The 114,710-nt window shown below is 67.1% G+C and carries 96 protein-coding genes and 5 tRNA genes (2 of these 101 running past the window's edge); 69 read left to right on the forward strand and 32 right to left on the reverse strand.

All coding sequences use genetic code 11. The features are described from left to right. The 3 genes in view from recO to acpS are tightly spaced (at most 10 nt apart) and all read left to right on the forward strand, a layout consistent with a single transcriptional unit that may run on beyond the window. Positions 1 to 38: the 3' portion of a DNA repair protein RecO gene (gene recO, locus AC5LXX_RS05540; protein WP_124456013.1), read on the forward strand. Its footprint begins 799 nt before the window's first position; the window shows 38 of its 837 coding nt (coding positions 800-837); the start codon falls outside the window, past its left edge; the stop codon is at positions 36 to 38. After that, a complete protein-coding gene (pdxJ, locus tag AC5LXX_RS05545; protein ID WP_493410742.1) occupies positions 35 to 811 on the forward strand; it encodes a pyridoxine 5'-phosphate synthase in 777 nt (258 codons plus the stop codon). Before recO ends, pdxJ begins: the two co-directional genes overlap by 4 nt. A 10-nt stretch (positions 812 to 821) precedes the next feature. Continuing rightward, positions 822 to 1,256, forward strand: a complete 435-nt coding sequence (gene acpS, locus AC5LXX_RS05550) for a holo-ACP synthase (protein WP_174390353.1) — start codon at positions 822 to 824, stop codon at positions 1,254 to 1,256. A 33-nt stretch (positions 1,257 to 1,289) separates the two neighbouring features. Here acpS and AC5LXX_RS05555 read toward each other — a convergent pair whose 3' ends face one another. Beyond that, positions 1,290 to 2,342 carry an RNA-guided endonuclease InsQ/TnpB family protein gene (locus tag AC5LXX_RS05555; RefSeq protein WP_493410743.1) on the reverse strand — a complete coding sequence of 351 codons (1,053 nt, stop codon included), beginning with the start codon at positions 2,340 to 2,342 and terminating at the stop codon, positions 1,290 to 1,292. Positions 2,343 to 2,434: 92 nt separating this feature from the next. On the opposite strand from AC5LXX_RS05555, the gene nagZ reads away from it, so the two are divergent. Beyond that, positions 2,435 to 3,463, forward strand: coding sequence for a beta-N-acetylhexosaminidase (nagZ, locus tag AC5LXX_RS05560; protein WP_322083858.1), 1,029 nt, complete (start codon positions 2,435 to 2,437; stop codon positions 3,461 to 3,463). Between the two features lie 171 nt (positions 3,464 to 3,634). On the opposite strand, the gene AC5LXX_RS05565 is transcribed toward nagZ, so the two are convergent. The 3 genes from AC5LXX_RS05565 to earP all read right to left on the reverse strand — a co-directional run bounded on the left by AC5LXX_RS05565 (position 3,635) and on the right by earP (position 7,168). Further along, on the reverse strand, positions 3,635 to 5,020 hold the full coding sequence (locus AC5LXX_RS05565) for a sigma-54-dependent transcriptional regulator (protein ID WP_124456010.1): 1,386 nt from the start codon (positions 5,018 to 5,020) through the stop codon (positions 3,635 to 3,637). 268 nt (positions 5,021 to 5,288) lie between these two features. Beyond that, positions 5,289 to 5,846: an elongation factor P gene (gene efp / locus AC5LXX_RS05570; protein WP_124456009.1), complete on the reverse strand. Its 558-nt coding sequence runs from the start codon at positions 5,844 to 5,846 to the stop codon at positions 5,289 to 5,291. A 128-nt stretch (positions 5,847 to 5,974) separates the two neighbouring features. Next, on the reverse strand, positions 5,975 to 7,168 hold the full coding sequence (gene earP, locus AC5LXX_RS05575; protein ID WP_493410744.1) for an elongation factor P maturation arginine rhamnosyltransferase EarP: 1,194 nt from the start codon (positions 7,166 to 7,168) through the stop codon (positions 5,975 to 5,977). 76 nt (positions 7,169 to 7,244) lie between these two features. Between earP and uvrC the strand changes: the two genes are divergently transcribed. The 6 genes from uvrC to AC5LXX_RS05605 all read left to right on the forward strand — a co-directional run bounded on the left by uvrC (position 7,245) and on the right by AC5LXX_RS05605 (position 10,640). Beyond that, positions 7,245 to 9,293 carry an excinuclease ABC subunit UvrC gene (gene uvrC / locus AC5LXX_RS05580; RefSeq protein ID WP_493410745.1) on the forward strand — a complete coding sequence of 683 codons (2,049 nt, stop codon included), beginning with the start codon at positions 7,245 to 7,247 and terminating at the stop codon, positions 9,291 to 9,293. A gap of 108 nt (positions 9,294 to 9,401) precedes the next feature. Then, positions 9,402 to 9,989, forward strand: a complete 588-nt coding sequence (gene pgsA / locus AC5LXX_RS05585; protein ID WP_493410746.1) for a CDP-diacylglycerol--glycerol-3-phosphate 3-phosphatidyltransferase — start codon at positions 9,402 to 9,404, stop codon at positions 9,987 to 9,989. A gap of 146 nt (positions 9,990 to 10,135) precedes the next feature. Next, a tRNA-Gly gene (locus AC5LXX_RS05590) sits at positions 10,136 to 10,211 on the forward strand. 52 nt (positions 10,212 to 10,263) lie between these two features. Further along, positions 10,264 to 10,339, forward strand: a tRNA-Gly gene (locus AC5LXX_RS05595). 52 nt (positions 10,340 to 10,391) lie between these two features. Beyond that, positions 10,392 to 10,467, forward strand: a tRNA-Gly gene (locus tag AC5LXX_RS05600). 99 nt (positions 10,468 to 10,566) lie between these two features. After that, positions 10,567 to 10,640 (forward strand) — tRNA-Cys (locus AC5LXX_RS05605). Positions 10,641 to 10,727: 87 nt separating this feature from the next. Here the strand turns inward: AC5LXX_RS05605 and AC5LXX_RS05610 are convergent. Further along, positions 10,728 to 11,276, reverse strand: a complete 549-nt coding sequence (locus AC5LXX_RS05610) for a GNAT family N-acetyltransferase (RefSeq protein ID WP_493410747.1) — start codon at positions 11,274 to 11,276, stop codon at positions 10,728 to 10,730. A 46-nt stretch (positions 11,277 to 11,322) separates the two neighbouring features. Further along, positions 11,323 to 11,946, reverse strand: coding sequence for a helix-turn-helix domain-containing protein (locus tag AC5LXX_RS05615; protein ID WP_493410748.1), 624 nt, complete (start codon positions 11,944 to 11,946; stop codon positions 11,323 to 11,325). 148 nt (positions 11,947 to 12,094) lie between these two features. Here AC5LXX_RS05615 and AC5LXX_RS05620 point away from each other — a divergent pair, with 148 nt between their 5' ends. Beyond that, positions 12,095 to 12,331 carry a ParD-like family protein gene (locus AC5LXX_RS05620; RefSeq protein WP_493411085.1) on the forward strand — a complete coding sequence of 79 codons (237 nt, stop codon included), beginning with the start codon at positions 12,095 to 12,097 and terminating at the stop codon, positions 12,329 to 12,331. After that, on the forward strand, positions 12,331 to 13,137 hold the full coding sequence (gene map / locus AC5LXX_RS05625) for a type I methionyl aminopeptidase (RefSeq protein WP_124456004.1): 807 nt from the start codon (positions 12,331 to 12,333) through the stop codon (positions 13,135 to 13,137). The genes AC5LXX_RS05620 and map overlap by 1 nt, the downstream gene beginning before the upstream one ends. A 94-nt stretch (positions 13,138 to 13,231) precedes the next feature. Here map and AC5LXX_RS05630 read toward each other — a convergent pair whose 3' ends face one another. Further along, on the reverse strand, positions 13,232 to 13,735 hold the full coding sequence (locus AC5LXX_RS05630) for a GAF domain-containing protein (RefSeq protein WP_493402649.1): 504 nt from the start codon (positions 13,733 to 13,735) through the stop codon (positions 13,232 to 13,234). 79 nt (positions 13,736 to 13,814) lie between these two features. Next, positions 13,815 to 14,732 (reverse strand): LysR family transcriptional regulator, encoded by a 918-nt coding sequence (locus tag AC5LXX_RS05635; RefSeq protein ID WP_493410749.1) that lies wholly within the window; start codon positions 14,730 to 14,732, stop codon positions 13,815 to 13,817. Positions 14,733 to 14,842: 110 nt separating this feature from the next. On the opposite strand from AC5LXX_RS05635, the gene AC5LXX_RS05640 reads away from it, so the two are divergent. Together AC5LXX_RS05640 and AC5LXX_RS05645 are read left to right on the forward strand one after the other, a co-directional pair. Then, positions 14,843 to 15,709: a pirin family protein gene (locus AC5LXX_RS05640; protein ID WP_124456001.1), complete on the forward strand. Its 867-nt coding sequence runs from the start codon at positions 14,843 to 14,845 to the stop codon at positions 15,707 to 15,709. 144 nt (positions 15,710 to 15,853) lie between these two features. Beyond that, complete coding sequence (locus AC5LXX_RS05645) at positions 15,854 to 16,339, forward strand: GNAT family N-acetyltransferase (protein WP_021163094.1); 486 nt, start codon at positions 15,854 to 15,856, stop codon at positions 16,337 to 16,339. 17 nt (positions 16,340 to 16,356) lie between these two features. On the opposite strand, the gene AC5LXX_RS05650 is transcribed toward AC5LXX_RS05645, so the two are convergent. Genes AC5LXX_RS05650 through AC5LXX_RS05660 form a run of 3 tightly spaced genes read right to left on the reverse strand, consistent with a single transcriptional unit; the run spans position 16,357 to position 18,354 of the window. Next, on the reverse strand, positions 16,357 to 17,226 hold the full coding sequence (locus tag AC5LXX_RS05650; protein ID WP_493410750.1) for a cytochrome c oxidase assembly protein: 870 nt from the start codon (positions 17,224 to 17,226) through the stop codon (positions 16,357 to 16,359). Between the two features lie 10 nt (positions 17,227 to 17,236). Continuing rightward, positions 17,237 to 17,683, reverse strand: coding sequence for a copper chaperone PCu(A)C (locus AC5LXX_RS05655; protein WP_124455998.1), 447 nt, complete (start codon positions 17,681 to 17,683; stop codon positions 17,237 to 17,239). An 8-nt stretch (positions 17,684 to 17,691) separates the two neighbouring features. Further along, a complete protein-coding gene (locus tag AC5LXX_RS05660; protein WP_493410751.1) occupies positions 17,692 to 18,354 on the reverse strand; it encodes an SCO family protein in 663 nt (220 codons plus the stop codon). 234 nt (positions 18,355 to 18,588) lie between these two features. Here AC5LXX_RS05660 and otsB point away from each other — a divergent pair, with 234 nt between their 5' ends. Both otsB and otsA read left to right on the forward strand, forming a co-directional pair. Further along, positions 18,589 to 19,341: a trehalose-phosphatase gene (otsB, locus tag AC5LXX_RS05665; RefSeq protein ID WP_124455996.1), complete on the forward strand. Its 753-nt coding sequence runs from the start codon at positions 18,589 to 18,591 to the stop codon at positions 19,339 to 19,341. Next, positions 19,338 to 20,726 carry an alpha,alpha-trehalose-phosphate synthase (UDP-forming) gene (otsA, locus tag AC5LXX_RS05670; protein ID WP_493410752.1) on the forward strand — a complete coding sequence of 463 codons (1,389 nt, stop codon included), beginning with the start codon at positions 19,338 to 19,340 and terminating at the stop codon, positions 20,724 to 20,726. The genes otsB and otsA overlap by 4 nt, the downstream gene beginning before the upstream one ends. Before the next feature lie 78 nt (positions 20,727 to 20,804). Here the strand turns inward: otsA and AC5LXX_RS05675 are convergent, their stop codons facing one another. Continuing rightward, a complete protein-coding gene (locus tag AC5LXX_RS05675) occupies positions 20,805 to 22,637 on the reverse strand; it encodes an ABC transporter ATP-binding protein (protein WP_124455994.1) in 1,833 nt (610 codons plus the stop codon). A gap of 566 nt (positions 22,638 to 23,203) precedes the next feature. Here AC5LXX_RS05675 and AC5LXX_RS05680 point away from each other — a divergent pair. After that, positions 23,204 to 24,268, forward strand: a complete 1,065-nt coding sequence (locus tag AC5LXX_RS05680) for a glycosyltransferase family 4 protein (RefSeq protein WP_124455992.1) — start codon at positions 23,204 to 23,206, stop codon at positions 24,266 to 24,268. A 238-nt stretch (positions 24,269 to 24,506) separates the two neighbouring features. Next, positions 24,507 to 25,316, forward strand: a complete 810-nt coding sequence (locus AC5LXX_RS05685; RefSeq protein ID WP_493410753.1) for a hypothetical protein — start codon at positions 24,507 to 24,509, stop codon at positions 25,314 to 25,316. Positions 25,317 to 25,396: 80 nt separating this feature from the next. Here AC5LXX_RS05685 and gudD read toward each other — a convergent pair whose 3' ends face one another. After that, a complete protein-coding gene (gene gudD, locus AC5LXX_RS05690) occupies positions 25,397 to 26,749 on the reverse strand; it encodes a glucarate dehydratase (RefSeq protein WP_493410754.1) in 1,353 nt (450 codons plus the stop codon). A 359-nt stretch (positions 26,750 to 27,108) separates the two neighbouring features. Between gudD and AC5LXX_RS05695 the strand changes: the two genes are divergently transcribed. Next, on the forward strand, positions 27,109 to 27,858 hold the full coding sequence (locus AC5LXX_RS05695; RefSeq protein ID WP_124455989.1) for a FadR/GntR family transcriptional regulator: 750 nt from the start codon (positions 27,109 to 27,111) through the stop codon (positions 27,856 to 27,858). 137 nt (positions 27,859 to 27,995) lie between these two features. Here the strand turns inward: AC5LXX_RS05695 and AC5LXX_RS05700 are convergent, their stop codons facing one another. The 3 genes from AC5LXX_RS05700 to pdxY form a co-directional block, all read right to left on the reverse strand. Beyond that, the gene (locus tag AC5LXX_RS05700) at positions 27,996 to 29,144 is read right to left on the reverse strand and encodes a branched-chain amino acid ABC transporter substrate-binding protein (protein ID WP_493410755.1); all 1,149 of its coding nucleotides are present in this window, start codon (positions 29,142 to 29,144) and stop codon (positions 27,996 to 27,998) included. A gap of 373 nt (positions 29,145 to 29,517) precedes the next feature. Continuing rightward, positions 29,518 to 31,662 (reverse strand): phosphocholine-specific phospholipase C, encoded by a 2,145-nt coding sequence (locus tag AC5LXX_RS05705; protein WP_493410756.1) that lies wholly within the window; start codon positions 31,660 to 31,662, stop codon positions 29,518 to 29,520. Between the two features lie 272 nt (positions 31,663 to 31,934). Further along, positions 31,935 to 32,795 (reverse strand): pyridoxal kinase PdxY, encoded by an 861-nt coding sequence (gene pdxY / locus AC5LXX_RS05710; protein ID WP_124456542.1) that lies wholly within the window; start codon positions 32,793 to 32,795, stop codon positions 31,935 to 31,937. A gap of 174 nt (positions 32,796 to 32,969) precedes the next feature. On the opposite strand from pdxY, the gene AC5LXX_RS05715 reads away from it, so the two are divergent. After that, positions 32,970 to 34,031, forward strand: a complete 1,062-nt coding sequence (locus AC5LXX_RS05715; RefSeq protein ID WP_493410757.1) for an alpha/beta fold hydrolase — start codon at positions 32,970 to 32,972, stop codon at positions 34,029 to 34,031. A 36-nt stretch (positions 34,032 to 34,067) separates the two neighbouring features. Here the strand turns inward: AC5LXX_RS05715 and AC5LXX_RS05720 are convergent, their stop codons facing one another. Beyond that, entirely contained in the window at positions 34,068 to 34,214 is a 147-nt protein-coding gene (locus AC5LXX_RS05720) for a hypothetical protein (protein ID WP_185658282.1), read from the reverse strand. Here AC5LXX_RS05720 and AC5LXX_RS05725 point away from each other — a divergent pair. The 18 genes from AC5LXX_RS05725 to AC5LXX_RS05810 all read left to right on the forward strand — a co-directional run bounded on the left by AC5LXX_RS05725 (position 34,188) and on the right by AC5LXX_RS05810 (position 54,015). Continuing rightward, positions 34,188 to 34,287: transfer RNA gene (locus AC5LXX_RS05725), tRNA-OTHER, on the forward strand. The genes AC5LXX_RS05720 and AC5LXX_RS05725 overlap by 27 nt on opposite strands. After that, positions 34,251 to 35,195: a hypothetical protein gene (locus AC5LXX_RS05730; protein WP_493410758.1), complete on the forward strand. Its 945-nt coding sequence runs from the start codon at positions 34,251 to 34,253 to the stop codon at positions 35,193 to 35,195. The genes AC5LXX_RS05725 and AC5LXX_RS05730 overlap by 37 nt, the downstream gene beginning before the upstream one ends. A gap of 512 nt (positions 35,196 to 35,707) precedes the next feature. After that, the gene (hpnI, locus tag AC5LXX_RS05735; RefSeq protein WP_493410759.1) at positions 35,708 to 36,883 is read left to right on the forward strand and encodes a bacteriohopanetetrol glucosamine biosynthesis glycosyltransferase HpnI; all 1,176 of its coding nucleotides are present in this window, start codon (positions 35,708 to 35,710) and stop codon (positions 36,881 to 36,883) included. A 155-nt stretch (positions 36,884 to 37,038) separates the two neighbouring features. After that, positions 37,039 to 38,460 (forward strand): hopanoid biosynthesis associated radical SAM protein HpnJ, encoded by a 1,422-nt coding sequence (gene hpnJ / locus AC5LXX_RS05740; RefSeq protein ID WP_493410760.1) that lies wholly within the window; start codon positions 37,039 to 37,041, stop codon positions 38,458 to 38,460. A 3-nt stretch (positions 38,461 to 38,463) separates the two neighbouring features. After that, the gene (gene hpnK, locus AC5LXX_RS05745) at positions 38,464 to 39,348 is read left to right on the forward strand and encodes a hopanoid biosynthesis-associated protein HpnK (protein ID WP_493410761.1); all 885 of its coding nucleotides are present in this window, start codon (positions 38,464 to 38,466) and stop codon (positions 39,346 to 39,348) included. Further along, positions 39,345 to 40,382 carry a lysylphosphatidylglycerol synthase domain-containing protein gene (locus AC5LXX_RS05750; protein WP_493410762.1) on the forward strand — a complete coding sequence of 346 codons (1,038 nt, stop codon included), beginning with the start codon at positions 39,345 to 39,347 and terminating at the stop codon, positions 40,380 to 40,382. The genes hpnK and AC5LXX_RS05750 overlap by 4 nt, the downstream gene beginning before the upstream one ends. Before the next feature lie 87 nt (positions 40,383 to 40,469). After that, complete coding sequence (locus AC5LXX_RS05755) at positions 40,470 to 41,024, forward strand: hypothetical protein (protein WP_322083846.1); 555 nt, start codon at positions 40,470 to 40,472, stop codon at positions 41,022 to 41,024. A gap of 366 nt (positions 41,025 to 41,390) precedes the next feature. Next, positions 41,391 to 42,080 (forward strand): ABC transporter permease, encoded by a 690-nt coding sequence (locus AC5LXX_RS05760; protein ID WP_047900223.1) that lies wholly within the window; start codon positions 41,391 to 41,393, stop codon positions 42,078 to 42,080. Continuing rightward, positions 42,077 to 42,790 carry an ABC transporter permease gene (locus AC5LXX_RS05765; protein WP_124456534.1) on the forward strand — a complete coding sequence of 238 codons (714 nt, stop codon included), beginning with the start codon at positions 42,077 to 42,079 and terminating at the stop codon, positions 42,788 to 42,790. The genes AC5LXX_RS05760 and AC5LXX_RS05765 overlap by 4 nt, the downstream gene beginning before the upstream one ends. Positions 42,791 to 42,810: 20 nt before the next feature. Beyond that, positions 42,811 to 43,605, forward strand: a complete 795-nt coding sequence (locus AC5LXX_RS05770; protein WP_176046878.1) for an ABC transporter ATP-binding protein — start codon at positions 42,811 to 42,813, stop codon at positions 43,603 to 43,605. Positions 43,606 to 43,627: 22 nt separating this feature from the next. After that, positions 43,628 to 44,668 (forward strand): GlxA family transcriptional regulator, encoded by a 1,041-nt coding sequence (locus AC5LXX_RS05775; protein WP_493410763.1) that lies wholly within the window; start codon positions 43,628 to 43,630, stop codon positions 44,666 to 44,668. A gap of 1,038 nt (positions 44,669 to 45,706) precedes the next feature. Beyond that, positions 45,707 to 46,939 carry an aspartate aminotransferase family protein gene (locus tag AC5LXX_RS05780; RefSeq protein ID WP_493410764.1) on the forward strand — a complete coding sequence of 411 codons (1,233 nt, stop codon included), beginning with the start codon at positions 45,707 to 45,709 and terminating at the stop codon, positions 46,937 to 46,939. A gap of 30 nt (positions 46,940 to 46,969) precedes the next feature. After that, on the forward strand, positions 46,970 to 48,022 hold the full coding sequence (gene aruF / locus AC5LXX_RS05785; RefSeq protein WP_493410765.1) for an arginine/ornithine succinyltransferase subunit alpha: 1,053 nt from the start codon (positions 46,970 to 46,972) through the stop codon (positions 48,020 to 48,022). Beyond that, a complete protein-coding gene (gene astA, locus AC5LXX_RS05790; protein ID WP_493402670.1) occupies positions 48,019 to 49,050 on the forward strand; it encodes an arginine N-succinyltransferase in 1,032 nt (343 codons plus the stop codon). Before aruF ends, astA begins: the two co-directional genes overlap by 4 nt. Before the next feature lie 7 nt (positions 49,051 to 49,057). Then, positions 49,058 to 50,521, forward strand: coding sequence for a succinylglutamate-semialdehyde dehydrogenase (astD, locus tag AC5LXX_RS05795; RefSeq protein WP_493410766.1), 1,464 nt, complete (start codon positions 49,058 to 49,060; stop codon positions 50,519 to 50,521). A 14-nt stretch (positions 50,522 to 50,535) separates the two neighbouring features. Next, complete coding sequence (astB, locus tag AC5LXX_RS05800) at positions 50,536 to 51,876, forward strand: N-succinylarginine dihydrolase (RefSeq protein ID WP_493410767.1); 1,341 nt, start codon at positions 50,536 to 50,538, stop codon at positions 51,874 to 51,876. A gap of 7 nt (positions 51,877 to 51,883) precedes the next feature. Beyond that, positions 51,884 to 52,942 (forward strand): succinylglutamate desuccinylase, encoded by a 1,059-nt coding sequence (astE, locus tag AC5LXX_RS05805; protein ID WP_493411086.1) that lies wholly within the window; start codon positions 51,884 to 51,886, stop codon positions 52,940 to 52,942. 278 nt (positions 52,943 to 53,220) lie between these two features. Next, positions 53,221 to 54,015: an ABC transporter substrate-binding protein gene (locus tag AC5LXX_RS05810; protein WP_493402673.1), complete on the forward strand. Its 795-nt coding sequence runs from the start codon at positions 53,221 to 53,223 to the stop codon at positions 54,013 to 54,015. 118 nt (positions 54,016 to 54,133) lie between these two features. Here AC5LXX_RS05810 and AC5LXX_RS05815 read toward each other — a convergent pair whose 3' ends face one another. Further along, entirely contained in the window at positions 54,134 to 55,624 is a 1,491-nt protein-coding gene (locus AC5LXX_RS05815) for an HDOD domain-containing protein (RefSeq protein WP_493410768.1), read from the reverse strand. Positions 55,625 to 55,651: 27 nt separating this feature from the next. Beyond that, positions 55,652 to 57,394, reverse strand: a complete 1,743-nt coding sequence (gene cdpA, locus AC5LXX_RS05820; protein WP_493411087.1) for a cyclic di-GMP phosphodiesterase CdpA — start codon at positions 57,392 to 57,394, stop codon at positions 55,652 to 55,654. Between the two features lie 278 nt (positions 57,395 to 57,672). On the opposite strand from cdpA, the gene AC5LXX_RS05825 reads away from it, so the two are divergent. Further along, complete coding sequence (locus AC5LXX_RS05825; protein WP_493402675.1) at positions 57,673 to 58,221, forward strand: peroxiredoxin; 549 nt, start codon at positions 57,673 to 57,675, stop codon at positions 58,219 to 58,221. An 89-nt stretch (positions 58,222 to 58,310) separates the two neighbouring features. Here the strand turns inward: AC5LXX_RS05825 and AC5LXX_RS05830 are convergent, their stop codons facing one another. Continuing rightward, complete coding sequence (locus AC5LXX_RS05830; RefSeq protein WP_493410769.1) at positions 58,311 to 58,940, reverse strand: SDR family oxidoreductase; 630 nt, start codon at positions 58,938 to 58,940, stop codon at positions 58,311 to 58,313. Positions 58,941 to 59,209: 269 nt separating this feature from the next. Between AC5LXX_RS05830 and AC5LXX_RS05835 the strand changes: the two genes are divergently transcribed. Further along, a complete protein-coding gene (locus AC5LXX_RS05835) occupies positions 59,210 to 60,649 on the forward strand; it encodes an NYN domain-containing protein (RefSeq protein ID WP_493410770.1) in 1,440 nt (479 codons plus the stop codon). An 82-nt stretch (positions 60,650 to 60,731) separates the two neighbouring features. On the opposite strand, the gene AC5LXX_RS05840 is transcribed toward AC5LXX_RS05835, so the two are convergent. The 5 genes from AC5LXX_RS05840 to AC5LXX_RS05860 form a co-directional block, all read right to left on the reverse strand. Continuing rightward, on the reverse strand, positions 60,732 to 61,115 hold the full coding sequence (locus tag AC5LXX_RS05840) for a VOC family protein (RefSeq protein WP_493410771.1): 384 nt from the start codon (positions 61,113 to 61,115) through the stop codon (positions 60,732 to 60,734). A gap of 161 nt (positions 61,116 to 61,276) precedes the next feature. Further along, positions 61,277 to 64,585: an efflux RND transporter permease subunit gene (locus AC5LXX_RS05845; protein ID WP_493410772.1), complete on the reverse strand. Its 3,309-nt coding sequence runs from the start codon at positions 64,583 to 64,585 to the stop codon at positions 61,277 to 61,279. Between the two features lie 3 nt (positions 64,586 to 64,588). Then, on the reverse strand, positions 64,589 to 67,708 hold the full coding sequence (locus AC5LXX_RS05850) for an MdtB/MuxB family multidrug efflux RND transporter permease subunit (RefSeq protein WP_493410773.1): 3,120 nt from the start codon (positions 67,706 to 67,708) through the stop codon (positions 64,589 to 64,591). Between the two features lie 15 nt (positions 67,709 to 67,723). Beyond that, the gene (locus AC5LXX_RS05855) at positions 67,724 to 69,103 is read right to left on the reverse strand and encodes an MdtA/MuxA family multidrug efflux RND transporter periplasmic adaptor subunit (protein WP_493410774.1); all 1,380 of its coding nucleotides are present in this window, start codon (positions 69,101 to 69,103) and stop codon (positions 67,724 to 67,726) included. Positions 69,104 to 69,356: 253 nt separating this feature from the next. Next, positions 69,357 to 70,181: an IclR family transcriptional regulator gene (locus AC5LXX_RS05860; protein WP_322083835.1), complete on the reverse strand. Its 825-nt coding sequence runs from the start codon at positions 70,179 to 70,181 to the stop codon at positions 69,357 to 69,359. 765 nt (positions 70,182 to 70,946) lie between these two features. On the opposite strand from AC5LXX_RS05860, the gene AC5LXX_RS05865 reads away from it, so the two are divergent. The 11 genes from AC5LXX_RS05865 (at position 70,947) to AC5LXX_RS05915 (ending at position 91,217) form a co-directional block, all read left to right on the forward strand. After that, a complete protein-coding gene (locus AC5LXX_RS05865) occupies positions 70,947 to 72,530 on the forward strand; it encodes a multicopper oxidase domain-containing protein (protein ID WP_124456514.1) in 1,584 nt (527 codons plus the stop codon). 67 nt (positions 72,531 to 72,597) lie between these two features. Then, positions 72,598 to 74,247, forward strand: a complete 1,650-nt coding sequence (locus AC5LXX_RS05870; RefSeq protein ID WP_124456513.1) for a multicopper oxidase domain-containing protein — start codon at positions 72,598 to 72,600, stop codon at positions 74,245 to 74,247. A gap of 17 nt (positions 74,248 to 74,264) precedes the next feature. After that, complete coding sequence (locus AC5LXX_RS05875) at positions 74,265 to 83,012, forward strand: choice-of-anchor Q domain-containing protein (RefSeq protein WP_493410775.1); 8,748 nt, start codon at positions 74,265 to 74,267, stop codon at positions 83,010 to 83,012. Beyond that, on the forward strand, positions 83,009 to 83,512 hold the full coding sequence (locus tag AC5LXX_RS05880) for a hypothetical protein (protein WP_493410776.1): 504 nt from the start codon (positions 83,009 to 83,011) through the stop codon (positions 83,510 to 83,512). Before AC5LXX_RS05875 ends, AC5LXX_RS05880 begins: the two co-directional genes overlap by 4 nt. A gap of 63 nt (positions 83,513 to 83,575) precedes the next feature. Then, on the forward strand, positions 83,576 to 84,415 hold the full coding sequence (locus tag AC5LXX_RS05885) for a LolA-like protein (protein WP_124456510.1): 840 nt from the start codon (positions 83,576 to 83,578) through the stop codon (positions 84,413 to 84,415). Between the two features lie 5 nt (positions 84,416 to 84,420). Continuing rightward, complete coding sequence (locus AC5LXX_RS05890; protein WP_493410777.1) at positions 84,421 to 85,251, forward strand: LolA-like protein; 831 nt, start codon at positions 84,421 to 84,423, stop codon at positions 85,249 to 85,251. Then, entirely contained in the window at positions 85,248 to 86,936 is a 1,689-nt protein-coding gene (locus tag AC5LXX_RS05895; protein WP_493410778.1) for a c-type cytochrome, read from the forward strand. The genes AC5LXX_RS05890 and AC5LXX_RS05895 overlap by 4 nt, the downstream gene beginning before the upstream one ends. A 159-nt stretch (positions 86,937 to 87,095) precedes the next feature. Beyond that, the gene (locus AC5LXX_RS05900) at positions 87,096 to 88,481 is read left to right on the forward strand and encodes a cytochrome C (protein ID WP_185658280.1); all 1,386 of its coding nucleotides are present in this window, start codon (positions 87,096 to 87,098) and stop codon (positions 88,479 to 88,481) included. Between the two features lie 42 nt (positions 88,482 to 88,523). After that, positions 88,524 to 89,195, forward strand: coding sequence for a c-type cytochrome (locus AC5LXX_RS05905; protein ID WP_493410779.1), 672 nt, complete (start codon positions 88,524 to 88,526; stop codon positions 89,193 to 89,195). 179 nt (positions 89,196 to 89,374) lie between these two features. Then, entirely contained in the window at positions 89,375 to 90,577 is a 1,203-nt protein-coding gene (ccsB, locus tag AC5LXX_RS05910) for a c-type cytochrome biogenesis protein CcsB (protein WP_493411088.1), read from the forward strand. 130 nt (positions 90,578 to 90,707) lie between these two features. Continuing rightward, positions 90,708 to 91,217 (forward strand): DUF1269 domain-containing protein, encoded by a 510-nt coding sequence (locus AC5LXX_RS05915; protein ID WP_493410780.1) that lies wholly within the window; start codon positions 90,708 to 90,710, stop codon positions 91,215 to 91,217. 63 nt (positions 91,218 to 91,280) lie between these two features. Here AC5LXX_RS05915 and AC5LXX_RS05920 read toward each other — a convergent pair whose 3' ends face one another. Beyond that, positions 91,281 to 91,904 carry a lytic transglycosylase domain-containing protein gene (locus AC5LXX_RS05920; protein ID WP_124454133.1) on the reverse strand — a complete coding sequence of 208 codons (624 nt, stop codon included), beginning with the start codon at positions 91,902 to 91,904 and terminating at the stop codon, positions 91,281 to 91,283. A 523-nt stretch (positions 91,905 to 92,427) separates the two neighbouring features. Between AC5LXX_RS05920 and AC5LXX_RS05925 the strand changes: the two genes are divergently transcribed. Next, positions 92,428 to 93,207 (forward strand): response regulator, encoded by a 780-nt coding sequence (locus AC5LXX_RS05925; protein WP_493410781.1) that lies wholly within the window; start codon positions 92,428 to 92,430, stop codon positions 93,205 to 93,207. A gap of 12 nt (positions 93,208 to 93,219) precedes the next feature. Here the strand turns inward: AC5LXX_RS05925 and AC5LXX_RS05930 are convergent, their stop codons facing one another. Then, the gene (locus tag AC5LXX_RS05930; protein ID WP_322084356.1) at positions 93,220 to 94,338 is read right to left on the reverse strand and encodes a PAS domain-containing sensor histidine kinase; all 1,119 of its coding nucleotides are present in this window, start codon (positions 94,336 to 94,338) and stop codon (positions 93,220 to 93,222) included. Between the two features lie 637 nt (positions 94,339 to 94,975). On the opposite strand from AC5LXX_RS05930, the gene AC5LXX_RS05935 reads away from it, so the two are divergent. The 13 genes from AC5LXX_RS05935 to AC5LXX_RS05995 all read left to right on the forward strand — a co-directional run bounded on the left by AC5LXX_RS05935 (position 94,976) and on the right by AC5LXX_RS05995 (position 106,580). Then, entirely contained in the window at positions 94,976 to 95,623 is a 648-nt protein-coding gene (locus AC5LXX_RS05935) for an SCO family protein (RefSeq protein ID WP_493411089.1), read from the forward strand. A 249-nt stretch (positions 95,624 to 95,872) separates the two neighbouring features. Next, positions 95,873 to 96,547, forward strand: coding sequence for a response regulator (locus AC5LXX_RS05940; protein ID WP_493410782.1), 675 nt, complete (start codon positions 95,873 to 95,875; stop codon positions 96,545 to 96,547). 151 nt (positions 96,548 to 96,698) lie between these two features. Further along, on the forward strand, positions 96,699 to 97,181 hold the full coding sequence (gene gspG / locus AC5LXX_RS05945) for a type II secretion system major pseudopilin GspG (RefSeq protein ID WP_493406564.1): 483 nt from the start codon (positions 96,699 to 96,701) through the stop codon (positions 97,179 to 97,181). 48 nt (positions 97,182 to 97,229) lie between these two features. Next, positions 97,230 to 98,432 (forward strand): type II secretion system F family protein, encoded by a 1,203-nt coding sequence (locus tag AC5LXX_RS05950; RefSeq protein ID WP_493410783.1) that lies wholly within the window; start codon positions 97,230 to 97,232, stop codon positions 98,430 to 98,432. A gap of 18 nt (positions 98,433 to 98,450) precedes the next feature. Continuing rightward, the gene (locus tag AC5LXX_RS05955) at positions 98,451 to 100,169 is read left to right on the forward strand and encodes a GspE/PulE family protein (RefSeq protein WP_493410784.1); all 1,719 of its coding nucleotides are present in this window, start codon (positions 98,451 to 98,453) and stop codon (positions 100,167 to 100,169) included. Then, on the forward strand, positions 100,150 to 101,028 hold the full coding sequence (locus tag AC5LXX_RS05960) for a hypothetical protein (RefSeq protein ID WP_493410785.1): 879 nt from the start codon (positions 100,150 to 100,152) through the stop codon (positions 101,026 to 101,028). The genes AC5LXX_RS05955 and AC5LXX_RS05960 overlap by 20 nt, the downstream gene beginning before the upstream one ends. Next, positions 101,025 to 101,555 (forward strand): hypothetical protein, encoded by a 531-nt coding sequence (locus tag AC5LXX_RS05965; RefSeq protein WP_493410786.1) that lies wholly within the window; start codon positions 101,025 to 101,027, stop codon positions 101,553 to 101,555. The genes AC5LXX_RS05960 and AC5LXX_RS05965 overlap by 4 nt, the downstream gene beginning before the upstream one ends. Further along, positions 101,552 to 102,118 (forward strand): hypothetical protein, encoded by a 567-nt coding sequence (locus tag AC5LXX_RS05970; protein ID WP_493410787.1) that lies wholly within the window; start codon positions 101,552 to 101,554, stop codon positions 102,116 to 102,118. The genes AC5LXX_RS05965 and AC5LXX_RS05970 overlap by 4 nt, the downstream gene beginning before the upstream one ends. Next, a complete protein-coding gene (locus AC5LXX_RS05975) occupies positions 102,115 to 102,720 on the forward strand; it encodes a hypothetical protein (RefSeq protein ID WP_493410788.1) in 606 nt (201 codons plus the stop codon). Before AC5LXX_RS05970 ends, AC5LXX_RS05975 begins: the two co-directional genes overlap by 4 nt. Then, positions 102,721 to 105,009 (forward strand): secretin GspD/PilQ domain-containing protein, encoded by a 2,289-nt coding sequence (locus AC5LXX_RS05980; protein WP_493410789.1) that lies wholly within the window; start codon positions 102,721 to 102,723, stop codon positions 105,007 to 105,009. A 3-nt stretch (positions 105,010 to 105,012) separates the two neighbouring features. After that, positions 105,013 to 105,555 carry a type II secretion system protein gene (locus tag AC5LXX_RS05985; RefSeq protein ID WP_493410790.1) on the forward strand — a complete coding sequence of 181 codons (543 nt, stop codon included), beginning with the start codon at positions 105,013 to 105,015 and terminating at the stop codon, positions 105,553 to 105,555. A gap of 9 nt (positions 105,556 to 105,564) precedes the next feature. Then, positions 105,565 to 105,975: a type IV pilin protein gene (locus tag AC5LXX_RS05990; RefSeq protein WP_493410791.1), complete on the forward strand. Its 411-nt coding sequence runs from the start codon at positions 105,565 to 105,567 to the stop codon at positions 105,973 to 105,975. Next, positions 105,972 to 106,580, forward strand: a complete 609-nt coding sequence (locus tag AC5LXX_RS05995; protein ID WP_493410792.1) for a type II secretion system protein — start codon at positions 105,972 to 105,974, stop codon at positions 106,578 to 106,580. Before AC5LXX_RS05990 ends, AC5LXX_RS05995 begins: the two co-directional genes overlap by 4 nt. Positions 106,581 to 106,709: 129 nt before the next feature. Here AC5LXX_RS05995 and AC5LXX_RS06000 read toward each other — a convergent pair whose 3' ends face one another. From AC5LXX_RS06000 to AC5LXX_RS06010, 3 genes are all read right to left on the reverse strand, one after another. Then, positions 106,710 to 108,674 carry a PhoX family protein gene (locus tag AC5LXX_RS06000; RefSeq protein ID WP_493410793.1) on the reverse strand — a complete coding sequence of 655 codons (1,965 nt, stop codon included), beginning with the start codon at positions 108,672 to 108,674 and terminating at the stop codon, positions 106,710 to 106,712. Between the two features lie 166 nt (positions 108,675 to 108,840). Then, positions 108,841 to 110,034, reverse strand: a complete 1,194-nt coding sequence (locus AC5LXX_RS06005; RefSeq protein WP_493410794.1) for an ammonium transporter — start codon at positions 110,032 to 110,034, stop codon at positions 108,841 to 108,843. A 262-nt stretch (positions 110,035 to 110,296) separates the two neighbouring features. After that, entirely contained in the window at positions 110,297 to 110,632 is a 336-nt protein-coding gene (locus AC5LXX_RS06010; RefSeq protein ID WP_493410795.1) for a hypothetical protein, read from the reverse strand. 197 nt (positions 110,633 to 110,829) lie between these two features. Between AC5LXX_RS06010 and AC5LXX_RS06015 the strand changes: the two genes are divergently transcribed. From AC5LXX_RS06015 to AC5LXX_RS06030, 4 genes are all read left to right on the forward strand, one after another. After that, positions 110,830 to 111,258, forward strand: coding sequence for a BCAL1086 family glycoprotein (locus AC5LXX_RS06015; RefSeq protein ID WP_322084346.1), 429 nt, complete (start codon positions 110,830 to 110,832; stop codon positions 111,256 to 111,258). A 90-nt stretch (positions 111,259 to 111,348) separates the two neighbouring features. Continuing rightward, entirely contained in the window at positions 111,349 to 111,807 is a 459-nt protein-coding gene (locus tag AC5LXX_RS06020; RefSeq protein WP_124454098.1) for an Rrf2 family transcriptional regulator, read from the forward strand. 131 nt (positions 111,808 to 111,938) lie between these two features. Beyond that, positions 111,939 to 112,580 carry an NAD(P)-dependent oxidoreductase gene (locus AC5LXX_RS06025; RefSeq protein WP_493410796.1) on the forward strand — a complete coding sequence of 214 codons (642 nt, stop codon included), beginning with the start codon at positions 111,939 to 111,941 and terminating at the stop codon, positions 112,578 to 112,580. Between the two features lie 251 nt (positions 112,581 to 112,831). Then, positions 112,832 to 113,302, forward strand: coding sequence for an Lrp/AsnC family transcriptional regulator (locus tag AC5LXX_RS06030; protein WP_006484401.1), 471 nt, complete (start codon positions 112,832 to 112,834; stop codon positions 113,300 to 113,302). Positions 113,303 to 113,308: 6 nt separating this feature from the next. Here AC5LXX_RS06030 and AC5LXX_RS06035 read toward each other — a convergent pair whose 3' ends face one another. Continuing rightward, positions 113,309 to 114,082: an ABC transporter ATP-binding protein gene (locus AC5LXX_RS06035; protein WP_493410797.1), complete on the reverse strand. Its 774-nt coding sequence runs from the start codon at positions 114,080 to 114,082 to the stop codon at positions 113,309 to 113,311. Positions 114,083 to 114,086: 4 nt separating this feature from the next. Further along, a protein-coding gene (locus tag AC5LXX_RS06040) for an ABC transporter permease (protein WP_493410798.1) crosses the window boundary here: on the reverse strand, positions 114,087 to 114,710 show its end. It continues 1,065 nt past the right edge of the window; 624 of the gene's 1,689 nt are visible here — the last part of the coding sequence; its start codon lies beyond the right edge, outside the window; the stop codon is at positions 114,087 to 114,089.

The following is a 114,710-nucleotide window of genomic DNA, read 5'->3' on the forward strand; positions in this document are numbered from 1 at the left end:
CCACGCGTCAGATCCTGATCGACCTGCAAAACCTATGAGCTTCTTCCTGACAACGCCCACCGCCATCGACCTCGGCGTGAACATCGACCACGTCGCGACGCTGCGCAATGTGCGCGGCACGACCTATCCCGATCCGATCCGTGCGGCGCTCGCCGCCGAAGAGGCCGGTGCGGATGCGATCACGCTGCACCTGCGCGAGGATCGTCGCCACATCGTCGACGCGGACGTGCGCAAGCTGCGCCCGTTGCTGAAGACGCGCATGAACCTCGAATGCGCGGTGACGGCCGAGATGCTCGACATCGCATGCGAGGTGCGTCCGCACGACGCGTGCCTCGTGCCGGAGAAGCGCGAGGAACTGACGACCGAAGGCGGTCTCGACGTCGCCGGCCACTTCGAGGCCGTGCGTGCGGCGTGCAAGCAGCTGGCCGACGTCGGCGTGCGCGTGTCGCTGTTCATCGATCCGGACGAGACGCAGATCCGCGCCGCGCACGAAGCGGGCGCGCCGGTGATCGAGCTGCACACGGGCCGCTACGCCGAAGCGCACGACGAAGCCGAACAGCAGCGCGAGTACGAGCGCATCGTCGCGGGCGTGCAGGCCGGTTCGCAGCTTGGCCTGAAGGTCAATGCGGGGCACGGGCTGCATTACACGAACGTGCAGCAGATCGCCGCGATCGACGGCATCGTCGAGCTGAACATCGGCCACGCGATCGTCGCGCACGCGATCTTCGCGGGCTGGGACAACGCGGTGCGCGAGATGAAGGCGATCATGGTCGCCGCCCGCGTCGCCGCGCTGCACGGCGCCGCGCGCTGAAGGTACCGGCATGGCGATCTACGGCATCGGCACCGACATCGCCCAGGTGAGCCGCGTCGCGGCCGTGCTCGAACGCACGGGCGGCCGGTTTGCCGAGAAGGTGCTGGGTCCCGACGAGCTGCGCGTGTTCCATGCGCGCCGCGCCCGCTCCGAGGCGCGCGGCATCGCGTTTCTCGCGACGCGCTTCTCCGCGAAGGAAGCGTTCTCGAAGGCGATCGGGCTCGGCATGCACTGGCCGATGACGTGGCGCGCACTGCAGACGCTCAACCATCCGAGCGGCGAGCCGTATGTGGTCGCGTCGGGCGAGTTGGCCGACTGGCTGGCCGCGCGCGGCATCACGGCGCGCGTGACGGTCAGCGACGAACGCGACTATGCGGTGTCGTTCGTGGTCGCCGAAACGGACGCCGCGCCTGCCCCTGCACCTGTTTCCCGAACCTCCTCCTGACGGAATTCCCGATTCGTTGACGTCATCCACCGCCTAAAGGCGGAGGATTCCCACACCTGGCGATGCACGTCCGCATCGGAGAATGTTCTGCGCAGCGTTGATATCTCGATCATGCTCGACACCACAGTCACTGCAGGCCCATTCTCTTACTCGCAGTCCCGCGATACCTTTCGGCCGCGTCGTGCTGTCTTTCGATCCGCACGACGAACAGGACTGGGTCGAACCGCATTCGTCCACTTCCTCGAACGTGGCCCCGTGCGCGATCGCTTTGTAGCGGAGCTTGTTTCGGAAGGACGACCAGGACGCGTCGTAGACGCTCTTCGCCATCCTGGTTCTGGCGAGCTTCGCGGCCGACACGTTGCCGACCGCGATGTAATCGAAACGCCGCACCAGATCGAACGCGAGCTTGTGTTGGAAATCGCCACGCGCATTCGCGACCTTGGCGTGCAGCTTCGCGATATGCCGCTTGTGCTTTCGCGCCCGTTGCGCTTTCGCCAGCTTTTCCGCCGCTCGTCGACCGAATTGGTCATTGGGCAGCTTCTCGCCAGTCGAAAGTGTGGCGAAGTCTTTCAAGCCGAGATCGATGCCGACACCGGAACGGATAGGTCGGGCCTGCACATCGGGCATCTCGATCACGATGTTGAGAAACCAGTTGCCGCGCGCATCCTGCGCAAAGTTGGTCCCGTCCTTGATCTTGCCTTCGGGAAGCGGGCGGCTGTTGAACACGCGGAAGGTGTTGCCGGCGAAACGAAACGCGTCGCCCTCGCGCTTCAAGTCACGCCCCTTCAGCGGCACCCAGCCCAGCGATTTCCTGCCTCGATAGCGCAGGTAGGGCCGACGGTGCTGACTGCGCGACTTCGCATATTGCTCGCACGTTGCGTTAATCGTGCCGGAGTGGATGTCGAGTTCCTTGCTGCTACCGGTCGTCAGCACGTTCAGATCGAATCCCGTCGGCCACTTCTTGTTCCACTTCAGCGCGTGCTTCTGCGTATCGTTGCAGAAGTTCCAGACGTAGTTCACCGCGCGGCGCTGCTTGTTCAGCAGTCCGTTGAGCGACTTCACGCGGTAGCGGTAGACAAGAATCATGCCGGTGATCCTAACCCGTGGAAGAAGCTGCCTGTCAACAGCACGCCTTTCCTTCCCGCCATCAATGGCGGAGTTTCTCGGAGCAAATTCTGATGAAAACGACCCCCGGCCCGGTCATGCTCGACGTCGTCGGCACGGCCCTGTCGCGCGACGATGCGCGGCGCCTTGCGCATCCGAATACCGGCGGCGTGATCCTGTTCGCGCGGCACTTCCAGAATCGCGCGCAGCTGACCGCGCTGACCGATTCGATCCGCGCGGTGCGCGAAGACATCCTGATCGCCGTCGATCATGAAGGCGGGCGCGTGCAGCGGTTCCGCACGGACGGCTTCACGGTGCTGCCCGCGATGCGCCGCCTCGGCGAGCTGTGGGATCGCGACGTGCTGCTCGCGACGAAGGTCGCGACCGCCGTCGGCTACATCCTGGCGGCCGAATTGCGCGCCTGCGGGATCGACATGAGCTTCACTCCCGTGCTCGACCTCGACTACGGGCACTCGAAAGTGATAGGCGATCGCGCGTTCCATCGCGACGCGCGCGTCGTCACGCTGCTCGCGAAGAGCCTGAACCACGGGCTGTCGCTCGCCGGCATGGCGAACTGCGGCAAGCATTTCCCGGGGCATGGTTTCGCGGAAGCCGATTCGCACGTCGCACTGCCGACCGACGACCGCACGCTCGACGCGATCCTCAAGCAGGACGTCGCGCCGTACGACTGGCTCGGCCTGTCGCTGTCCGCGGTGATTCCCGCGCACGTGATCTATACGCAGGTCGACAAGCGGCCGGCCGGATTCTCGCGCGTGTGGCTGCAGGACATCCTGCGCGGCAAGCTCGGCTTCGCGGGCGCGATCTTCAGCGATGACCTGTCGATGGAGGCCGCCCGCGAAGGCGGCACGCTCACGCAGGCAGCCGACGCCGCGCTCGCCGCCGGTTGCGACATGGTGCTCGTCTGCAACCAGCCGGAGGCGGCCGAGGTCGTGCTGAACGGGCTGAAGGCGCAGCAGTCGGCCGAGTCGGCGCGGCGCATCAAGCGGATGCGTGCACGCGGCAAGGCGCTCAAGTGGGACAAGCTGATCGCGCAGCCCGAGTATCTGCAGGCGCAGGCGCTGCTGAAAAGCGCACTGGCGTAAGCGGGAAGGGCATGGCGCGGTGCGCGTCATGCCGCGCACCAAAACAAGAAGCCGCGCAATCGCGCGGCTTTTTCATGGGTTGCGACAAGGGCGAAGCGGGCAGTCGGCGCGGTGGGTCATTACGCAACTAACGGTCAAAGCCGACCAACGCCCGCATTCGCGGGCGCCCGCTCAGTTCACCTTCATCCGCTGCAGCTTGTTGTACAGCGTCTTCGGGCTGATGCCGAGCAGCGTGGCCGCACGATGACGCGTGCCGCCTACCGCGTCGAGCGTTGCACGGATCAGCAGGTCCTCGACGTCGGACAGCGGCGTGCCGACCTTGATCTGCACGCTGCTGCCGTTCAGCGCAGCGCCGGCGGAGAAGCTCGGCTCGCCTGCGCGCAGCGTCTCGATGAAATCGCCGGACGCGTCGTACGCGAAGCGCACGCGCTCCTGCAGTTCGCGCACGTTGCCGGGCCATTCGTAGGACAGGCATTCGCGCACGAAGCCCGGCGCCGCGCGCTTGTCGGTCGTGCTGCGGCCGGTGGCGCGCGCTTCGCGGTTCAGTTCGTCGATCTGCGCGTCCGCGATCGCGAGTGCGTCGCCGTCGCGCTCGCGCAGCGGCGGCATCGTGATCGACGCCGCATCGAGGCGCAACCACAGATCCTCGCGCAGCGTGCCGTTCGCGACCGCTTCGCGCGCCGGGCGGCGCGTCGTTGCGATCAGCCGGAAATCGCTCGTGATCGAGCTCGTGCCGCCGATCCGCATGAAGTTCTGCGAATCGAGCGCATGCAGCAGTGCTTCCTGCAGCACGAGCGGCAGCGCGGTGATCTCGTCGAGGAACAGCGTGCCGCCGCCGGCCTGTTCGAACAGGCCCGATTCGCGGCGCTCGGCGCCGTCGAATGCGCCGCGCTCGTGGCCGAACAGCACGCTGTCGAGCGACGCACCGTGCCGGCCGGCCTGCGCGATCGTCCGGCAGTCGAACGACACGAACGGCCCCTTGCGGCGCCGGCTCAGGTCGTGCAGCGTGCGCGCAGCCAGCTTCTTGCCGGTTCCGGCTTCGCCGGAGAACAGCACGGCGGTTTCGGTGCGCGCGTTGTGCTCGATCATGTCGTACACGTGCTGCATCGCGTCGCTGCGGCCGACCAGTGCGCCGAAGCGGCCGAGATGGCGCAGCGACGCACGCAGCGACTGCACTTCGTCGATCAGTTCGTACGGGCGCGGGATCCGCGCGAGCAGGCTGCGCAGGCGCGGGATGTTGATCGGCTTCAGCAGGTAGTCCCAGATGCCGTGACGCAGGCCCTCGATGGCGCTCTCGACCGTTGCGTTGCCCGTCAGCACGATGACGGGCAACGAGCCGTTCGGCTGTTGCTGCGGCAGGTGCTGGAGCAGGTCGAAGCCGCTGCCGTCCGGCAGGTTCAGGTCGACGAGGACGACATCGGGAATCGAGCGGCCGAGCGCCGTGCGCGCTTCGGCGAGCGACGTGGCCGTGTCGACCGAGAAGCCGTCTGCGGCGAGCAGCGCGGTGAGGCCGGAGAGACTGTTGGGATCGTCTTCGACAATCAGGGCGTGTGGCATGGTGGACGCGAGTCGAGTCAAGAGAGGCGGGCTGTCGGCTTTCGGAGCCGCAGCCGCATGTCAGATTAAAAACTGATTTTATGCCCCGCCGAACGCGTAACGCGCATTATTTCTCCGGCGCTATAAAACAGTTACCGATGATACAAATTGAATATCTTTATCGGTGGATTTTGTGCTTCTTGTGCCTCTGGCTCGCACCCGCTGTTGGCGCCAGACAAACAAAAAGCGCCCCGAAGGGCGCTTTGTTCGATGCGGCTATCGCTGACGATTACGCGCGGCTACGGTATTCGTTCGTACGCGTATCGATTTCGATCTTGTCGCCGGTGTTGCAGAACAGCGGCACTTGCAGTTCGAAGCCCGTTGCGAGCTTGGCGTTCTTCAGCACCTTGCCCGACGACGTGTCGCCCTTGACGGCCGGTTCCGTGTAGGTGATTTCGCGAACGAGGACCGTCGGCAGTTCGACCGAGATCGCCTTCTCGTTGTAGAACACGACTTCGCAAGCCATGCCGTCTTCGAGGTAGTTCAGCGCTTCGCCCATCATTTCGGCTTCGACTTCGAACTGGTTGTAGTCGGCGTCCATGAACACGTACATCGGATCGGCGAAGTACGAGTACGTCACTTCCTTGCGGTCGAGCACGACGACGTCGAACTTGTCGTCGGCCTTGTAGACCGATTCCTGACCTGCGTTCGTCAGCAGGTTCTTCATCTTCATCTTGACGACGGCGGAGTTACGGCCCGACTTGTTGTATTCGGCCTTGGCGATGACCCAGGCGTCGTTGCCGATCTGCACGACGTTGCCTACGCGGAGTTCCTGTGCGGTTTTCATAAAAAACTGTCCTGATCAAATCAAATAAATAGGTGCCTGAGCGTTGCACAACGGCTGACGGCGCAAGCAGACGCGTTCCGTTGGGCGCCAAAAGCGAGCGCTTGCGTGGTCGGCCGTCGGATAACCGCTTATTTTAACTGAGATTTTGCGTATTCCGCCAGCTTTCCGGCGAGATCGCCGACGGCCGCGAGCGCATCGGCCCAGCGGGCCGCATTCGCGTCCAGCGCGGCGCGGTGTTGCCAGAAATCGGCCCAGTCGGGCGTGCCGGCGCCGTTCCACGCATGCCAGAACCGCTCGAGCGCGGCGCGCGGCGCGTCGGCGAGGCCGGCCGACAGGTGCGCGAGCGCGGCGTCGAGCTTCGGCAGGTGCACGTCGTCGGCCTGCGGGTAGATGTGCCACACGAACGGCTTGCGCGCCCACTGCGCGCGGACGAACGAATCCTCGCCGCGCACGAAATTGATGTCGGCTGCCCACAGCAGTGGATCGTAGTCGGCCTGCGGGACGAATGCGAGCCCGTGGGCGACCAGGTTGCCGGCGCGTGCATGGGCGCCTGCCGCGAACGACTCGACCCCGAAAAAGCGCGCGACGGCCGGCGACAGGCGGCCGGCCGGCACGAGCGCGACGACCGGCGACGGGCCGTCACGCCATTGCGCGAGCAGCGCGTCGATGGCCGGATTCTCGTACGCGAACAGGCTGACGACCGTCGTGCCGGGCGCCGGCGGCGCGCCGCCGGTCACGCGCTGCCACCACGCGGCGCGCGCCGCGGTGTCGGTTTCGAAGGCCGTCCGGCGCGCGTCGAGGTCGTGCTCCTTCGGCACGCCGCCCGTGCTGGCCGACAGGCCCGGGAAGAAGAACGTCTTCAGCAGCGGGTAGCGCGGATGAGGCGACGGCCGCAGATGGAAATCGGCGACCCAGTCCTCGGCGCTCAGGTATTCGAGGTTGATCCACACGGGGCGGCGCTCGCGGCGCGCCATCGCCGCGAGATACGCGCCGGGCAGCTCGCACGCGAACGCCTCGATCACGACGTCGGCGATCTCCAGCGAATCGCCGACTTCCGCATGCCAGTGCTCGATCACGATCGTGTCGACCGTCTGCCGCCCGGCGTCGGGGTCGACCGCGGGCAGCAGGCGGGCGAACGTGCGCAGGTCGTCGACGAACAGCCGAACCTGCCAGCCGTGCTCGTGTGCGAGCTGGCGCGCGACGCGCCAGCACACGCCGATGTCGCCGAAATTGTCGATGACGGTGCAGAAGAGATCGCAGGCGATCGGTTCGCCCGGCGCGAGCGGCGCGGCGGGGAGTGGGGCAGCGGTGGTGCGTGGCATCGAAGCGGGCCGGTGAATGCTCTAAACTGGCGATTCTAATGGACCCGTTCCGCGTTACAAGGCGCCCGGATCACGCATGACAGCCCCAGAAGCCTCCGATACCCCGTTCGAACCGAAGAAGATCCTCGCGCAGTTGCCGCACATGCCCGGCGTCTATCGTTATTACGACGCGGCGGGCGCCGTGCTGTACGTCGGCAAGGCGCGCGACCTGAAGAAGCGCGTATCGAGCTATTTCACGAAGACCCAGCTGTCGCCGCGCATCGCGATGATGGTCACGCGCATCGCGCGCATCGAGACGACCGTCACGCGCTCGGAAGCCGAGGCGCTGCTGCTCGAGAACAACCTGATCAAGGCGCTCGCGCCGCGCTACAACATCCTGTTTCGCGACGACAAGTCGTACCCGTACCTGAAGCTCACCGCGCACCGCTTTCCGCGGATGGCCTACTACCGCGGGTCGGTCGACAAGCAGAACCAGTATTTCGGGCCGTTCCCGAGCGCGTGGGCCGTGCGCGAGAGCATCCAGATCCTGCAGCGCGTGTTCCAGTTGCGGACCTGCGAGGATTCGGTCTTCAACAACCGCACGCGGCCGTGCCTGCTGCACCAGATCGGGCGCTGCACGGCGCCGTGCGTCGGCGCGATCTCCGGCGAGGATTACGCGGTCGACGTGTCGAACGCCGCGCGGTTCCTGCTCGGCCGGCAGTCCGAAGTGATGAAGGAGCTCGAGCAGAAGATGCACGCGTTCGCGGCCGAGCTGAAATTCGAGCAGGCGGCGGCCGTGCGCAACCAGATGAGTTCGCTCGCGACGGTGCTGCACCAGCAGGCGATCGAGGTCGGCAGCGACAGCGACGTCGACATTCTCGCCGTCGTCGCGCAGGGCGGGCGCGTGTGCGTGAATCTCGCGATGGTGCGCGGCGGCCGGCATCTCGGCGACAAGGCGTATTTCCCGACGCACGTCGAAAGCGCGCTGACGCTGGCCGAAGGCGGTCTGGGCGACGAGGCTGAAGCGTCGGAAGCGGCCGATGCAACCGGCGCGACCGTCGCGGCGGTGCCCGACCAGCCCGCGGAAGAAGCCGGCAGCGTGCGAGGCGGCGCGGCGGCGGCGGCGTCGGTCGAGGCCGAGGTGCTCGACGCGTTCATCGCGCAGCACTATCTCGGCAACCGCGTGCCGCCGGTGCTCGTCGTCAGCCACGCGCCCGCGAGCCGCGACCTGCTCGAACTGCTGTCGGAACAGGCCGGCCACAAGGTGTCGCTGGTGCGGCAGCCGCAGGGGCAGCGGCGTGCGTGGCTGTCGATGGCCGAACAGAATGCGCAGATCGCGCTCATGCGGCTGCTGTCCGAACAGGGCTCGCAGCAGGCGCGTACACGCGCGCTGGCGGAAACGCTCAGCTACGACTGCGACGACCTCGCGACGCTGCGGATCGAATGCTTCGACATCAGCCACACGATGGGCGAGGCGACGCAGGCGTCGTGCGTCGTCTACCACCATCACAAGATGCAGTCGGGCGAGTACCGCCGCTACAACATCACGGGCATCACGCCGGGCGACGATTACGCGGCGATGCGGCAGGTGCTCACGCGCCGCTACGAGAAGATGGTCGAGCAGGCCGCACAGGCGGCCGCAGTGGACGAAGCGGCCGGTATCGACGGCGAGTCGACGCGCCAGGCCGAGGCGTCGAGCCTGCTGCCGAACATCGTGCTGATCGACGGCGGCAAGGGTCAGGTCGAAATCGCGCGCCAGGTGTTCACCGAGCTGGGGCTCGACACGTCGATGCTGGTCGGCGTCGCGAAAGGCGAGGGGCGCAAGGTCGGCCTCGAGACGCTCGTGTTCGCGGACGGCCGCGCGCCGCTCGAGCTCGGCAAGGAGAGCGCCGCGCTGATGCTCGTCGCGCAGATCCGCGACGAGGCGCACCGCTTCGCGATCACCGGCATGCGGGCGAAGCGGGCGAAGGCGCGCCAGACGTCGCGGCTCGAGGAGCTCGAAGGCGTCGGCGCGAAGCGCCGGCAGCGGCTGCTCGCGCGGTTCGGCGGATTGCGCGGCGTGGTGGCCGCGAGCGTCGAGGAGCTCGCGAGCGTCGAAGGCATCTCGCACGCACTCGCCGAACAGATCTACAGGCAGCTTCACTGAGCTTCACTGACATGGCCGTGCGGCCGGCTGCCGTGAGCGCTTTGTCGCGTTCTTGTGGCAGGCCGGTCGACACGGCACAATTGCGAATCCTTTACTGTCCCGCATGCCATGCCGTTCAATTTCCCGATTTTCCTGACGTGGGTACGGATCGTGCTGATTCCGCTCGTCGTCGGCGTGTTCTATCTGCCGGACACGGTGATGGGCGTCGCGCACCGCAATCTCGCGGCGGCGGCGATCTTCATCCTCGCGGCGCTGACCGACTGGTTCGACGGCTATCTCGCACGCAAGTGGAACCAGACGTCGTCGTTCGGCGCGTTTCTCGATCCGGTGGCGGACAAGCTGATGGTGACGGCCGCGCTGCTGATCCTCGTGCAGATTTCGCGGGTCGACGCGGCAATCGCGCTCGTGATCGTCGGTCGCGAGATCGCGATTTCAGCACTCCGTGAGTGGATGGCGCAGATCGGTGCGTCGAAGAGCGTCGCGGTGAACCAGCTCGGCAAGTTCAAGACCGCGTGCCAGATGGTCGCGATCCCGATGCTGCTGTTCTACGGGCCGCTGCCGCTCGGCGTCGTGACGATCGACACGCGCGTGTGGGGCGAGTGGCTGATGTATCTCGCGGCGGTGCTGACGATCTGGTCGATGCTGTACTACATGAAGCTCGCATGGCCGCAGATTCGTGAGCGCGGTGGTGCGTGAGGGGGGCGTCTCGCGATCGGTCGACGCGGTTTTTGTAAAAAGGGCTGGAAAAGCCCTTGACACACGAATGTGCCTTCGACATAATCTCGCTTCTCCGCTGCACGACGAAGTAAGTGTGTGACGGGGAAGCAGCAGCGCAGCAATACGCGGGAGTAGCTCAGTTGGTAGAGCGCAACCTTGCCAAGGTTGAGGTCGCGAGTTCGAGACTCGTCTCCCGCTCCAGATTTTTCTGGCAGCGTGTTGGTCGGCAAAGCGCTGCAGATGCAGGACACATGCGGGAGTAGCTCAGTTGGTAGAGCGCAACCTTGCCAAGGTTGAGGTCGCGAGTTCGAGACTCGTCTCCCGCTCCAGATTTTTTCTGGCAGCGTGTTGGTCGGCGAAGCGCTGCAGATGCAGGACAATGCGGGAGTAGCTCAGTTGGTAGAGCGCAACCTTGCCAAGGTTGAGGTCGCGAGTTCGAGACTCGTCTCCCGCTCCAAGTAATGGGGAAGCCAAGCTTCCCTTTTTATTTGATGGACCTCCGGTCCTCGAATAAGAATCTGTCACTTGCCTCACGGCATCAGGACAGTCCGCTTTTGGCGCGATAGCAAAGCGGTTATGCAGCGGCCTGCAAAGCCGTTTAGGCCGGTTCGACTCCGGCTCGCGCCTCCAGAAAAAGCCCCGCTTCGGCGGGGCTTTTCTTTTTTTGCGTCGCTTTGCAAGCCGCCGTGCATCGCGCATGCGACGGCCTCCGCTCGATCAGCCATCCACCGGCTGCGCCGGCGTCTCGAGCGTCAACTGATAGAACGCCGCATCGAGCCAGCGGCCGAACTTGAATCCCGCCTCCGTGATCGTGCCCGCGTGCACGAATCCCAGTTTCGTATGCAGTGCGATGCTCCCGGCATTGGTCGCGTCGATGCAGCCGACCAGCACGTGCACCTGCGCGTCGCGCGCACGCCGGACGACTTCGCGCAGCAGCAGCTCGCCGAGCCCGCGGCCGCGCTGGTCGCTGCGTACATAGACGCTGTGTTCGACCGTGTACTTGAACGCGGGGAACGCGCGGAACGTGCCCCAGCTCGCGAAACCGAGCAGCGTGCCCGCTTCGTCGACGGCGCCGACGATCGGAAACCCGCCCGCGCGCTTCGTCGCGAACCACGTGACCATCGCTTCCGGCGGACGCGGCCGGTAGTCGTACAGCGCGGTCGAGTTCGCGATCGCGTCGTTCAGGATAGCGAGGATGGCCGCTGCGTGCTCGGCCTCGCTGCAATCGATCAGGCGCACGTCGTCGTGCTGTTTCGGGGAATTCATACGGGTTCCTGGTGATATTGAACGGGGCATGCGCACGACGCGTGCATTACGCGCTCCGCACGCCGGCAGCGGCGGACGCATCGCAGATCACGACGACATAGCGTGCGGGATGCGGTGACGGATTGCTGAAGATCAGCGGCTGGTCGAGCCGCATGGCCAGGCAGTCGCCTTCGTGAAGTTCGTGAAGCGCATCGCCGAACGTGACGTCGACGCGGCCGCTGACGACCCACACCTGCTGATGCAGTGCGCTTTCGCGCCCACCGCTGTCGTACGCGACGCGCGCACCCGACGGGAAATCGACTTCGACGAGCTGGATCGGCGACGGCCAGCCGGCCGGGGAGAGGTTGCGCCGCACATAGCCGGACGCCGGATCGCGCCACTCGGCCTGGTGCGCGCGCCGGGACAGCGGCTGCGCGGGCGTGTCGGCCTGGTCGCCGCCGAACAGCCCGGCCAGCGATACGCCAAGGCCGGCCGCGAGCTTGTCGAGCACGACGGCCGTCGGGCTGGCCGATGCGCGTTCGATGAGCGAGATCATCGAACGGCTGACGCCGGAACGCGCGGCCAGCGCATCGAGCGTGTAGCCTCGAACGGTGCGCAGGTCGCGCACGCGCCGCGCGATGCGCTCGTTGATGCCGGTGTCGTCGGCCGCGATGATCGTTGATTCTTTCATGATGGATTTATTTTCCAGCAAACTGGAATTTGATGTCAACGGCATTCGAGGCGGCTGGCCGAAGGGGAGGCGGGACGCGGACGGCTTGCCCGACCGGCGCACGCGACGTAATATACGAAATAGCTACGTTTCGTTTAATTGGGGATATATGGGCATCATCAAGATTTCCGAGCACATGCATGAACGGCTGCGCTCGACGAGCACGGCGCTGAGCCGTTCGATCAACGCGCAGGCCGAACACTGGCTGCGCGTCGGGATGCTGGCGGAACTCAACCCGGCGCTGTCCTACGGCGACATCTGCAAGATGTTGATCGAGGCCGAGGCGCGGGGCGGCGACGTGGGGCCGGCGGATCCGGTCGCGCAGCACATCGAGCAGGTGGCGTAATGGCGAGGCGAGACATCCCGATCCGCGGCGCCGCGGAAATCGCCAAGTCGCGCGAAGCCGCGAAGCTCGCGTCGCAGGTGCTGACGATGATCACCGAGCACGTGAAGCCGGGCGTGACCACCGACGAACTGGACGCGCGCTGCCGCGAATACATCGTCGACGAACTCGGCGCGATCCCCGCGAACATCGGCTACCACGGCTATCCGAAGACGCTGTGCACGTCGGTCAACCACGTGGTCTGTCACGGCATACCGACGTCGCGGCCGATGCGCGACGGCGACATCGTGAACCTCGACATCGCGGTGATCAAGGACGGCTGGTTCGGCGACACGAGCCGCATGTATTTCGTCGGCGAACCGAACGAACTCGCGCGGCGCCTCGTCGCGGCGACCTACGAGGCGATGCACGCGGGCATCCGCGCGGTGCGTCCGGGCGCGACGCTCGGCGACGTCGGCTATGCGATCCAGCAGGTCGCGCATCGCGAAGGGTTCAGCGTGGTGCGCGAGTATTGCGGGCACGGCATCGGCGACGTCTATCACGACGAGCCGCAGGTGCTGCACTACGGCCGGCCGGGTACCGGCGTGCCGCTGCGGCCGGGGATGATCTTCACGATCGAGCCGATGCTCAACGCGGGCAAGCGCGACACGCGCGTGCTGGCCGACGGCTGGACGGTCGTCACGAAGGACCATTCGCTGTCCGCGCAATGGGAGCACATGGTCGTGGTGACGGAAACGGGCTTCGAGGTGCTGACCGAGGACGCGAAGCCGCAGGCGTTCGCGGCGCTGTCGGGCACGCACGCGGCCTGACGCCAGCAGCCGCCGCACACGGCGGCGCAGCGCTGCAATGAAACGGGCCCCTTCGCGGGGCCCGTGTCGTTTGCTGCGACCGGTGCGGGGAGGCTCAGCCGCGCGCCTTCTGCCACGCGTGTTCGACGAACACGCGGCACAGCGCTTCCATGCCTTTGCGGTCCTCGTCGTCGAAGCGCGCGGCGACCGGGCTGTCGACGTCCCACACGCCGATCAGCGTGCCGTCGCCGGCCACCAGCGGGACGACGATCTCCGATTCCGAGGCCGCGTCGCACGCGATATGGCCGGGGAATTCATGCACGTCGCGCACGACCTGCGTCTCGCGTGTCCGCGCGGCCGTGCCGCATACGCCCTTGCCGAGCGCGATGCGCACGCAGGCGGGCTTGCCCTGGAACGGGCCGACGACGAGCTCGGTGCCGTCGAAGAAGTAGAAACCGGCCCAGTTGAGGCGGTCGAGCGAGTGATAGACGAGCGCGGAGAAATTCGCCGCGTTTGCCGTCAGGTCGCGTTCCGACTCGACGAGCGCGCGCGCCTGCTCGACGAGCGTCGCGTATTGATCGGCCTTGGTGGCGTTGGGGTCGTTGGACAGCGTGAACATGGCGGGAAAGCGATAAGGGTTGTGAAAATGCGCGTGGCGCGTACCGCAGTCTACGGCACGCGCGCGCGCTCTGCAGGGCTCAGTCGGGTTCGAGTTCGGCAAACCGCTCCGCCAGGAAGTCGAGCAGCGCGCGTACCGCAGGCAGCAACCCCCGGCGCGACGCGAACACCGCGTGCACGATCTCGCGGCGCGGCGCCCAGTCCGGCAGCACGGTGACCAGTTCGCCGCGCGCGACCTCGTCGCGCACCATCATCGTCGGCAACTGCACGACGCCGACACCCGCGACGGCCGCCGCGCGCAGCGCGAGCATGCCGCCCGTCACGAAGCGCGGCTGGTGATGGATTTCCGCGTGCGCGCCGTCGGGCCCGCGCAGCCGCCACACGTGGGTGGACTGCGGCACGCCGTGATCGAGGCTCGGCAGGCGCGTGAGATCGGCGGGAACTGCCGGCGCGCCGTGCTCGCGCAGCAGTGCAGGGCTCGCGACGAGGCACTGGCCGCGCTCGGCCAGCATGCGCAGCGCGAGATCGCTGTCTTCGAGCGGCGGCGGGCGCACGCGGATCGCGACGTCGATCCCTTCGCCGACCACGTCGACACGCCGGTTGGTCGCTTCCAGATGAATTTCGACACGCGGGCACGCGGCCATGAACGCGGCGATCATCGTACCGACCAGCGAATCGAGCAGCACGATCGGGCAGCTGACGCGCACGATGCCGCGCGGCTCCTCGTGCAGCAGCGCGATCGCCTCGTCGGCCGCGTCGGCCTCGACGAGCATCGCGCGGCAGTGCGCGTAGTAGGTCTGGCCGACGTCGGTGACCGTGAAACGGCGCGTCGAACGCTGGATCAGCCGCATTCCGAGCCGCGCCTCGAGCAGCGCGATGCGGCGGCTGAGCTTCGATTTCGGCATGTCCAGCGCACGCCCCGCCGGTGCGAAGCCGCCATGTTCGACGACCTGCACGAAGTAGTAGAGATCGTTCAGATCCCGTGCTTTATCGTTCATGAAATAGAACGCTGAGTGCGATTTCGGCAGTCTACCGGATCGATCGTTCCACCTCTATATTGCTACTCATGGATGCGAAACACGTGTTTCGCCGCAATTCGGAGAAGGCAATGAAGAAGATCCAGGGTGTGTACAGTGCGCCGCGCGGCCATTGGGTCGGCGACGGTTTCCCGGTGCGTTCGATGTTCAGCTACCAGTCTCACGGCACGCACCTGAGCCCGTTCCTGCTGCTCGATTACGCAGGCCCCGCGACGTTCGAGCCGGCGACGGCGCCGCGCGGTGTCGGCCAGCATCCGCACCGCGGGTTCGAAACGGTGACGATCGTCTATGACGGCGAAGTCGCGCATCGCGACTCGACCGGCGCAGGCGGCGTGATCGGCCCGGGCGACGTGCAGTGGATGACGGCCGCGAGCGGGATCCTCCATGAGGAATTCCACTCGGAAGCGTTCACGAAGCGCGGCGGTGCGCTCGAGATGGTCCAGCTGTGGGTGAACCTGCCCGCCGCCGACAAGATGGGTGCGCCCGGCTATCAGACGCTGCTGAACGCGGACATTCCCGTGGTCGAGCTGCCGGAGGGGGCAGGGCGTGCGCGGATCATCGCCGGTGAACTCGACGGGCGACGCGGCCCGGCTCGCACGCACACGCCGATCGACGTGTGGGACGTGCGGCTCGTGGCAGGCGGTCATGCGCGGTTCCCGGTCGCCGAAGGGCGCACGCTCGCGGTGGTCGTGCTGAGCGGCACCGTGCAGGTGAACGGCGAGACGGTCGCTCGCGAAGCGCAGTTCGTGCAACTCGGTCGCGACGGCAGCGATGTCGAGATCGAGGCAAACGGCGACGCGAAGCTGCTGATCCTGAGCGGCGAGCCGATCGACGAGCCGGTCGTCGGCTACGGGCCGTTCGTGATGAACTCGCAAGCGGAGATCCGTACCGCGATCGAGGACTTCAACGGTGGCCGCTTCGGCCAGATGCCGGCATGAAGGTCATGACGGCATGACGAACAGGCCCCGCGCCATGCGGGGCCTTTTTTTCGTTCGCGAGCGAGCGGTCGCGCACGATGTGCGCTTGGAGGCATAATCGACGATTGTCGCGCGCCGGCCGGCGCGCCTGAATCAGGGCCGTACATGAACGCATCCGCCGCATCCCCGAGCGCCGCCGATCTCGACTGGCGCTGGAAATCCTTCGACGCGCTGACGGCGCGCGAAGTCTATTCGATCCTCGAGGCGCGCAGCGCCGTGTTCGTCGTCGAGCAGAACTGCGTGTATCGCGACATCGACGACGCCGACCAGGCCGCGTGGCACCTCGCCGCATTCGACCCGGCGGGCCGCCTGGCCGGCTATCTGCGCGTGCTGCTGCCCGATGCGCAAAACACCGACGTGCGGATCGGCCGCGTGCTGACGACCGCCGCATTTCGTGGCGCGGGCCTCGGCAACGGGCTGCTGTCGCGCGCGCTCGAGCATATCCGCGCGCAGTGGCCGGATACGCCGGTGAGCCTGCATGCGCAGGCTCACTTGCAGCGTTTCTACGGGGCATTCGGCTTCACGCCGAGTTCGGACGTGCACGACGAGGACGGCATCCCGCACGTGTGGATGAGCAGCGCGCGCGCGTGATGCGCGACGCGCCGCGGTCAGTGCGCGGCGCGCGGCACCGGCGGCTTGTCCGCGTGCCGCACCGCGCGTTCGCCGATCAGGCGGCCGCGCGCGGAGAGCCGCAGCCAGTGCCGCAGCGCGATCAGCGCGCCGATCACGCTCATCATCGAGCCCGGAATCCACAGCAGCAGCCCGCCGATCTGCTGATCGCGCAGCGGGCTCAGCCACGTGAACGCGCGGCCGCAGATCGAGTAGATCGGATACAGCTCGTGCGGCGTGAAGAAGATCAGCGCGCCGAGCGCGATCTGCGGCGGAATCGCCGCGACGACGATCAGGATCCGGCGGCCGGGCGACAGCCGCGCGGGCGGCGCGGGCCGCGGGTCGACCACGAGCCACCAGAACAGCAGCCCGTCGATCACCATGCTCCAGTTCATCACGCGATAGAGGCGCCAGTCGAGCATCGCGATGAAGTGGATCGGCGACAGCAGCCAGAAATAGATCAGCCCGACGAACAGCACGACCGCGACGACCGGATGGAACACCACGTCGAGCGTCGCGCGCACGGGCGCCCACGCGAGCGCGGGGCGCACGAAGCGCTGCCGCCAGCTGAACGGGATGCCCGCACGGATCGCCGCGCCCGGATACGACAGCGCGATGAAGAACGGCCCGAGGTGGTGCAGCACGAGGTGCTGCGCGCGGTGCAGGAAGAACTCGTGCTCGAAGAAATAGTCGAGCCGCGTATGCAGCGCGATATAGAGCGCCGTCAGCCCGAACCAGAACGAGAACTGCCGCAGCGGCGTCACCTTCGCCTTCTTCGCGCCGCGCGCGAACAGCACCGCCGCCGTCAGCACCGCGATGACGACCGTCGGCGACGGTTCCCACGGATCGAGCCAGTACAGGAGGTTCATCGCGCGCGGCTTACTTCGTCTGGGCCGGCGACTTCACGGCGAACGGCGCGTCGACCGTTTCGCCGTCGGAGAATTTCAGGCGCAGGTGCACGGTGTCGCCCGGCTTGATCGCGTGCTTCGGCTCCTCGAGCATGAAGTGATAGCTGCCCGGCGCGATGTCGACCTTGCCGCGTGCGGGGATCGTCAGCTTGTCGACCATTTCCATCTTCTGCGTCGAGCCGTTCGACACGGTCTGGTGCAGCATCGCCATCCCGTAGTCGGGACTGTCGACGTCGACGAGATCGACGGGCTTGTCGCCAGTGTTCACGAGCGTCACGTAGCCGCCCGCCGGCAGCTTGTTCGGCAGCCAGCGCACCCATGCGCCCTGCGCGGTGATCGCACCGGCGGCATACGCTTGGGCGCCGGCGCACAGCGCGGCGAGGAGGGCGAACGTCTTGAGGGTCGTCTTCGTCTTCATGTCGGAATTCAGGTCGTGGAGGCAGTGTCGATGATCCGGCGCACATCGGCGGCGATGGCGTCGGGCGAATCGCGATCGGTCGCGAGCAGGCGCGCGCGTCCGGTTGCGTCGAAGATGTAGACGGCCGAGCTGTGCGTGACTTCGTAGCCGCCGGACGGATCGCGTTTTTCCATCTGGTACGCGACGCGATAGCGTTTCGCGAGCGATTCGATCTGGCCGTCGGTGCCGGTCAGCCCGCGCGCGTGCGCGGCGTCGAACGCGGCGACGTACGACTGCATCAGCTGCGGCGTGTCGCGCGCGGGATCGACCGACACGAACAGGATGCGCACGTCGTTGGCCTGCGGGCCGAGCTTGCCGAGCACGTCCATCAGCCGCGCCATCGTTTCGGGGCAGACATCGGGACAGTGCGTGTAGCCGAAGTAGACGAGCGCGACGCGGCCGTGGAACGCATCGGCGTCGACGGGGCGGCCGTCGCCGCCCGTGAGCGTGAACGACAGGTCGGGCAGGTGGCCGGTGACGTTGGTCAGGTTCCAGCGCGGCTCGTCGTGCGTGCACGCGGCGAGCGCCACGGCGGCGGAGAAGGCCGCAGCCGTGCGGATGAGGCGGGAGAGGCGAGACGGCATCCTGGGGCTCGATCGGACTAAATGGGTGGCCGGCCGGCGCGATGCCATGCGTCGCGCGGCAGGCGGTTGCGACTGTAGCGCAATTCGCGCGCCCGCGTCCTTTCGAAACCCGTACGGGCTGGGCGAGCGGGGCAATATGTCGCAGTTGACGCAGGCGGCGGCGCGAGGCTGGCGACGCACCGGTTTCGCCCATCTCGGTGCGCAGGCGCGGTAAGATGCGCACAAACCCATTCGCGCAGTGGCGGCCTGCGTTTGCCGGCCGGCCCTCAGACTATCGAATCGATGCAATCCGTTCCGGCTTCCCTGTCCCTGACCGATACCGCGTTCTTCTTCGACTTCGACGGCACGCTCGTCGAACTCGCGCCGACTCCCGACAGCATTCACGTTCCGCCGTCGCTGCTGACGCTGCTCGACGAGCTGCGCCGCCGCACGCACGGCGCGGTCGCGGTCGTGTCCGGGCGCGGCATCGACAACCTCGACACGTTCCTGAAGATGCCCGACCTGCCGATCGCGGGCCTGCACGGCGCGGAGCGCCGCGATGCGAACGGCGACACGCAGCGCATCGGCTTCAACGACGAACGTCTGCTGCGCATCGAGCGCGAGCTGGCGGGCGTCGTCGACCGCCATCCGGGCATGCTGCTCGAAATCAAGGGCGCGGCCGTCGCGCTGCACTTCCGCAATGCGCCCGAGCGCGAGGCGGCGGCGCGCGAAGCGGCCGAGCGTCTCGTGGCCGACTATGCCGATGCGTACGTGCTGCAGCCCGGCAAGATGGTGTTCGAGATCAAGCCGAAGGGCGTCGACAAGGGGCGCGCACTGGCCGCGTTCCTCGACGAACCACCGTTCGCGGGGCGCGTGCCGCTGTTCGCGGGCGACGACCTGACCGACGAGAAGGGCTTCGCGGTGGTCAACGCGCGCGGCGGCCTGTCGATCAAGGTCGGCGCCGGCGAGACGTCGGCCCGCATGCGGCTCGATTCGGTCGACGCGCTGCACGAGCAGATCGCGCGCTGGCTCGGCGCGGGGCAGCCGCACGCATGAGCCGGCTCATCATCGTTTCAAACCGCGTCGCACCGATTTCGGAAGGCGAACCGGCGGCGGGCGGCCTGGCGATCGGGGTCTATGACGCATTGAAGGAGACGGGCGGCATGTGGTTCGGCTGGAGCGGCGAGGTCGTCGCGTCCGGCGCGCCGCAGCCGCAGATCCACGTCGAGGAGCGCGGGCCCGTGACGTTCGCGACCGTCGGGCTGGCGCGCCGCGATTACGACCAGTACTACCGTGGCTTCTCGAACGCGACGCTGTGGCCCGCGTTCCATTACCGCGCGGACCTGATCCAGTACGACCGCCACGAATTCGACGGCTACCGCCGCGTCAACGTGTGGCTCGCGCAGCAGCTCGTGCCGCTGCTGCAGGACGACGACGTGATCTGGGTGCACGACTATCACCTGATCCCGTTCGCGCGCGCGCTGCGCGATGCCGGCGTGAAGAACCGGATCGGCTTCTTCCTGCACATCCCGTTTCCGGCCGCGCAGGTGCTCGTCAACGTGCCGCCGCACCGCGAACTCGTCGAGTCGCTGTGCGCGTTCGACCTGCTCGGCTTCCAGACCGAACCCGACTTGCGCGCATTCTGCGACTACGTCGAATTCGAAGCGGGCGGCGAGGTCGAGCGCGACGGGCACAACACGGTGCGCGTGCGTGCATTCGGCCAGACGCTGCGTGCGGCCGCCTATCCGATCGGCGTATATCCGGACGAGATCGCATCGCTCGCGCAGGCCGGTGAGCAGGGCAAGGCCGTGCGCACGCTCGCGACGTCGCTGCGCGGGCGGCAGCTGATCATGAGCGTCGACCGGCTCGATTATTCGAAGGGGCTCGTCGAGCGTTTCCGTGCATTCGAGAAGCTGCTCGAGCACCAGGCGTCGATCCGCAACCGCGTGTCGTTCCTGCAGATCGCACCGTCGACGCGCGCGGACCTGCGCGCGTACCAGGACATCCGGCTGCAGCTCGAAGCGGAGTCGGGGCGCATCAACGGGCGCTACGCGGAGCTCGACTGGGCGCCGATCCTCTACATTCACCGCCAGTACGACCGCCAGGTGCTGGCCGCGCTGTACCGGCTCGCGCGCGTGGGCTTCGTGACGCCGCTGCGTGACGGGATGAACCTCGTCGCGAAGGAATACGTGTCCGCGCAGAATCCGGACGATCCGGGCGTGCTGGTGCTGTCGCGTTTCGCGGGCGCTGCACGCGAGCTGACGGGCGCACTGATCGTCAATCCGATCGACATCGACGGGATGGCCGATGCGCTGTCGCAGGCGCTGACGATGCCGCTCGCCGAGCGGCGCGCGCGCTACGCGGACATGATCGCGCAACTGCGCGAGAACAACGTGTCGGTGTGGCGCGACAACTTCCTGCGCGATTTGCAGCACGCCTGACCGGCTGCTTCCGGCGCAATGAAAAAGCCGCAGTGCGTGACGCACTGCGGCTTTTTTGTCGGCTGTATGCGGGCGGCGTCAGGCCACGCGCTCGCCGGTCGGCGTGTTGCCGTCGGGGGCGGCGTGATGGCGGCCGTGCTGTTTCGCGAGCAGGTCGCGGTACAGGCCGGGGCGGTTGCGCAGCACGTCGGGCGGGCCGTCGTCGATCACCTTGCCGTTGCTCATCACGATGATCCGGTCGAAGTTGCGCAGCGTCGACAGGCGGTGCGCGATCGCGATCACCGTGCGGCCGACCATCAGGCGGTCGAGCGCGCTCTGGATGGCTTCCTCGGACGCGCTGTCGAGTGCCGACGTCGCTTCGTCGAGCAGCAGGATCGGCGCATCCTTCAGGATCGCGCGCGCGATCGCGATGCGCTGGCGCTGGCCGCCCGACAGCTTGACGCCGCGGTCGCCGACGATCGTGTCATAACCTTCCGGCATCGCCTCGATGAACTCCGCGCAGCGCGCGTCGCGCGCGGCGGCGAGCACTTCGTCGCGGGTCGCCTCGGGGCGGCCGTACGCGATGTTGTCGTAGATCGTCCGGTGCAGCAGCGAGATGTCCTGAGGCACGAGCGCGATCGCATGGCGCAGGCTGTCCTGCGTGATCGTCTTCACGTCCTGGCCGTCGACCTTCACGACGCCGTCCTGCGTGTCGTAGAAGCGCTGCAGCAGCGCGAGCACGGTCGACTTGCCGGCGCCCGACTTGCCGATCAGGCCGACGCGCTGGCCCGGTTCGATATGGAGGTCGAAGTGGTCGAGGATCGCGCGGCGGTGCGGGTACGCGAACGTCACGCGCTCGAAGTCGACGCGGCCGCCGGTGGCCGTCAGCGGCTGCGCGTCGGAGCGGTCCGGCATCCCGTGCGGCTCGAGCAGCGTCTTCACGGCCTCGGACAGGCGCGCGACGTGCTGCGTGACGTCGACGAGCGCGACCGCGAGGTCGCGCGTGCCGTGCAGGATCGTGAAGCCGAGCGAGCTGACGAGCACGATGTCGCCCGACGTCGCGCGGCCCTGGTCCCACAGCCACAGCGCCCAGCCGAGCAGGCCGGCCGACAGCATCGCGGTGATCACCGCGTGCAGCAGGCGCAGCTTTTCGAGATAAAGCAGGCTTTGCTGGCGTGCGTCCATCTCGGCCTTGACCGTCGCGCCGAAGCGCTTCTGTTCGCGCAGCGTCATGCCGAACGCACGCACGAGCCCCATGTTGCCGATCACGTCGACGAGCTCGCCGTCGACCGCCGCGGCCTTCGCCGCGAACGCATGGTGACGGGCCGAGCCGCGCCCGGCGAGCTTGAACAGGATGACGGACAGCACGGCCGAACAGCCGAGCAGGCCGGCGGCCATCAGCGGATTGACGACGATGATCATCAGGATCGCGCCCATCACCGCGATGCACGGCGGCAGCACGTTCCACGCCATCGTGTTCTCGGACGTGTAGACCGCGTTCGACGTGGCCGTGATGCGGCTCGCGAGCGTGCCCGGCTGCTTCTCCGAGTAATACGTCGGCGAATGGCCGATCAGGTACTGGAACAGGTCGCGCCGCAGGTCGCCGGTCACTGCGACGAACGTGTGCGCGGCGACCCAGCCGCCGACGCGCCACAGCAGGTTGTCGGCCGCGATCAGCCCGACGAGCAGCGCGAACGCGCTCCATAGCGGGCCCGGGTGATGGCGCCCGGTCGCGAGTACGTCGATCAGGTGCTTGATCGCATACTGCGAGCCGAGCGCGCAGCCGACGGCGGCCAGCACGCTGCAGAGCACGATGAGGTGCGCGGCGGGATGGAGGCGGATGTAGCGGAACAGGAACGCGATCGGCCGGTGCGCGTAGCTCGACAGCTTCGCGTTGTGGGCGTTGCGCTGGGCAGGGGTGAGAGATTCCAAAATATGCGTGCGGTGATTCGGTGATTGAGCGTGGCGGCTGGATCGCATGCCGACGTTCGCCCGGACTGAATAATCCGGCATTGTAAACAAGGCCGTGCGTCGCGCTGCGCGAATCTTGCCTTGGCCAGGGGCTCGCGATCGATTTTGAGATAAAATCCGGCATCCCGTCCTGCCTCGTGTGCAGGAATCACGCTGCCGGCAGCCTCGGGTTAACAGGGATCGCCAAAACGGCCTTCCACTCTAGAACGGACACCCAAGTCCGCGGGTTGCAAAGTGTTGCACCTTTGTAACAAAGTAAAGTGTTTGAAATGTTGTGCGCCGTATCGGGATTAACCCTAGATAATCGGCTCCGGGTTCGATTCCAGGTTTTTTTACGAACCCCTGTCAACGGGTCTTCGTTTCAAACGTTCTATGCCTGTCGCGTCGCCGACGCTCCTTGAGCAGCGCGGGTTCGACGCCCCCGGCAGGCTGATTCGTCCGATTTTCGGATGAAATGCATCCAGCCCGGACCGCCGGCAGGTTGCCGACCCATACCTGGTTTTTAGCCGATTTTTTAGGAGTTACGCATGCGAATCGCCCAAATCGCTCCGTTGCACGAAGCGGTGCCCCCGAAACTGTACGGTGGTACCGAGCGAGTGGTGTCCTATCTCACCGAAGCGCTTGTCGAGATGGGGCATGACGTGACGCTCTTCGCGAGCGGCGATTCGCAAACTTCCGCGAAGCTCGAAGCATGCTGGCCGCAGGCGCTGCGCCTCGACCCGACGATCCGCGACGTGATGGCCCCGCACATGCTGCTCCTCGAGCAGGTGCGCCGCCGCGCGGAAGAGTTCGATGTCCTGCACTGCCACATCGACTACTACCCGTTCTCGCTGTTCTCGCGCCAGCCGGTCCCGCATCTGACGACGATGCACGGCCGTCTCGACCTGCCGGAACTGCAGCCGATCTTCAATGCATTCAGCGACGTGCCGGTCGTGTCGATCTCCGACAACCAGCGCATCCCGCTGCCGCAGGCGAACTGGCTGTCGACCGTGTACCACGGCCTGCCGGAAAACCTGCTGACGCCGATCCCGAACGTGAAGCCGAGCTACCTGGCGTTCCTGGGCCGCATCTCGCCGGAGAAGCGCGTCGACACGGCGATCCGCATCGCCGAACAGGCCGGCCTGCCGATCAAGATCGCCGCGAAGCTCGACAAGGCTGACCGCGCGTACTACGAAGAGAAGATCAAGCCGCTGTTCGCGCTGCCGCACGTCGAGTACATCGGCGAAATCAGCGAGTCGGAAAAGACCGAATTCCTCGGCAACGCGCACGCGCTGCTGTTCCCGATCGACTGGCCGGAGCCCTTCGGCCTGGTGATGATCGAGGCGATGGCATGCGGCACGCCGGTGATCGCGTTCAAGCGCGGTTCGGTGCCGGAAGTGATCGACAACGGCGTGTCGGGCTTCGTCGTCGAAGACGAACTGTCGGCCGTCGCGGCGCTCAAGCGCCTCGATACGCTGCCGCGCGAGAAGGTTCGCGCCGCGTTCGAAGCACGTTTCTCGTCGAAGGTGATGGCGCAGAACTACGTGAAGGGCTACGAGGAACTGCTGCGCCAGAAGCACCGTACGGTGCTCCGCGAAGTCAACGCAGGCTGATTCGCCGGCCGCTGCCGCGCTGCGGCGCGCGGCCGTCATCGACGCCCCGTCCGGGTTTTCCGGCGGGGCGTTGTCACATCCGCGGCGCGGATGTGTTGTATTCTCGCCGCGCCCGGCGCCGCGAACGGCCCCCGAAGCGGCCCGGCACGCCATCCGGCCGTCTGTCCAGACGGTAATGTCCCTATAATGGCCGTGCCGTGAAATCCGGCCCTGTACGAATATCAAGAGGAGAGCAGTCTTGGCGAGAACGAAAACCACGCGCGCAGCGCCGGCCCCCGGCGCCGGTGTGATCTTCGCGTTGCGCGCGATCGGTCTCGTGCTGCTCGCGCGCTGGCTGTTCTCGATGTCGCAGATGGGCTATCGCTCGTCGCTGTCCGCGATGGTGTCGTCGCCGTGGGCGTTCGTCTACCTCGTGCTGATCTTCCTGCTGCTCGCGCTGCCGGGCGCCGTCGCGCGTGCCGAGCGGCCGTTCCATCCGCTGCCGCAGTGGCTGCGCCAGGCGCTGCGCGTCTTCGCGCTGATCGGCTTCCTGTTCGCGGTCTGGTCGATCGGCATGTTCGCGTGGGTGGCCGGCTGGCGCCACGCGCTGCATGCGGTGACGGCGACCAACGGCTGGCTCGTCGCCGCGCCGGCGCTTTACGCGGCAATCGTCTGGATCTGCCGCCCGCGGCCGCTGTGGCGCACCAACGTGGCCGCTCGCCGCTTCGCGGTCGGCCGGTACGCAATTTCACTCGACGTGCTGACGCGCACCGCGATCGTCTGGATGGAAAGCCGCAAGGTCGGCCAGTACGACGCGCGCGAGCTGTCGGTGCGCTGGCCGGGCCGCAAGGCTGCCGCGCCGAGCGAGCAGGGCGCGGCGGACGCGCAGCCGGCAGTCGTGCCGCCGCGTCGCGGCAGCCTGTTCAATCGGCCGAAGGTCGAGCTGCTGTGGGATTCGCCAGCGGCCGTCGGCCATAACCGGCAGATCGTGATGCGCGCGCCGCTCGCGACCGAAGGCGACCGCGTCGCGGTGCTCGCGCTCGACGCGGCGCTCAAGCAGATCGTCTGACAGGGCCCGCGCACCGGGCGCGGGCGACAAGGGCCGGCCGCCGGTAACCGGGCGACCCCGCCGCCCGGTTCGCCAAGTGCTCAGCGCACGAGGCAGGGGCGCTTGTTGTTGAACGTCCACCCCGGAATCAGATACTGCATGGCCGCCGCATCGTCGCGGGCGCCGAGGCCGTGCTGCTTGTACAGCTCGTGCGCGACCGCGACCGCATCCATGTCGATGTCGACGCCGAGACCCGGCCGCTTCGGCACTTCCACCAGCCCGTTCTCGATCGTCAGCGGCTCGCGCGTCAGCCGTTCGCCGTCCTGCCAGATCCAGTGCGTGTCGATCGCGGTGACCTGGCCGGGCGCGGCGGCCGCGACATGCGTGAACATCGCGAGCGACACGTCGAAGTGGTTGTTCGAATGCGAACCCCACGTGAGACCCCAGTCGCGGCACATCTGCGCGACGCGCACCGAACCCTGCATCGTCCAGAAGTGCGGGTCGGCGAGCGGGATGTCGACGGCCTGCAGCTGCACCGCGTGACCCATCTGCCGCCAGTCGGTCGCGATCATGTTGGTCGCCGTCGGCAGCCCCGTCGCGCGGCGGAATTCGGCCATCACCTCGCGGCCCGAGTAACCGTTCTCCGCGCCGCACGGATCTTCCGCGTACGCGAGCACGTGATGCTGATCGCGGCACAGCCGCACGGCTTCGTCGAGCGACCAGGCGCCGTTCGGGTCGAGCGTCACGCGTGCGTCGGGGAAGCGTTCGGCGAGCGCCGTCACGGCCTCGATCTCGCTTGCGCCTTCGAACACGCCGCCCTTCAGCTTGAAGTCGTTGAAGCCGTAGCGCGCATGCGCCGCCTCGGCGAGCCGCACGACGGCCTCGGGCGTCAGCGCGGCTTCGTCGCGCACGCGGGTCCAATCGTCGCTCGCACCGCTGCCGTCGCGATACGCGAGCGCGGTCTTCGTGCGGTCGCCAATGTAGAACAGGTAGCCGAGCATTTCGACGCGGTCGCGTTGCTGGCCTTCGCCGAGCAGCGCGGCGACCGGCACGCCGAGGTGCTGGCCGAGCAGGTCGAGCAGCGCGGCCTCGAGCGCGGTGACCGCGTGGATCGTCGTGCGCAGGTCGAAGGTCTGCAGCCCGCGGCCGCTCGCGTCGCGGTCGGCGAAGGTGCGCCGCACGTCGTTGAGCACCGCATGGTAGTTGCCGACCGGCTGGCCGACGACGAGTGCGCGCGCGTCCTCGAGCGTGCGGCGGATGCTTTCGCCGCCCGGCACCTCACCGACGCCGGTCCGGCCCGCGCTGTCCTTCAGGATCACGAGGTTGCGGGTGAAGAACGGACCGTGCGCGCCGCTCAGGTTGAGCAGCATGCTGTCGTGGCCGGCGACCGGAATCGCTTGCAGGTCGACGATGCGCGGCGTGTCGTGGGAAGGCGAGGCAGTGACGGCGTTCATGGGCGGCGATGGCAGAAGAGTGGGCAATGCCGTGCGGCAAAAGCTTTGCCGCGCGCGGCGGGAGGTGCGATCATTCGACAACCGACGTGCGCGGCGCGCAAGGCCCGCAGGTCGACAGCAACCCGGAACGGGGTGGGCGCGACAACGAGACCAGCAGCGCGCAGAACGCGAACGCTGGCTGATCGTCAGGCATGGGACCGGGCGGCGCTGGAATGCCGGCTCGAGTCGACAGGAGATCCGTGCATCGATCATCAGTCGTCGGATGACTTGTGACGCAGTATAATGAATCATCGGCTTTCGCTCAAACCCCGCGTAAACCCTCGGCTCACATTACGATCATTCAAAAAGGAACCGGCCTCATGTCCGTGCCCACGCTTCCCGCAGCGCCGCGCCGTCGCGCACGCAGCCTCGCACAAGATGTCGTCGACGCGCTGACCGCGCAGATCGAAAACGGCACGCTGCGTCCCGGCGACAAGCTGCCGACCGAAACCGAAGTCATGGCGGCGCAGGGCGTAAGCCGCACGGTCGTGCGCGAGGCGATCTCGAGGATGCAGGCGAGCGGCCTCGTCGAGACGCGCCACGGCATCGGCAGCTTCGTGCTGGAGCCGTCGCGCCGCCAGGCGCTCGGCATCGACCCCGCGACGATCACGACGCTGCGCGACGTGCTCGCGGTGCTGGAACTGCGCATCAGCCTCGAGAGCGAGTGCGCGAGCCTGGCCGCGCAGCGCGCGAACGATACCGACCTCGCGGCGCTGCGGCGCGCGCTCGACGCGATCGCGACGGGGGCGGGCGGCGGCCGCGACACCGCGCAGCTCGACTTCCAGTTCCACCTGCAGATCGCGCAGTCGACCGGCAACCGCTATTTCGTCGACATCATGACGCAGCTCGGCACGTCGATCATCCCGCGCACGCGCGTGAATTCGGCACGCTTTGCCGGCGACGACCTCGAGCGCTACGTGGGCCGGCTGAACCACGAGCACGAGGACATCTACGAGGCGATCGCACGCCACGACCCCGAAGCCGCGCGCGCCGCAATGCGCACGCACCTCACGAACAGCCGCGAGCGGCTGCGTCGTGCGCACGAAGCGGCCGAGGCGGAGGCCAGCTGACCGCCGTGCGGCGCGGCCCGCGTTGCCGCGGGCCCGTGCCGAATCGCTTCAATGTCAGTCGTCATACGAGATCGATGTCGCCGCATCGATCTGCGCGGCCAGGCGGCGTATCCGCCGCCGGCCGCCGAACCCGCCGATCAGCCTCCCTTCGTCACGATCGTCTTCCACGCGCCGCTCTTCACCTGGTACAGCGTCGACATCCCGCTCTTCAGCGAACCGTCGTTCGCGAACGAGATGCGGCCGGTCACGCCTTCGAAGTCGATCTTCTTCAGCGCCGGGCGATAGACCTTCGGATCGGTCGAGCCGGCCGCCTGCATCGCCTTGATCGCGGCCCACGCCGCGTCATAGCCGAACTGCGCATACGACAGCACGTCGACGCCGAAGCGCTTCTTGAAGCGCGCCTCGAAATCCTTCCCCTGCGGCAGCTCGTCGAGCGGCTGGCCGTATTCCCATGCCATCGCGCCTTCGGCGGCCGGGCCCGCGATCTTGATGAACTCGTTGTCCTTCACGCCGCCGCCGCCGACGAACTGCGCGTTCAGTCCGAGCTGGCGCATCTGCTTGATGAAGTTCGCGGCGAGCGAATCGAGGCCGCCGAAGAAGATCAGGTCGGGATTCTTGCCCTTCAGGCTCGTGATCTGCGCACGGAAGTCGACCGCCTGGTTGTTGGTGAACTCGCGGCCGATGATATTGCCGCCCGCAGCCTTCACGGCCTTCTCGAATTCGTCGGCCTCGCCCTGGCCGAACGCGGTGCGGTCGTCGATGATCGCGATGCGCTTCGCCTTCGTCACGTCGACCGCGTACTTGCCGGCGTTGCCGGCGTTCTGGCCGTCGGTCGCGATCACCATGAACATGTTCGCGAGCCCGCGCGACGTGAGCGTCGGGTTGGTCGCGGCCGGGTCGATCACCGGAATGCCGGCCTTGTCGTAGACCACCGACGCCGGAATCGTCGTCCCCGAGTTGAAGTGACCGACCACGACCGACACGTTCTGGTCGACCAGCGCCTGCGCGGCCTGCACGCCGATGCGCGGATCGGCCTGGTCGTCCTGCACGACGAGATTGAAGTGGGCCGCCTTGCCGGCGATCTGCACCTTCTGCGCGGCCGCATCGTCGAGCGCGAGCTGGACGCCGTTTTGCAGATCCTTGCCGTAGCCGGCGTTCACGCCCGTGAGCGGCGCGGCGAAACCGACCTTTACGTCGGTTGCATCGGCAGCCTGGGCGGCCTGTTGCGAGAGGAGGGCAAGCGCGGATGCAATGGACACCGACAGCAGGGAATGACGGAATTTCATGTTGTTCCTCTTGTTCGACACCGGCGAGTGGGTACCGCGCGCGTCCGGGCGGGCCGGGCGCGTGCGACGGGCGGGCGGTTCGACCGCTTCTCGGAATCGGGCGGGGAGGTCGGCAGCGTGATCCTCGGAAACATCTCCCGTCAGGCTCTCTACGAAGAGCCCCGATTGCTTCGATATATAGGTCGCCGATATGCGCGGGTCTTGGAAATTTGTCGCGCATTCGATGCGGATTTGCGCATAGCTTCCGCGCGGGCGGGTCCGGCCGGTATCGGGAGTTTCCCGTCGCGAACGGAACGGGCGCAGAGAGGGGGGGAGCGGTGCGGGGCAAAAACGCGGCGCGGCCCGCCGGGGCCGCGCCGCGCGTGGGGCGACGTCAGTCGGACAGTGCGTCCGAGGCGGCTTCGGCGTCGTCGTGCGACGCGTGCGTGCGGATCAGCGGGTCGCTGGTGCTCGGGCGGCCCGTTTCGACGTGGCCCGCGAAGCGGCGCAGGAAGCCGAGCAGCCGGCCGTCGCTGACGGTCAGGTCGTACCAGCCGTGGCTGCCGCGCAGGTCCCAGTAGTCGTCGACGTGCGCGCCCGGCGCGAGGTCGAACGTGCGCGAGCGGCCGTGGCCGTACGCGTTCGTAACCTTGAGCCGCACGGCCTTGTGGCCGCGGTTCATCAGGCGCAGCGTGATGTTGCCGTTCGCGACGTCATAGCCGTAGATCACCTCGGGGTTCACGTTCGCGCTGCCGACGCCGGTCGCGAACGGGCCGCGGAAATGGCAGTAGAAGCCGTTCGGGCCGTACACGTCGAGGTCGTACAGGCCGAGCGATGCCGCCGCACTCCACGTATCGGCGATCCGCTTGCCGGCCTCGACCGTGTACGTCCACGGACCGTCGAGGCGGTTGCGCGACTGGACCTGGAACGCCGCGCCCGCGCGGCCCGTGTTCGCGAAGGTCAGCCGGAACAGGCCGTTCACGGATTCGACGCGGCCGTGCACGAACAGCTCGTACGGCAGCGCGCGCGCCGGACGCAGCCCGGCTTCCTGTTTCGGCAGCTTCTGCAGGGCCGGCGGCACCGGGATGTAGTCGGGATGCCGGTTGCGGTCGGGCGGCGCGTAGCTGCTCGTGTCGGGCAGCGTCGGCCACGCGGCATCGGACGTCGCGAAGTCGAACGCGGCGGTCAGGTCGCCGCATACCGCGCGGCGCCACGGTGACACGTTGGCGGCCGTGACCGGGTATTGCGCGCCGAACCGCGCCTCGATGAATTGCAGCAGCGACGTGTGATCGAAGGTCTGCGAGCAGACCCAGCCGCCCTTGGTCCACGGCGACACGACGAGCATCGGCACGCGCGGCCCGAGCCCGTACGGGCCGGCCATGTGCGATGCGTCGCCGGCGAACACCTCGTTGGTCGTCGCGACCGTCGACAGCCCGTTGTCGCGCGACTGCGGCGCGAACGGCGGCTGCACGTGGTCGAAGAAGCCGTCGTTTTCGTCGTACGTGATGAACAGCGCGGTCTTGCTCCACACCTCCGGATTCGACACGAGCGCCTTCAGCACCTGCTCGATGTACCACGCGCCGTAGTTCGCGGGCCAGTTCGGGTGCTCGGAATACGCTTCCGGCGCGCAGATCCACGACACCTGCGGCAACGTGCCGTTCTTCACGTCCTGCTGCAGCACGTCGAACAGCGTGCCGCCGGCGCTGATGTTGGTGCCGGTGCGCGCCTTGTCGTACAGCGGCGTGCCGGGCAGCGCGGTGCGGTACTGGTTGAAGTAGAGCAGCGCGTTGTCGCCGTAGTTGCCGATGTACGGGTTCTGCGTCCAGCCCCACGAGCCGTTCGCGTCGAGCCCCGTGCCGACGTCCTGGTAGATCTTCCACGACACGCCGGCCTGTTCGAGCACTTCCGGGTAGGTCGTCCAGCCGTAGCCCTTTTCCTCGTTGCCGAGCACCGGGCCGCCGCCCGTGCCGTCGTTGCCGACATAGCCTGTCCACATGTAGTAGCGGTTCGGGTCGGTCGAGCTCGGGATCGCGCAGTGATACGCGTCGCAGATCGTGAACGCATCGGCGAGCTGGTAGTGGAACGGGATGTCGTCGCGCTTCAGGTACGCCATCGTCGTGGTGCCCTTGTTCGGCACCCACTGGTCGTAGCGGCCCTTGTTCCACGCGGCGTGCATGTCCTGCCAGCCGTGCGGCAGGTCCTGCAGGAACTGCAGGCCGAGCTTGTCGGCGCCGGGATGGAACGGCAGCAGTTCGGCCGGGCCGACCGGCTGGTGGAACACCGACTTGCCGTTTGCGAGGCGCAGCGGGCGCGGGTCACCGAAGCCGCGGACACCGCGCATCGTGCCGAAGTAGTGGTCGAACGAACGGTTCTCCTGCATCAGGATCACGATGTGTTCGATGTCACGGATCGTGCCGGTGCGGCGGTTCGCGGGAATCGCGAGCGCATCGCGGATCACGGGCGGAAACAGGTTCAGCGCGGCGGCGCCGGCAGTGCCGGCGGCGACGCGCAGGAAGTCACGACGGTTCGATCGGGTCATGGTCGTTATCGTGCGGTAAAGGGGGGAGCCGATTGGCGGGACCTACAGGAAGGGCGCGCTCCGGGTTGCAGGATGCGGCTGCGCCGGTTCGTGCCGCCGCGAGCATAGCGAGGAATCGGTGTCATTCATGTGAAGTCCGGAAACGTTTGCATGTGCGGCGAAGCGGCAGCGGGACGCAGGGCGTCTGCGGTCATGGAGCGGCAGGGAAAGCAGGGAAAGCAAGACAGCGGGAAAGCAGGACAGCAGGACAGCAGGACAGCGGTACCAGTGCCTCAGGCGTCGGTCACCCACGCGCCGAACCATTCGCTCGGGCGGGCGATCTCGTCCTGCGCGGCGATGAGTTCGAGTTCGTAGCGGCGCGCATCGTAGGTGGCCTTCACGACCGCATGCACGGCCGCGAGCGTGTGTTCGAACGCGGCGCGCACCGAGTCGCCGCGCAGCCGACGTGCGACGAAGATCGCGCTGGTCAGGTCGCCGACGCCGACCGGATGCCGAGGAAACGCGTACAGCGGGCGCTGGCCGATCCACGCTTCGGTTTCGGTGACGGCGAGCATGTTGAACCGGTCGGCCGGACTGTTGCGGTCGTGCAGGTGCTTGACGAGGATGATCTGCGGGCCGCGACGGATCAGCGCGCGGCACGCGTCGACGGCTTCGGCGACGGTTTCGATGCGCCGCCCGACGAGCTTCTGCAGCTCGGTGTGGTTCGGCGACATGCCGTCCGCGAGCGCCGGCACCTCCTGCACGATGAATTCCTCGACGCCGGGCTCGGGCCGGATGCCGCCCGTCTGGCCCATCGCGGGATCGCAGAAGTACCACGCGTCCGGATTCATCGCCTTCACCGAGCGGACGATCTCGACGGCCGCGCGCGCCTGCGGCGGCGACCCGAGGAAGCCGGACAGCACGGCGTCGCAGCGCTTGAGCGCACCGATCGCGGCAATGCCGTCGACGAGCTGTTCCATCTTCGCGGCATCGATCGCGCTGCCGGCCCAATGGCCGTACTGCATGTGATTCGACAGCTGGACGGTGTTGAGCGGCCAGACGTTAACGCCGAGGCGCTGCATCGGGAACACGGCCGCACTGTTGCCGGCATGGCCGTAGATGACGTGCGACTGAATGCTGAGGACGTTTTTCATGGGAAGCGCCTGCACGCGTTTCAGGGTCACGTCACACGATACCCGAGTTCGTCGCACGCGCGGAAGTCGCGCGGCCCCGGAGTGTTGCGCGCCGTCGTCAGCCCGACCGCGTAGAATCGCGGGGCGCGAGGCGGCCCCGCTTGCCCGCGTGCGTCCCCAATCACCGTGATCGCCATGCTTTCGATTTGCAAGATGCTGTCTGTTGTACGCGCTGTCGTGCTCGGCGCGGCTGCCGCCGCCGTGTGCGCGCTGCCTGTCGCGGCCGTCGGCGCGACGCCCGCCGGCAACGACGGGCCCGCGTACGGCCCGCGCCTGGAAGGCTTCACCTATCCGGCGCCCGTGCACCTGTACACGTTCGTGTCGCAGCGCGAAACGCTCGAGATGGCGTTTCTCGACGTGCAGCCTGCGCACCCGAACGGCCGCACCGTCGTGCTGCTGCACGGGAAGAACTTTTGCGCGGCCACCTGGGAGGACACGATCGGTGTGTTGAGCCGTGCCGGCTACCGCGTGATCGCACCGGACCAGATCGGCTTCTGCAAGTCGTCGAAGCCCGAGCGCTATCAGTACACGTTCCAGCAACTCGCGCGCAACACGCATGCGCTGCTCGAATCGATCGGTGTGAAGTCGGCGACGATCGTCGGCCATTCGACCGGCGGGATGCTCGCGATCCGCTATGCGCTGATGTATCCGAAGGCGACCGACCAGCTCGTGCTCGTGAACCCGATCGGCCTCGAGGACTGGAAGGCGCTCGGCGTGCCGCCGCTGTCGGTCGACTACTGGTATGCGCGCGAGCAGAAGACGACGGCCGACGGCATCCGCCGCTATGAGCAGGCCACGTACTACGCGGGCAAGTGGTCGCCGTCGTACGAGCGCTGGGTGCAGATGCTGGCCGGCATGTATCGCGGCGCCGGCCGTGACGCGGTCGCGTGGAATTCCGCGCTGATCTACGACATGATCCTCACGCAGCCGGTGGTCTACGAACTCGGCGCGATCCGCGTGCCGACGCTGCTGATGATCGGCGACAAGGACACGACCGCGATCGGCAAGGACGTTGCACCGCCAGACGTGCACGCGAAGCTCGGTCGCTATCCGGAACTCGCGAAGCGCACGCAGGCGGCGATCCCCGGTGCGCAGCTCGTCGAATTCCCGGCGCTCGGGCACGCGCCGCAGATCCAGGACCCGGACGCGTTCCACAAGGCGCTGCTCGACGGGCTGGACGCCGTGCACCCGCAGTAACGCAGGGCAGGCCGCCGGCGGCGCGCGGCCGTGCCGTCAGCGCGCCTCGTTCGCGAGCTCGTCGCGAATCTGCGCGGTCAGTTCGAACGAGCGCAGCCGCGCGGCGTGATCGTAGATCTGCGCGGTGACGATCAGCTCGTCGGCGCCGGTCTGCGCGATGCGGTCGCGCAGCTTGTCGCGCACCGTGTCGCGCGAGCCGACGGCCGCGAACGACAGCGAATGCGCGACGGTCGCGAGTTCGAGCTCGTTCGCCTCGAGCACGTCGACGGGCGGCGGCAGCTTGCCCGGCGTACCGCGCCGCAAGTTGATGAACTGCTGCTGCAGCGACGTGAACAGGCGCCGTGCCTCGTCGTCGGTATCCGCCGCGAACACGTTGACGCCGACCATCGCGTGCGGCTTGGGCCACGCGGCCGACGGCCGGTACTGCGCGCGATAGATCTCGAGCGCCCGCATCAGGTAGTCCGGCGCGAAGTGCGACGCGAATGCGAACGGCAGCCCGAGCATCGCGGCGAGCTGGGCACTGAACAAACTCGAACCCAGCAGCCACACCGGCACGTCGAGCCCCGCGCCTGGCACCGCACGCACGCGCTGGCCGGGCACCGGCTCCGCGAAATAGCGCTGCAGCTCGGCGACGTCGTCCGGAAACGAGTCGGCGCTGCCGATCAGGTCGCGGCGCAGCGCGCGCGACGTGGTCTGGTCGGTGCCGGGCGCGCGGCCGAGGCCGAGGTCGATGCGCCCCGGATACAGCGAGGCCAGCGTGCCGAACTGCTCGGCGATCACGAGCGGCGCGTGGTTCGGCAGCATGATGCCGCCCGAGCCCACGCGGATCGTCTGCGTCGCGCCCGCGACATGACCGATCACGACGGCGGTGGCCGCGCTCGCGATGCCCGGCATGTTGTGATGCTCGGCCAGCCAGTAGCGCCGGTAGCCCCAGCGTTCCGCGTGCTGGGCGAGATCGACGGTGTTGCGGAACGCCTGGGAGGCGTCGGCGCCGGCCGGAATGGGGGCGAGATCGAGTACGGAAAACGGTGTCATCGGGTGGCCTTCGAATGGGGGAGCGCGGTGATGCGCGTACGCAACAAATGCCAAGGATTTTGCCAAAGGGTTCCGGAACGTGCTGGCGACGCGCCGATACCCATGCGCCTTACAGGGACGCAGGGTTGACTACCTCGATTGTTGCAAAAATCCACCCAATCGCAGATTAATTACCAATCTTTACGGCGATTGGACGTGAATCCGCATCGACCTACAAATTTGCACGAAACGTTTGATTTTCAAGACTGCAATACGCCTGCAAACTGCTTACGCTAATGTGAACGTGGCCGTGCCGATAAGGTTCGTCGACGACTCAGCTTTGCCGGAATTGCACCAGTCCGTTTCGCGTAGTGCCGAGCGCGGGGTGCCGCGGACTGCTAAAATCCGGCGCCTGCCCATGTTGTGCCGATGGTAGCCATTCGAGTCTTCCCGCATCCCGTCCTCCGGGCATTGTGCGGAGAGAAGCCACGCGAAGCCGGGCTTGGCCGTACCCGAACGAAGGGTCGTGCTTCCCCCATTACAGACGCTGCTGGAACAAGGAGTCGGGTCGTGCCCGCGTTCGTCGTAGTCGGAATACCGCATCACGCTCAATCACGCTCGAGCGTTCTCCATGGCGTTCAGGTCGCCGGGAGGCGTTGCGCATGACGCCAACCGCCACGCTGCTCGACTGGTTGCTGATCGCGTTCACGCTGGCCGCGGCCGGCTATGCGCTCGCCGCCGCGTTTGCCCCGCGGCCGCGTACGCCGCGCACCGCTGCGCGCGACGGTTTCGAGCCGGTCAGCGTGCTCAAGCCGCTGTGCGGCGCGGAGCCGCACCTGTACGAAAACCTCGCGACGTTCTGCGAGCAGCGCCATCCGCGCTACGAGGTGCTGTTCGGCGTCGCGTCGCCGGCCGATCCGGCGATCGCCGTCGTCGAGCGGCTGCGCGCCGACTATCCCGAGTGCGACATCACGCTGGTGATCGACGCGCGCGTGCACGGCAAGAACCTGAAGGTCAGCAACCTGATCAATCTCGCCGCACGCGCGAAATACGGCCGCATCGTGATCGCGGACAGCGACATCGCGGTGCAGCCCGACTATCTGGAGCGCGTGACGGCGCCGCTCGCCGACGTGTCGGTCGGTGTCGTCACGTGCCTGTATCATGCGCGCAGCGTCGGCGGGTTCTGGACGCGGATCGGCGCACAGTTCGTCGACGCGTGGTTCGCGCCGTCGGTGCGGATCACGCACCTCGGCCGCTCGAGCCGCTTCGGCTTCGGCGCGACGCTCGCGCTGACGCGCGACACGCTCGATCGGATCGGCGGCTTTTTCGCGCTGAAGGACGAGCTGGCCGACGATTTCTGGCTGGCCGAATTGCCGCGACGCCTCGGGCGGCGCACCGTGCTGTCGGAGGTCGAGGTCGCGACCGACGTGATCGAGCCGTCGTTCGGGCCGCTGTGGCACCGCGAGACGCGCTGGCTGCGCACGATCCGTTCGCTGAACCCGGCCGGCTTCGCGTTCCTGTTCATTACGTTTACGGTGCCGTGGCTCGCGATCGGTGCGGCGCTCGCACTGCGTCTCGACGGCACCTTCGCCGGCACGCTGGCGGGCGGGGCGGCCGTGGTCGGCGCATTCGGGCGGCTCGTGCTGCATGCGCGCGGCGAAGATGGCTGGCGCGCGTTCTGGCGCGACCTGCCGCTCGTCGCGGTGCGCGACACGCTGCTCGCGCTCGAATGGCTCGCGGCCGCGTTCGGCACGCACGTCGTGTGGCGCGGCGCAAGGATGACGGTCGTCGGCGGCAAACGCGCGACGGCTGCAGTGGAAGCAGTGGACGGCCGCTAGGGCCGTCGCTCGAACCCGGCCCGACGGCCGAGACGCGCTGCGCGACGAAGCCGCGCGGCGCGACATGACAGAGAGGCGGGCGCCGGCATGGCGGCCCGCGGTTTTTTGACTGAATCGTTGTGACGAATCGAACTATGCAGGCTACCGGAGCATTCATGAAAACGCTGTTCTTGCAGGCCCCTTCGTATGACGGCTTCGACGGCGGAGCCGGCTCGCGCTATCAGGCGAAGCGCGAAATCCGTTCCTTCTGGTATCCGACGTGGCTCGCGCAGCCGGCCGCGCTCGTGCCGGGCAGCCGCGTCCTCGATGCGCCGGCCGACGGCCTGTCGGTCGAGGAAACGCTGAAGATCGCCAACGACTACGACCTCGTGATCATCCACACGAGCACGCCGTCGTTCCCGACCGACGCGATGTTCGCGCAGGATCTCAAGAAGATGAAGCCGTCGATGCTGGTCGGCATGGTGGGCGCGAAGGTGATGGTCGATCCGCACAACTCGCTCACGGCGAGCGAGGCCATCGACTTCGTGTGCCGCGAGGAATTCGACTACACCTGCAAGGAAATCGCGGAAGGCAAGCCGTTCCCCGAGATCAAGGGCTTGAGCTGGCGCGCGAAGGACGGCTCGATCGAGCACAACGAAGCGCGTCCGATCCTCGAGAACATGGACGAACTGCCGTTCGTCGCGCCCGTCTACAAGCGCGACCTGAAGATCGACAACTACTTCATCGGCTACCTGAACTATCCGTACGTATCGATCTACACGGGCCGCGGCTGCAAGTCGCGCTGCACGTTCTGCCTGTGGCCGCAGACGGTCAGCGGCCATCGCTACCGCACGCGTTCGGTCGAGAACGTGCTCGCGGAAGCGAAGTGGATCCGCGACAACATGCCGGAAGTGAAGGAACTGATGTTCGACGACGACACCTTCACCGACGACCTGCCGCGCGCCGAAGCGATCGCCATCGGCCTGGGCAAGCTCGGCATCACGTGGTCGTGCAACGCGAAGGCCAACGTGCCGTACAAGTCGCTGAAGATCATGAAGGAAAACGGCCTGCGCCTGCTGCTGGTCGGCTTCGAATCCGGCGACGACCAGATCCTCGTGAACATCAAGAAGGGCGTGCGCACCGATTTCGCGCGCCGCTTCAGCGCGGACTGCAAGAAGCTCGGCATCAAGATCCACGGCACCTTCATCCTCGGCCTGCCGGGCGAGACGCAGGAAACCATCAAGAAGACGATCGAGTACGCGAAGGAAATCAATCCGCACACGATCCAGGTCTCGCTCGCCGCGCCGTATCCGGGCACGACGCTCTACAAGCAGGCCGTCGAGAACGGCTGGATGGAAGAGAACAAGACGATCAACCTGGTGAGCAAGGAAGGCGTGCAGCTCGCGGCAATCGGCTATGCGCACCTGTCGCGCGACGAGATCTATCACCATCTCGAGCAGTTCTATCGCCAGTTCTACTTCCGTCCGTCGAAGATCTGGGAAATCGTGCGCGAGATGCTGACGAGCTGGGACATGATGAAGCGCCGCCTACGCGAAGGCGTCGAGTTCTTCCGCTTCCTGCGCGCGCACGAGGCGTAATCCGTGGCGACGCAGCCGGCGGCGCGGGCGCTGATCTTCACCGCGGACGACTTCGGGCTGCACCCGCGCGTCAACGCGGCGGTCGAGCGTGCGCACCGCGACGGCGTGCTGAACGCCGCGAGCCTGATGGTCGGTGCGAGCGCCGCGCAGGATGCGATCGACCGCGCGCGGCGGCTGCCGTCGCTCGCGGTCGGCCTGCACCTGGTGCTCGCGGACGGGCCGGCCACGCTGCCCGCGCATGAGATTCCCGCGCTCGTCGGCGCCGACGGGCGGTTCGGCGACGCGATGGCGAAGGACGGCTGCCGCTTCTTCTTCCTGCCGCACGTTCGCGCGCAGCTGCGCCGCGAGATCCGTGCGCAGTTCGATGCGTTCGCGGCGAGCGGCCTGCCGCTCGACCACGTGAACGCGCACAAGCACTTCCACCTGCATCCGACCGTGCTGTCGATGATCATCGAGATCGGCCGCGACTACGGGCTGCGCGCGGTGCGGTTGCCGTACGAGACGAGCGCGCCCGCGCTGCTCAAGCCGTGGATCGCGCTCGTGCGTGCGCGGCTCGACCGCGCGGGGCTCGCGCACAACGACTACGTCGTCGGGATCGAGCATACGGGCGCGATGGACGAGGCCGTGCTGCTCGACGCGCTCGCGAAGCTGCCGCCGGGCGTCGGCGAGATCTACTGCCATCCGGCCGAGGCCGGCGACGGCCCGATCACGCCGACGATGGCCGGCTACCGTCCGGTCGACGAACTCGATGCGCTGCTGTCGCCGCGCGTCGCGGCCGCGTTGAAGGCGGCGGGCGTCGCGACCGGCGGCTTTGCCGACGTATTCGGCCAGCCTGCGGCACGTCGCGGCGCGCAAGCGTCGCGTGCACCGGGAGCGCAGCCGTCATGAGCAAGTGGATCAAGTGGCTCGGCTGGCCGATCGGCATCGGCATCCTGCTCGCGCTGGGGTTGCACGAAGGCGTCGGCGACGTGTCGCAGATGCTCGCGCGTGCCGGCTATGCGCTGCTGTGGCTCGTGCCGTTCCACGGGCTGCCGCTGCTGCTCGATGCGTACGCATGGCACCTGCTGCTCGACCGGCGCAGTTCGCTGCCGTTCCTGTGGTGGATCGCGACCGTGCGCGAGGCCGTGAACCGGCTGCTGCCCGTGGTCGGGATCGGCGGCGAGATCGTCGGCATCCGGCTCGCGCGCTGGCAGGTGCCCGACGCGAGCCGCGTGACCGCGTCGGTGATCGTCGAGGTGCTCGTGACGATCGTCGTCCAGTATGCGTTCGCGGCGCTCGGCCTCGTGCTGCTGCTCGCGACGACGGACAACATGGGCGGCGGCACGATCGGCCTCGCGCTGCTGCTGACGCTGCCGTTGCCGGTGCTCGGCGTCGTGCTGATGCGGCGCGGCGGCATCTTCCATGCGATCGAGCGTTTCGCGGGCCGCCTGCTCGGCGATTCGCACCGGCTGCTGCAGGGCGTCGACGGACGCCGGCTCGACGCCGACATCGATTCGCTGATGTCGCGCACGGGCCTGCTGTTCAGCGCATTCTTCTGGCAGCTGGCCGGGTATGTGCTCGGCGCGCTCGAGATCTACTGGGCGCTCGCGCTGCTCGGCCATCCGGTGTCGATCGGCGGCGCGATCGCGATCGAGGCGATGACGCAGGCCGTGCGGCATGCGGCGTTCATGGTGCCGGGCGGGCTCGGCGTGCAGGAGGCGACCGTCGTGCTGCTCGCGCAGATGTTCGGCGTCGACCGCGAGACGGCGTTGTCGCTCGCGGTGGTCAAGCGCGGCCGCGAGGTGCTGTTCGGCTGCCTGGCGCTCGGCTCGTGGCAGCTCGCCGAGCTCGTGCGTACGCGCCGCCGCGTCGGCGCGCCGCGTGCGCCGCAGCCGGCGGGCCGCGTGTCCGAAGCCGAAACGGAAACCGAAACGACGCATTGAACACGAGACGGGCCGTGCGCCCGTCTCGCGCTTTTGGCGTTGCGCGGGTATCCTTGCCGCGTGTTTTCTTCACGCGCATTTCTTCCGATGATTTTCCGATTCCGGCTGCTTTCCGTGACGATGCTGGCCGCCGCGCTGGCGCTAACCGGTTGCGACGACCAAGGCCATCTCGACGTGCAACGTATCAGGGACTTCTTCAACGCGATCAAGCCCGCGCCGCTGCTGCTGAAGGGGCTGAAGGTCGGCGAATCCACCGAGGCCGACGTGCGCGGCACGATGGGCAAGCCCGAGACCGTGCGCGAGTTCACCGACGGCTCGAAGCGCTACGAATATCCGCGCGGCCCGATGGGCAACCAGACCTGGTTCGTCGATCTCGATGCGAACGGGCGCTACACAGGCGCGACGCAGGTGCTGACCGCCGAGAATTTCGCGAAGGTGCGCCCGGGGATGAACGAGGACGAGGTGCGGCGCCTGCTCGGCAAGCCCGGCGACGTCGCGCAGTATCCGCTGAAGCCCGAGACGGTCTGGAGCTGGCGCTGGCTCGAGGACGGCGTCAACACCGACGCGTTCTTCAACGTCCATTTCGGCCCGGACGGGCTTGTCTATACGACTTCGCGCTCCGACATCCTGAAGGGGCGCTGACGGTCACGCGCGGCGCTGCTTCAGCCAGTCGCGCAGCGCGGCGCTCAGGCGCGTCTGCCAGCCGGGGCTGTGGCGGGCCAGGATGTGCCTGTTCGGCCCGATGGCCAGTCCGGCGCTATATCGAAAAAGCGACCGGAAAATTGCAAAAAGTCCGCTTCCCTGCGTGTCATCCGACTGTCAGGAAGCGGCTTTTTTCCTTTGGAAACAGCGGAGTAAGGCCGGGGTGTAAATGGCGGGACTGATTGTTGCGATGCAGCAATCGAGCGCAAGGTGATTTGAGGCAATCAATTTCGCTTGCGACTATCCGCGTCAGCCCGGCGCGGGACAGCATACGCGTCGGCATTCATTCCAACTCTGGAGACGCGCGTGTTCCTTTACGGCTTTGGTCCCGTCCTCTGGGCCGGCACCGTGCAGACCATCGAGCTGTCGGTGCTGTCGCTCGCCACTGCGGTGGCGCTGGGGCTGATCGGCGCGGTGGCGAAGCTGTCGCACAACCGGGTGCTGCGAGCGATCGCGACCGGCTATACGACGCTGATCCGCTCGGTGCCCGATCTTGTGCTGATGCTGCTGCTGTTCTACAGCATCCAGATCTGGCTGAACCAGTTCACCGACCTCGTCGGCTGGAACCAGATCGACATCGACCCGTTCGTGGCCGGCGTGCTGACGCTCGGCTTCATCTACGGCGCGTACTTCACCGAGACCTTCCGCGGCGCGTTCCTGTCGGTGCCGCGCGGCCAGCTCGAGGCCGGCGCGGCTTACGGGATGAGCGGCGCGCGCGTGTTCGTGCGGATCATGTTTCCGCAGATGATGCGCTTCGCGCTGCCGGGCATCGGCAACAACTGGCAGGTGCTCGTGAAGGCGACGGCTCTGGTGTCGATCATCGGCCTCGCGGACGTCGTGAAGGCCGCGCAGGACGCCGGCAAGAGCACATTCAACATGTTCTTCTTCATTCTCGTCGCGGCGCTGATCTACCTCGCGATCACGACCGTTTCCAACCTCGTGCTGATCCAGCTCGAGAAACGTTATTCCATGGGCGTGCGGCACGCAGAACTATGATCGAGATCCTCCAGGAATTCGGCAAGGCGTTCCTTTTCTGGGACGGCCAGCGCCTCTCCGGCCTCGCGGTGACGTTGTGGCTGCTCGTGGCGTCGATCTCGCTCGGCTTCGTGTGCGCGGTGCCGCTCGCGGTTGCGCGCGTGTCGCGGAAGAAGTGGGTGTCGATGCCGGTGCGGTTCTACACGTACGTGTTTCGCGGCACGCCGCTCTACGTGCAGCTGCTGCTGATGTACACGGGCATGTACAGCCTCGAGTTCGTGCGGTCGCATTCGCTGCTCGACGCGTTCTTCCGCAGCGGTTTCAACTGCGCGATTCTCGCGTTCGCACTGAACACCTGCGCGTACACGACCGAGATCTTCGCCGGCGCGATCCGGGCGATTCCGCACGGCGAGGTCGAGGCGGCGCGCGCGTACGGGATGTCGCCGTTCACGATGTACCGCCGCGTGATCCTGCCGTCGGCGCTGCGCCGTGCGTTGCCGCTGTACAGCAACGAGGTGATCCTGATGCTGCACGCGACGACCGTGGCGTTCACGGCGACCGTGCCGGACATCCTGAAGGTCGCGCGTGATGCGAATTCCGCGACCTACATGGCGTTCCAGTCGTTCGGAATCGCCGCGCTGATCTATCTTGCGGTATCGTTCGCACTCGTCGCGGCGTTTCGCCGCGCGGAGCGCCACTGGCTCGCGTATCTCGCGGCCGCCCGTCATTGATTCACTTCGAGGAGAGCCAGTTGGCCGAGATCACTCAAACGAACGGTGCCACCAAGCTTGCGGCGCTCGACATCCACAAGCGCTATGGCGACAACGAGGTGCTCAAGGGCGTGTCGTTGAACGCGAAGGCCGGTGACGTCATCAGCATCATCGGTGCGAGCGGCTCGGGCAAGAGCACGTTCCTGCGCTGCATCAACTTCCTCGAGCGGCCGAATGCGGGGCAGATCGTCGTCGACGGCGAGGCCGTGCGTACGAAGGCCGACCGTGCCGGCGCGCTCGAAGTCGCCGATCACAAGCAGTTGCAGCGTATCCGCACGAAGCTCGCGATGGTGTTCCAGCACTTCAATCTGTGGGCGCACATGAACGTGCTCGAGAACGTGATGGAGGCGCCCGTGCACGTGCTCGGCATTTCGAAGAAGGAAGCCGAGGAGCGGGCGCGCGAGTACCTGGAGAAGGTCGGCCTGCCGCCGCGTGTCGAGAAGCAGTATCCGTCGCATTTGTCGGGCGGCCAGCAGCAGCGCGTGGCGATTGCGCGTGCGCTCGCGATGCATCCCGACGTGATGCTGTTCGACGAGCCGACGTCGGCGCTCGACCCGGAGCTGGTGGGCGAAGTGCTGAAGGTGATGCAGAAGCTGGCCGAGGAAGGCCGCACGATGATCGTCGTGACGCACGAGATGGGTTTCGCGCGCAACGTGTCGAATCATGTGATGTTCCTGCATCAGGGGCGGACCGAGGAAGAGGGCGATCCGAAGGAGGTGCTGGTGCGCCCGCAGAGCGAGCGGCTCAAGCAGTTCCTGTCGGGCAGTCTCAAGTAACGCGACGGGACAGGTTTCAGACGTGGTACCGGTGTCTCGTCCCGCAGGCGCCACCCGCACGACGCAGGTGGCGATCGTTGCATTGCCGCCCGTGTCGATGTCGGGTGTGGGTCCGATCGTCGATGCGTTGAACCTGGCGAACGAGATCGATGGGCGGTTGTTGTACCGCTGGCAGGTCTGTTCTTGGGACGGGCGGCCCGTGCCGCTCGCGGGTGGTGCGCAGTGGCATGCCGATGCGGCGTTCAACGATGCGATCGCGTGCGACTGGCTGATCGTCGTGACGGAGCGGTTTCAGCAGTTTGCCGATTACCGGTTGTTTCTCGCGAGTCTCGCGCGGGTGGGGCAGCGGACGCCCGTCGTCACTGGCATTCACCACGGCGTGTGGTGGCTCGCGATGGCCGGGCAGCTGTCCGGGTATCGCGTGAGCGTGAACTGGGAGACGTATCAGCAGTTCGCCGAGCAGTTCGAGCGGTCGATCGTCACGCAGCAGATCTTCGAGATCGATCGCGATCGGGCGACCTGTGCGGGTGGGCAGGCTACCGTGGATTTCATGCTGGCCATGATTGGCCTGGAACATGGGGCGGATCTCGCGGAGCGGATTGCCGATGCGCTCGGCGTTGGCGCTTTGCGCAGCGGCGAAGAACGACAGCGGATTCCCTTTGTCACCGCGCCCGGCGAGCGGCATCCTCGGTTGAATGACGCATTGCTGCTCATGGAAGCCAATGTCGAGGATCCTCTGACTACCGATGAAATCGCCGAGCTGGTCGGCGTTTCACGCCGGCAGTTGGAGCGGCTCTTTCGACAGTATCTCGGGGCGATGCCCTCCAAGTATTACCTCAATCTGCGGTTGCTCAAGGCTCGCACTCAGTTGCAGCGGACCAGCAAGTCTGTCGTTCAAGTTTCTCTCGCCTGTGGGTTTTCTTCTGCTGCGCACTTTTCTAATGCTTATCGGGAAAGGTTTGGGGTCACGCCTCGGGAGGATCGGCGAGCTTGGCTCGAGAAGCAGACGGGTGGCGGCAGTGAACCTCGTGGTGGGGCGCTCGTCGAGCGCGGGAAGGATTGAGGTTTGGTTTTGACTTGGTTTGGTTTGGCGGTCTGCCCGCGGTTGGCGTGAAGCACCTGCAATCGTGTCGGTCTATTAGCGTCGCCCCTCCGCGGGGCAGCGGTCACTTTTCTTTGTCTTGCCAAAGAAAAGTAACCAAAAGAAAGGCGCTCAGATCACGCATGACTTACCGGTGCCATCGCCAACAGAGTGGCCACCATCTAAGTGTCCGCGCCAGTCAGGAACCCGGAGTGGTTCGAGCAATGGTTCTGACATCTCTCGCTACCCCACGGAGTGGTATACCTCCCGCTAGCTCCATCCTCGCTACGCTCGGCTGCAAGGTACTTCAGGGCGGGCGGTTGCGTTCGTGCTTCCTGCATGAGATGTCGACTGCCAGGCACTTTTTCGGCTCTCCACATTTGTGTGACTGGATCGTTTGACGAACAGTGTCTTCGCGAGACGATGTGTTTGCGTCCCCCATTTTTCTCGCGGGCAGAGCAGCGAATTCTCCGTTTATCGAAAGTACGTTGAGGGGTGATATTGGTATTGGTTGGGATGGACCTGTCGTCCGAGCGAAGCGAGGACGGAGCTAGCGGGCGGTATACCGCTCTGTTGTGTAGGCAGTGGTGTCAGAACCATTGCTCGAACCACTCCGGGTTCCTGACTGGCGCGGACACTTAGATGGTGGCCACTCTGTTGGCGATGGCACCGGTAAGTCATGCGTGATCTGAGCGCCTTTCTTTTGGTTACTTTTCTTTGGCAAGACAAAGAAAAGTGACCGCTGCCCCGCGGAGGGGCGACGCTAATAGACCGACACGATTGCAGGTGCTTCGCGATTGCAGGTGCTTCACGATTGCAGGTGCTTCACGCCCCCGGAAGCAAGCCCCAGACAAGCCAGAAAAAGCCCCAAAATACCGACACGGCGTAGCCGCCCCCCGCCCCGGGAGGGCAAAACCCAAACCTTCCGATAGAACCCGTCGCAAATCTGCAAGACGCTTGCGTCGCCCTTACCTAAACTTGATCCTGTTGAACCCTCTTACGAAACCGAAAGGAACGACCATGACGACCTCGACCGTGAACCGCCAGACATTCGACGAAGTGATGGTGCCGGTATTTTCCCCCGCCCCGTTCGTGCCGGATCGCGCAGAGGGCTCCCGCGTGTGGGACACGGCTGGCCGCGAGTACATCGATTTCGCGTGCGGCATCGCAGTAACGTCCCTCGGCCACGGCCACCCGGAACTGCTGAAAGTCCTGGACGAACAAAGCCGCAAGCTCTGGCACATCGGCAACGGCTACACCAACGAACCGGTGCTGCGCCTCGCGAAGCGCCTCGAATCGCTGACCTTCGCCGACCGCGCATTCTTCGCGAACTCGGGCGCGGAAGCGAACGAAGCGGCCCTGAAACTCGCACGCCGCGTCGCGTTCGACCGCCACGGCGCCGATAAAGCAGAAATCATCTCGTTCGTGCAGTCGTTCCACGGCCGCACGTTCTTCACGGTCAGCGTCGGCGGCCAGCCGAAATACTCGGAAGGCTTCGGCCCCGTGCCGGCCGGCATCAAGCACCTGCCGTACAACGACATCGAAGCCGCAAAGGCCGCGATCGGCCCGCAAACCTGTGCCGTGATCGTCGAGCCCGTGCAAGGCGAAGGCGGCGTGATCCCCGCCGATCCGGCCTTCCTGAAGGCACTGCGCGAAGCGTGCGACGCACACGGCGCACTGCTGATTTTCGACGAAGTGCAAACGGGCGTGGGTCGCACGGGCCAGTTCTACGCGTACATGGACACGGGCGTCACGCCGGACATCCTGACGACCGCGAAGGCACTTGGCAACGGCTTCCCGATCGGCGCGATGCTGACGACCAACGAGCTCGCCGCACACTTCAAGGTCGGCGTGCACGGCACGACGTACGGCGGCAACCCGCTCGCATCGGCGATCGCCGACAAGGTCGTCGAACTGATCGGCGACCCGGCACTGCTCGAAGGCGTGCGCGAACGCAGCGTGCGCCTGAAGGGCGCGCTCGAACGCATCAACGCACGCTTCGGCATCTTCAAGGACGTGCGCGGCAAGGGCCTGCTGGTCGGCGCGGAACTCACCACCGCATTCGACGGCCGCGCGAAGGACTTCGTCACGGCCGCCGCCGAGAACGGCCTGATCATGCTGATCGCCGGCCCGAACGTGCTGCGCTTCGTCCCGTCGCTGGTGATCCCGTTCGACCTGCTCGACGAAGGCATGAAGCGCTTCGAGAAGGCAGTCGAACAAGTGCTCGCCGCACAGGAAGCCACCGCGCGCTGATCGGCGCCCCCATCGCAGACAGGAACGACGATGCTATTTGTTCGCCCCGGCAAACTCACGGATCTCGATGCGCTCGCGCACATGGCGCGCACCGCGCAGCCGGTCCTGCACTCGCTGCCGCACGACCGCGCCGCGCTCGAAGCGCGCGTGGCGCTCTCCGAGGATTCGTTTCGCGCGGACGTCGACTTCGCCGGCGAAGAGTTCTACCTCTTCGTGCTCGAGGATTCGTCGACCGGCAAGCTGCTCGGCACGGCAAGCATCGTGGCCGCGGCCGGCTACTCGGAACCGTTCTACGCGTTCCGCAACGACGCACTGATCCACGCGTCGCGCGAACTGCACGTGAACCGCAAGATCCACGCGCTCACGATGTCGCACGAGCTGACCGGCAAGAGCCGGCTCGCGGGTTTCTACGTCGATCCGTCGCTGCGCGGCGACGCGGCCGCGCACCTGATCTCGCGCGCCCGGATGATGTACATCGCCGCGAACCGCCGCCGCTTCACGCCGGAAGTGTTCACGCTGCTGCTCGGCGTGAGCGACGGCACCGGCGCATCGCCGTTCTGGGAAGCAGTGGGGCGCAAGTTCTTCGGCCGCAACTTCACCGACGTCGACATCGCGTCGGGCGGCCGCAGCCGCACGTTCATCGCGGAAGTGATGCCGGCCTATCCGCTCTACGTGCCGCTGCTGCCGGAAGCCGCGCAGCGCGTGCTCGGCGAGCCGAACGAAACGGCCTTGCTCGCGTACGACATCCATCTCGAGGAAGGCTTCGAGCCCGACCGCTTCGTCGACATCTTCGACGCAGGCCCGGTGCTGACCGCGCAGGTCGATCGCACCGCATGCGTGAAGCAGGCGTCGGAGCGTGTCGTGCGCGAGGCCGCGCACCAGCAGGGCGACGTCGCCTACATGGTGTCGACGGGCAGCGGCGAATCGTTCCGCTGCGTGCTGGCCGACCTGCCGGGCGATACGCCCGATGCACCGCTGGCAGGCGACGTGCGCGCGGCGCTCGATGTGAAGGATGGCGATGTCGTGCGCTGCGTGCCGCTGCACCGTCGCGACGATGAAGATTTGAAGGGAGACGCAGCATGATCGTCGTTCGGGTCGTACAAACGGGCGACGTCGACGCGCTCGTGTCGCTCGCGAAGGAAACCGGGCCGGGCCTGACCACGTTCAAGCCCGACCGCGACGCGCTCGCCGCGCGCATCGAACGCTCGCGCCGCACGCTCGACGGGCAGGCCGCGCCGGGCGAAGCCGGCTACTTCTTCGTGATGGAAGATTCGAAGACGGGCGACATCGCGGGCGTGTGCGGGATCGAAACGCAGGTCGGCCTCGAACAGCCGTTCTACAACTACCGCGTGAGCACGGTCGTGCACGCGAGCCAGGAACTCGGCGTGTGGACGCGGATGTCCGCGCTGAACATCTCGCACGACCTGACGGGCTACGCGGAAGTGTGCTCGCTGTTCCTGAGCCCACGCTATCGCACGGGCGGCGTCGGCGGCCTGTTGTCGCGCTCGCGCTTCATGTTCATCGCGCAGTTCCGCGAACGCTTCCCGGAACGCATCTGCGCGGAACTGCGCGGCCACTTCGACGAGGACGGCACGTCGCCGTTCTGGCGCGCAGTCGGTTCGCACTTCTACCAGATCGATTTCAACGCAGCCGATTACCTCAGCTCGCACGGCCGCAAGTCGTTCCTCGCGGAACTGATGCCGCGCTACCCGGTGTACGTCGACCTGCTGCCGCAGGACGCGCAGGACGCGGTCGGCCTCACGCACCGCGACACGCTGCCGGCCCGCAAGATGCTCGAAGCGGAAGGGCTGCGCTACCAGAATCACGTCGACATCTTCGACGCGGGCCCCGTGCTCGAATGCCACGTCAACGACCTGCGCACGGTGCGCGAGAGCGTCGTCGTGCCGGTCGCGATCGGCGTGCCCGATGCACGGGACGACGCCCCGAGGTCGCTCGTGTCGAACACGTCGCTCGGCGATTTCCGCGTCGGCGTCGCGCCGGGCGTGGTCGCGAACGGCTCGTTCGTGCTGTCGGCCGACGACGCCGTCGCGCTCGACGTGAAGGCCGGCGATCCGGTCCGCGTGCTGCCGCTCAAAGTCAAACAGGGATAAACGAATCATGACGGAACTCTTCATCGACGGCGCCTGGGTCGCAGGCTCGGGCCCCGTCTTCGCTTCGCGCAACCCGGGCACCGACGAGATCGCATGGCAGGGCGAAAGCGCGTCGGCGGCCGACGTCGACCGCGCGGTCGCGAGCGCGCGCCGCGCATTCGCCGGCTGGTCGGCGCTCGACTTCGAATCGCGCTGCGCGATCGTCAAGCGCTTCGCCGCGTTGCTCAACGAACGCAAGGAAGCGATCGCGACCGCGATCGGCCGCGAGACGGGCAAGCCGCTGTGGGAAGCACGCACCGAAGTCGCGTCGATGGCCGCGAAGGTCGGCATCTCGATCCAGGCATACCAGGAACGCACCGGCGAGAAGCGCCAGGACATGGCCGACGGCGTCGCGGTGCTGCGCCACCGCCCGCACGGCGTCGTCGCGGTATTCGGCCCGTACAACTTCCCTGGCCACTTGCCGAACGGCCATATCGTGCCCGCGCTGATCGCCGGCAACGCGGTCGTGTTCAAGCCGTCGGAGCTCGCACCGGGCGTCGCGCGCGCGACCGTCGAGGTGTGGAACGAAGCCGGGCTGCCGGCCGGCGTGCTGAACCTCGTGCAGGGCGAGAAGGACACGGGCATCGCGCTCGCGAACCATCGGCAGATCGACGGGCTGTTCTTCACGGGCAGCTCCGATACGGGCACGCTGCTGCACAAGCAGTTCGGCGGCCGTCCGGAAATCGTGCTCGCGCTCGAGATGGGCGGCAACAACCCGCTCGTGATCGGCGAAGTCGAGGACATCGACGCGGCCGTGCATCACACGATCCAGTCGGCGTTCCTGTCAGCCGGCCAGCGCTGCACGTGCGCGCGCCGTATCTTCGTGCCGCAGGGCGCGTTCGGCGACCGCTTCCTCGCACGCTTCGCCGACGTCACGTCGAAGATCACGGCCGACGTGTTCGATGCCGATCCGCAGCCGTTCATGGGCGCGGTGATCTCGGCGCGCGCGGCCGCGAAGCTGGTCGACGCGCAGTCGCGCCTGATCGAGCAGGGCGCGAAGCCGATCATCGCGATGACGCAGCGCGATCCGCGCCTCGGCTTCGTGAATGCCGCGATCGTCGATGTGACGGGCGTCGCGAACCTGCCTGACGAAGAGCACTTCGGCCCGCTCGCGCAGATCGTCCGCTACGCGACGTTCGACGAAGCGATCGAGCGCGCGAACGACACGGCGTTCGGCCTGTCCGCCGGCCTGCTGGCCGACGACGAGAAGGCATGGGAACACTTCCGCCACACGATCCGCGCCGGGATCGTCAACTGGAACCGGCCGACCAACGGTGCGTCGTCCGCCGCGCCGTTCGGCGGCACGGGCCGCTCGGGCAACCATCGCCCGAGCGCGTACTACGCGGCCGACTATTGCGCGTATCCGATGGCGTCGGTGGAAAGCACGCAACTGACTTTGCCCGCGAGCCTGTCGCCGGGCCTGCATTTCTGATCGAGGGAACGACGATGAACGCACAAGAAGCCAATTTCGACGGGCTCGTCGGCCCGACCCACAACTACGCCGGGCTGTCGTTCGGCAACGTGGCGTCGCTCAACAACGAGAAGTCGGCCGCGAACCCGAAGGCCGCCGCGAAACAGGGGCTGCGCAAGATGAAGCAACTCGCGGATCTCGGCTTCGCCCAGGGCGTGCTGCCGCCGCAGGAGCGGCCGTCGCTGCGCCTGTTGCGCGAGCTCGGTTTCTCGGGCAAGGACGCGGACGTGATCGCGAAGGCCGCGAAGCAGGCGCCCGAGCTGCTCGCCGCGGCGAGCTCGGCGTCGGCGATGTGGACCGCGAATGCGGCCACCGTCAGCCCGTCGGCCGACACGAGCGACGGCCGCGTGCACTTCACGCCGGCGAACCTGTGCAGCAAGCTGCATCGCGCGATCGAGCACGAAGCCACGCGCCGCACGCTGTCGACGCTGTTCGCCGATCCCGCGCACTTCGCGGTGCATGAAGCGCTGACGGGCACGCCGGCGCTCGGCGACGAAGGCGCGGCGAACCATACGCGCTTTTGCGCCGAATACGGCAAGCCGGGTATCGAGTTCTTCGTGTACGGCCGCGCGGAATACCGCCGCGGGCCCGAGCCGAAGCGCTTCCCGGCACGCCAGACCTTCGAGGCGAGCCGCGCGGTCGCGCATCGCCACGGTCTTGCCGAAGAAGCGACGGTCTACGCGCAGCAGGACCCGGACGTGATCGACGCGGGCGTGTTCCACAACGACGTGATCTCGGTCGGCAACCGCGACACGCTGTTCACGCACGAGCGCGCGTTCGTCAACAAGCAGGCGATCTACGACACGCTGACCGCCGCGCTCGACGCACGCGGCGCGCGCCTGAACGTGATCGAGGTGCCCGATGCGGCCGTGAGCGTGAACGACGCGGTGACGTCGTACCTGTTCAACAGCCAGCTGCTGTCGCGCGCGGACGGCTCGCAAGTGCTCGTCGTGCCGCAGGAATGCCGCGAGAACGCGAACGTCGCCGCCTATCTCGACCAGCTCGCGGCCGGCAACGGCCCGATTCACGACGTGCTCGTGTTCGACCTGCGCGAAAGCATGAAGAACGGCGGCGGCCCCGCGTGCCTGCGCCTGCGCGTCGTGCTGAACGACGCGGAGCGCGCGGCCGTCACGTCGAACGTGTGGATCAACGACACGCTGTTCGCGTCGCTCGACGCGTGGATCGACAAGCACTACCGCGATCGCCTCGCACCGGAGGACCTCGCCGACCCGGCGCTGCTCGACGAATCGCGCACGGCGCTCGACGAACTCACGCAGATCCTGCGCGTCGGTTCGCTGTATGACTTCCAGCGCTGAGGCACGGATGCCGGCCACCGCGCTGCTCGACGACTTTCTCGCGTTCACGCTGGCCGGCAGCACGCCGGCCGAGCGGGAGGGCACCTGTGCGGGCGGCGCGGTGCGCTGGCAATGGCCCGGCGACGGGCTGCTCGTGCTCGAACCGGCCGCGGCCGACGAGGCGGCACGCGCGAGCGTGCTCGTGTCGGCCGGCGTGCACGGCGACGAGACGGCGCCGATCGAGCTGCTGTCGATGCTCGTGCGCGATCTCGCGTCGGGCGCGCTGCCGCTCGCATGCCGGCTGCTCGTCGCGCTCGGCAACGTGCCGGCGATGCGCGCGGGCGAGCGCTATCTCGACGACGACCTGAACCGCCTGTTCAGCGGTCGTCACACGCAGGTGCCCGCGAGCCGCGAGGCGCCGCGCGCCGTGCAGCTCGAAGCGGCCGCTGCCGCGTTCTTCGCGGCCGCGCCGGCGGGCGGCGCGCGCTGGCACATCGACATGCACACGGCGATCCGCGCATCGGTGTTCGAGCAGTTCGCGCTGCTGCCGCACACCGGCACGCCGCCGACGCGCAAGATGGTCGAATGGCTCGGCGATGCGCGCATCGCGGCCGTGCTGCTGCATACCGCGAAGGGCAATACGTATTCGCATTTCACGGCCGAGCACTGCGGCGCGCTTGCGTGCACGCTCGAACTCGGCAAGGTGCGGCCGTTCGGCCAGAACGACCTGGCGCGCTTCGCGCCGGCCGACCGCGCGGTGCGCAAGCTCGTGTCGGGGGCGTGGGGCGGCCATCCGCCGACCGACGCCGACGCGCAGGGCGATCATCCGCCGCTGCCACGCGTCTTCACGGTGATCGACCAGATCACGAAGCAGAGCGACGCGCTCGAGCTGTTCGTCGCGGCCGACGTCGCGAACTTCACCCCATTCGCACGCGGCACGGTGCTCGCGCAGGACGGCGATTACCGCTACACGGTCACGCACGACGAGGAACGGATCGTGTTCCCGAACCCGACCGTGAAGCCGGGGCTGCGCGCGGGCCTGCTCGTGATCGACACGACGCGCGAGACGATCGCGGCACTCGTCTGACCGATCGGCCCGGCCGCATCGACGTGCGGCCTGCCTTGCATATTTGCGACATCGTCTTGCAAGTTCGACGGCCGGCCCGGCCGGTGTCGTATGCGCGCCGCAGCATCGCGCGGCGGCCGCCGCTTTGCCATATCGGGCCGCGTGGATTGGTACAATCGCGGCCTTGCGGCTGTTGCGCCGCATCACGGCGCGGCAGCTATGTTGTCGCGGTCATCTGACCCTGCAATGATGCATGCGCCCGTAGTTCCGGAACATTCGAGTATCGAGGAGAGCACCTGATGAAGTTGGATTGGCGTAAAGTGGCCGCGCATGCGGTGGTGGCGGCATCGGCCGTGGCGGCAGGCAGCACGTTTGCCGCGGATCTGAAGGAGATCCGGTTCGGTGTCGAGGCCTCGTACGCACCGTTCGAATACAAGACGCCCGACGGCAAGCTGACCGGCTTCGACATCGATATCGGCAACGCGGTGTGCGCGAAGCTGAAGACGAAGTGCGTGTGGGTCGAGAACGACTTCGATGGCCTGATCCCCGCGCTGCAGGCGCGCAAGTTCGACGCGATCAACTCGGACATGACGATCACCGACCAGCGCAAGCACGCGATCGCATTCACCGACCCGATCTACACGATTCCGAACCAGCTGATCGCGAAGCAGGGCAGCGGCCTGCTGCCGACCCCGCAGTCGCTGAAGGGCAAGCGCGTCGGCGTGCTGCAGGGCACGATCCAGGAAGCGTACGCGAAGAAGAAGTGGGCGCCGGCCGGCGTTGAAGTCGTGCCGTACCAGACGCAGGACCTGGCGTATGCCGACCTGAAGTCGGGCCGTCTCGACGCGACGTTCCAGGATTCGGAAGCTGGCTCGAAGGGCTTCCTGACGAAGCCGCAAGGCCAGGGCTTCGCGTTCGCGGGCGGCACCGTCAGCGACACCGAGATCCTCGGCTCGGGCGTCGGCTTCGGCCTGCGCAAGAACGACGCGGCGCTGAAGACCGCGCTCGATCAGGCGCTGAAGGACCTGAAGGCCGACGGCACGATCGACAACCTCGCGAAGAAGTACTTCAGCGTGCCCGTCACGCTCAAGTAAGCGTCTCGTTCGAACGCACGATGTAAAAAACCGGCTGCTGATGCGGCCGGTTTGCATTTGTGGCGCAGAAACGGCGAAAACGACGGAAACGACGGAAACGGCGAAAGCGGGCCGGCCGTCAGCCGTGCTGCGCGGGAAAGAACCGGCCCAGTTCGCTCGCGAGCTCGTTGAGGATGCTCATTTCCTGCTGCGAGATCTTGCGGGCCGGCTGCGCGCCGGCCCAGTCGCCGTACAGCAGCGCGACCGTCGTCGCATCGACGCGCACCGGCAGCAGCACGAATGCGCGCGTGTCGTCGAACACGTCGAGATACCACGCGGGCAGGCGCTTGAGCATCTTCGGTTCCTGCGCCTGCTCGATGAAGATGCCGACCGAATTGGTGATCGCGAGATGAAACACGTCGGGCTCGAAGCGCTCGTCGAAGCGCAGCCGGTAGAGGGCGTCGTCGACGCCGGGACCGAAGCCCAGGCGTGCGGCGAACGTGCCGTCGTCGTGCCGGACGAACGTGACGGTGCGCGTGAACGCGAGGCTCGCGAGCAGGCTTTCCGACGCCAGGGCGAGCACCGGCGTCAGCACGTGCTCGGACGGCAGTGCGCGCAGGTCGGCGAGGCCGGCTTCGAGGCACGCCTCGGGTTCGGCCTGCGCGCGCGCGATCGCATCGGCGTTCGCGCGCAGTTCGTCGATCTCGCGCATCACGGTGTCGCTCGCTTCCTCGTGCGCGAGCCGCTCGGCAATCTCGACGAGCGCGTCGGGTTCCGTATCGAGCGCCAGCGCATAGTGCTGCGCGAGCGCCGTGACGTGCGCGTCGCGCTGCGGGCCGTCGGGCATCGCGAGCGCACTCGCGACGTCGGTCGAACAGCGGCTCACCGCACGCAGCCAGTTCACGCGTTCGATCATGTCCTCGTCGGCGGCGAGTTCGCGGCCGAACGCGTCGACCCGGTTCAAGTGGTGATGATCGTCGGCGATGCCGTCCCGGATCATGTCGGGCAGCCGCCAGCGCGTTGCTGCCTCGAGCCCGATCTCGTCGAAGCCGACGCCGAGCACCTCGATGCAGGCGGCCGATTCGTCGCCGTGCAGCTCGGCCGCATGGCGGCGGATCTTGTCCCATTCGCTGTCGAGATAGCAGACGACGAGCAGCTTGCCGACCTGGCGCATCAGCGTGCAGACGACGGCTTCCTCGCCCGCGCGCAGGTCGGCGCGCTCGGTGAGCTTGCGCGCGACGCAGCCGGACAGCAGCGCACGGTTCAGTTCGAGCTTCGCGTCGATGCGCCGCGGCGTGCTGTGATGGAAATGGTCGACGAGCTTCAGCCCGACGACCAGATGGCCGACGGCGTCCATGCCGAGCACCATCAGCGCGCGGGTCACGGTCGTGATGTTGCCGCCGAACGCCATGTACATCGCGGAGTTCGCGAGCCGCAGCACCTTCTGCGTGAGCGCGAAGTCCGACAGCACGACGCGCACGAGCGCGGTGAAGTCGAGGTCGTCGTTCTTCATCGCAGCCATCGTCGCGCGCAGCGATTCCGACAGCAGCGGGAAATCGCCCCGTTCGTTCATCCGGGCCCACAGCTTGTCCAGCAAGGCCGTGCGGGGCATGTGTTCGGTGATTGACATACGGATCTGTCCGGTTCGCCGCGCGCGTCAGGCGGCGGCGTGCAGGTGCAGCTGATGCGCCGCGAAGCGCCGCGCGAGCTCCTCGGACGGCAGCGCCTGGCAGACGAGCCAGCCCTGGATGTGGTTGCAGCCCATCTCCGTCAGCAGTTCGCGCTGCGCCTCGGTCTCAACGCCTTCGGCGACGAGTTCGAGATCGAGCGTCTGCGCGAGGCCGACCACCGCCGATACGATCGCGCGGTCGTTGCGCGACGTCAGCAGGTTCTCGACGAAACTGCGGTCGATCTTCAGCTTCGCGAGCGGGAAGCGCTGCAGGTAGGCGAGGCTCGAATAGCCGGTGCCGAAATCGTCGATCGCGAAGCGGATGCCGAGATCGGTCAGCTCCTCGAGCAGCACTTTCGCATGCGCGGGATCGTGCATCAGCAGGCTTTCGGTGATTTCGAGCACGATGCGGCGCGGGTCGATGCCCGTCAGCGCGATCGCCTCGCGCACGCTCTGCGTGAAGCGCGGGTCGCGGAACTGCTGCGGCGACACGTTGACGGCGACGTACTGCAGCGCGAGCCCCTGGCTGTCCCACGCGACGAGCTGCATGCACGCGGCCTTGAGCACCCAGTTGCCGAGGTAGTTGATCAGGCCGATCGATTCGGCGAGCGGAATGAAGGTCGCCGGCGGCACGAGCCCGTGCACCGGATGGCGCCAGCGAATCAGCGCCTCGACACCGACCACCGCGCCCGACTGGCTGCGCGTGATCGGCTGGAAATGGAGCGAGAACTCGCCGTTGCGCACGCCGTCGTACAGGTCGGCCTCCAGCTTCAGCCGTTCGGCGTCGGCCGGGTCGTCGACCGGCGCATGGAACGCGAGCGCGTTGCCGCCCGATGCCTTCGCCTGCGCGAGCGCGTGGTCGGCGCGGCGCAGCAGCGGGCTGTGATGCTGCGCGCGATGCGGCGCGGCCCGTTCGTCCGGATACAGCGCGATGCCGATGCTCGCGGACAAGTGCACGGTCTGCCCCTGGTACACGTAGGGCTCGCGCACCGCGGCCTGCAGCCGGCGCGCGAGTGCGTCGGCGGCATGGGTCGCCTGCGCGCGGTCGGATGCGCCGAGCACGACCGCGAACTTGTCGCTCGCGACGCGCGCGAGCTGCTCGTTCGGCGTGACGAGCGCCTTCAGCCGCTGCGCGGTATCGCGCAGCAGCGTGTCGCCCGCGTCGTAGCCGAGCGCGCGGTTGATCCGCTGGTAGTCGTCGAGGTCGAGCAGCAGCAGCGCCGCGCAGGTGCCGCCCTCGTCGGCGGTCTGCTGCGCGCGCATCAGTGCCGGCACGAGCGCGGACAGGTTGTCGAGCCCCGTCATCGGGTCATGGTGCATTTCGTACGTCAGCTTCGCCTCGAGCGCGCGCCACGACGACACGTCGAATGCCGCGATCGCGAAGCCGTCGACACCGTGGTGGCGGCTCTTGAACGCGCGGACCTCGACGTCCAGCGGGTAGGTGAGCGACTTGACGATGCACATCGTCGCCTTCTCGACCTGGCCCGAACGCGAGGCGCGCGCGAGCAGGCCTTCGAGCACCGAGGTATCCTGTTCGGCGATCAGGTCGCGCAGCGTCAGCGTATGCAGGTAGTCGCGGTGGTAGCCGATGAAGCGCAGGCTCGCGTCGGACACGTACAGAAAGCGCAGTTCGCGGTCGACATGGGCGAGGAAGTCCACCGTGCCGACCGTCTGTTCCAGCCAGTTGCGCACGGAGTCGTCGCGGCGCGGCGCGCCGGCGCGCGCGGGCATCAGCGCGCCGCCCGACCAGGCGAAGCGGCGCAGTGTATGCAAGGCACTGCGCCAGGAGCCCTTGCGTGACGTCTGTTTCCTGTTGGCTTCCATGTTTCTCGCTGACGTGAAGGGCTGGAACCGGTTGTCCGCAAGGAATAACGGCAGATTGTGCGGAATCTTTAACGGGCCGGCCGCGGATGGCATTGCCGCTGGTCCGGATCGCATAGCGGGTGTTCGACAGGCGAACGCCGGTGTGGCCTACATTGAGGCTGACTTTATAAGAAATGAGGACGCAGATGAAGCGAAAACTGTTGCTGGGCGCCGTGGCGGCGCTGGTGGCCGGCCATGCGCTGATGGCGCAGGCGGAACTGAAGCCGGGCGCCGCGGCGCCGGATTTCACGACGCAGGCATCGCTGGGCGGCAAGACTTACACGTATTCGCTCGCGGACGCGCTGAAGCAGGGGCCGGTCGTGCTGTATTTCTACCCGGCCGCGTTCACGAAGGGCTGCACGATCGAGGCGCACGCGTTCGCCGATGCGGTCGACCGTTACAAGGCTTACGGCGCGACGGTGATCGGCGTATCGGCCGACAATATCGACACGCTGACGAAGTTCTCGGTGAGCGAGTGCCGGAGCAAGTTCCCGGTCGCGGCCGATCCGGACGCGAAGATCATCCGTGAATACGACGCGAAGCTGCCGGCGCTCGACCGCGCGAATCGCGTGTCGTACGTGATCTCGCCGGAAGGGAAGGTGCTCTACGAATATACGAGCCTGTCGCCCGACAAGCACGTCGAGAACACGCTCGCCGCCGTGAAGGCGTGGGCCGACGCGCATCCGAAGCAGTAAGCGCGCCCTGGACGTCGACGCGGCCCGCCGTGCGGGCAGGCGACACGGGAGCACGCGCGCGCAGCCGGGCGGCGGCGCCCGGCCGGCTGCTACGCGCGCAATGCCTGCTCGATCGGCACGCTGCCGCCGACGAAGCCGACGATCTTGCGCGAGATGCCGAGCTTGATCGCCTCGATCGCGGCCCATGCAACGTCCTGGCGCGACACGGGCGGCGCGGGATCGAGCCATGCGTCGGTCAGCGCGATCTTGCCGACGCCCGGATCGTCGGTGAGCGGGCCCGGGCGCAGGATCACGTAGTCGACGCCCGACGCGGCCACGCGGTCGTCGCCTTCGCGTTTCATCTGCGAATAATGGCGCAGCGCGTCCGGCGCCAGCTCGGGCCGGTAGGCCGACAGCGAGCTGATCACCACGAGCTTTTGCGCGTTGTACGCCAGCGTGTATTCGGCCGCGCGGGCCACCGCGTCGCGGTCGACCTGTTCCTCTTCGGTCGCGCCGTCCGATTCAGCCGAGCCGGCCGCGTAGATCACGTGCGTGATGCCCTGGAATGCGTGCGAGAAATCGTTCGTCAGATCGGCCTCGACGACCCGTGCGCCCGCCAGCGCATAGCCGTGCCGGCGTACGAGCGCCGTGACCTCGAACTCCGGCTGCTTGAGCAGCAGATCCGCGCAGGCGTGGCCCGTTCGGCCGGTCGCGCCAATCAGCAGTACCTTCGTCGTCATGAAACCGCTCCTTGCTCGATGCGTCTTCCGTCCAGATAGGGACGGACGACCGATAACTCAAGTGTAATGTCGATTTGCCCCGGCGGCGGGTGCGTATTGAGGGGCATACCGGCATCGGGCGTACCGGCACCGGGCATACCGGCACCGGGCGTTCGGGCGTTCATTCGTTCACACGGATGCGGGAATGATGCGCCGACCGGCTATCATGTGCGCGATGCTTTTTTTGCCGCACCGTCATACAACGCGTCGGCCCACTGGTTGGAGTACACATGGCAATACCCCTGGACAACGTCAGCATGGCCGTGTTCTGCGACTTCGAGAACGTCGCGCTCGGCGTGCGCGACGCGAAGTACGAGAAATTCGACATCAAGCCCGTGCTGGAGCGCCTGCTGCTGAAGGGCAGCATCGTCGTGAAGAAGGCTTATTGCGACTGGGATCGCTACAAGGGCTTCAAGGCGTCGATGCACGAGGCGAGCTTCGAGCTGATCGAGATTCCGCACGTGCGCCAGTCGGGCAAGAATTCGGCCGATATCCGGCTCGTCGTCGACGCGCTCGACCTCTGCTACACGAAGTCGCACGTCGACACGTTCGTGATCATCAGTGGCGATTCCGACTTTTCGCCGCTCGTGTCGAAGCTGCGCGAGAACGCGAAGAAGGTGATCGGCGTCGGCGTGAAGAAATCGACGTCGGACCTGCTGGTCGCGAACTGCGACGAATTCATCTTCTACGACGACCTGGTGCGCGAGCAGCAGCGCGCGCTCGCGAAGCGCGAACAGCAGCAGCGTGCGGGCAACGGCGGCGCGAAGCGGCCCGACGAGCCGTCGTCGCGCAAGCACGACATGGATGCACGCAAGGCCGAGGCGATCGCGCTGGCGGTCGAGACGTTCGATGCGCTCGCGTCGGAGCGCGACGACGTCGGCAAGATCTGGGCGTCGGTGCTCAAGAGCGCGATCAAGCGCCGCAAGCCGGATTTCAACGAGTCGTACTACGGGTTCCGCGCGTTCGGCAACCTGCTCGACGAAGCGCAGGCGCGCGGCCTGCTCGAAGTGGGGCGTGACGACAAGTCGGGCGCGTTCGTGTCGCGGGCCCGCCAGCCGGCGGCCGTCGAGCATGTCGCGACGGCCGGTGACGGCGGCGCGCACCACGGCACGCGTGCGGCAGAGCCGGCGCGGGCCGGGCGCCATGCGCAACGTCGCGGCCAGCGGGCGGAAGCGGTCGTGCACGAAAACGTGCAGGTCGAGGCGGAAGCGGCGGAGCTGGACGACGTCGCCGACGCCGTGCCGGCTGCACCTGCCGAAACGATCGAAGCGACCGAAGCGACCGAGGCCCACGGCGAAGCGCAGGAAGGCCGCAAGCGGACACGCAAGAGCGCGGCGAAGAAGACCGGCACGAAAAAGGGCGCCGCCGCGAAGCGCGCCGATGCGGCGAAGCACGGCGGCGACAAGCATGCGCAAGGCAAGCCTGACGACGGCGCGCATCGCGACGCGGAGCAGGGCGGCGCACCGCACGTGGCCGTGACGCACGCCGAGCCGGTAGCTGGCGATGTCGGCGGCGAGCTTGCCGCCGCGCAGCCGTCGCATGACGCGGCGCCGGTCGAAGCCCATGCCGAAGCGGCTGCCGAAGCGCCGGCCGCCGCCAGGAAGAAGCCGGCCCGCAAGGCCGCACCGCGCGCGCGTCGTCCGCGCAAGACGACGGCCGCTGCCGAGTAACGGCAGCCGCGCTGGGTGCCGTCCGAAACCGGGCGGCATCCGCGCCGCACCACACGGGCCGGCGCAACGCCGGCCTGCCGCACTAGCCGTTCAGCGCATACGGCCGCGTCATCACTTCGAGGAAGTGGCCGTCCGGATCGTCGAAGTACACGCCGCGGCCGCCGTTGTGGCGGTAGATGTCGCCGGCTTGCCGCTTCGCCGGATCGGCCCAGTGCGCGAGCCCGCGCGCGCGGATGCGTGCCAGCACACGATCGAAGCCGGCTTCGTCGAGCAGGAACGCGTAATGCTGCGACCGGATTTCCCCCGCCTGCTCATAGAAATCGAGCGACACGCCATTGTCGAGCGCGACGACCAGCATCGCGCCGAACGGTGTCGGCGGCGGCAATTCCAGGAGTTCGGTGAGGAAGCGGCTCGACGCGCGCTTGTCGCGGCACCAGACGATCGTATGGTTCAGCTGGACGTTCATGGCGGATTCCCGGCGAAGGGCATCGCGGTGGGCATGGACTCACGATAGCCGATCGCTGCGGCGGTGCAAGCACGAAAAAAGCGGCCGCCCGGTGAACTGCACCCCAAAGGCTGGATCCAGGTCCAGCTTCGCGGGGCAGTTCGCCGGGCGGCCGTTTCCCGTTACTCGCCTGCCACCGCCGGCCCGCCGGTATTCCCGCGGCGGTTGCGGCGCTTCTCGCCCCACACGCGGAACCGGTCCATGTACAGGTAGACGACCGGCGTCGTATAGAGCGTCAGCACCTGCGACACGATCAGGCCGCCGGCGATCGCGATGCCGAGCGGCGCGCGCAGCTCGGCGCCGTCGCCGCTGCCGAACGCGAGCGGCAGCGCGCCCAGGAGCGCCGCCATCGTCGTCATCATGATCGGGCGGAAGCGCAGCAGGCACGCCTCGTGGATCGCGTCGAACGACGACTTCTGGTGGTTGCGCGTCTGGTCGATCGCGAAGTCGACCATCATGATCGCGTTCTTCTTCACGATACCGATCAGCAGGATCACGCCGATCAGCGCGATGATGCTGAACTCGGTCTTGAACAGCAGCAGCGCGAGCAGCGCGCCGACGCCGGCCGACGGCAGCGTCGACAGGATCGTGATCGGGTGGATGTAGCTCTCGTACAGGATCCCGAGCACGATGTAGACGGCCAGCAGCGCGGCGAGGATCAGGATCGGCTGGTCGTTCGTCGACTGCTGGAACGCCTGCGCGGTGCCCTGGAAGCTGCCGACGATCGTCGGCGGGACGCCGACCTGCGCCATCGTCTGGTAGATGATCTGCGTCGCCTGCGACAGCGACACGCCCGGCGGCAGGTTGAACGAGATCGTCGTCGCGACGAATAGCCCCTGGTGGTTGACCGACAGCGGCGTCGTGCTCGGCCCGAACGTCGCGATCGCCGACAGCGGGATCATCGTCGACTTCGACGTCGATACCGATGCACCCGACGACGCGCTCGACTTGCCGCTTGCGGCGATCGCGTTGAGCGCCTGGTTGCGCGCGGAATCCGACGCGATCGCCGCGGCGCTCTGCGTGGCCGTGCCGGCGCTCGACGTGCCGGCCGACGTCGCGACGTAGGTGCCGGCGGCCGCGTTGGTGGTTTGCGAACCGTTCGCGCTGCCGCCCGACGTGCTGATCCACACCTGGTTCAGCATCTCCGGGCTCTGCCAGTATTTCGGCGCGACTTCCATCACGACGTGGTACTGGTTCAGCGGGTTGTAGATCGTCGAGACCTGGCGCTGGCCGAACGCGTCGTACAGCGTGTTGTCGATCTGCGCGGGCTTGATGCCGAACCGCGCGGCCGTCGCGCGGTCGATCGTCACCATCGCCTCGAGGCCGCCTTGCTGCTGGTCGGAGTTCACGTCGGTCAGCTCGGGGCGCTTCTGCAGCGCCTCGGTCAGGATCGGCCCCCACTTGTACAGGTCGGCGCTCGAGTCGCCGAGCAGCGTGAACTGGTACTGCGCGTTGCTTTGCCGGCCGCCGACGCGGATGTCCTGCGCGGCCTGCAGGAACGTGCGCGCGCCCGCCACGTCCGCCAGCGGCGGGCGCAGCTGCTGGATCACCTGGTCGGCCGACAGCTTGCGCTCGGTGCGGTCCTTCAGCGTGACGAACATGAAGCCCGAGTTGGTCTGCGTGCCGCCGGTGAAGCCCGCGACGCTCTTCACGTTCGGGTTGGCCTGCACGATGCGCATCATCTCGGAGAACTTCAGCTTCATCGCCTGGAACGACGTCGACTGGTCGGCCTGGATGCCGCCGATCATCAGCCCGGTGTCCTGCTGCGGGAAGAAGCCTTTCGGCACGACGATGTACAGGTAGACGTTCAGCCCGATCGTGGCGAACAGCGTCAGCAGGATCAAGAGCGGCCGGCGCAGCGCCCACGACAGCGAGCGCTCGTAGCCGCGCTGCATGCGCGAGAAGCCGCGCTCGAGGAAGCGCCCGAAGCGGCCTTCGTTTTGCGGGTCGTGCGACTCGGGCAGCAGGCGCGCGCACATCATCGGCGTGACGGTGAGCGAGACCGCGAGCGACACGGCGATCGCGAGCGACAGCGTCAGCGCGAACTCGCGGAACAGCCGCCCGACGATGCCGCCCATCAGCAGGATCGGCAGGAACACCGCGACGAGCGAGATGCTCATCGACAGCACCGTGAAGCCGACCTCGCGCGCGCCGTCGAACGCGGCTTGCATCCGCGACTTGCCGTTCTCGATATGCCGCGCGATGTTCTCGAGCACGACGATCGCATCGTCGACGACGAAGCCGGTCGCGACGATCAGCGCCATCAGCGACAGGTTGTCGATCGAGAAGCCGAGCAGGTACATCGCGCCGAACGTGCCGATGATCGAGATCGGCACCGCGACGCTCGGGATCAGCGTCGCGCGCCAGTTGCGCAGGAACAGGAACACGACCATCACGACGAGGCTGACCGCGATCAGCAGCGTGTGCTCGGTGTCCTTCAGCGACGCGCGAATGGTGGTCGAGCGGTCGAGCACCGGCGTGACCGTGATGTCGGCCGGCAGCGACGCGGTGAGCTGCGGCAGCGCCGCGCGCACGCGGTCGATCGTCTCGATGATGTTCGCGCCGGGCGAGCGGTAGAGGATCACGAGCACCGCGCGCTTGCCGTTCGACAGACCGAGGTTGCGCAGGTCCTCGACCCCGTCGACGACGTCCGACAGGTCGGACAGCCGCACGGCCGAGCCGTTGCGGTAGGCGACCACGAGGTCGCGGTATTGCGATGCCTGGGACGCCTGGTCGTTCGTATAGAGCTGGAAGCGCTGCGGGCCGAACTCGATCGCGCCCTTCGGCGCGTTGGCGTTCGCGGAAGCCAGCGCCGCGCGCACGTCCTCGAGGCCGATCCCGTAGTGGAACAGCGCCTGGGGTTCGAGCTCGACGCGCACGGCCGGGTTCGCGGAGCCGCTGACCGAGACCTGGCCGATCCCGTCGATCTGCGACAGCGACTGCTGCAGCACCGTCGACGCCGCGTCGTACAGCTTCGCGGGCGACGAAGTCTCCGACGTCAGCGACACGATCATGATCGGCGAATCGGCCGGGTTGACCTTGCGGTAGGTCGGGTTGCTCTTCAGCGCGGCGGGCAGGTCGGCGCGCGCCGCGTTGATCGCGGCCTGCACGTCGCGCGCGGCGCCGTCGATGTCGCGGTTCAGGCCGAACTGCAGGATGATCCGCGCGTTGCCGACCGTGCTCGTCGACGTCATTTCGGACACGTCGGCGATCGAGCCGAGGTGCCGCTCGAGCGGGCTCGTCACGCTGGTCGCGACCGTTTCCGGGCTCGCGCCCGGCAGCGACGCCTGCACCGAGATCGTCGGGAAGTCGACCTGCGGCAGCGGCGACACCGGCAGCTTGATGAACGCGAACAGGCCCGCGAGCGCGACGCCGAGCGCGAGCAGCGTCGTCGCGACGGGGCGGGTGATGAAGGGGCGCGACAGGTTCATCGGTTATGCACCCGTGTGCTTGCCTGTATCGGCGCCCGGCCCGTGGCGTTCGAACCAGCCGCGCACACGGCGCGCGAGCGAGTCGAAGCCGAGGTAGATCACGGGCGTCGTGAACAGCGTCAGCACCTGCGACACGATCAGGCCGCCGGCGATCGCGATCCCGAGCGGCTGGCGCAGCTCGGAACCCGCGCCGGAGCCGACGATCAGCGGCACCGCGCCGAGCAGCGCGGCGAGCGTCGTCATCAGGATCGGCCGGAAGCGCAGCAGGCACGCCTGGTAGATCGCCTCGCGCGGCGGCTTGCCTTCGACGCGTTCGGCCTCGAGCGCGAAGTCGATCATCATGATCGCGTTCTTCTTCACGATGCCGATCAGCAGCACGATGCCGATGATCCCGATGATGTCGAGGTCGTGCCCGGTGATCATCAGCGCGAGCAGCGCGCCGACGCCGGCCGACGGCAGCGTCGACAGGATCGTGATCGGGTGGATGTAGCTCTCGTACAGCACGCCGAGCACGATGTACATCGTGACGATCGCCGCGAGGATCAGGAACAGCTGGTTCGACAGCGATGCCTGGAACGCGAGCGCCGCCCCCTGGAAGCGCGTCTGGAACGACGCGGGCAGGTTGATGTCCTTCTCGGCGGCCTCGATCGCCTTGACGGCTTCGCCGAGCGACGCGCCCGGCGCGAGGTTGAACGAGATCGTCGTCGACGGGAACTGCGACAGGTGCGCGACCAGCAGCGGCGACGGCCGCTCGTGGAACGACGCGATCGACGCCAGCGGCACCTGGCCGCCGCCGGCCGACGGCAGGTAGATGTCGTTCAGCGATTGCGCGTAGTGCTGCTCCTTCGGCTCGGACTCGAGAATCACGCGGTACTGGTTCGACTGCGTGAAGATCGTCGACACGATGCGCTGGCCGAACGCGTCGTACAGCGCGTTGTCGACGGTCGCCGGCGTGATGCCGAAGCGCGCGGCGCTCGCGCGGTCGATCTCGATGTAGACCGACTGGCCGTTGCTTTGCAGGTCGGTCGCGACGTCGGCGAGCGACGGCTCCTGCTGCAGCCGCGCGACGAGCTTCGGCACCCAGGTCGCGAATTCGTCCGAGTTCGGGCTCGTCAGCATGAACTGGTACTGCGTCGGGCTGACGGTCGAGTCGATCGTCAGATCCTGCACCGACTGCATGAACAGCGAGATGCCGGTGATGTTCGCCACGCGGTGCTGCAGGTCGCGGATGATCTGCGCGGCCGTCTCGGAACGTTCGTCACGCGCCTTCAGGTTGATCAGCATGCGGCCGCTGTTCAGCGTGATGTTGCTGCCGTCGACGCCGATGAACGATGTGAGGCTGTCGACGTTCGGATCCTTCAGGATCTCGGCGGCGAGCGCCTGCTGGCGTTCGGCCATCGCGCCGTACGAGATCGACTGCGGCGCCTGCGTGATCGCCTGGATCACGCCGGTGTCCTGCGCGGGGAAGAAGCCCTTCGGCACATAGATATAGAGCAGGGCGGTCAGCGCGAGCGTCAGCAGCGCGACGACGAGCGTCGAGCGCTGGCGGTTCAGCACCCATTCGAGCGCGACCGCGTAGCGTGCGATCACCCAGTCGATCGCGCGGTGCACGCGCGCCTCGAAGCGGTGGCTCTCGGGCGGCGGCGAATGGCGCAGCAGCTTCGCGCACATCATCGGCACGAGCGTGAGCGACACGATCGCCGAGATCACGATCGTCACCGCGAGCGTGATCGCGAATTCGTGGAACAGGCGCCCGACCACGTCGCCCATGAACAGCAGCGGAATCAGCACCGCGATCAGCGATACCGTCAGCGAGATGATCGTGAAGCCGATCTGCCGCGAGCCCTTCAGCGCGGCCTCGAGCCCTGTTTCGCCTTCCTCGACGTAGCGCGCGATGTTCTCGATCATCACGATCGCATCGTCGACGACGAAGCCGGTCGCGATGGTGAGCGCCATCAGCGACAGGTTGTTCAGCGAGAAGCCGGCCATGTACATTACCGCGAGCGTGCCGATCAGCGACAGCGGCACCGACAGGCTCGGGATGATCGTCGCGTAGACGTTCGCGAGGAACAGGTACATCACGAGCACGACGAGCGCGACCGCGAGCAGCAGCTCGAACTGCACGTCGCGCACGGCCGCGCGGATCATCGTCGTGCGGTCGGTGACGATTTCCACGTCGAGCGCGGCCGGCAGCGTTTCCTGCAGCTTCGGCAACTGCGCCTTGATCGCGTCGACGGTCGCGATCACGTTCGCGCCGGGCTGGCGCTGCACGTTCAGGATGATCGCGGGGTCCGAATTCACCCACGCGCCGAGCTTGGTGTTCTCCGAGCCGGCGACGACCGTCGCGACGTCGGTCAGCATCACCGGGTGGCCGTTCTTGTACGCGACGACCGCGCTGTTGTACTGGTCGGCGCTCGTCAGCTGGTCGTTCGCGTTGATCGTGTACGCGCGCGTCGGCCCGTCGAAGTTGCCCTTCGGCGTGTTCACGTTCAGGTTCGAGATCGTCGTGCGCAGGTCGTCGAGGTTCATCCCGTATTTGGCGAGCGCGGTCGGGTTCGCCTGGATCCGCACGGCCGGACGGTTGCCGCCCGACAGGCTGACGAGGCCGACGCCGGCGATCTGCGAGATCTTCATCGCGAGGCGCGTGTCGGCCAGGTCCTGCACCTGCGTGAGCGGCAGCGTCTTCGATTTGACGGCGAGCGTCAGCACCGGCGCATCGGCCGGGTTGACCTTCGCGTAGATCGGCGGGGCAGGGAGGTCGGACGGCAGCAGGTTGCCGGCAGCGTTGATCGCGGCCTGCACTTCCTGCTCGGCGATGTCGAGCGGCAGGTCGAGCGAGAACTGCAGCGTGATCACCGACGCGCCGGCCGAGCTTTGCGACGACATCTGGTTCAGCGACGGCATCTGCCCGAACTGCCGTTCGAGCGGCGCGGTGACCGACGAGGTCATCACTTCCGGGCTCGCGCCCGGATAGAAGGTCTGGACCTGGATCGTCGGGTAGTCGACTTCGGGCAGCGCGGCGAGCGGCAGGAAGCGCAGCGCGACGAGACCGGCCAGCATGATCGCCGCCATCAGGAGGGCGGTGCCGACCGGCCGGAGAATGAAGAGGCGGGATGGATTCATCGAGCGGCCCGCGCGTTACTGGGCCGCGGGGGCCGCTGCCTGCGACGCGCCGTGCTTGTGTCCGCCGCGATGGGCGGCGGCGCCCGACGCTGCCGATGCACCCGACGCCGCGCGTGCGCCGCGCGCGCCCGATGCGCCTTTCGGCTTGTCGGCCGGAATCGAGATCTTCGAGCCTTCGCGCAGGCGGTCGGAGCCGTCGGTCACCACGCGCTCGCCGAGCGCGACGCCGCTGACGATGCTCGTGCGTTCGCCGTCGATCGGGCCGATCGTGACCTTGCGGACCGTGACCGTGTTGTCGGGTTTCACGACATAGACGAACTGGCCGATCGAACCGGTCAGCACGGCGGAGGTCGGCACGATCGTCGCGTTGCGCAGCACGTCGACGAGCAGCCGCGTGTTCACGAACTGATTCGGGAACAGCATGCCTTCCTTGTTATCGAAGTTCGCGCGCAGCTTGACCGTGCCGGTGCTCGTGTCGATCTGGTTGTCGAGCGTCGCGAGCGAACCCGTCTCGAGCGGCACCGTGTTGTTGCGGTTGTACGCAGTGACCGACAGCTTCTGGCCCGCGTTCACCTGCTTGAGGATCTGCGGCAGGTTGTCTTCCGACGTCGTGAAGATCACGCTCATCGGCTGCAGCTGCGTGATCACGACGATGCCGTTGGTGTCGCCCGGCGTCACGTAGTTGCCCGGGTCGACCTGGCGCAGGCCGACGCGGCCCGACACCGGCGCCGTGATGCGCGCATACGTGAGGTTCAGCTTCGCGGAATCGATCGCGGCCTGGTCGGTCTTCACCGCGCCTTCGTACTGCTTGACGAGCGACGCCTGCGTATCGACGGTTTGCGACGCGATCGAGTCCTGCGACAGCAGCGTCTGGTAGCGCTTCAGGTCGAGGCGCGCCGTCGCGAGCAGGGCGGAATCGCGTGCGTGCGTGCCTTCGGCGTTCTCGAGCGACACCTGGTAAGGGCGCGGGTCGATCTGCGCGAGCACGTCGCCCTTCTTGACGATCTGGCCCTCCTGGAACGACACCGACTGCAGGTAGCCCGACAGCTGCGTCTTGACCGTCACGTTCGCGAGCGGCGTGACGGTGCCGAGTGCGGACAGCACGATCGGCATCTCGCCTTGCGTCGCGGTCGCGACCTGCACGGGCTGCGGAACGTTCGCCATCGCAGCGGGGCCGCCGCGGCCGCGATGGCCGCCTGCGCCGCTGCCGGCGGCTGCGCTCGCACCGGTCGCCGTGCTGCCGGCCGACGGCGTGCGGTTCCACGGATGCCACCACAGCAGGCCGCCGATGACGACGACCGCGACCGTGCCGAGCATCAGCGTGCGGCGCGGACGCCGTGCGGCGGGCGACACGGGGTCTTTCGAAGGGGGCGTGGGCTTTTGTTCGTTATCCATCGTGATCTGTCAGGAAGACGGCGCGGCGTGCCGGAAATCGGACTGCTGGGCTGCGCGTGGGCGGGCGGGTGACGGGACGGGGTGGCCCGGCTCGGTCCGGGGCCCCGCCGACTCGCGAGAAAAGAGCGTTGTGCACCGCGAATGCGGCGCGACGATGGGCATGATCCTACGTCCCGTCCCCGTTACAGTCCAGTGGTCTATCTTTCAACGGGTTACGGTCGTTACAGAACGCGACAGGACGATGACGGAACGATTACACGCTGATGCGCCGGGCCGGTGCGCCGCCGATCTCGCGCGTGATTTTCGCGATGCATTCGTGCAGCGCGGGCACGACGTGTTCCTGCAGCCATTCGGGCGAGCACTGGTGCGCCGCGCCGCCGCAATTCACCGAGTAGCGCTGGCCCGACGGGCCGACGAAACCGGCCGCGACCGCATTCAGGCCCTCGCGCCATTCGCCGATCGCGATCGCGTGGCCGTCGCGCATCGCATCGTCGAGCGCGGGCGTCAGGCGCGCGGACACGTGCGGCCAGTCGTCGCCCGCCGTGGTGCGCAGCGACTCGAGCAGCAGGCGCCGCTCGTCTTCCTCGAGCGCGGCGAGATACGCGCGGCCCACCGCCGTGCGTGCGATGTCCATCCGCGAGCCGATTTCGAGGCGCGTGACGAGCACGGCCGAGCGCGGCCGGATCACGTCGATCGCGACCATGTCGAGCCGGTCGCGCACCGCGAGGTGTACGGACAGCGACGTGCGTTCGGCCAACTCGATCATGAACGGCCGCGAACGCGCGCGGATGTCGAAGTTGCGCAGGAAGCCGTGGCTCAGCTCGAGCACCGACGCGGTGAGCACGAAGCGCTCGCTGTCGGGCAACTGGAACAGGAAGCCGGCGCTGACGAGCGTCGCGGTGATGCGCGAGACGGTCGGCTTCGGGATGCCGGTCAATTCGGTCAGTTCACGGTTGCTGACGGGGGCGTCGGCGGCCGCGATGCGGCGCAGCACGGCGAGGCCGCGGGCGAGGGCGGTGATCTCGTCGGGTGACGATTCACGGTCCCGCGACGCGGGAAGGGTTACAGTTGTCGACACGAGGGATTCTCTCTAATTCCGAAACTCGATTTCAATTTTGTTGGTATTGTAGGACTATTGTCAAAGGATGCATGTTCTGCGGGTGAACCGGTCATTGGATGAGATTTTACGGGTTCACCCTTGGTTTATTAGGAAAACGCTCAAATCAGCGTTGCCAGAAAGTGCATGAACCGGTGCAAATACCGCTTGACTTGTCGGGCGGAAACGGAAAGAATGTCTCACGTTTTCGAAACATCGTTTCAAGAGTTTAACCGGCAACGATGTTTCGCGCAGTCTCTCAGGTTCTAGCACGGCCCTCGGAATGGCTAGAACTTTTTTAGCGCCACGGTCTCCGTGGCGCTTTTTTTTGCCCGTTCTCCGGCGACCGCCCGGTTTGCCGCGATCGAAAGCCCGCCGCTTCGCTGCTTCGGGGCCGGCACCGCTTGCCGCATCCTGCACCCTCCACTGCCTACCCCCCGATTTTAATTAATTTCTGCTATCGGGAAAATTTCGCCGATACGTCGCCGGTCGTCGCGCGTTTTTCATCGGACAAATCCGGTGCATCGACGGGGCTGCTCGAACCTCGCCCATCCGTCCTTGAGGAGCATGTCGCCCCCGCGTGCCGGAGCCCCCCTATGCAAAAGTAGGGGGGTGACCCATCCCGGCCAGACGCGCACATCTTCAGAATCCAGATACGGGCTGATGCGAAGACCTCGCCGGCCCGCGTCCGCAGTACAGCATGACGTCCAGCCCGTATCGCTGGTTGACCCCTTGGATGGAGGTCATATGTTCAGTACCCGCGCGTGTTGCAGCAGTGTGGCGGCACTGTTGCTCCTGATGTGCGCCGTTCCCTCGTTCGCCCAGTCGTTCCGCGTCCAGTGCCCGTTCACCACGCCGTCGCATCCGACCGCGCTGGCGCCCGGTGTCGGCGAGCCCGCCTACACGAAACCGACCTACACCGGCCAGACTTCCACGTCGACCGGCACCGTGAACGGCGCGATCAAGTGCCAGCAGATCTCGGGCGGCGACGGCTATGCCACGATGGCCAACGGTGTGCAGACCTATCTGTTCGCGTTCGGCCCGCTGTCCGGGCTCGCGGACGTCAAGGCCGGGCTGCCCGGCACGCAGCTCGCGTCGGTGTTCAACACCGTCGGCGATCCCAGGACGGACCCGACCTACAACGGCGCGGTCGGCCTCGCGCCCGATCCGGATGCAGGCGGTGCGCTGACCGGCCACGTCGATCCGCGCCCGATCATGGACATCGGCGTGATGAACGGCAACCAGCCCGCGCCGCTGATGGCGATCGACGAGGACGACGAGTTCTTCCTCACGCTCACGAACGTCGGGATGATCATGCGCCCGGACCTGTTCGAGAGGCATACGGTGCACTTCCACGGCTATCCGAACGCGTCGTCGTTCTATGACGGCGTGCCGGACGCGTCGGTCGCGATCAACATCGGCGCGAGCTTCACGTACTACTATCTCGCGCCGGATGCGGGCACCTATTTCTGGCACTGCCACATCACGCCGCCGGAGCACCTGCAGATGGGCATGGTCGGCCAGATCTACGTGCGGCCGCGCCAGGATCGCGTGCCGAAGGGCGTGTCGCTGTACGAGGCGCTGGTGACGCAGCAGTCGGACCTGCGCACGCGCTGCGGCAACGACATCCTGTGCTCGACGCCGCTGCCGCCGCAGAACAACGGCCTCGTGCGTGCGGCCAACGCCAACATTCCGGCGACCACGCCCGAAACGCTGTCGCTCTACGCCTACAACGACGGTGACGGCTCGACCGCGTACGACGTCGAGTATCCGATCCAGATCCATGGCTTCGATCCGAATTTCCACTTCGTCGGCATGACGTTCAATCCCGAGCCGTTCACCGACATGAAGGACAAGTTCTTCCTGCTGAATGGCCGCAGCTATCCGGACACGGTGACAGAAGGGGCGATGTCGACGCCGGCGTCGGACAGTTCGATGCATCCGTCGCAACCGCTGTCGACGCTGATCAACATTCCCGCCGGCGGCCGCGCGCTGTTGCGGATCTCGGATCTCGACGTGACCGAATACCAGACGCTGGCGTCGCTCGGCATCCCGATGCACGTGATCGCGATCAACGCCCGCATGCTGCGCGACATGGCCGGCAACAACATGGCCTACGACACGAACTCGATCACGCTCGGAGGCGGCGAGTCGCTCGACCTGATTCTCGACGCCAGCGACAAGACGAAGTACCACTCGGGCCAGATTTTCTACCTGTACACGCCGAACCTCGATCACCTGTCGAACGATCAGGAGAACTTCGGCGGCCTGATGACCGAAGTCCACATCTGCAGCGCGGTGGACCCGGTCACGAAGCACTGCACTCTTTGATGACCAGGGCCCGCCCGCAGCAGCGGGCGGGGCCCGGCCGGGAAGTCCTGCCCTGAGGAGAAAAGCCGTGGGACACATCACTCATCATGCGTGGACCGCGACGCTCGCCCGTCTCGGACGGCTCGCACGCGTCGGCGTCGCAACGCTCGCCGCGTTGCTGTCGGTGCACGCGCAAGCCGCCGCGCCGGGCATCGCCGGCAAGGTTTTCAACCTCACGGCCCAGGAGGCGCGCATTACCCAGCCGGACGGCACGAGCGTCTATTCGTGGGGCTACGGCTGCGCGGCGACCAGCGCGACGCCGCTCGTCTTCTCGCCGTCGACGATTACCGGTGCGACCTGTCCGACGATGCAGATTCCCGGTCCGACGCTGATCGTCAGGCAGGGCGACGTCATCACCGTGACACTCACCAACAACCTGCCGGCGGCGGCCGGCAACACGTCGATGCTGTTCCCCGGCTTCGTCGTGTGCACGGGCACCCTGAGCCCGGACGGCAAGACCTGCACCGGCACCTCCGGCGTTGCCGGGCTACTGGCGCAAGAAGCGCCGCACGGCGCGACGGTCACCTATACGTTCGTCGCGGCGACGCCGGGTACGCATGCGTACTACAGCGGCACGCAGGGCGACCTGCAGATCGAGATGGGGATGTACGGTGCGATCATCGTGCTGCCGAATACGGCGGTCAACACGGCGGGCTGCATGGCGCTGCCGGATTCGGGCCGGCCGTTCGGCCAGCGCGATTTCCGCAACGCAGTGGCGGCATTCGACAACAGCGCCGCCTGCTATGACCGTGAGTATCTTTTTCAGTTCTCCGAAATGGATCCGCGCATCCATCAGCAGGCGGAGCAGCAGGTCGCGGCGAATACGTCGTGCACCAAGCCGACCGGCTGCATGACGGTCGAGACCGAGCCGTATCACCCGGCCTATTTCATGGTCAACGGCCGCTCGATGCCGGACGACATGGATCCGAACTACGCGCCGCAGTACCCGCACCAGCCGTACAACGGCAACCCGCACATGCATCCGGGCGAACTGGTGCTGCTGCGGATCATCGGCACCGGCCGCTGGCAGCATCCGTTCCACGAGCACGGCAACCACGTGCGCGTGCTGGCGCGCGACGGCAACCTGTTGCTCAGCCCGGTCGACCCGAGCCACCCGGCGAACCCGCGGCAGCCGGCCGGGCCGCTGCTGTTCACGACCACCACGACGCCGGGCGCGACGATGGACGGGATTTTCTACTGGACCGGCAAGGGCCTGAACTGGGACGTCTACGCGCACTACGCGGGCGACGGCTCCGTCTGCGTGCCGGACGCGAACGGCTACTACACGACGGCGTCGAATCCGCCGGCGCCGCGCAGCGCGCCGAACTACTACGAGTGGTGCCAGGACCACGGCAAGGCACTCGAGAAGGCGCCGTTCGGCAAGGTCGCGAGCGGCGGGCCGGTCACGTTGCCGGACTCGAACATCCTGACGAACGGCTTCTGGTATGGCGGCAGTCCGTATCTCGGGCCGGACGCGACCGTGCGTGCGACGGCGCCGACCGGCACGTCGCCGCCCAGCAACACGATCCTGAACCCGCCGGCGACGGAAGCAGGCTTCGCGTTCATGTGGCACTCGCATAACGAGCGCGAGATCACGACGAACAACATCTTCCCGGGCGGAATGATGATGATGATGCTCGTTGATCCTCCGGTATTTCCGATCGACGAATCCAATTAGGGGTGGGGAGAAAGGCGATGAGATCCACCAAGCTCACGGCGACGCTCCTTGATCTGTTCAAGGCGGGGGTCGCGGCATCCATCTTGCTGACGGCAGGCGAAGCCTGTTTCGCGCAGGCAGTCGTCAATCTGACGGCGAAGGCGTCCACGGCGTTGATGCCGGACGGGCAGGCCGTGCCGATGTGGGGCTACACCTGCACGACGGCCGCCAACGCGACGGTGCCGGTGGCAAACGCCACCTGCGCGGCGGCGAATCCGGCCGCCGGCGCGAACTGGTCGCCGGTGGTCGTCACCGTGCCGGCAGGGCAGCTGCAGATCAACCTGACGAACAACCTGCCGGCGCCCGTGCCGACCTCGCTCGTGATCGTCGGCCAGCTGGGCGGCGGTCTGGGCGACAAGCCGACGACCACGCCGAGCCCGGTCCATCCGACGCAGACGGCCACGACCTGGCCGATCGTCACGGCCACATCGACCGCGCCGCTGGCATCGTTCGTGCCGCCCGCGCAGGGGCCGCGCGTCCAGTCGTTCGGGACCGAGGTGGCGCCGTCGACCGATCCGAAATCGCACACGACGCTCACCTGGGCCAATCTCAAGCCCGGCACCTACCTGCTCGAGTCGGGCACGCACCCGTCGATCCAGGGGCCGATGGGCCTCTACGGGGTGCTGGTGGTGAAGAGCCCGACCGTCCCCAGTTCGACGTGCGCATCGACGAAACAGGCCTATCCGAATTCGGTGTCCTGCTATGACGCCGACGTGCCGCTCGTGATGGGCGAGATCGATCCGGTGCAGAACGCCGCGGTTGCCGCGGCCGTCGCGACCAAGGGCTTCAGCGAAACTGCTGCATGGTCGGGCCAGCCCGGCGGGTGCGGCGACTCGAAGTCGGTCACGTTCGGCACCTGCTATCCGCCGGTGGTGAACTACGATCCGCGCTATTACCTGATCAACGGCGTGGCCTTCGATCGCACCAACCCGAACGCGTCGGCTTTCCCGCCGAGCGCGACCGTGCCGCCGTCGACCGGGCAGGTGCTCGTGCGCCTGGTGAACGCCGGGCTGCGCATGCACGTTCCGGCCGTGGTCGGCGCGCAAACGGGCAATCCGTCCGTTCCCGGCTTCACGCTGGTCGCCGAGGACGGCAACGTGATTCCCGGCGCCGCGCGCATCCAGAACGCCGTGTTCATGGCGGCCGGCAAGACCTATGACGTGATGCTGAACGCGCCGGCCGCAGGTGCGATGCCGGTGTACGACCGCGAGTTGAGCCTGTCGACCAACAATATGCGCGATGGCGGGATGCAGGGCTACATCGCGGTCAACAACGCCCAACCGTCGGCGACTGCCGGCATCGGCGAGACGCCGACCGCCGCGGGCGCGAACTATTACTTCGTGCCGGGCACGACGCTTGCCGTGTCGGATCCGGCCAAGGGCGTGATCGCGAGCGACTCCGGCGTGTACGGCGTGAAGGTCCAGACGCCGCCCGCGACCGGCACGCTCACGTTGAACACGGACGGTACGTTCACGTATCTGTCGAGTAGCACTGCGAACGACAGTTTCGTCTATCAGTCGACCAACGGCACGCCGCCGGTGACGGCGAAGGTGACGCTGACCGCCTGCACCACGAGCAACAAGTGCCTGTCGGTCCCCACGGCCGGCAATGCGAGCTTCTCGAGCAACATCGCGTCGCAGGTTCAGATCGGCGCGCCCGGCGTGCTCGCCAGTGCGAGCGATCCGGCCGGGCTGCCGCTCACCGCGCAGATCGTCGCGTCGAGCGCGACGAACGGCACCGTGACGCTGAATCCGGACGGCTCGTTTACCGCGGTGCCGGCGACGCCGCGGGTCGGCAACGGCGCGGCGGCGCAGACGATGACGTTCCAGTACAAGGTCACCAATACGCAGAACCAGACGAGCGCGAATGCAGGGACCGTGACGGTCACGTTCAATCCCGGCAGCGGGCTGGTCGTGAACGTGATGGACGCGCCGAGCATGGCGCCGGATGCGACCGCGCCGAACAAGGCGGTCAAGCTCACCGACTATCGCTGGATCATCGAGGAAGACCGCACGATGCAGATCGATCCGGCCTGCCAGGTGAATTCCGCGACAGGAAGGCCGGCGAACTGCCCGCCGCTGCCGGTCCCGAGTCTCGGCACGAACTTCCACACGAGCTACATGCCGGTGGTGGCGGCGGGCTGCGTCGGCACCGTGGCATGCGAATCCGGGCAGACCGTGTACGACCCGGTGTCCAACACGCACGTGGCGACCGTGTGCGACGTCGGCAACGGCGTGTGCCGTACCGGCCCGAGCGTCTCGCAACAGACGCCGGTCGATCCGAAGTACGTGGCGCTCGATCCGACCAAGCATTACTACATCTCGATCCTGCCCGGCGATGCGGGCAACACGTTCACGAACGGCGGCGGTGTGTCGCCCGACGGCAAGCGGCAATTCAGCATCGCGCTCGACTGCCCGTCGGGCCCGAGCGGCGCGGATTTCGCGCCAGGCACCGGCAAGTGCGGCCACGGCATGGGTGGCGCGCCGATCGCGCCCGCGCAGATCGCGGCCGCGAAGGCAGGGCAGACCGGCGCCGGACAGGCCGGGCAGCTCAACGTGCTGCTGACGGAAACGCCGTACCAGACCGCGAAGCTGTCGGTGTTCGTGTTCGAGGACGATGCGCCGCTGAACGGCGAAGTGGATGTCAGCGGCGGGTCCGACGGATTCGGCACCTCGCGCGAGCCGGGGCTCGGCGGATTCGAGATCAAGCTCTGGGACGATGCCGGCGGCACCGGCGACCCGACCGGACAGATGACCTACGACATGTTCAACATGCCGCTGTCGAATTCGCTGCAGGGCACCATTGATCCGCTCACCGGGCTCAATGCATGCCCGATTTCGACGGCGACCGACGGCCTGGTCGGCATGATCCCGACCTGCCCGAAATACGAATCGGACGGCAAGACGCTGTCGCCGCTCGTCGGCCAGGCGATCATCGCCAACCTGATGCCGGGCCGCTACGGCGTGATCGCGACACCGGCGGCCGACCGGATCGGCCGCGGCGAGGAATGGCTGCAGACCAACACGCTCGACGGACAGAAGGCGCACGACGCGTTCATCAAGGTCGGCGGCCCCGCGTACTTCCAGGAGTTCGGGCCGGCCGGCTATCACGTGTCGATCGGCTTCGCGAATCCGAAGATCATCAACGGGCGCAGGACCAACGCGGCCAAGACCGGGATATGCGACACCGGTCCGTGCCCGAACACGCTCACGGGCCGCGTGACGAACCTGCACTACAGCCGCCCGCCGAACGAGAACCTGTACAGCAGCGGATCGCGCGATTCGCTGGCGTTCTCGCAATGCTATGTGAGCGTCGGCGATCCGGACAGCGAGGATTACGGCTTCACGAAATGCGACAGCCAGGGCCGGTTCACGATCAGCGGCCTGCCGAGCGGCACGACGCGCATCACCGTGTTCGATCAATGGAACGACCAGATCGTCGACGGGCTGGCCAAGGCGGTGCAGTTGCCCGCGGCCAACGGGAGCACGACGGTCGACGTCGGCGACCTGTCCGTGCTGCAGTGGCATACGAACCTCTATACGCGGACCTTCATCGACCTGCACGGCGACGGCATCTCGCACCCTGACGACCCCGGCGTCGCGCTGGCGTCGGTCAACATGCGGTTCCGCGACGGCAGCTTCTCGAACTTCAACAACACGGACGGCAACGGCTATGCGCCGTTCAACGAAGTGTTTCCGCTGTTCAACTGGTATGTGGTCGACGACGACCTGACGCGCTTCAAGTCGACCGGCACGCACGTGGTGTACGACGCGGGCGGTCCGGTGGACGGCACCGGCGCTGCCGGCAGCGGGAACTCGACGCTGGCCGCGAACTTCGCGAACACGGCCGAAACCCTGCCGCTGCCGTCGAACCTGCGGGTGCCGGGCGCCCGGTATTGCGCGGACGCGGACTGCGCGTCGACCGGCAGCGGATCGACCGGGCGGGTCGATCCGCCCTGGGTGACCACGGAGGCATGGCAGGGCTTCTCCGGCCAGAACTCGTTCATCGAGTACGGCAAGGCGCCGTTCGCGAAGGGCGAGAACGGCGGGATACGCGGCGAGGTGATCTATGCGTCGACGCGGCCGTTCGACGATCCGACGCTGCTGATCCACACGAAGTGGACGCCCAACGTGCCGAACGTCACGGTCAACCTGTACCAGGAAGGCACGGCCACCGACGGCACGACCAACCTGACGCTGGTGGACACGACCAAGACGGCGAGCTGGGACGACTGGGCGCAGGGCTTCCGCGCGGACGGCGTGACGCCGAACATGAACTGCCCGGGCCAGGATCCGAACGACCCGTTCTACTTCACGCTGAAGAACAGCACCAACTGGCTCGATCCGCAACATCGCCAGCTGCCCGCGAACGCACAGTACAAGTGCTACGACGGCATGCACGCGTTCAACCAGATCCAGCCGGCGCCGTATGACGGGATGTACAAGTTCCCGAGCGTGACGGCGACGGATGCGAACGGCAAGCCGGTCGCGTCGAACTGCACGATCTGCGTCGGGAAGAATCCCGTCGACGGCACGCCGATGCTGCCTGCCGGCAAGTACGTGGTGGAGATCATCGTGCCGCCGGGCTACGAACTGGTGAAGGAGGAAGACAAGAACATCCTGATCGGCGACAACTACATCGCTCCGGTGACGCAGCAGTTCGGCGGGATCGGTGCGATCTTCATCCTCCCCGACCAGGCCGCGGTGAATTCGACGTACAACAAGAACAACCCGCAGAATCCGACCACGAACCTCGGTTCGACGCCGCATGCCGAAGGCGACACCGGCAGCGTCGAGCGGTTCTGGCCGTGCGTCGGCGAGTTGCGCATCGTGCCGGACTACATCAGCCTGTTCCCGGGATCGAAGGAAGTCGCACCGTTCGCGGGCGCGTCCCGGCATCTGTGCGATCGCAAGGAGGTGATGCTGACCGACGAGGAATCGGTGCTCGCGAAGTTCTGGGTCTTCAGCTCGACGCATGTCAGCGCGCACTACACGGGCTTCATGCTCGACGACTTCTCGTCGGAGTTCGATCCGTATTCGCCGCAGTTCGGCGAAAAGTTCGCGGTGCCGAACGTGCCGGTCTCGTTCAAGGATTTCTCCGGCAACGAAGTCTCGCGCACCTACACGGATCAATGGGGCATCTACAACGGACTGACGTTCTCGACCTGGGAAGTGAACCCCCCGAACCCGACCGGTTATGCGCCGACGATGATGGTCACGTGCATGAACGATCCGGGCCCGATCCCCGATCCGCAGCACCCCGGCAAGACGATGACCGATCCGCTGTACAACCCGGCATACAGCCAGTTCTGTTACGAGATTCCGTTCATGCCCGGACAGACGCAGTACATGGATACGCCGGTGGTGCCGGTGCAGTCCTTCGCGGACGGCTACAACCAGCCCGACTGCGCGTATCCGGATGCGACGCCGGCGATCTCGAGCGTGACCGGCGACACGATCGGCGCAGGTGCGGGCCCGTGGGTCAGCGCGCCAGGCAAGCCGCTGACGATCAACGCGCTGGGCGACCAGCAGGTGGTGAACCACGCGTATACGGGACCGAGCCAGACCGCGGCGCCGTTCAACCAGAAGTTCATCACGCGCCACTACGGCTTCGGCGCGACGCAGGGCACCGGCACGGTCACGATCGCGGGCGTCAATGCGCCGGTCGTGTCGTGGAGCGACTCGAAGATCGTCGTGCTCGCGCCCGACCTGAGCCTGCCGTCGCTCCCGTCGCTGAAGGTGCCGTCGACCTGCACGATCCAGCAGATGGGCGCACCCGCGACGCAGTGCGGCGAGCTCGTGATCACGGCCGGCAACGGCAAGCGGTCGATCGATGCGATCACGGTGACGATCGGCGGCAAGGCGCCGACCTACGTGAGCGGCGAGAACGGTGCGAGCAATGCGCTCCAGACCGCGATCAACAATGCGAGCGCGGGCGACATGATCGTCGTCGGTCCGGGCACGTACAACGAGATGCTGGTGATGTGGAAGCCGGTGCGGCTGCAAGGCGTGGGTGCCGCGTCGGTGACGATCAATGCAAATACGCATCCGTCCGGCAAGCTCGATCCGTGGCGCAGGCTGATCGCGTGCCTGTTCGGCACATCGCTGGACGGCGGGCTGATTTCGTCCACGTACGACTCGACGAAGCCGATCTCGCCGACCAACAACCCGTACGATCCGTCAGGCACCTATCAGTGCTCGACGCAGATGCAGGGGCACGTGGACCCGATTCCGTTCGAACCGACCGTCGGTTGGGACAGCACGCAGAACGGCAACCTGGGCGAGCTGCTGATCGAACCGTCGCTGATGGGCGCGTACGAAGGTGCGGGCATCACGGTGCTGGCCAAGGGTGTGCAGCCGAGCACGAACTGCACCGCGAACGGCATCTGCACGCTGCTCACGGCGCACGACTGCACGACGGACCCGAACAACCCGAACTACAGCAACTTCCTGTGCAACCCGTCGCGCATCGACGGGGTCACGGTCACCAACAGCTCGCAGGGCGGCGGCGGGATTTTCCTGCACGGCTGGAACCATTACACGGAGGTCTCGAACAACCGCGTGACCGGTAATGCCGGCACGCTGTCGGGCGGCATCACGGTCGGCCAGGTGGAAGTGCCGGACGCCAACATCGCCGCGGACGGCGTGACGCAGTTGCCGTTCATGTACAACACGTTCGTCAACGTGCACCACAACGCCGTCACGGCAAACGCGTCGTATGGCGACGAGATCAACTCGACCACGCCGTCTTCGGCCGGTGGTGTGACGCTCTGCACGGGTGCCGACTACTACCGCTTCAACTACAACTGGGTCTGCGGCAACATGACCAGCGGTGACGGCGGCGGCGTCGCGCACTTCGGGTTCAGCTACAACGGCGACCTGTCGCACAACGTGGTGTTGTTCAACCAGAGCAACAACCCGACGTTGCCGACGTATGGCGGCGGGATCATCGCGCAGGGCGTGCCGCCCGACGGCACGTTCTGCGAGAACAGCCTCGTCGACGTCGACTGCGCGCCGCAGCTGTCCGACGGTATCGGTCCGGATCTGGTGATCGACGGCAACCTGATCATGGGCAATACCGCGGAAAGCGGGAAGGGCGGCGGCCTGCGGCTGCAGAACGTCAACGGCACGGAGGTGCAACGCAATCTCGGCAACCCGAACAAGTGGTACCAGGTGCGCGTGATCAACAACATCATCGCGAACAACGTGGCCGGCTGGTCGGGCGGTGGCGTGTCGCTGCAGGATGCGGTGCGCGTGAGCTTCATCAACAACACGGTGATCGCGAACGATGCGACGGCGTCGGCGGGCGTGCTCTTCAATACGCCGGCCGCGGCGCAGTCGAACGTGGCGCCGCCCGGATGCACGAGCAGCCCGAACAGCGCGGAGTCGACCTGCACGAGTTTCATCGAGGCATCGACGCAGCAGCCGGCCGGACTGGAGACGGCGACGCATACGCAGAACCTGATGACGGCGTTCGTCCCGCCCGCGGGTTTCACGGGGCAAATCACCTGTCCCGCGAACGAGCCGAACTGCACGAAGTTCTCGAACCCGGTGCTGAGCAACAACCTGTTCTGGCAAAACCGCTCGTTCTACATCTCGGTGAGTTCGCAGCCGAACCCGAACATCCCCGGCGTGCAGAACGCGGTCACGCTGAACCCGACCTTGAACCAGAAGGGGCAATCGACAGGCTTCTGCGTGACGGGCGGCACGACCCCGCCGTTCTACTGGGACATCGGCGCGTACGGCGACACCGGGCCGGCCAATCACCAGTCCGGGCTGACCATGAACCCGCAGTACTCGATCATGACCAGCACGGCGGGCTATGCGGCGACCAACAAGGCATCGGACCCGCAGACGATCAGCCAGTACTGCAACGGCTCGCGCGTGCCGCCGGAAGCCGGCGGGAACGGCTTTGCCGTACCGCCCGGGATCGCCGACGCGGTGTTGCCGAACCCGCTGTTCGGGCTGATGCCGGCGGCCACGCCCGATGAAGGCAACCAGTGGATCAACATGTCGTACGGGCCGCTGTCGCTGTTCAACGAGGCGCTCACGCCTGGCAGCGCGGGCTACAACGTGATGATGGGCAACTACTCGATCAAGGGCTCGTCGCCGGCGATCGGGGCGGCCACGGCATCCGGCGCGCCGAACCACGACTTCTTCGGCACGCCGCGGCCGCAAGGCAACGGCTACGACATCGGCGCGGTCGAGTACGTGGCGCCCGGCCTGCTCGGCGGCCTGCTCGGTGGCGGCACGCCGATCGACCCGCTCGCACTGGGGAGCCAGCTGACCGGCCTGGCCGCACTTCTCCCGCCGGGCCATGGCGGCTTCCCGGGTGGTGGTGGCTTCCCGGGTGGAGGCGGATTCCCGGGCGGACACGGCTTCCCGGGCGGCGGAATCCCGGGCATCGGCGGAATCCCGGGTCTGTTCAACGGTGGCGCGCCGCTGCCGCCGATCGTGGCACCGGCGCTGAGGCGGCTGCAGGCAGGGGCGCGGCTCGCCCCCAGGGCGACTCGGCCGCTGCCGACCGGCGCGTTGGGGCAGTCTCCGGCGCTGGCGCGGCCGCCGTCGAATGCGCTGCTGCAGGCCCCGGCCAGGGTGCCGCCGCGCGCCCGCCCGCAGGCGCCTGCGCAGACACGTGCACAGACACGCGCGCTGCCGCCCGTGCGGCTCCCTGCGCCGACCCCGGCGCAGGCGCTACCCGCGCCGCTTACGGGAGCGATGCGATGAAACGGGCGGCCTTCCGCGCGGCATCGATGCTGCTGCTCGCGGGCGGTGCGAGCCTCGTCGCGGTCCGGCCTCAGCCGGCCGCGGCCGGGCAGGATGCGCCGGCCAAGCCGGCGGCCGGCCGGCACTCGCCTTACCTGCCGGTGAGCCTGCCGCGTGAGGCGAAGGCTTATTACCAGATGGCGAAGGGCATCGACGACCTGCACGTGCGCAGCACCGCGTCGGGCAACCTGATCCGCTTCAGCTACCGCGTGGTCGATCCGGACAAGGCGCGGCTGCTCGCCGACACGAAGGCGACCGTCTACCTGTACGGCGAAACGAGCCACGCGATGCTCGTGATTCCGGTGATGGACCAGATCGGCGCGCTGCGGCAGACCGGCCAGCTCGAGACCGGACACGAGTACTGGATGGTGTTTTCCAACAAGGGAGGGCCGATCAAGCGCGGCGAACGGGTCAGCATCCTGATCGATTCGCTGCATATCGACGGGCTGGTGGTCGAGTAATCACATACATGCGCATGCCGCCGCGCATCGACAACGGGCGGCCTGCATGCGGGGAGAGCAGTCATGAACCGGTTTCTTTTCAAGTCGATTTCGGCGGCGTGTGCTGCCGGCTTGTTGACTTGCGGCCAGGTCGCATCCGCGGCCTCGGCGGCGGGGAATGCGCAGGCGGCGTCGGCGTCGCATATGGACGCGGCGCAGATCGCCGAGCGCAATGTCGCGGCCCGTGGCGGGCTGCAGGCGTGGCGGGCGGTGTCGTCGATCAGGATGACGGGGCAGCTCGATGCGGGCGGCAAGAAGAACGTCAGGCTGCCGTTCACGCTGACGTTGAAGCGGCCGCACAAGAGCCGGCTCGAAATCCAGTTCGAGCAGCAGACCGCGCTGCAGGTGTACGACGGTTCGCAGGGCTGGCTGGTCCGGCCGTATCTCGGCCGCAACGACGTCGAGCCGTATACGCCGGCGCAACTCAAGTCCGCCGCGTCGTCGGCCGAACTCGACGGTCCGCTGATCGACTACGCGAACAAGGGCACCACGATCCAGGCGCTTGGCATGGAGCAGGTGGAAGGGCATCGCGCGTATGTGCTGAAGCTGACGTCGAAGGACGGCGCGTCGCGCCGCCTGTGGGTCGACGCGTCGAGCTTTCTCGAACTGAAGATCGATGGCGAGCCGCGCGTGCTGGACGGCAAGACGCACGGCGTCGCCGTGCTCTATCGCGATTACAGGAAGGAAAACGGCCTCGTCATGCCGCACACGCTCGAGACCGTCGTGAGCGGCGTCAAGGAGACGCACCGGATCACGATCGAGCACGTCGCACTCAACGAGCCGGCCGACGACACGATGTTCGGCAAGCCGCCGCTCACTTTCGCGAAGGCGCCGAGTCACCCGGCCGAGACCCGGACGAGGTGACGACCATGGGACGGATCGGATCGTGGGTGCTCGCCGGCTGCGCGATGGCGGCCTTGTGCGGGTGCGAGCAATTGCCGGGGCAGGGCCTCGGCGTGGACCAGATCGTCGAGAAGAACATCGCGGCGAGAGGCGGGCTCGACGCGTGGCGCAAGGTCCGGACGATGGTCTGGTCGGGCCATGTGGACAGCCCGAACGCGCCCGTGCGCGACATGCCGTTCGTCCTTGCGATGAAGCGGCCGAACAAGACGCGCTTCGAGATCACCGTGCTCAACCAGAAGGCCGTGCGCGTGTTCGACGGCCGCGAAGGCTGGAAACAGGCCGCGGGCGGCAGCGCCGGCCTGCGGCCGTATACGCCGGGCGAGCTGATGTCCGCGCGCGACGAGCAGGTGATCGACGGCCCGCTGTTCGACCACGATGCGAAGGGCATCGGCGTGACGCTGGACGGCGTCGACCGGATCGGCGGGCACGATGCGTACCGCCTGGCGGTGAAGTTGCCGTCCGGCGCGGTACGGCACGTGTGGATCGACGGGCGGAGTTTCCTGGACGTGAAGGCCGACCGCCAGGTGCGCGGGCCGACGGGCCCGCTCACGGTGGAGGTGAACTATGGCAACTTCAAGCTCATCGACGGCCTGCAAATCCCGCTCAGGATCGAGAGCGGGACGGCGGCCTCGCCGACCAAGGACACGCTGATCATCGACAAGGTGTCGCTGAATCCGCCGCTCGACGACGCGCTCTTCGCCCGGCCCGTCGCGCCGGGCGGACGCCGTCCGGCGTCGCTCGATGCGCGCGTGTCGCCGGCCCCGCCGGGCGCGGGCCGGCCGACGGTACGGCCATGAACGGCATCCGGGGGCGAGCGCGCGCCCTCGCGGCGGCGTGCCTGCCGGTCTCGCGCGGGCAGCTGGCGCGGTGGGTGGTGCTGGCCGCGTTGTGCGCGGGCGCAGGCCACGCGATCGGCGACGAGACAGCGGCACCCGCCGTGCCGGCGGACGCGGGGGAAGCAATCTTCCAGCGCGGCATCCTCGGTTCGGGCGCGCCGCTCGAAGCCGTGCATCAGGACGGCGTGCGCCTGAAAGGCGCCGCCGCCGCCTGCATCAATTGCCATCGGCGCAGCGGGCTGGGCTCGAAGGAGGGCAACACCACCATCCCGCCGGTCACGTGGCGCTACCTGGTGCATCCGCGCGCGCAGACCGCCGAGGATCTCGACATCCCGTACGTTCCCGGCATGCGCACCGATCGCGAGCCGTACACGGAAGAACGGCTCGCGCGTGCCGTGCGTGACGGGATCGATCCGGAAGGCAGGCCGCTCGGCAGACTGATGCCGCAATACGCGCTCGGCGACGCCGACATGGCCGCGCTGACCGGCTATCTGAAGCGTCTCGATCGCCGCAAGCCGTCGGGCGTGACCGACACGGTGCTGCATTTCGCGACGATCGTCACGCCGGACGCGGACCCGGTGAAGCGGGCGGGCATGCTCGACGTCCTGCAGCACTACTTCGCGGACAAGAACGCGTTTCCGTTCGGCACGACGCCGCCGCTGCGTTCCACGCGAAAAATGATGTTCATGGTCAATCGCCGCTGGGAACTGCACGTCTGGTCGCTCACCGGGCCGCCGGACACGTGGCATGCGCAACTGAACGCGTATCTCGAGCGGCAGCCGGTGCTGGCCGTGGTGTCGGGGCTCGGCGGCCGGAACTGGGCGCCCGTCCACGACTTCTGCGAGGCGGAGGCCGTGCCGTGCCTCTTTCCGAACGTCGAAGTGCCGGTCGAGACCGATCACGATTTTTACTCGGTGTACTTCTCGCGCGGCGTGCTGCTCGAGTCGGACCTGATCGCGAAGCGCATCCTGGACGAAGCCGGCGCGCGGCCGGTGAAGACGGTCAGGCAAGTCTATCGCGCGGGCGACAACGGCGAGCGCGGCGCACAGGCGCTTGCAGCCGTACTGAAGGCGCGCGGCATCGCGGTGTCGAATCACGCGCTCGCCCCGCGCGACGGCGTCGCGCGCGCGTTGCGCCGGACGCCGCGCGACGACGTGCTCGTGCTGTGGCTGCGGCCGCCCGACCTCGCGGCGCTCGAGCACGTGCCGCCGGCGGCGGACACCGTGTTCATGTCGGGGCTGCTCGGCGGGCTCGACAGCACGCCGCTGCCGACGAGTTGGCGCGCGGTGACGCGCGTCGCCTATCCGTTCGACTTGCCCGAAGGGCGGCGCGTGCGCGTCGACTATGCGTTCGGCTGGTTCACGATCCGGAAGATTCCGATGGTCGCGCCGCAGGTGCAGGCGGATACCTATCTCGCGTGCGGCCTGCTCGCCGAGACGCTGAGCCACGTGGTCGACGCGTTCGTGCGCGAGTACCTGGTCGAGCGCATCCAGGACATGCTCGAACGCCGCATCCTGACCGGCTACTACCCGCGCCTGACGCTCGCGACCGGGCAGCGCTTCGCGTCGAAGGGCGGCTATATCGTCCGGTTTGCCGGGCCGGACCGCACGAAGATCGCCGCCGACGGAGACTGGATCGTTCCCTGAGCGGAGCGCGCGTCGAGATGGGGGAGGAATCAGACCGCGTATGGAGGAAGTCTCCCCATGCCGGTTCTCGCGGGCGCTTCGCACAATGAAGTCATCGCGCGACGTTCCGATGTCGCGGTGGCGCAGCGCGGTGCACACCGCGTGAGGGGGAAAACAGCCATGACAACGTTTCCTGTCGATCGTGACATGCGTCATCGCTGGCTGCATCGCGGCTGGATGATCGTGATCGCGGCGCTCGCGATGCTGCAGGTGTCCGTCGGGCACGCGTTGCCGATCTTCGCGCGCCAGACCGGGCAGAGCTGCGTCGCGTGCCATGCCGGCGGACAGTTCCCCGAACTCACGCCGTACGGGCGCCTGTTCAAGCTGAACGGCTACACGTTGGGCGAGCGCACGATTCCGCTCGCGGCGATGGCGATAGGCGACCTGAGCAAGACACGAGCGAACAGCGACGCCAGCGGCAATCCGGTTACGCCGAAGAACGGCCTGCCAATCTTCGACTTCGCGAGCGTGTTCCTCGCCGGGAAGATCACCGACCATCTCGGCGGCTTCGCGCAATTCACCTATACGAACTACGATCATCAGGACGCCAACGGAAAATGGAAAGGCTGGTGGGCATCGGACAACACCGACTTCCGCTTCGTCGACCGGATCATGTCACCCGCCAACGATCTGATCTTCGGCCTGACGCTGCACAACAACCCCACCGTGCAGGACGTCTTCAATACCGCGCCGGCCTGGAGTTATCCGTACATCGGCTCGGCGATCAGCCCGGTGGCCGGCGTGCCGGTCACGCCGATCATCGAAGGCGGTCTCGCGATGCAGGTTGTCGGCATGGGCGGATACCTGTACTGGAACAAGACGGTCTATGCGGAGTTGACCGCCTACAGCACGGCCGACGGCATCTGGTCGTTCCTGAGCAAGGGCAACCACGCGGGCAATCCGGACCACCCGCAGGTCTATTTGCGCGGCTACAACCCGTATGCGCGCATCGCGCTGACGCGCGACTGGGGCCCGCACAGCCTGATGGTCGGCGCGTTCGGGCTGAGCGTCGACGTCTATCCGAACGATCCGAACAGTTTTCCGATCTTCGGCTCGGGCGTGACGCGCTATCGCGACTACGGTTTCGACACGCAGTACCAGTACCTGCTGGAGCCGCACACGATCACCGCGCAAGCGCGCTACGTGCGCGAGAACATTCACGATCCGAACAATTTCATCGTGAGCGACAACACGGCCGCGAACCTGAATTCGTTGCGGCTCAAGGCGTCGTACATCTACCAGGCCAAGTATGGCGTCAGCCTGTCGTTCTTCAATACGACGGGGACCGCGGACAGTACTGCCTATGCGGCGAGCGCGAACTTCCATCCGAATACACAGGGCTGGACGCCGGAAATATTCTGGATGCCGGATCAACACGTGCGCGTCGGCATCCAGTACACGCATTTCACCAAGTACCTCGGCGCGACGACCAACTACGACGGCAACGGACGCAACGCGAGGGACAACGACACGCTGTTCATCTATCTATGGCTCGCTTCGTTCTGACATCCGGCGGGGCGACGGGTATTACGGCAGGAGAGCGCTGACATGAACAAGGTGACCCATTTCGCTTGGCTTGCGCTGGTGCTGGCGGCATCGGGTTGTCACGACCTGGAGCGGTCGCGGGAAGTCGACAATCCGGCCGTATCGGGCAAGACCATCGCGCTGCAGGTGTGCTCGAACTGCCACGGTGCGACCGGCGTGTCGGTGTCGCCGGTATTTCCGAAGCTCGCCGGACAGCGCAAGGAATATCTCGTCGATCAGTTGAACGATTTCAAGCATCACGCGCGCGCCGATCCGAATGCGAAGCGCTACATGTGGGGCTTCACGCATCTGACCGATGCGCAGATCGACCAGCTCGCGGAGTATTTCTCGAGCCAGCCGGCGGTGCTCGGCGAGGTCGGCGATCGCTTGCTCGTTGACACGGGCAAGGCGATCTTCATGGCGGGCCTGCCGGACAAGGGCGTGTCGGCCTGTGTCGGGTGTCATGGCCAGCATGGTGAGGGCATGACCGGGTTTCCCCGTCTTGCCGGCCAGCACGCGGACTACGTGCTGAAGCAGCTGAGGGTTTTCCGCGAAACCGACACGCGGCCGCGCGGCGCGGTCATGAAGTCGGTGTGCTCGAACATGACGGAGCAGGACATGCGCGCCGTCGCGGCGTATGTCGAGGCGTTTCCGCTGGAAGCCGACGCACCGGCGAGCCCGGCGGCCGAGCAATGAGCAGGCGCCGCCGAACCGGCGTCCCGTGCGGCTGGTGCCGCGCGGCGGGCAGACGAACGGCGCCGGCGGCGATCGTTTAGGTGTCTCGTCTCCCCCGGGGCGGGGCGCCTCTTTTTATTCGAACCCGATGGTTCCATCCTGGTGAGCTCATGAAAGCCATTCCATCGTCACGCGGCGGCATGACATCCGTTGCCGCGTCACTGCTTCGGCTGCATCGGCGCCTTCGTGCGCCGGCCGCGGTTCGCGCGTATGAGCCGGGCGGCGACCGTCCGTTCCTCGCGCGCCTGTCGCTGTTCGACTGGCTGTTCGCACTGGCGCTCGTGGCGGGCGCGGGCCATGCGCTCGTGCACTACCACGCGCACATGGACTATTACGACAAGGCGGTGATGATCGGCACCGTGCCGGCGCTCGTCGCGCTCGGCTGGCGCTGGAAGCCCGCGCGGCTGATGATGGCGTCGATCGCCGTGCTGTCGCTGCTGTCGATCCAGATCTACCAGGGCGATCTCGCCCGCGCCGATTCGGCATTCTTCCTCAAGTACTTCCTGTCGAGCCAGTCGGCGATCCTGTGGATGAGCGCGCTGTTCGTGCTCGCGACGGTCTTCTACTGGATCGGCCTGCTCGCGCGCTCGGAAACGGGCGCCGCGATCGGCCAGAAGCTCACGTGGGTCGCCGTGCTGATGGGCTTCACGGGGCTGATTGTGCGCTGGTACGAGTCCTACCTGATCGGTGCGGACGTCGGTCACATCCCCGTGTCGAACCTCTATGAAGTGTTCGTCCTGTTCAGCCTGATCACCGCGCTGCTGTACCTGTATTACGAAGGCCACTACGGCACGCGTTCGCTCGGCGCGTTCGTGCTGCTGGTGATCAGTGCGGCTGTCGGCTTCCTGATGTGGTACTCGGTCGCGCGCGACGCGCAGCAGATCCAGCCGCTCGTGCCGGCGTTGCAGAGCTGGTGGATGAAGATCCACGTGCCGGCGAACTTCATCGGCTACGGCAGCTTCGCGCTGTCGGCGATGGTGTCGGTCGCGTACCTGATGAAGGAGCGCGGCGTGCTCGCCGATCGCCTGCCGACGCTCGAAGTGCTCGACGACGTGATGTACAAGTCGATCGCGGTCGGTTTCGCGTTCTTCACGATCGCGACGATCCTCGGCGCGCTGTGGGCGGCCGAGGCATGGGGCGGCTACTGGAGCTGGGACCCGAAGGAAACCTGGGCGCTGATCGTGTGGCTGAACTACGCGGCGTGGCTGCACATGCGCTTGATGAAGGGGCTGCGCGGCGCGGTCGCCGCGTGGTGGGCGCTCACGGGCCTGCTGGTCACGACGTTCGCGTTCCTCGGCGTCAACATGTTCCTGTCCGGGCTGCACAGCTACGGGCGGCTCTGAAACGCGCGGCGCCTCCTACCGTGTTCTACCCATGCACTTCGGCGAGCATTACCACTACAAGCCGGACGCGCGCCGCACCAGAATGTCTGAAGGGCGTATCGCCGCACGGCGCGGTGACGTGGGAGGAGCCATGAGAAGGGTCTATTTTCTGTTGCCGACAGCACAATGCGCGCAGTCGGTCATCGGCGAACTGCTGTCGCTGCGAATCGAGTGGCGCCATATCCATTGCCTCGCGAATCACGACGTAATGCGCGACGGGTTGCCGGAGGCGACGCTCGCGCAACGCAGCGACCTGCTGCCGTCGCTCGCGCGCGGCACCGCGGTCGGCTTCGGGACCGGCATGCTGCTCGGGCTGCTCGTGCTCGTGTTCCCGCCCGACGGCTTGCGGATCGGCGGCGGCATCGTCGTGGCGATCACGCTGTTCGGCGCGGCCTTCGGCGCATGGGTGGCGACGATGATCGGCGTCGACGTGCCGAGCACGCGCCTGAAGCGCTTCGAGGACGGCATCGAGCACGGCGAATTGCTGATGATGATCGACGTTCCGACCGATCGCGTTCACGAGATCGAGGACGCGATCAAGCTTCATCACACGGATGCACATCTGCAGGGCGAAGATCCGACCATCCCGGCATTTCCCTGATCGTCACCTGACCCGTCGGCCGGTGTCGTGCCGGCCGCGGATCGTACGCGCGGCGCCGGCGTTTCAATTCGCGGCGAGGAGCCGTTTGTAGCGCGCCAGTACGCGAGGCACGTACTCGCGTGTCTGCGGAAACGACGGAATGCGATAACCCGCGCGAATCACGGCGTTCTCCCCGGCATTGTAGGCAGCGAGCGTGAGCTCGACGTTTTCCTTGAACAGGTCGAGCAGGAAGCGCAGATACCGCGCGCCGGCCAGCACGTTGTCGCGCGGATCGAGCATGTCGCCGCCCGAAAAGCGCCGGGCCGTGTCCGGCATCAATTGCATCAGCCCGCGCGCGCCTTTGTCCGAGACCGCCTTCGGGTTGTATCCCGATTCGACATCGATCACCGCGCGAAGGAGTTCGGGCGGAACATTGAACGACCGGCTTGCCTCGGCGATCACGTCCGCGAACGACGACGCGACCGCCGACTTCGGCGCGGCACGCTTCGCTTCCGATGCGGCCGGCGCTGCGGCCGCGACGATCACCTTCAGATTGGCCGTGCCGGGCTCGTTGGTCAGGACGATGGCGCCATTGCTCGCCACCGCGCCGAAGATCTGCGCGTGCGCGGCGCACGACCATGCCGAGCCGAATCCCACGCATGCGGCAACGAGCGCTGTTCCCAATCCGGATGAACGGTGGCGGTGCATCTTTTTGGCCTCCTGCACTTGCATTGTTGTGGCCGGTTCATCGGATCGGCAATGGGGCGACCTCCTACACTTCGATGCCGCAAGAGCACCCGCGGCGGCGATGCAAAACTGTTACGCAAGTAATCGCAGGTAACGCCTGGTAACCGGGAGAAGTTGACGATTCTTACGCGGAACAGTTGTTTTCTGCTCAATGCGCGCGTCGTCGCGGAATGAATCGTTTCCGGCGCGACGGAAGCGATCGGATAGTCCCGCTATCCGTAGTCCTACCGATGCGACGCACAACGTCAAATCGATTCAACTCTGAAACATTCAGGCCGTTGCGCCGCATGTAGGCGGGCGCATGTCGGTCGCGGATGCTCGCGCGCGGCGCACTGGCGCGATCCTTGCTCCGAGCACGAGTGTGACCCGTCGCTCGCGAGATGGGGCGCCAGACCGGATGAAGCAACGAACGAGCGTCCGGCACCGTGCAAACGAGGCGTCGAGATCCGACGTGGTGCAAGCGCGGAAAAACTTGGGGGAAGTCGTGAATACTAAATATCGCGTACTGATTGCAGAGGATCACGATCTGCTGAGAAACGGGCTGCGGTCGATGCTTTCCGCACAAGGCGATTACGAAGTCGTCGGCGAAGCGCGAGACGGCAAGGAAGCGTGCCACCTGGCCATGACGCTCGCGCCGGACCTGATCCTGATGGATCTGTCGATGCGCGGGATGAACGGCATCGATGCGAGTGCGACGATCAAGCGGCGGGCGCCGACGATCCGGATCGTCGTGCTCACCGTGCATCAGAACGAGGAGTACGTGCGCGAGGCGCTGCGTGCAGGCGTCGAAGGCTACGTGCTCAAGGATGTTTCGTTTGACGAATTGCTGCTCGCGATGCGCATGGTCATGCAGGGAAAGCGGCACCTGAGCGCGGATGTGTACGGCTACATGGTCGACTCGTTCGTGACCGGCCGCGAAGCGCCCGCGCCCAAGAAGGCGTGGGACATCCTGACCGCGCGCGAACGCAGCGTGCTGAAGCTGATCGCGGAAGGGCGTACGAACCGGCAGGTCGGCCAGTACCTGAACCTGAGCCCGAAGACGATCGAGAAGTACCGGGCGAGCATGATGCACAAGCTCCATCTCGCGAATCTGACGGAACTGGTGCTCGTCGCGATGAACATGGGTCTGCTGACCACGCTCGCGTCCAAGTGCGCGGAACCGAACGTGACCGACCTGCCGGCTCACCCGATCGTCGACGGCGTGCAGGCGCCCGATGCCGTCGCGCGGCTGGACGACTATCCCGCCGGCGGGGCAAAGCACTGAGCGTCGCCGGTGTCAGAGCGGCCAGGTTGCCGAGACGCGCGTGCCCGTCGTGGCGGACGACTGGATCGCGAACGTGCCGCCGTGCGACTCGATGCGATGTTGCATGCCGATCAGCCCGAGCCCCGCCGCGCGCGCGTCGTCCGTCGCAAGCGGATGACGCTCGTAGCCGGCGCCGTTGTCGTCGATCGTCAGCAGCAGCCCGCCTGTATCGTGTCGCAGGCCGAGCACGATTTCGGTGGCCTGCGCATGTTTGACGACGTTGTGCAGCGCTTCCTGCGCGACCCGGAACATGTCCGCCTTCAGATGCTCGGGAATGTCGTCGTCGTCGACGTCGCAATTGAACTCGACCGACAGCGGGCTCGCGTCGCGCTCGATGCGGCGGCACAGCGACGCGAGCGCGGCCGGCAGCCCGAGCCGGTCGAGCATCGGCGGCTTCAGTTCGCCACAGATCTGGCGCACTTCGCCGATCGTCTCGCGAATCCGCAGCACCGCGACGTCGAGCAGATTCGTCGCGTCGGCGATCTCGCCGCGACGAAGCCGCATGAGTGCGTCCTCATTCATCAGCTTGATCAGCGTCAGCGCCTGGCCGAGCCCGTCGTGCAACTCCGCGGCGAGCCGATGGCGTTCCTTCTGCTGGCCCATCAGCAAATAGGTGTGGCATGCATGCACGCCCGCATCGTTGGCCGCGTCGCCGCGTCGTACGGGTTCGGGCATCGGCGGTTCTTCGAACAGCGTCAGCGACAGTCGGGTGCCGGGCAGTGCCTGCTGATGGATGACGAATTGCACGGGATGGCCGCTTCGCCCGCCGAGCATCGCCGTGAACGAATGATGCTGAAGAGCGGCGCTCGTGGACAGCTCGTTCGCCAGCCCGAGATGGGCGTCGTCGGGTGCCAGGTCGAGCAAGTGCCGGCCGACGAGTTCGGTGGTCTTGTAGCCGAACAGCGCAGCGGCGCTGCGATTGACCGATACGAACGCGCCGTCGTCGGCGAGAAGGGCGAGCGCGGCGCCCCGTGCATCGGTGACGACGGTGGTGCGGCGATCGTCGTGACGAAGCGCACTGCGCAGCTTGCGCATCGCATCGATCAGATCGAGCAGCCTGATCCGTGGCCCGTCGGGCTGGCGTTCAGTCATGGTGGCTCCCGAGGTGCATCTTCAGGAAAACGTAAGGTTTCGATCATTCTAGGACGTGACCGACGCGGGCCGCAACATGGGGATTTCGCGCGTTCGTCATAGGGAAATGCCTGCCGCCTGCATCGCGGAACGCGCCGAGCGGGCATGTCCTACCGGCCTTTGGGGGGCGTCATCCCATGACGCTCGCGGGCAACTTCATGACACTTCATGGACGGGGCACGGAATTGTCCGCTGCCTGGCTCGTGTCATGGAGGCTGGTATGAACAGGATCGCCAGATCGACGATGGGCGTATTCGTGGTCGCGAGCGTCGCGCTTACCGCGGCGCCCGCGTGGTGTGCGTCCGATGGCGGCGCGATGGAGAGCGCCGGGGCAGCGGCGGCCGAAGGTGCGGCGGCGAACATGAGCGCGACGGAAAACCCGGCGCCGGATGCCGTCGACAGCCTGATGGGAAAGGACACGCAGAACGGTGCCGAACATCCTGCCGCAAACGCGGTGGACAGCGCCGCCGGGGATGCCGCCGGGAGCGCCGCCGACAGCGCAGCGATGCCCGCGATGGGACACGGGATGGAACACGCGATGGAGCCGGCGGCCGAGCCTGCCGCCGAGCCCGCAGCGGGACCCGCGATGACGCCCGCCATCGACGTCCCGGCACAGCCCGCTCAGCCCGCACCGGCCGCGCCTGCCGGTAACGCGGTCGACAAGGCCGGCACACCCGGCACGCTCGGCACCCCCGTGACCGAGGGCGCGACGGAAGCCGCGGGCATGCACATGCATCACGCGATGATGCCGGGCACCCTGCACACGATGGTCCAGTATGCGACGCCGGCGGTTCAGCTCGTGCGCGACGACGGTCAGTCCGTCTCGCTGGCCAAGGAGCTCGACGACGGCCGGCCGGTGATCCTGACGTTCGTCTACACCAGCTGCACGACCATCTGCCCGATGATCAGCCAGACGCTCGAGCAACTGCAGGGTGAACTCGGCGCCGACCGCGACAAGGTCCACATCATGTCGATCTCGATCGATCCGGAGGCGGACACGCCCGAGCGGCTCAGGACCTACGCGGCGCGCTTCGATGCCGGCCCCGAATGGCAGCACTACACCGGGACCGTCGATGCGAGCGTGGCCGCACAGCGCGCGTTCAACGTGTATCGCGGCGACAAGATGAACCACACGCCGGTGACGTTCGTGCGGGCCGCGCCGGGCCAGGCGTGGCTGCGGATCGACGGTTTCGCGACGCCCACCGAGCTGCTCGCGGCCTATCGCGACGTCGTTGCGTCCAACTAGGGCCCACTCCCGCGAATAACGGGTTTGCGCTGGCCCCACGAATGAATTTTTCCAGACAGGGAAACGTATCTTTCCGCCCGAGTGGCGGCATCGTTCGTCGTTGCGATAGCTACGGCTATTGCGACCGCTTTCTCCTTGCGCGCGCCCAACGGAAGTCCCCTGGCGGGACGGGCGGAAAGGCACGTTCGCAAGTCCGCCATTAGCGGGAACAGGCCCTGGATGCCACGTTTCTGCGAGGGAGCGTCGAAATTGAACAACAAGCATCGTGTGCTGATCGTCGAGGACCAGCATCTGTTGCGAATCGGCCTGAGTCATCTGGTTTCCGAGCTGGCCGACTACTGCATCGTCGGCGCGGCGAGCGGCGGGGTCGAGGCCTGTCATCTCGCCGAGAAGACCCGGCCCGACCTGATCCTGATGGATCTGTCGATGCCGGGCGGCAGCGGCTTCGAAGCAATCGCGACGATCAAGCGCGACGTGCCGCATGTGCGGATCATCGTCCTCACGGTTCATCGCAGCGAAGATGACGTGAGCGACGCTTTCGCCGCCGGTGCGGACGGCTACGTGCTCAAGGACGCGCCGTTCGCCGACCTGGTGCGCGAGATGCGCTTCGTGATGCAGGGCAAGTGCGTGGTCAGCCTCGACGCCTATCGCGCCCGCGTCGGCCTGCAGGGGTTGCGCGACGCGAACGCGCACAAGGCGCGCCTGTGGAGTGCGCTGACCAATCGCGAGCGCACGGTGTTGCGCCTCGTCGTCGAGGGGCACACGAGCCGGCAGGTCGGCGAGTGCCTGAAGGTCAGTCCGAAAACCGTGGACAAGCACCGCGCCAATCTGATGCGCAAGCTCGGCATCGCCAACCTGACCGGCCTGGTTCACTTCGCGATCGACATCGGCGTGCTCGCGCTGAACGACGACGACCATGTGTGAATCCCCTCCATCGGCACGTTGCCCAACTGGGGGGGATCTACCCATGGGGATGGACGGCACCTCCTACTTCTGGCGCGTACCGGCGTGAACAAGAATGCAATCAACGGCATCGGCAGCGCCGACGCCGCGGGTCGATACAGGGAGGGAAGCCGTGAGCCATGAATCGTCCTCGATACCGGCCGGCGGGCCGGGCCGGCGGCCGCGCGACGAACGAAGCGTGTGCCGTGCATGCGCGAGCCGCGGCTTCACGTTGCTCGAACTGCTCGTCGTGATGGTCATCATCGGGTTGCTGGCGGGGCTCGTCGCGCCACGGTATTTCGAACAGGTCGGCAAGTCGAACGTGAAGATCGCGCGTGCGCAGATCGTGTCGCTCGGCCAGGCGCTGGATCAATACCGGCTCGACGTCGGTTCGTATCCGACCACCGAGGAAGGGCTCGACGCGCTCGTGAACAAACCGCAAAGCGCGGCGCGGTGGAGCGGCCCCTATCTGCAGAAGGCCGTCCCGGTGGATCCGTGGGATCGGCCCTATCAGTATCGTTCACCAGGCGAACACGGCGACTACGACCTGTTTTCGCTCGGCAAGGACGGACGCGGCGGCGGTACCGGCGAGAACGTGACGATCTCGTCGTGGTAGGGGCGTGGCCAGTGTGCACGGCATGAGCAGGCCGCAAGGAGAGTCGACGTGAAATTCGTGCTGCGGGTATTCGATACGAGCGGCTCGGTGCAGACGCTGCGGATCGACAGCGATTCGCCGGCGAACGCCGCATCGCTCGCTCGCGCGCGCGGCCTGCGTGTCGTGTCGGTCAACGCGGACGCCGCGCGGCAGCGGCGCGGCGCGAACCGGTTCGGCATGCCGCGTGCGCGCTTCGACGTCGACATGTTCGCGCGCGAGCTCGCGGCCCTGCTCGATGCGGGTGTCGGCCTCGTCGACGCATTGCGCACGCTCGGCGGCAGCACCCGGCGCGAAGCGTCCGCGCAGGTGTATCACGACCTGCTGCGGCATCTCGAGGAAGGGCAGTCGCTGTCGATGGCGCTCGAGCACGCGAGCCCGATCTTTCCGCCGGTGCTGGTGGCGTGCGTGAAGGCGAGCGAGCAGACCGGCGGACTGGCCGACAGCCTCACGCGTTATTCGGCCAACAGCGCGACGCTGCGGGAGCTGCGCGCACGGGTCGTGTCGGCGGCGATCTACCCGACGGTGCTGCTGTTCGTCGGCGCGGCCGTCGTGCTGTTCCTGCTCGGCTTCGTGGTGCCGCGGTTCGCCACGCTGCTCGAACACAGCGGGCGCGAACTGCCGCTGATGTCGCGGCTGCTGATGGCGTGGGGCAGCATGGTGCACGCGCACGGCGCCGGGCTGGCGGCGGGCCTGGCCGTGCTGGCGGTCGCCGCCGGCGTCGCGCTGCGGCGGCCGGCCCTGCGGATCTGGATCGCCGACCGGCTGCTCGCGCTGCCCGGCATCGGGCAACACTTCCGCGTGTTTCGCCAGTCGCAGTTCTATCGCACGACCGCGATGCTGGTCGATGGCGGCATTCCCGCCATTCGCGCGTTCGACCTCGCCCGCGGCCTGGTCGGCCGCGCGGATCAGGCCGCGCTTGCAGCCGCGCTGCAGCAGATCCGCAACGGCGCAAAGATGTCCGATGCGTTCCAGCAGGCCGGCCTCGCGAACGCGATCGGCTATCGCCTGCTGACGGTGGCCGAAAAGACCGGCGGGCTCGGGCCCGTCCTCGACCGGATCGCCGCATTCCAGGAAGCGCAGGTGTCGCGCACGATCGACCTGATTTCGCGGCTGATCGAACCCGCGATGATGATCGTGATCGGCGTGGTGATCGGCGGCATCGTCGTGTTGATGTACATGCCGATCTTCGAGATCGCATCGAGCATTCAGTAGACCGTCCAGGAGACGCACGTGGACATCGTCACTTATCCCCTCGATCCCGATCCCGACGCGGATGCCGGCCTGCGCGACTTGCTTCGCACGCTCGGCGAACGCCACGGGTCCGGCATTCGCGCACTCGAGGCGTTGGCGGCGCACACGGCGCTCGGCGCGGACGACATCCGCGAACGGCTTGCCACGCAGTTCCGGATGAAGCCGATCGGCATCCGCGAGCTGAACCGCCTGGAGCCGGATTTCGAGCTCGTGCCGTTCGTCGAGGCGATGGCGCGTCTCTGCGTGTGCCTGCGCGATCCCGACGGCGGCGCGCTGCTGTTCGCGATCGCCGATCCGCTCGATGCGCGCACGCGCGGCTGGGTGGAACACCGGATGCGTGCGCACCCGGCACTGCCGTACGGATGGGCGCTCGCGAGCGCGGGCGACCTGAGCGCGTATCTTGCGGTGCGCGAGAAGGACATCCGCGCGATGGATTCGCTCGCGTTCGACGACCCGATCCAGTGCGCGCCCGATCCGGCGTCGCTCGCGCTGACGCTGCAGGGCATCAGCAACGACGACAGCCCGGTGGTGCGCCTGCTCAACTCGACGATCTACGATGCGCTCAAGATGCTGGCGAGCGACATCCACCTCGAATGCAGGGCGGCCGGCCTGATGATCAAGTGCCGCGTCGACGGCGTGCTGACGGTGGTGGGGCGCGTGGAGGGCCGCGACGTCGCGGATCAGGTGCTGTCGCGCGTGAAGGTGATCTCCGAGCTCGATATCGCGGAGCGCCGCATCCCGCAGGACGGGCGCTTCAAGGCGATGTACGCGGGACGCGAGATCGATTTCCGCGTGTCGATCATGCCGAACCAGTTCGGCGAGGACGCGGTGTTGCGGATTCTCGACCGCTATCAGCTTTCGCAGGCGTCGGGCGGCCTGACGCTCGAGGCGCTCGGGTTCCAGCCGGCCGACACGCGCTTCATGCGGTCGGTCGCGTCGATGCCGTACGGCATGCTGCTCGTCACGGGCCCCACCGGCAGCGGCAAGACCACGACGCTTTACGCCATCCTCACCGAAATCAACAACGGGCTCGAGAAGATCGTGACGATCGAGGATCCGGTCGAGTACCAGCTGGGCGAGATCCTGCAGATCCCGGTCAACGAGGCGAAGGGCCTGACGTTCGCGCGCGGCTTGAGGTCGATCCTGCGGCACGACCCGGACAAGATCATGGTCGGCGAAATCCGCGATCCCGAAACCGCGCAGATCGCCGTGCAGGCGGCGCTGACCGGCCATCAGGTGTTTACCACCGTGCATGCGAACAACGTGTTCGACGTGATCGGCCGGTTCACGAACATGGAGGTCGATCCGTACAGCTTCGTATCGGCGCTGAACGGCGTCATCGCGCAGCGGCTGCTGCGCCAGTGCTGCACGGACTGTCTCGACGAGGACACGGTGGACGCGGATGCGCTCGTCCGTTCGGGCATCGACCCCGATACGGCCGGCAGCTACCTGTTTCGACGCGGTACCGGGTGTGCGATGTGCCGCGGCAGCGGCTATCGCGGCCGGCGGGCGATCGCGGAGGCGCTGCGCATGAACGACGAACTGCGGCAACTGCTGTCCGAGCGCGCACCGCTCGGACATATCAAGGCCGCGGCGCTGCGCTACGGGATGACGACGTTGCGGGCGTCGGCGCTCGACCTGGTGAAGCGCGGCGAAACGACGCTCGAGGAGATCAATCGTGTCACCATGGTCGAATGAATCGCTTGCCGTGGGCGTCGGTACGCGCGAGATCGTCGTCGGCGTCCGCATGCGCGCGCCGTGGCGGCTGGGCCGTCGCGGGTTCGTCGCCGAGCCGCTGAGCGTCGTCATTCCCGACGACCAGTTCGGCAGCGAGGCGGGGATGCTCGACGCGCTGCGTGCCGCGCTGACTCCTGCGCTCGGTGCCGATGCCGATGCCGATGCTGGCGCGAAGCGGGCGCCGGCGCGCGGCGCGCACGTCGTGCTCGACGACTTCTGGTGTTGTCATGCGATCCTGCGCGGAGACTTCCGCGCGCTGCACGCCCGCGAGCTCGAGGAAATCGCACTCGCGCATTTCTCCGACACGTACGGCGTCGCCGCCGAGTCGCTGGTCGCGCGCTTCGACGTGCGGCATGGCGGCCGTGCGCTCTTCGCCAGCGCGCTGCCGCGCACGCTGTACGACGGCATTCTCGGTACGGGCGCGTCCGGCGACGTGCGAATCTGCTGCCTGCGCGCGGCACTTCCGGAGACGCTCAACCGGTTCGCGCTGAAGCCGGACGGCGACGCGATGCTGCTCGTCGTCGATGAAGCGCTGCTGCAGGCGGTCATGATCGAGCGCGGCGAGTGGGTCGCGTACGACACGCAGCGCCTCTTTCCGGGCGAGTCCGGCGACGCGTCGCGGCTTGCCGAGCTCGCCGAGCAGCTGTTCGAGCGCTCGGCGATGCGCACGGGCCTGAAGCGTGATGCCTGCAAGGTCTATCTGTCCGGCGTCGACATGGATGCCGCGCCGTTCGACGCGCGTTTCGCGGCGGTCGCGCTGCCGGGCCGCGCTGCGCTCGATGGTTCGCCCGCGCGCCGGTTGCTGGAGTACGCGCCATGATCCGCACGCTCGACATCGATTTTTGCCGGCGCCGCTCGCGCATCGGCACCCGCGGCGCGATTCTCCTCGGTATCGCCGCGTTGCTGTGGGGCGCGTGCGCCGTCCGGCTCTGGTACGCGTACGCGGAGAACGATCGCGTCAGGGACAGCCTGGCGGTCGTCCAGCATCGCATGTTCGTGCAGCAACACGTCGCGAAAGCGCCGCCCACCGCGGCTGCCAAGCTCGCGGAAAAGCAGAGCCAGGCCGTGCTGCGCGAACTGACCGTGCCATGGCAGACGCTCTTCTCGATCGTCGAGGACTATCCGGGCCATGACGTCGCGTTGATCGGCATCGACCAGAATCCCGCGCAGGGCCAGATTCGCATCACGGCCGAAGCGAAGGACCCGGACGCGATGATCGCGTACCTGAAGTATTTGCAGACGAGCGTCGTGCTGCGCGAGGCGACGCTCAACGGCCATCTCGTCGAGGAGAACGTGGCGGGCAAGCCGGTGCGTTTCCAGATCACGGCCGTCTGGAGGAAATCATGAAAGCCGATCGCTTCGCGGACCGCCTGCTCACGCTTCGCTTCGAGTGGCGGCGCGCATTCGGCCTGCCGGGCCTCGCCGGGCTGCTGATGCTCGGCGCCGCCGGCATCACGTGTGCGGCGATCGCGGGCGTCGAGTCCGACACGCGCGCGATGCTGGCGCCGGCCGGGGTGGTGCGCGCTGCCCGCGGCCATCGTCCTGCCGAGGTGCGCGACACGGCCGCGGATGCGACCACGCTCGACGCGCTGCCGCTGCTCTTTCCGGCTTCGTCGCAAAGCGCGGACGACATCGCATCGATCTTCGAACAGGCGCGCGACAGCCATCTGACACTCGGGTCCGCCGAGTACCAGATGACGACGGAGTCGGGCGGACGCTTCGCGCGCTACCAGGTGCTGCTGCCCGTGAAGGATCAGTACGGCGCGATCCGGCATTTTCTCGCGTCGGTGCTGAACAACGTGCCGAACGCGGCGCTGCAGGAAATCCACGTCGAACGTCCCGCGGTGGGCAGCAGCATTCTCGACGCGCGCGTGCGTTTCGAGCTCGTCTATCGGAGCGCCCAGCCATGATCTCCGCCGTCATGAAGCCTGCTTCGCGCCATCGACTGGCACTCGCACTCGCGCTGGGTTGCCTCGTCGCCGCCGGTGCCGGATATCGCGTGCTGGTGGCGGCGATGCAGCAACCGGTATCGCCTGCTGCGAGCGTCGTGGTCCATCACGACGGTGCGCGTGTGGCGCCCGCGCCGGCCCGCGCGCGCGTCGCGCCGGCCTCTCATGCCGCGGCGCCCGCGCCTGCGTCGCATGCAGCGGCGGCGACCCCGCGCGACAAGCTCGCTGCGTTGCGTACGCCTGTGTCGGTCGAAGCCGCACACGATCCATTCACGGCGTCGTCGTGGCTGCCGCCGCCGCCCGTCGTGCCGCCACCGCCCGAAACGCGTCCGGCGCCGCCGACCGCGCCACCGGTGCCGTTCGTCTATCTCGGCCAGCAGGATGCCAAGGCGGCGAAGCCGCAGGTGTTTCTCGGCAACGGAGACCAGTTGCTGATCGTTTCGCCGGGTGACGTGATCGGCGGCCAGTATCGGGTCGATTCGGTATCCGAATCGAACGTGGTGCTCACCTATCTGCCGCTGAACCAGGTCCAGATGGTGCTCATTCCAGTGGAAGGAAAGTAAATGAAAACCATACGCACACGGGATGCGCGCCGCGACGGGGACGACGGCCGGTCGACATGCCTTTGCTCCGCCCCCACGGCCGATGCGCGATCGGTACCGCCGTTCAACCGGTGCGCGACGAAACGCGCGCTGGCGATCGCCGTGGCGCTGCTCGCCTGCGGCGGCTGTGCGCATGTGCCGAACCTGCACGACGATCCGACCAATGCGCAGGTGAAGATCGACGCATTGCATGACCGCAAGGATGCCGTCGACGAGCTGCTCGACAATGCGGACGCGTTTCGCCAGAAGAACGAGTTCGACGACGCGGCGCGCTCCGTCTACATGGCGAAGCAACTCGATCCCGCCAGCGAGCGCGCGCGCCGGATCGGCACGATGATCGACCAGGACCGCAAGCATCTTGCGATCCTGCAGGAAGCCGACCGCATGATGAAGCGTGGTTCGTACGCGCAGGCGGCCGAACGCGTGCATCGCGTGCTGGTCGAGGATCCGGCCAACACGATGGCGGCGCAGATGCAGGCGGAGCTCGACGAAAAGCGCCGCCAGCAACATGCGGATCGCGACGACAAGCTCGCGGCGTCGTCGATCATGCGCACGCCGGTGTCGCTGCAGTTTCGCGACGCGAACGTGCGGATGGTGTTCGAGGCCTTGTCGCGGACGTCCGGGCTGAACGTCATTTTCGATCGTGACGTGCGTGCCGATCTGAAGACGACGATCTTCGTGCAGAACGCATCGCTGCAGGACACGGTCGACATGATCCTGTTGCAGAACCAGCTCGACAAGAAGCAGATGAACGCGAACACGCTGTTCATCTACCCGGCGACGCCGGCCAAGGAGCTCGAATACCAGGAGCTCAAGGTGCGTACGTTCCAGTTGTCGAACGTAGACGCGAAGCAGGTCCAGTCGCTCCTGAAGAGCCTGTTGAAGGTGAAGGAGGCCGTGATCGACGAGCGCGCGAACACGGTGACGATCCGCGGCACGCCGGACATGATCAAGGTCGCCGAGGAGATGATTGCCGCCCAGGACTTGCCGGAGCCGGAAGTGATGCTCGAGGTCGAGGTGCTGGAGGTGTCGCATGACCGGATGTCGCAACTGGGCATCAACTGGCCCAGCTCTTTTACGGTGTCGACCCCCAGCTCGGCCAGTACGTGGGGCGTGCTGCACCATCTGCCCGTCAATGCGCTGAACGTCAGCGGCCTGTCGGCCACCGCGGACTTCAAGCTGACCGATACCGACGCGAACCTGCTCGCGAGCCCACGCATCCGCGCGCGCAACAAGGAGAAGGCGCGCATCATGATCGGCGACAAGGTGCCGGTGATTTCGAGCTCGAGCACGCCGAGCACCAGCGGCCCGTCGTTTACGCAGATGATCCAGTACCTCGACGTGGGCATCAAGCTCGAGGTCGAGCCGCAGGTCTATCGCGACGGCGACGTCGGCATCAAGCTGAACCTCGAAGTCAGCAATATCACCAACACGATCTCGAGCGGCAACTCTCAGGGACTGAGCTCGCTCGCCTATCAGATCGGTACGCGCAGTGCGTCGACCAGCCTGCGGCTTCGGGACGGCGAAACGCAGATCATGGGCGGCCTGATTTCGGACGAGGACCGCCGCAATGCGAACAAGGTGCCGGGTCTCGGGCAGTTGCCGGTGCTCGGCCGCCTGTTCTCGGATCACGGCGGCGATCACAAGAAGACCGAGATCGTGCTGCAGATCACGCCGCATATCGTCCGGCCGCAAGTGGCGGCCGATGCGGACACGCAGGAAGTGTGGTCGGGCACCGACGTCAACGTGCACGCCGACCAGTTGCGACTCGATCCGGTGATGCTGAGCGCGGAGGCGGCGCCCGCGGCGCCGGAGGCCAAGGTCGTTCCGGGCAGCGTGGGCGGCGGGACCTCGGGTCGCGCGGCGCCGTCGCCGCTGGAGGCCGCGGCGAACCGCACGCAAGCGTCGCCGGGGACCGGCGCGTTCGGGCAGCTGCCGGCCGCCCCGCGCACGACGCCGCCGCCTGAACCGTACGGCGGGCGGTTCTCGCGGCCCCAGCCGGCGCTCCCCGCGCCGGCCGCCGGGGCCGGCGGGACAGCCGCGGCGGAGCAGCCGGCCGCACCGGCGGGCAATGAAGTCGCGCCCGCGCCGGGCACCTCCGTGACGCCGGTTGCGTCACCTGCGCCGGCCGAGCAGGCTGCCGCGACGGCCAATGCACCGGCCCCCGCACCGGCGGCCCCGCCCCCGACGCTGCAGATGCCCGCGGGCGACATACCGAGCGAAAACCCGCTTCGCCCGGTCGGGAAGTGAGCCGTGGCCGCGCGCAACGCAGCGATTCGCGTCGGCCGTGTCGGCCGCGTGGGCCTGCGCGGCTTCACGTTGATCGAGATGGTCATCACGCTCGCGCTCGTGGCGATCCTCGCGCTCGCGATCATGCCGTTCTCCGAACTGATCGTGCAGCGGCAGAAGGAGCAGGCGCTGAGTGCCGCGTTGCGCGAGATCCGCACCGCGCTCGATGCGTACAAGGACGCGAGCGATGCGGGGCAGATCGAGAAGGAGGCGGAAGCGTCCGGCTATCCGCCGTCGCTGACCGTGCTCGTGACGGGCGTGAAAAACGTCCGCGACCCAAAGGGCGGCCTGGTGATGTTCCTGCGCCGCGTGCCGCGCGATCCGTTCTTCAATGGAGACCCCGATACGGCGGACGAGGACACCTGGGACGTGCGTGCGTACGGCACGCCGCCGGACCCGGCGGTCGACGGGCCCCCCGGCGGCTTCGAGCCCGGCAAGGACGTGTTCGACGTGACGTCGAAATCGGCGCGTATCGGCATCAACGGCATTCCGTACAAACAGTGGTGACGATTCATCATGAAACCCGCTTGCATCCGCAGGATCCGCGGCTTTACGCTGATCGAAATCGTGGTCGTGATGGCCATCATCGGACTGCTTCTGACGTTGGCCGTGCCGCGCTACATGCACAGCATCGAGCGCGGCAAGGAGCAGGTGAGACTGCAGAATCTCGCGGTGATGCGCAACGCGATCGACCAGTATTACGGCGACAACGGGCAGTATCCCGAGACGCTCGACGAACTGGTCGCGAAGCACTATTTGCGCGCGGTGCCGGTCGATCCGGTCAACGGCGACGACAAATGGGCGACGCTTGCGTCGCCGGACGAGACCAAGCCGGGCGTGTACGACGTCGGGCCCGCGAGCAGCACGCAGGGCGTGCCGCCGGGCGTCGCGGCAACGGCAACGGCTGCGGCTGGGGCGGCGAAATGAAGCGGGCCAGGCGCCACGTCGCGCGCGCGCCGCATGGCCGCCGCCGCGGGCGGCAGCGCGGGCTGGTGCTGCTTGCGCTGCTGATCGCGCTGATGCTGATGTCGATCGCGCTGGCCGGCGCGCTGGACGTCTGGTCGCTGCAGCGGCGCCGCGAGCAGGAGCGGCAACTGCTGTTCGTCGGCGACCAGTACCGCAGGGCCATCGTCGGGTACTACCGTGTCGGGCGCGTGTATCCGCAAACGGTCGACGACCTGCTGGACGATACCCGCTTCGCAATACCCATGCATCATTTGCGCCGCGCGTATCCGGATCCGGTCAGCGGCAAGAACGACTGGTCGTTCCTGTGGCGGGCCGACCGCTTCTACGGCGTATCCAGCAGCTCGGACGGGGCGCCGATCAAGCGCGCGGGATTTCCGGAGCGATATAGGGACTTCGAGGGCATCGAAACCTATCGGCAATGGAAGTTTCTTTACCTCGCCCCTGGTCTGGCCGCATCGGCCGACGAAGCGTCGCCGGCGTCGCCGGCGCTGTCGGCCAGTGCGCCGAGCCTGTCCGGTTTTCCGGGCGGTGCGCTGCCGGGGCGGAGCCCGGCCGGCCTGCATTGACGCGCTGGCCACACGCAAAAAAGCGCGACGCCCGTCACGGGCATCGCGCATCAAACGGCGTGGAGCGCCGACGAATGAAACGTGATGAAGAATGCGCGCCAGGGGCACGCGGCCCCACGGTGCCGCGGGTCAGGCCTTCGCGAGCTTGATGCTGGTCTGCTCGGCCGTCAGGTAGCCGACGCTGGCGCCGAAGCGGTCCTTGAAGTTCGCGCGCACGAGCGGATCGAGCGTCGGCTTGACCTTGTCGTGCAGCGGCGACTCCCAGTCGCCGGCGTGCTGGAAGTTGCTCATGATGTACGTCCAGCCGTTGATCTCGTCGACCGCGTGCAGGCCCGTCGATTCCGCGCCGGCCGGGCACGACAGCACGCGCGAGAGCGACTTCGTGTCGACGTTGTACGCCCACAGGAAGTTGTTCACGTGCATGCCCGAGTCTTCGCCGATGAACAGCGTGCGCAGCTTTTCGGAGAACTTCAGGTTGTCCGGGTTGGCGATCCTGTCCGGGTTCGCGAGGTTGCCGAGGCCGTCGGCCGCGGCGAGATCCTCGCCGACGAGCGCGGCCGGCGCGCCCATGTCGACCGGCACCCATTCGCTGTCGATCGTGCCGCCCGTCGTGTCGCGCTGGCCAGCCTTCAGGTTCAGCGCGTAGACGGCGCCCGCGGCGATCTTCTTGTCGACCGCGACGTCGCGCGACACCGCGTTGCCCTTGACCATCGACGTCTCGATCCGCGACATCGCCGTGTAGACGATCTTGTCCTTCGCGTTCACCGTCGTGCCCTCGAGCTTCGTGAAGGCCATGCTGCCGCCGAGCAGTGCCGCGTAGCGGTGCGTCTCGAGGAATGCGGCCGCCTTTTCCATCCCCGGCTTCACGCGCATCCAGTTGAACTTGCCGCCGAAGTGGATCTTCGTGTAGCTCGCGTCGTTCGGGTCGGCGGTCACCAGGTCCATGATGTCCGACGCCTTCAGCGTGTTCGCGAGCGCTTCGATCTCGCTGCTGGTCGCGTGGCCGATCCTGATCCACGTGAGCGTCGCGGTGCCGGCGCCGGCCGACGACGTCTGCGTCCACTTCGCGACGTACAGCGTGCCCGCCGACAGGTCGGCCGCCTTGTCGGCGACGAACATGAACAGGCCGCCGTTGGTCGCGTCGTCGCCCATCATCACCGTGCGCTGGTCCGGCATCACCTGGATCAGCTCGTGCGAGATGCGGCCGAGGCAGTAGTGCTTCTTCACGGTGCCCGTGCCGTCCGGGTTCACGGTGATCTCGGGCAGGTGGCCGTAGTGGTAGGGGTTCGCCTTCGTCTCGTCGCCGAACGTGTTCTTGCTGAACGCCTTGAACTGCGCGTCGGTGGCAGCCTTCGTCGCGTCCGGCTCGTATTCCTCGCTCGACAGGTGGGTGCCCCACGGCGACAGGCTCGCGCCGCAGGTGATCCACAGGCCATGCGCCTTCGACGTGTCGACGTTGTGGTACTTCACGACCTTCAGCGCGCCGGTGGCCGGATCCTGGTCGAGCGAGAGCACCGCGATCGGCGACGGCAGCTGGCCGTACTGCGACGCGCTCGCCTGGTCGCGCGTCGTGTATTCGAACTGCACGACCGCGAACACCGTGTTGCCCTTCACGCCGGGCACGTTCGCGTTCTTCAGCGTCAGCAGCGAGCTGCCGTCCGGGCAGTCGGAATAGAACTGGCGTTCCTTGCCGGCGATCGAGCGATCGATGATCGGCTGGTTGTTGATGTCGTAGTAGCCGCCCGCGAGCGTCGTGCCGCCCTTGCCGTCCGGCACCATGTCGCCCGTCACGAAGAACGGCCGGTACGCGAGTTTGAAGTTGCGCGACGAGCCGTCCGAGAACGACACCGACAGCGTCGAGCCGACCGTCGTCGTGGCCATCGCGGCTGCATTGTCGAGCGTCGGCGCGGCCATCGCCGAGAAGGCGGCCGACGTATAGGCGGCGGCCACCGGGGCCGGCGTCGATGCGGGATTGTCGTCGCCGCCGCAACCCGTCAGCAGGGCCGGCAGCGCGAGACCGGAAAGGGGAAGCATCGGCGCGCCGGCAAGGATCTTCAGGGCCTGACGACGGGCAGCATTGGGCAACGCGGGCATGTGGAGTCCAGTTTCAGTTGTTGGAGGAATGGCCGTCGCGAAGCAGGCGGTCGGCAAGCTTCGCGAAGGCAAATTGAAAACTGGACCGAAGTGTAAGGACGCTAGATGAAAGTTTTTTGAATTGAAAACGTAATGATGCGTCGGGTGTTCGTCGGCGAATAGCGAATCAATCGCGCTCGGGCGTCGCCGAGATGCGATGGAGCGACAGGTCGGCACCGTCGAACTCGGCTTCGCGGTCGAGGCGCAGTCCGACGGTCGCTTTCAGCGCGCCGTAGACGAGCGTGCCGCCCGCGGTGGCGATCGCGATGCCGCCGAGCGTGCCGACGAGCTGCGACAGGAACGACACGCCGCCGAGGCCGCCGAGCGCAGGCAGGCCGAACACGCCGGCCGCGAGGCCGCCGAGCGCGCCGCACATGCCGTGCAGCGGCCACACGCCGAGCACGTCGTCGATGCGCCACCGGTTCTGCACGCAGGTGAACATCGCGACGAACAGCGCGCCGGCGGCCGCGCCCGTGACGAGCGCGCCGATCGGATGCATCACGTCGGAGCCCGCGCATACCGCGACGAGGCCGGCGAGCGGCCCGTTGTACGTGAAGCCCGGGTCGTTGCGGCCGGCCATCCATGCGGCGAGCGTGCCGCCCACCATCGCCATCAGCGAGTTCACGGCGACGAGGCCGCTGATCTTGTCGAGCGTCTGCGCGCTCATCACGTTGAAGCCGAACCAGCCGACCGCGAGCACCCATGCACCGAGCGCGAGGAACGGGATGTTCGACGGCGGGTGCGCGGCGATCCGGCCGTCCTTCGCATAGCGGCCGTGGCGCGCGCCGAGCAGCAGCACGGCCGGCAGCGCGACCCAGCCGCCGAACGCGTGCACGACGACCGAGCCGGCGAAATCGTGGAACGGCGCACCGAACGCGTGCGTGAGCCAGGCCTGTACGCCGAAGCGCTCGTTCCACGCGATGCCCTCGAAGAACGGATAGATGAAACCGACGATGATCAGCGTCGCGACGAGCTGCGGGTTGAACTTCGCGCGCTCGGCGATGCCGCCGGACACGATCGCGGGAATCGCCGCCGCGAAGGTCAGCAGGAAGAAGAAGCGCACGAGCGCATAGCCGTTGTGCTGCGACAGCGTGCCGATGTCGTCGAAGAACTCGACACCGTAGGCGATCGTGTAGCCGATGAAGAAATACGCGAGCGTCGACACCGAGAAGTCGACCAGGATCTTCACGAGCGCGTTGACCTGGTTCTTCTTGCGGACCGTGCCGAGTTCGAGAAATGCGAAGCCCGCGTGCATCGCGAGCACCATGACGGCGCCGATCAACAGGAACAGTGTATCGACGCCGGATTTCAGACCATCCATGCCGTGGCTTCCTTGCGCAAAAAACGGGCAAGGAACGCAAGTATCGAGCCAACTTGGTGAACGGCTGCGTGCAGTTGGTGCTTTGGTGCCGTGCGGTGCGGTATTCCGGTGAATCGTGCACGGGATGGGGGCGTGGCCGGAGGCGACCGGCGACCACAAGCGGTGCACGCGCATGGTGCGGCGTGTGCTGAACTGGTGCGTTGTGCGGGCGAGGTGATGCGGCGTGGTGCGCAGAGGCGCCGATGCGCACCGACCTGGCGCGTCAGTGGCGGGCGAACAGCGCGGGAGGCCGGCGCAGCCGCAGCGCGCATGCGGACCAGTAGGCGGCGACGGTCGACAGCCCGAGCGCGGCGAACGCGAGGGCCGCGAAGCCCGCAAGCGACTGGCCGTCGCCGTCGGCGCCGAGGATGCCTTCCGCGACGATCAGCGCGGCCGTCCAGAAACCGATCACGGCCTGCGTGAGCAGGCGCGCGGACGCGACGCGGCGCGGGCGTCCGGATTCGGCCAGGCGGCGCGCCGACGGCGCGCGCAGGCACAGGAACAGGGTGGCGGCCAGCAGCGCGGCCAGGACGATGAACCAGTCGACGAGGAAAGCCATAAGAAAAAGGGGACACATACGAAACGGATTGGAGCGTGCCCACTTTAGTGATGTAGCGCCTGCGATTGAATCAGACGAATCCGAAATTGAAAGGCATTTTTAATAACGGGTCGTTATTTGGCCTGTTCCACAGGCGGTATCATCGACACCGGTCCAACCCACCATAAGGCTGTGCGATGCGCGGCCGGAGATTGCTGATGAACATGAAGACATCGCGGGCGCGTCGCGTGCCCGGGTCCGTGCTGGCGGCTGTGGCCGCCGGCGCGCTGCTGTTGCTCGCGGGCTGCGAGAAGTCCGGCACGCCGGTCGCCCAACCCGATACGGCCGCGAGCGCGGCCGCCGATGCCGCGAACAATGCGGCCAAGGCGCTCGATCAGGTCGCGAGCACCGTCAACCAGCAGATCAATGCCGCAAAGGCCGGCATTGCATCCGCGGCGTCGGCCGTGCCGCCGCTGTCCGCGAGCGGCATCGCGTCGGCCGCGCAGGCGCAGATCGACGCGGCTGCTTCCGCGGTCGTCGCGCATGCGGCTTCCGAAGCGGGCGCGAAGATCGCGGAAGCCGGCAAGAAGCTCCAGCAGTGGAGCCAGCAGAACGCGTCGGGTGCCAAGCCCGCCAGCGGCGAATGACGCGGGCTTGCACGATCCGCAAAATGTAATTATCATGGTTACACATGTCGCCGGTTGCGGGTCGGACCGGCGTCGCCGAGTGAGTGAGCAATGAATACCAGCAGCCGGTTCGCGTTTGCCGTCCACGTGCTCGCCTTGCTGTCGATGCAGGAAGGCGTGCCGTTGTCGTCCGACATCATCGCGGGCAGCGTGAATACGAATCCGGCGCTGATTCGCCGGTTGCTGTCGATGCTGGCAGCCGCGGGGCTGACCACGTCGCAGCTCGGCGCCGGCGGCGGCGCGCTGCTGGCGCGCGAGCCCGGCGAGATCACGCTGCTCGACGTGTATCGCGCGGTCGACGATGCGCAGCTGTTCGCGCTGCATCGCGAGGCACCGAATCCCGCGTGCCTCGTCGGGCGGCACATCCAGGGCGTGCTGACCGGCTATATCGGCGATGCGCAGCGCGCGATGGAGGCATCGCTCGCCACGCGCACGCTCGTCGACGTGACGGCCGACATGCTGGATCTCGAGCAGCGCACGCAACAGGCAGCACGCGCCGCCGGCAGATAGCCGGCAGCAGGCAAGGCAGGAAGCCGGACGGCGCGCGGCGCGGTGTCCGGTGCAACGGGGGCTTCGCCCCGTTTTTTTCGGTCTTATGTGTAATTAATTGTGTTACATATTTTTCTTACTGGAGAATCGTCATGACGCAACGTTCCTTGAATATCGCGCTGTTCGGCGCCACCGGCATGATCGGCTCGCGCATCGCGGCGGAAGCCGTGCGACGCGGCCATCGCGTGACCGCGCTGTCGCGCCATCCGGGCGCATCGGGCGACGGCATCACCGCGAAGGCGGCCGACCTGTTCGACGCGGCCAGCATCGCGGCCGCGCTGCCGGGCCACGACGTCGTCGCAAGCGCGTACGGCCCGAAGCAGGACGACGCGGCGAAGGTCGTCGCGGCTGCGAAGGCGCTGGTCGCCGGCACGCGCCAGGCCGGCCTGAAGCGTCTCGTCGTGGTCGGCGGCGCCGGCTCGCTCGAAGTCGCGCCGGGCAAGCAGCTCGTCGACACCGAAGGTTTCCCGGACGCGTACAAGGCGGTCGCGCTCGCGCACCGCGACGCGTTCGACTACCTGGAGACGGTCGCCGATCTCGACTGGACCTTCTTCGCGCCGGCTGCGCTGATCGCGCCGGGCGAGCGCACGGGCACGTTCCGCACGGGCGTGGGCAAGCTGATCGTGGACGCGCAGGGCAACAGCAAGATCTCGGCAGAAGACTATGCAGTCGCGTTCGTCGACGCGCTCGAGCAGGACAGCTTCGTGCGCGAGATCGCGACGGTCGCGTATTGAGCGGCGCGACGGCCGGCGGCGCATGCGCGCCGGCCCGGCCGGAACGCTGCCGGCAGGCTGCAGCGCGCAGCGATTTCAGGCGACTCCACCTTGACGGGCGGAGTCGCCTGTTTCGTTTGGCGACGAAAGGTTGGCGGCGGAATCGTTCAGGATTGGTATTTATACCGGTCGACGCACGGAAGCCGTTTTCATATTGTTCCCCGTTGTGCAAGATGAATAGAATAAATTTCTATCTACGAGGGACTGGAGAAATGGACGCCATCGATCGCAAGCTGCTGGAACTGCTGCAGGCGGATGCCACACTGCCGATCGCGGAACTGGCGCAGCGCGTGAACCTGTCGCAGACGCCATGCTGGAAGCGCGTGCAGCGGCTCAAGGAAACCGGCGCGATTCGCGCGCAGGTTGCGCTGTGCGATCCGCGCAAGCTCGGCGTCGGCACGACCGTGTTCGTCGCGATCCGCACGAACCAGCACACCGAGGAATGGGCGCAGCGCTTCACGCAGGCCGTGCGCGACATGCCGGAAGTGGTCGAGGTCTACCGGATGAGCGGCGAGACCGATTACCTGCTGCGCGTCGTGGTGGCCGGCATCGACGACTACGACCGCGTCTACAAGCAGCTGATTCGCACGGTGCCGCTGTTCGACGTCAGTTCGTCGTTCGCGATGGAGCAGATCAAGTATTCGACCGCGCTGCCCGTGCGCGATCTTGCCGAGCCGGCGTAGCCTGCTTCAGCGGCCGCGCGCCAGGGCGCGCGCGCGTTCGTCGGCCAGCGCGTCGCGGCGCACGAAATCCGCGACGAATGCGCTCGCCGGATGATGGTGCAGCGCGTACGGCGTGTCCCATTGCGCGAGCCGGCCGTCCTTCATCACGCCGATCCGGTCGGCGATCGCGAACGCTTCGGCCTGGTTGTGCGTGACGAGGATCGCGGTGTGGCCCGTCCGCTTCAGGATGTCGCGCAGCTCGAACGCGAGCCGCTCGCGCGTATCGACGTCGAGATTCGAGAACGGCTCGTCGAGCAGCAGCAGCTCCGGCGACGGCGCGAGCGCACGGGCGAGCGCGACGCGTTGCTGCTGGCCGCCCGACAACTCGTGCGGATAGGCGCCGCCGGCATCGGCGAGGCCGACGAGGTCGAGCATTTCGGCGACCCGCATGCGCCGTTCGGCCTTCGGCATGCGCCGCAAGCCGAACGCGACGTTGTCGGCCGCGCTGAGGTGCGGGAACAGCGCGTAGTCCTGGAACATCATGCCGATGCGCCGCCGCTCCGGCGGCACGTCGAGCGACGGCGCCGCGACGGGCGCGCCGTCCAGCACGATGCGCCCCATGCGCACGGGTTCGAAGCCCGCGATCGCACGCAGGACGGTCGTCTTGCCGCAGCCCGACGCACCGAGCAGGCAGCCGATGTCACCGCGCGGCAGCGCGAGGCTCAGCCCGTCGACCACCATGCGGCGGCCGTGCGGCGTGTCGTAGGCGACGCAGAGATCATCGAGTTCAAGCAGGTTCACGGGTTCAGGCTCCGATCTTGTGACGGGTGCGGGCGAGCAGGATCACGGGCACGAGCCCGGCCAGCACGATCGCGAGCGCGGCGACCGCGCCTTCTTCGTAGGTGCCGCGTGCAGCTTCCGCATACAGCCAGGTCGCGAGCGTGTCGAAATTCAGCGGACGCAGCAGCAGCGTGGCCGGCAATTCCTTCATCGCGTCGACGAACACCAGCAGCGCGCTCGTCGTGAGCGCGGGCCGCAGCAGCGGCAGGTGGACGCGGCGCAGCGTGCCGCCGGCCGTCTCGCCGAGCGAGCGCGCCGCGTGTTCGAGCGACGGCGGGATGCGCGCGAGGCCGGCCTCGATGCTGCCGGCCGGGATCGCGAGAAAGCGCACGGTGTACGCGATCACGAGCGCGGCGACCGAGCCCATCAGCAGCAGCCCGTCGCGGCCGAGCGCCGCGCCGAACAGCCGGTCGGCCGCCGCGAACGGGATCAGCAGGCCGATCGCGAGCACGGTGCCCGGCACCGCATAGCCGAGGCTCGCGATCCGCGCACACAGGCGGGCAGGGCCCGCACGGGCGCTGTCGCGTTGCGCGCGAGCGGCCCACGCGACGACGAGCCCGCACGCGAGCGTCGCGGCCGTGGCGGCGGT

It is taken from the genome of Burkholderia torrens (genome assembly GCF_984668525.1).

What these genes read in the sequence shown, in the direction of transcription:
- AC5LXX_RS05730 (WP_493410758.1), top strand. Translation starts at nt 34,251, where the DNA reads ATGCGCGACGGTCGCGAGTTCGAGCTCGTTCGCCTCGAGCACGTCGAC.
- AC5LXX_RS05645 (WP_021163094.1), top strand. Translation starts at nt 15,854, where the DNA reads ATGAACGCATCCGCCGCATCCCCGAGCGCCGCCGATCTCGACTGGCGC.
- AC5LXX_RS05750 (WP_493410762.1), top strand. Translation starts at nt 39,345, where the DNA reads ATGAGCAAGTGGATCAAGTGGCTCGGCTGGCCGATCGGCATCGGCATC.
- astD (WP_493410766.1), top strand. Translation starts at nt 49,058, where the DNA reads ATGACGGAACTCTTCATCGACGGCGCCTGGGTCGCAGGCTCGGGCCCC.
- AC5LXX_RS06005 (WP_493410794.1), bottom strand. Translation starts at nt 110,034, where the DNA reads ATGGATGGTCTGAAATCCGGCGTCGATACACTGTTCCTGTTGATCGGC.
- AC5LXX_RS06025 (WP_493410796.1), top strand. Translation starts at nt 111,939, where the DNA reads ATGACGCAACGTTCCTTGAATATCGCGCTGTTCGGCGCCACCGGCATG.
- AC5LXX_RS05980 (WP_493410789.1), top strand. Translation starts at nt 102,721, where the DNA reads ATGAAAACCATACGCACACGGGATGCGCGCCGCGACGGGGACGACGGC.
- aruF (WP_493410765.1), top strand. Translation starts at nt 46,970, where the DNA reads ATGCTATTTGTTCGCCCCGGCAAACTCACGGATCTCGATGCGCTCGCG.
- AC5LXX_RS05855 (WP_493410774.1), bottom strand. Translation starts at nt 69,103, where the DNA reads ATGGATAACGAACAAAAGCCCACGCCCCCTTCGAAAGACCCCGTGTCG.
- astB (WP_493410767.1), top strand. Translation starts at nt 50,536, where the DNA reads ATGAACGCACAAGAAGCCAATTTCGACGGGCTCGTCGGCCCGACCCAC.
- AC5LXX_RS05875 (WP_493410775.1), top strand. Translation starts at nt 74,265, where the DNA reads ATGAGATCCACCAAGCTCACGGCGACGCTCCTTGATCTGTTCAAGGCG.
- ccsB (WP_493411088.1), top strand. Translation starts at nt 89,375, where the DNA reads ATGACATCCGTTGCCGCGTCACTGCTTCGGCTGCATCGGCGCCTTCGT.
- AC5LXX_RS05615 (WP_493410748.1), bottom strand. Translation starts at nt 11,946, where the DNA reads ATGAAAGAATCAACGATCATCGCGGCCGACGACACCGGCATCAACGAG.
- AC5LXX_RS05865 (WP_124456514.1), top strand. Translation starts at nt 70,947, where the DNA reads ATGTTCAGTACCCGCGCGTGTTGCAGCAGTGTGGCGGCACTGTTGCTC.
- AC5LXX_RS05840 (WP_493410771.1), bottom strand. Translation starts at nt 61,115, where the DNA reads ATGAACGTCCAGCTGAACCATACGATCGTCTGGTGCCGCGACAAGCGC.
- hpnI (WP_493410759.1), top strand. Translation starts at nt 35,708, where the DNA reads ATGACGCCAACCGCCACGCTGCTCGACTGGTTGCTGATCGCGTTCACG.
- AC5LXX_RS05695 (WP_124455989.1), top strand. Translation starts at nt 27,109, where the DNA reads ATGTCCGTGCCCACGCTTCCCGCAGCGCCGCGCCGTCGCGCACGCAGC.
- otsA (WP_493410752.1), top strand. Translation starts at nt 19,338, where the DNA reads ATGAGCCGGCTCATCATCGTTTCAAACCGCGTCGCACCGATTTCGGAA.
- AC5LXX_RS05890 (WP_493410777.1), top strand. Translation starts at nt 84,421, where the DNA reads ATGGGACGGATCGGATCGTGGGTGCTCGCCGGCTGCGCGATGGCGGCC.
- AC5LXX_RS06030 (WP_006484401.1), top strand. Translation starts at nt 112,832, where the DNA reads ATGGACGCCATCGATCGCAAGCTGCTGGAACTGCTGCAGGCGGATGCC.
- AC5LXX_RS06000 (WP_493410793.1), bottom strand. Translation starts at nt 108,674, where the DNA reads ATGCCCGCGTTGCCCAATGCTGCCCGTCGTCAGGCCCTGAAGATCCTT.
- AC5LXX_RS05680 (WP_124455992.1), top strand. Translation starts at nt 23,204, where the DNA reads ATGCGAATCGCCCAAATCGCTCCGTTGCACGAAGCGGTGCCCCCGAAA.
- cdpA (WP_493411087.1), bottom strand. Translation starts at nt 57,394, where the DNA reads ATGCCCGCGCGCGCCGGCGCGCCGCGCCGCGACGACTCCGTGCGCAAC.
- AC5LXX_RS05815 (WP_493410768.1), bottom strand. Translation starts at nt 55,624, where the DNA reads ATGTCAATCACCGAACACATGCCCCGCACGGCCTTGCTGGACAAGCTG.
- AC5LXX_RS06015 (WP_322084346.1), top strand. Translation starts at nt 110,830, where the DNA reads ATGAACATGAAGACATCGCGGGCGCGTCGCGTGCCCGGGTCCGTGCTG.
- astA (WP_493402670.1), top strand. Translation starts at nt 48,019, where the DNA reads ATGATCGTCGTTCGGGTCGTACAAACGGGCGACGTCGACGCGCTCGTG.
- AC5LXX_RS05630 (WP_493402649.1), bottom strand. Translation starts at nt 13,735, where the DNA reads ATGTTCACGCTGTCCAACGACCCCAACGCCACCAAGGCCGATCAATAC.
- AC5LXX_RS05995 (WP_493410792.1), top strand. Translation starts at nt 105,972, where the DNA reads ATGAAGCGGGCCAGGCGCCACGTCGCGCGCGCGCCGCATGGCCGCCGC.
- AC5LXX_RS06010 (WP_493410795.1), bottom strand. Translation starts at nt 110,632, where the DNA reads ATGGCTTTCCTCGTCGACTGGTTCATCGTCCTGGCCGCGCTGCTGGCC.
- AC5LXX_RS05825 (WP_493402675.1), top strand. Translation starts at nt 57,673, where the DNA reads ATGAAGCGAAAACTGTTGCTGGGCGCCGTGGCGGCGCTGGTGGCCGGC.
- AC5LXX_RS05835 (WP_493410770.1), top strand. Translation starts at nt 59,210, where the DNA reads ATGGCAATACCCCTGGACAACGTCAGCATGGCCGTGTTCTGCGACTTC.
- AC5LXX_RS05655 (WP_124455998.1), bottom strand. Translation starts at nt 17,683, where the DNA reads ATGAAGACGAAGACGACCCTCAAGACGTTCGCCCTCCTCGCCGCGCTG.
- nagZ (WP_322083858.1), top strand. Translation starts at nt 2,435, where the DNA reads ATGAAAACGACCCCCGGCCCGGTCATGCTCGACGTCGTCGGCACGGCC.
- AC5LXX_RS05895 (WP_493410778.1), top strand. Translation starts at nt 85,248, where the DNA reads ATGAACGGCATCCGGGGGCGAGCGCGCGCCCTCGCGGCGGCGTGCCTG.
- AC5LXX_RS05905 (WP_493410779.1), top strand. Translation starts at nt 88,524, where the DNA reads ATGAACAAGGTGACCCATTTCGCTTGGCTTGCGCTGGTGCTGGCGGCA.
- pdxY (WP_124456542.1), bottom strand. Translation starts at nt 32,795, where the DNA reads ATGAAAAACGTCCTCAGCATTCAGTCGCACGTCATCTACGGCCATGCC.
- AC5LXX_RS06020 (WP_124454098.1), top strand. Translation starts at nt 111,349, where the DNA reads ATGAATACCAGCAGCCGGTTCGCGTTTGCCGTCCACGTGCTCGCCTTG.
- AC5LXX_RS05930 (WP_322084356.1), bottom strand. Translation starts at nt 94,338, where the DNA reads ATGACTGAACGCCAGCCCGACGGGCCACGGATCAGGCTGCTCGATCTG.
- AC5LXX_RS05555 (WP_493410743.1), bottom strand. Translation starts at nt 2,342, where the DNA reads ATGATTCTTGTCTACCGCTACCGCGTGAAGTCGCTCAACGGACTGCTG.
- AC5LXX_RS05780 (WP_493410764.1), top strand. Translation starts at nt 45,707, where the DNA reads ATGACGACCTCGACCGTGAACCGCCAGACATTCGACGAAGTGATGGTG.
- AC5LXX_RS05635 (WP_493410749.1), bottom strand. Translation starts at nt 14,732, where the DNA reads ATGAACGATAAAGCACGGGATCTGAACGATCTCTACTACTTCGTGCAG.
- AC5LXX_RS05880 (WP_493410776.1), top strand. Translation starts at nt 83,009, where the DNA reads ATGAAACGGGCGGCCTTCCGCGCGGCATCGATGCTGCTGCTCGCGGGC.
- hpnJ (WP_493410760.1), top strand. Translation starts at nt 37,039, where the DNA reads ATGAAAACGCTGTTCTTGCAGGCCCCTTCGTATGACGGCTTCGACGGC.
- AC5LXX_RS05845 (WP_493410772.1), bottom strand. Translation starts at nt 64,585, where the DNA reads ATGAACCTGTCGCGCCCCTTCATCACCCGCCCCGTCGCGACGACGCTG.
- AC5LXX_RS05660 (WP_493410751.1), bottom strand. Translation starts at nt 18,354, where the DNA reads ATGGCATCGCGCCGGCCGGCCACCCATTTAGTCCGATCGAGCCCCAGG.
- AC5LXX_RS05620 (WP_493411085.1), top strand. Translation starts at nt 12,095, where the DNA reads ATGGGCATCATCAAGATTTCCGAGCACATGCATGAACGGCTGCGCTCG.
- acpS (WP_174390353.1), top strand. Translation starts at nt 822, where the DNA reads ATGGCGATCTACGGCATCGGCACCGACATCGCCCAGGTGAGCCGCGTC.
- efp (WP_124456009.1), bottom strand. Translation starts at nt 5,846, where the DNA reads ATGAAAACCGCACAGGAACTCCGCGTAGGCAACGTCGTGCAGATCGGC.
- AC5LXX_RS05700 (WP_493410755.1), bottom strand. Translation starts at nt 29,144, where the DNA reads ATGAAATTCCGTCATTCCCTGCTGTCGGTGTCCATTGCATCCGCGCTT.
- AC5LXX_RS05715 (WP_493410757.1), top strand. Translation starts at nt 32,970, where the DNA reads ATGCTTTCGATTTGCAAGATGCTGTCTGTTGTACGCGCTGTCGTGCTC.
- AC5LXX_RS05565 (WP_124456010.1), bottom strand. Translation starts at nt 5,020, where the DNA reads ATGCCACACGCCCTGATTGTCGAAGACGATCCCAACAGTCTCTCCGGC.
- AC5LXX_RS05965 (WP_493410786.1), top strand. Translation starts at nt 101,025, where the DNA reads ATGATCCGCACGCTCGACATCGATTTTTGCCGGCGCCGCTCGCGCATC.
- AC5LXX_RS05920 (WP_124454133.1), bottom strand. Translation starts at nt 91,904, where the DNA reads ATGCACCGCCACCGTTCATCCGGATTGGGAACAGCGCTCGTTGCCGCA.
- AC5LXX_RS05915 (WP_493410780.1), top strand. Translation starts at nt 90,708, where the DNA reads ATGAGAAGGGTCTATTTTCTGTTGCCGACAGCACAATGCGCGCAGTCG.
- AC5LXX_RS05830 (WP_493410769.1), bottom strand. Translation starts at nt 58,940, where the DNA reads ATGACGACGAAGGTACTGCTGATTGGCGCGACCGGCCGAACGGGCCAC.
- gudD (WP_493410754.1), bottom strand. Translation starts at nt 26,749, where the DNA reads ATGAACGCCGTCACTGCCTCGCCTTCCCACGACACGCCGCGCATCGTC.
- AC5LXX_RS05885 (WP_124456510.1), top strand. Translation starts at nt 83,576, where the DNA reads ATGAACCGGTTTCTTTTCAAGTCGATTTCGGCGGCGTGTGCTGCCGGC.
- AC5LXX_RS05650 (WP_493410750.1), bottom strand. Translation starts at nt 17,226, where the DNA reads ATGAACCTCCTGTACTGGCTCGATCCGTGGGAACCGTCGCCGACGGTC.
- AC5LXX_RS05850 (WP_493410773.1), bottom strand. Translation starts at nt 67,708, where the DNA reads ATGAATCCATCCCGCCTCTTCATTCTCCGGCCGGTCGGCACCGCCCTC.
- earP (WP_493410744.1), bottom strand. Translation starts at nt 7,168, where the DNA reads ATGCCACGCACCACCGCTGCCCCACTCCCCGCCGCGCCGCTCGCGCCG.
- pgsA (WP_493410746.1), top strand. Translation starts at nt 9,402, where the DNA reads ATGCCGTTCAATTTCCCGATTTTCCTGACGTGGGTACGGATCGTGCTG.
- AC5LXX_RS05705 (WP_493410756.1), bottom strand. Translation starts at nt 31,662, where the DNA reads ATGACCCGATCGAACCGTCGTGACTTCCTGCGCGTCGCCGCCGGCACT.
- astE (WP_493411086.1), top strand. Translation starts at nt 51,884, where the DNA reads ATGCCGGCCACCGCGCTGCTCGACGACTTTCTCGCGTTCACGCTGGCC.
- AC5LXX_RS05755 (WP_322083846.1), top strand. Translation starts at nt 40,470, where the DNA reads ATGATTTTCCGATTCCGGCTGCTTTCCGTGACGATGCTGGCCGCCGCG.
- map (WP_124456004.1), top strand. Translation starts at nt 12,331, where the DNA reads ATGGCGAGGCGAGACATCCCGATCCGCGGCGCCGCGGAAATCGCCAAG.
- pdxJ (WP_493410742.1), top strand. Translation starts at nt 35, where the DNA reads ATGAGCTTCTTCCTGACAACGCCCACCGCCATCGACCTCGGCGTGAAC.
- AC5LXX_RS05975 (WP_493410788.1), top strand. Translation starts at nt 102,115, where the DNA reads ATGATCTCCGCCGTCATGAAGCCTGCTTCGCGCCATCGACTGGCACTC.
- otsB (WP_124455996.1), top strand. Translation starts at nt 18,589, where the DNA reads ATGCAATCCGTTCCGGCTTCCCTGTCCCTGACCGATACCGCGTTCTTC.
- AC5LXX_RS05610 (WP_493410747.1), bottom strand. Translation starts at nt 11,276, where the DNA reads ATGAATTCCCCGAAACAGCACGACGACGTGCGCCTGATCGATTGCAGC.
- uvrC (WP_493410745.1), top strand. Translation starts at nt 7,245, where the DNA reads ATGACAGCCCCAGAAGCCTCCGATACCCCGTTCGAACCGAAGAAGATC.
- AC5LXX_RS05765 (WP_124456534.1), top strand. Translation starts at nt 42,077, where the DNA reads ATGATCGAGATCCTCCAGGAATTCGGCAAGGCGTTCCTTTTCTGGGAC.
- AC5LXX_RS05970 (WP_493410787.1), top strand. Translation starts at nt 101,552, where the DNA reads ATGAAAGCCGATCGCTTCGCGGACCGCCTGCTCACGCTTCGCTTCGAG.
- AC5LXX_RS05900 (WP_185658280.1), top strand. Translation starts at nt 87,096, where the DNA reads ATGACAACGTTTCCTGTCGATCGTGACATGCGTCATCGCTGGCTGCAT.
- AC5LXX_RS05640 (WP_124456001.1), top strand. Translation starts at nt 14,843, where the DNA reads ATGAAGAAGATCCAGGGTGTGTACAGTGCGCCGCGCGGCCATTGGGTC.
- AC5LXX_RS05990 (WP_493410791.1), top strand. Translation starts at nt 105,565, where the DNA reads ATGAAACCCGCTTGCATCCGCAGGATCCGCGGCTTTACGCTGATCGAA.
- AC5LXX_RS05810 (WP_493402673.1), top strand. Translation starts at nt 53,221, where the DNA reads ATGAAGTTGGATTGGCGTAAAGTGGCCGCGCATGCGGTGGTGGCGGCA.